We start from the raw sequence: 115,343 nt of genomic DNA on the forward strand, positions 1-115,343 counted from the left end.
ATATGCCCGCGCAGACTGTCAACAGGGTTCCCGTCATTCCGTCACGCAGATCGGAAAAATTCGTCTCAGCAGGGCGCAAACCCCTGCGTTTGAGGTGTTCCGAACATATGCGGCACGCTCACCCGCGACACCCTTCCCTGATGCGACCGGTTCTTTTCCTCATTCGCTCCCGGAAAGGCGGTCTCAATTATCTTGCAGTTTTGGATGAAGGCCGCGTGACGGATACGACGCCGAGCGCCTCATCGAGCAGAAGCCGGTAACGCTTCGAAAACTCGAACAGTCAGCCCTATGGTCACGGAAAGCAGGCACCCTTCCCTTGCAGGCGTTCAACCGCCATCGACACTTCAGCCCGCGACAAACGCTCGTTCCTGATGCGAATCTGCAGAAAGGCAGGTAAGCTTTGCATTAAATACGATGGCAGGGCTGGAGCAGGGCGTGGTCGTGGATAATCTCGTGGTGCGCTCGCGGGCCAGTAGTCCGGGGCTGACCGAAGCGGCCATTCGGCTCGAAGATGTGATTTGGGAGCCTTTCGGGTTTCTCAGCCACACGCGGGCGCACCGGGAATTTTACGCCGACATTCTGGACGATCATGCGGACTTGCAGCTGTGTCTCGTCGATGAGACTGGCGATGAGCCCGTGGCTTTAGCCAATTGCGTTCCGTTCCATTACGCCGGCGACCTTCAGGATTTACCGCAGGAAGGCTGGGACTGGCTCGTCGAGACCGGGTCCCGCAAATCCGTCGGGCCCGTGAACGTCCTCGGCGCCCTCGCGGTATCGGTGCCGACCGAACACCGGGGCAAGGGATATGCGCAGCGCATGATCCGTGAACTGAAGGCGATGGCGATCAAACGGGGATATGATGCGCTCGTCGTACCCGTCCGCCCCTCGATCAAATGGCAGCATCCGCATGTGCCGATGACCGACTATGCGGCTTGGACAAACGACAAAGGCGAGGTCTTCGATCCCTGGCTGCGCAGCCATGTCGCCCAAGGCGCCAGGATTATCGGGGCCTGCGAGAGGTCGATGGTGGTCGAAGAACACGTCTCCTTCTGGGAGGCCTGGATCGGCCACCGCTTCGATGCCTCTGCATCCTATGTGCTGAAAGGGGCCCTCGCCCCCATCGAGGTCGATCTCGAACGCCAGACCGGTCTTTATCAAGAACCGAACGTCTGGGTCGGCTACGCTCTCTGACCCTCTGAGGTTTCGGCAGACAAAGCGGCAACCGTCAGTGAACGCAGAGGCGTCTTCCGGTGTCTTGAAGAACCGGCGGGCACGGCGCTCCCTTCTGGATGAGGGTTGCAAGCTCGTCCGTGCTTCCCTGGAGGACGCGCCTCTTCCACAGCGCAGGCCCGCAGCGTCCGTTTCCAGCGCTGTAGGGCCGCAACAGCGCGAAAATCGACAAGCGTTCGTCGGCAAAGGCCGCCGGTGTTGGCAAGGTCGCGAAGCGCCTGCAAGGTGAAGCCGTTCTTGCCATTCCCACTGCCGGCCTCGCCCCGGCGTGTTGCGCGCGGTTCGACATAAAACACCAAGACGTCGAGATGTTTGGCCTGCAACAATGGGCACATCATCAACCCGCGGCCTGCACCGAGCTCGGCTTCGCACGGCTCCGGACCTCGACGGGAATCGGACTAACTGCGCCAAACGGCCGCGACGATCCCGGTCCGCGTCAGAGCGTAGATCTGAGCTCGCGAGAAATGCCCGGCCATCCGAGCCCACCCGATCCCTCAACTGCAGACGACACCGCTCTATGATCCTGCACAGGCCCGAACGAAACGAGCGGCCGAGAAGACGCCGCTGGAGGGGCAGCCGCTTTTCGCCGAGGCACGATAGAGATCAGCGGTTTACATCTGATTAGCCCCTATCAGTTAACTTGCTTACAAATCCGAGGCGTCGATGCACTTATTACCGGACAGAAACGGCGCCACGCCCCATTGCCCCCTTCGGAGCCTCACTCTGGGCATCGGAGCAGCCATCGCGGTTTCCGGTTTCATGCTGATCGCGCTGGTCATTTTCATCGGCCTGCGATCGAACAGCGCCGAACTCCATGCCGAACGGATGCGGATCGAAAACGCGCTGACACAGAGCGTCGAGCGCACGCTTGAGCAGCAGAAGACGATCGCCTGGTGGGACGACGCCGTCACGAACATCTCCAACACATTCAATCTCGCCTTCGCCGACGCCAATTTCGGCTATTATTTCACCGAAACTTTCGGTCACGACGAGGTCTATATCCTCAATGATCGCGACGAGCCGATCTACGCCTTTCGCGACAGCGAGCGTGCCAATCCCGCACTCTATCTGAAGCGCCGCGGTGACCTGAAGGACATCGTCGACGTCGCCCGCGGGCGCGCCACCGCATCCGGCATCGACCGGACGGCCGCCTTCTCCGCCAAGCAGGGCCGGTACAAGTTCCTGAAAGGGGCGCTTCAGTCGGCAAGATGGAGCGCCAAGATCACGCTCATCGACGGAAAGCCGACGATCATCGCGTCGATCACCATCGTTCCAAACGTCGACCTGTCGCTGCTCCGCGGCAATCCCTTTCTGCTGGTAACCGTGAACCAGATCGACGCCGACTTCATCGACGCGGTCGGCGGCTCCCTGCTCATTCCCAAGCTCCACTTTACCGCGCGCGACCAGTCCGGCGGCGATGTCGTCTCGGAGCCGTTCGAAACCGATGACGGCCAGAGCGGCGACTATCTGACGTGGACGACGAGCCAGCCGGGACAGCCGCTTCTGACGGTCGTTCTGCCGCTCCTTCTTATCGGGGTGATCGGCATGTGGTTCCTGTCGGCAAAGATGCTGAGGCGCCTGACGTCGGCATCGTCGGAGCTTGCCGGAAACGAAGCGCGGGCGCGGCACGAAGCGGCGCACGACGCGCTCTCGGGTCTGCCGAACCGGCCGATGTTCATCGCGGAGGTCAACCACGCGGTGGCGAGCGCGGCAGCCGGAGCCACTCGACCGGAAGGTCTGATCGTCGGCTATCTCGACATCGATCGCTTTAAGGACATCAACGACACGATGGGCCATCACGCCGGCGACGATCTGATCAAGCAGGTCGGCTTGCGCCTGCGCGGCGGCTTCGACCCGGACTGCCTGGTGGCCCGCTTCGGCGGCGACGAGTTCGCCATCCTGCATCGCAGAAACGGGCCCGACGAGGGGGGACGGCTCGGGGCCATGGTGTCGAAGGCGTTCTGTACGCCCTTCGTCGTCGACGGGATGCCAATTAACGTCACCGCTTCGCTCGGGCTGGCGGAATTTCCGCACCACGGGACATCCGCGGGCGAGCTGATGCGCCATGCCGACATCGCCCTCTATGTCGCCAAGAAGCAAGGGCGGAACCAGACCGTTTTCTTCGACCGAGAGATGGCGCTCAAGCTGGAAGAAAGCCGCCAGATCGAGATCGATCTGCGCAACGCGCTGGAGAACGACGAGCTCGCCCTGTTCTTTCAGCCGGTCATATCGGCGCGCCGCAACAAGGTGACCGGCGTCGAGGCCTTGCTTCGCTGGACCCATCCCACCATGGGCGCCGTGCCGCCGTCCGTCTTCATTCCGATCGCCGAAGAGAGCGGCCTGATGCTGCCGCTCGGCGACTGGGTCCTGCGGGAGGCGATCCGCAAAGCCGCCCTCTGGCCCGACCTCGAGGTCGCCATCAACCTTTCGCCGGCGCAGTTCCGCCACGTCGATCTGCCGCTGATGCTGTCGGACCTTTTGCGGGAGACGAAGGTCGAGGCGGGCCGGATCACCTTCGAGATTACCGAGGGCCTGCTCCTTGATCCGTCGAGGAACACCCATTCGACGCTGGAGAAGATTCGCGAGATGGGTTTTCTGATCGCGCTGGATGATTTCGGGACCGGCTTCTCCAGCCTGAAATACCTGATCGACTTCCGCTTCGACAAATTGAAGATCGACCGTTCCTTCGTGACCGGCCTGTCGCGGACGAAGTCGGCACAGACCATCATCCGCTCGGTCGTGCAGCTCGGCCGCGCCATGGGCATGGACGTCGTGGCGGAAGGGATTGAGACGAGCTTCGAAGCGTCGACGATGCAGGCTTTGGGGTGCGATTTCATGCAAGGCTATTTTTTCGCGCGCGCCCTCCCCGCCGCCGACGTGGAGCCTTTCGTCACATCCTTCAACGACGGGACAAGGGCCGTGGATCTGCCGGGAAACGGTCTGGCTCTGCCGATTTCCTAGGTCAGGACTGAACGGTGGAAACTTCGGTGGGACAGAGGCTTTCGCCTGGTTGGTGCGTCCCCCACACGAAGCCACTGTCGTCAGCAACGCCCGTCTGCCGTTGGCACCGACGGAGCGCCGCCTTCGACCCACGGAGAGAAGGATCTGGCGCGACGGCTTTTTTTTCACTGCGTGGGTCGACGGCACCCGCGGTTGGGATTGTCACAAGCCTTGTCGGTGACGCCCGCCGCCGCCGACTTATTTCCGCTGAGACCGGTTGCGCCTTGATCGAGGTGGGCTCGTTCGACCCTGACTCAGGCCAAGCCGTCGTCCGACACTGAGCCGACCTCCTTCTTCCTATTTGGCGGCCTCGGCATCGAAGGCCCGGTCGACGGTCCGGGACAGACCTGCCTTCCGGATGCGCTCGGTCGGGGTCTTCGGAAACTCGTCGATGAACTCGATGTATCTCGGGATCTGGAAGTAGGGCAGCTTTGGTTCGCACCATTTGGCAAGGGCCGAGGCCTCGATCGAAGCGCCGGGCGCCAAGCGCACGAAGAGCTTGAGGTCGTCGTCGCCGACCTCACTCGGCACGCCAATCAAGGCGCATTCTGCGATGTCGTCATGGGTGAGGACGACGCGCTCGACCTCCCAGGCGGAGATGTTGACGCCCCGTCGGCGGACGCTGTCCTTCTTGCGGCCGGCAAAGAAGAGGAAACCGTCGGCATCGCTGCGCGCGAGGTCCCCGGTCTGGAACCAGCCGTCCTTCACCAGCGCTGCGGCTGCCGCCTCGTTTCGGTAATAGCCGCGAAAGGCGAGGCCTTCGGCCAGCGGCTTGACGATGATCTCCCCGGCATCGCCGACCGCAACGTCCTTGCCATCGTCGTCGACGAGCCGGGTCTCATAGATCGGAAGGGCGCGCCCGCAGGAGCCGAGGCGGCCTTCCGGGTTGACGGTCACGAAGGTGGTCATCTCGGACAGGCCGTAGCCTTCGCGGAGCACCACCCCGAAACGATCCTCGAACGCTTTCCAGACCTCGACGGGACAACCGCCGCCCCAGGCGATGCGCACCTTGTGGTCCCGATCGGACGCGCTTTCCGGCTGCTTCAGGAGGATGGGAAGGACCCCGCCGAGATAATGAATATGGGTGACGTCGTACCGGCGCACCTGGTCCCAAAAACGCGAGGCGCTGAACTTCTCGACCAGCGCGAGGGTGATCGGCTCCATGATCGCGGCGATGAGGACGGCCACCCCGGCGCCGTGATGCAAGGGTTCCCACAGGAGAAACACGTCGCCGCGCTTCATCCCAGTGAGGACAATGGTGCCGAGCGGTCCGGCCCGAAGGCTCCGGTCAGTCTTGAGGACACCCTTCGGCTCCCCCGTGGTGCCGGAACTCGGCGTGATCGCGATGATGTCGTCGGTATGCGGCCGATGGGTCGGAGCGGCATCGTGCGATGCCGCAATCAGTCCCTCAAACGAGTCCGCGCCTTCGGTTCCCCGCCAGATGGCCTGGGACACCAGAGCGTCCTTCACGATCGGCGCCAACACCTCGCTGTAGGCGATGTCCGCGATGAAGGCCTTGGGCTCGAACTGGCGGAACACGAAATCCAGCGCAGCCCCCTTCAGGTGCGTGTTCACCGGGATCCGGATCAGCCCGACCTTGGCCAAGGCAAAGATCGCGACGATGTGGTCGGGATGGCTTGGCAGCATCACGGCGACCCTGTCGCCCGGCGCAAGACCGCTGTCCAGCAATGCGTTCGCTAGTCGATTGATCCGCGCGTTGAGGGCACCGACCGTCCAGTTCTCGTCGTTGAACCGGCAATAGACATGATCGGGCGTCGTGGCAGCGCGGGTGTCCCAGAGGGACCGCAGTGTCGTGTCGGCGGCGTTTGTCATGCTGATCCTTCGGGTCTGCGTATCATAGCAATTTAAATTGGTATTCAATTACTACGATCGAACTGTAATTATTGCGCAGAAGTGTGTCAAACATTATTGGTGGGTAGAAAACGTGCATACGGGCATTGACAGTCTGCCGAAACTGCAATGTAATAATCATAATTGATATGCAATTATACGGACCTGCCCTTCCTTGCGGCAGCGAAACCCCCGCAACACGGCCACGGAGCGAACCATGCAGAAGTCGAAGAATGCAGTTGCGGGTGCGGGGCCGATCCTGTCCCGCAGAACCCTGATCACGGCGGGAGCCGCCGGCGCGGCGCTGCTGGCAGTGCCGATGGTGATGCGACGGGCACATGCGGAAGACCGCCGCATCGTCCTGCGCGGCAGCGGCGGCGACCTCGCCAAGGCCTATGACGAGTTCATCCTTCGCCCGTTCACACAGGAAACGGGTATCGAAGCCGTCCAGGTCACATCCGGCCAGGCCCCGATCAACATGATCAAGGGGATGGTCGACACGAAGAACTACAGCTGGGACATGGCGGAATTCGCCGTGCTGTCGACCTTGGTGCTGGGCCCGCAATACCTCGAGACGCTCAACCTCGACGGGGACTCCAACGTCGCGGCGATCCCGGCGGAGATGCGCAACCCGCTCTTCGTGCCACTCTACCTCTTCCCGAACGTGATGGGCTATCGCGAGGATGCCTTCGAGGGGCGCAAGGCGCCGGCGAGCTGGGCGGACTTCTACAATCTCGAGGAGTTTCCGGGCCGTCGCTCGCTGCGGCGCACGGCGCTCGATACGCTGGAAACCGCGCTCCTGGCCGACGGCGTGCCGCGCGACCAGCTGTATCCACTGGATGTCGACCGCGCCCTTCGCAAGCTCGATACGGTGAAATCAGCGATCGCGGTCTGGTGGGAGAACAGCCCGCAGTCGACGCAGGTCATCGCCAGCGGCGAGGTCGACATGGTGGCGACCTGGACGCAGCGCATCCAGCCGGCCATCGCCGGCGGCGCGCCGGTCAAGATCTCGTGGAAGGATGGCTACTACAACACCGCCGGCTGGGGCGTCCTCAAGGGAACGCCGAAAGCCGATCTCTGCCGCGAGTTCATCAAGTTCTCGGTCCAGCCGGAGCGGCTGGCCGCGTGGACGCCGAAGATGGCCGTCGGGCCGGTTCATCCCAAAGCGATCGAGTTGATACCGCCGGAGCTCGCCGCCTCCTTGCCGACCAATCCCGAGATCCTGAAGCAGCTCATTCCGGTCAATGCGGCCTATTGGGCGGAAAACCGGGCAGCGCTCGAGGATCGCTTCGACGCCTGGCTGCTGTCCTGAACAAGGCGGCCGCGCCGCGCCACCGCGCTTCCTCGAGCCTCACACCGAAGCGAGATCGCCATGTCGGATATCGTCCTCGATCGTACTGACCCGGCGGTCCCCGTCGTCGTCATCGACCGACCGCGTCGCCGCAATGCCCTCGATCACGCGGCCTGGCGCGATCTCGGCACCACCTTCCGTCAGCTCGGCGGTGAGGCCGGCGTCCGGGGCGTGATCCTGACCGGTGCCGGTGGGGCGTTCTGTGCCGGCGACGACATCCTGGCCTTCGCCAGCGTCCGCGACGATCCCGCGGCGCGATTGCGCTACTGGGACGACATCATGGCCTGTTACGCGGCGATCTCAGAGATCCGCGTTCCCGTCATCGCCGCCGTCTCGGGTCCGTGTGTCGGCGGCGGCTGCACCCTCGCCTTGCGGGCTGATTTCCGCATCGGCGACCCGACGGCGCGGTTCGGCGTCCCGCCGGCCAAGCTCGGTCTCGTCTATCCCGCCGACAGCACCCGGCTGCTGATTGCCGCCGCGGGGCTGAGTGCGGCGCGGCACATGCTTTATACCGGCGCGCTGATCGATGCGCAGGCGGCCGCCGCTTGCGGCCTTGTCGCCGCCGTCGAGGAGGGCGACGTGGTCGAAGCCGCCCGCCGCTTCCTCGCGCCGATGATCGATAACGCCCCGATCTCGATCGCTGCGGCCAAGCTCGCCTGCGACGCCGCGATGGCGGGGGATTTCAACAGCATCATTCCTGAAATCGAGCGGCTCTCGCAGCTGGCCGATCGCAGCAATGACTACCGCGAAGGCGCCCGCGCCTTCGCCGAGAAGCGCAAGCCGCGATTTACCGGACAGTAGGTCGGAGATCAGTCGATCAACCGATCAGGCGGAGGAAACCGAAATGAGCGTAGTGGCCCTTGATACCCCGGCGACCAACAGTCCGCTCCGGACGGACGGCGCGCTGCCGGCGAAACTGAAGGCAGAGGGACTGAGCAAGTCCTACGGCCCGGTCGTCGCCCTCGACGAGATGTCGATCACCGTTCGCGAGGGGGAGTTCCTCAGTCTTCTCGGCCCCTCGGGATCGGGCAAGACCACCTTCCTGATGATGACTGCAGGCTTGATCACCCCGACCTCGGGCGCCCTCTGGATCAACGGAAAACTGTCGACCTATCTGCCGGTCCAGGACCGCGACATCGGCATGGTGTTCCAGAGCTACGCCCTGTTTCCCCACCTCAGCGTCTTCGAAAACGTCGCCTTCCCCTTGCGCATGCGCAAGCATTCGGAGACCGAGATCAAGGCGGCGGTCGGCTCCGCGCTGGAGATGATCCGGCTGTCGCACGTCAGCGACCGGCTGCCGCGGGCGCTGTCCGGCGGCCAGCAGCAGCGCATCGCGCTCGCACGCTGCCTCGTCTACAAGCCGTCAATCATCCTGATGGACGAGCCGCTGGGCGCGCTCGATCGCAAGCTGCGCGAGGAAATGCAGCTGGAGATCAAGCGCATTCACCGCGCGACCGGGACGACATTGCTTTACGTCACGCACGACCAGGACGAGGCGATGACGATGTCGGATCGCATCTGCCTGATGAAAGACGGCCGGATCGAGCACCTCGGCAGTCCGGACGAGCTGTACTTTGCCCCGAAGACCGAATTCACCGCCGATTTTCTCGGCAGCTCCAACTTCATCGACGCCGAAGTGGCGGGACGCGACGGCGAGCGCACAATCCTGTCAATCGCTGGTGGCAAGACCATCAAGGCGGTGCTCAGCCCCTCCTGCGCGGGGAAGAAGCACATCCGGGTGATGATCCGTCCCGAGCGGACGGTGCTCGGACCGGCGGCCCCCGGCAGCGACGCGAACGAGGTGTCGGGCACCGTCAGCGATTCCATTCTCGCGGGCGGCTTTTCGCGCGTCTATGTCGACGTGCCCGGGATCGGCGTCCTGGCGTCGAGCTATCTCACCGGCGCGCCGGAGCAGGCGGCAACGCCGGGGACGTCGCAGAGCCTTCATTGGCCGGTATCGGCCGCCCTGACCTTCCCCGGGAAGGAGTGACGCGATGAGCCTTGCGCAACCGCCCATGGCGTCCGCCGAAATGGCCCCATCGAGTTTCTGGAAGGACAACCGGACCTGGCTCGTTCTCCTGACACCGGCCATCCTGTTTCTCTTCGCGCTGTTCTTCTATCCCGTCGGCCAGATCCTCTGGCTCAGCCTGAAGGATGGCACCGGCGCCTTCACCAGCGAGAACTACGAGAAGCTCTTTTCCTCGCCAATCTATCTCCAGTCGCTCTGGATCACCTTTAAGCTCAGCTTCTGGACAACGCTGATCAGCGTGATCGGCGGCTACCCCGTTGCCTATCTCCTCGTCTCCAGCGGCGCCTCGGCGCGGCAGAAGCTGATCATTCTCGTCATGCTGCCGTTCTGGACGAGCTTTCTTGTGCGCAGTTTCGCCTGGATGGTTCTCCTGGGGCGGCAAGGGGCGATCAACGAGGCGCTGGTCTCGCTCGGGATCACCGACGTGCCGGCGACGATGATCTACAACTATACCGGCGCGCTGATCGGCATGGTGCACGCGCTCCTGCCGCTCTTCATCCTGGCCGCAGCGCCCGTCCTCGCCAAGATCGACCGCAACGTCATGAGCGCGGCCGCCACCATGGGAGCCGGCGCCTCGCAATCGTTCTGGCGGGTCTATTTCCCGCTGTCGATGCCGGGCATCGCCGCGGGCGGCATCCTCGTCTTCGTCACGGCGCTCGGCTTCTTCATCACGCCGAGCCTCCTCGGCGGCCGAGGCGAGGCGGTGATCACCCGCATCATCATCCGCGAGGTCCAGGAAGGATTGAACTGGGGATTTGCGGCGGCCCTGTCGGTCATGCTTCTCGCGACGACGATCGCCTTCTTCATCCTGTTCGACCGGCTGGTCGGGCTGAGCACGCTGTCGGGCGACGCGCAGATCAAGGCGAAGGGCACGGGCCGTTTTTCCCGAAGCCTTCTCGGCTTCATCGCCTCCGCCGGCGAGCGTGTGGAGCGGCTCTTCCTGCGCCTCCGGCCCACTCTGGCCGATCGTCCTCGGCGCAAGATGAGCGCCGTCCTGATCTGGGCGACCGCCATCCTCGTCCTCTGCTTCCTGGTGCTGCCGATCCTCTTCGTGATCCCGGTCTCCTTCACCAAGCAGTCGTTCCTCAGCTGGCCGCCGCAGCTGTTCTCCAGCCAGTGGTATCTCCGCGTCTGGGAATCGCCGCTGTGGTTGCCGGCCGCAATCCGCTCGACGATCGTCGGCCTGGGGGCGGCGGCGCTGGCGACGGTGTTCGGCGTCGCCGCGGCCCTGGCGCTCGGCTCCGGCAACATGCGCTGGCGGCCGTTCTGGCTGATCCTCCTGATCACGCCGATGATGGTGCCACGGGTGATCCTCGCGGTCGGACTGTTCTACCTCTTCGCGCCGCTGGGTCTCGTCGGTTCGTCCTTCGCCCTGACGCTGGCCCACACGGCGCTCGCCCTCCCCTATGTCGTCGTCACCGTCATGGCGCTGCTGAAGGGCTACGACTACCGGCTGAACCATGCGGCATGGACCCTCGGCGCCAGCCGCTGGACGACGTTCCGCAAGATCCAGCTGCCGCTGATCCAGGGCGGAATCGTCGCCGCCTTCCTGTTCGGCTTCGTTACCTCCTTCGACGACCTGACCCTCGCCCTGTTCGTGACGGCGGGCCTGACCGCGACGCTGCCGAAGGAAATGTGGGACGCCGCAACCATGCAGGTCAGCCCCGAGATGGCGGCGGTCTCGACGATCACGCTCGGCCTGATCGTCGTCATCGTGTTGCTGGCGGAATGGCTGCGCTCCCGCTCCGCCATCAACCGGGGGATGTGAGCGATGGAGAATGCCGCAGCCAGCGTCGGCCGGGCCGACGACAACGTCTTTCGGGCGCTCGAGGCCTGCTTTCCAGAGGACGGGCGACGGGTTTTCGTGGAAGGGGCGGATGGCCGGATCGTCCGCTATGGCGACGTCGCCCCGGCGACGGCGCGCATGGCGCGGCGGCTTCGCGATGGCGGCGTCGCCAAAGGCGACATCGTCGCCGGGGTGCTAGACAAGTCCCAGGAGGCGATCCTGCTTTACCTCGCCGTCTCCCGTCTCGGCGCCGTCTATCTCCCCATCCACATCGGCCTGACGCCGGTCGAGATCGACTATGTCCTGACGGATGCCGCGCCCCGGATGACCGTCTGCGATCCCGCGCACGGTCCGACGATGGTCCGTGCCGGCCGGCGTTTCCTCACCCTCGACCGGTTTGGTGAGGGTTCCCTCACCGACGGCAGCCTTTCGCTGCCGGCGAATTTCGAAACCGAAAGCGGCCTTGGCGAAGAGCCGAACGCGCTCGTCTATACCTCGGGGACGACCGGCAAGCCGAAGGGTGCGCTTCTCCCGAACGGGCTGGTGATCTGGAATGCCCTGGCGCTGGCCGAAAGCTGGGGAATCACCCCCGACGACAGGATCCTCCACGCCAACCCCACGGCCTATGGATTGTTCGGCACGACGACGCCGATGATCGCCGGCGGCGGGTCGATCATCCTGCTGCCGAAGTTCGAGGCCGAAAGCGTCATCGCAAAACTCCCGGCCGCGACAATCTTTGCGGGCGTCCCGACCTATTACTCCCGGCTCCTCGCGCATCCGGGCTTCGACGCTGCGTCTTTCGGCGGGCTGCGGCTTTTCATCACCGGATCCGCCCCGATGCGGCCGGACCTGTTCCGCGACTTCGAGCGCGTGACGGGGCATCAGCTGCTCGACCGCTATGGCTCGACGGAAGCGCTGATCGTGACGAGCCATGCGGCAGGCGAAAGCCGCGCGCCGAACTCTTCCGGCCGGGCGCTTCCCGGCTCGACGGTGCGGATCGTCGACAGCGCGGGGCAGCCGGTGGACGCCGGAAAGGTCGGCTCGATCGAGATCCGGCAGCCCTTCCCCTTCCTCGGCTATCTCAACGCGCCCGAGAAGACGCGGGAGTCTTTCTCCGAGGATGGCTGGTTCATCTCGGGCGATTTCGGCAGTCTCGACCAGCGTGGGCATTTGACGGTTCTGGGCCGGGGCGCGGACCTCATCATCACCGGCGGACTGAACGTCTATCCAAAAGAAGTGGAACTCGCGATCAACCGCCTCGAAAACATCGCTGAATCGGCGGTGATCGGTGTTCCGCATCCCGATTTTGGCGAGGCGGTCGTGGGGGTCGTCCAATTGTCGGATTCTGCCGCACGTGTCGACACGTCTCGCATGCTGCAGGATCTGAAAACCCAGATCGCCGGATACAAAGTGCCGAAGGCGATCACCATCGTCGATCAGATGCCCCGCAATGTGCTGGGGAAGATCCAGCGGACGACGCTGAAGGAGCAGTTCGCCGGACTGTTCCAGCCGGCCGATGAGCCGATCCGCCGAGCGGAAGCGCCGGCAAAGAGTTGACAGAGAGCTGGCAAAGAAGAGGGGCATTGACGGGATGTCGCGCCCGGCCCTCTGGTGATGCGACCGACAAAGGCAGAAGACGGAATGGATGCAAGTTCGGACATGACAGCGGATACACCGAGCGCCGTGAAGGAAGGACGCCCACCGTCCAAATCGTTGAGCGCCGACGGCGTCGACGAGCGCCTGTTTGTCGCCTCCGTCGCCAAGGCGCTCCTGGTTCTCGAGACCTTCAACGGCCGGGCACGCCACCTCACTCTGTCCGATATCACCACGGCGACCGGCATGGGACGGAGCGCTGCGCAGCGGTTCGTCTACACGCTCGAAGCCCTCGGCTATCTCCAGAAGAACCCGGTGACGCGCCAGTACCGGCTGGCAACGAAGGTCCTCACCTTCGCCCAGAGCCTTCTGTCCACGAACGCCGCCCTTGAAAGCGCCGCGCCTTTTCTCTCCCGGCTGGGCGAGAGCACGCACGAGACGGTGTCCTGGGTCGAACTGGATGGAGACGACATCGTCATCATCGGCAACGTGCCTTGCACGCATGTCGCGTCGGTGAACTTGCCGGTCGGGACGCGGTTTCCCGCGATATCATCGTCGTCCGGCCAGGTCATTCTCGCCGACACATCCCTGCAGGCCGCTGCAGCGATGTGGGAGCGCGCCGATGCCGACATCCGTGAGCGGATGAAATTCAAGGACGAGGCCGGCCTCCTGGATTTCCTGCGCAAAGTCTCTGGGCAGGGCTTTGCCGTCACGGAGAAGAATTTCGACCAGGGAAGCCTATCGATCTCCGCGCCCGTCTACGATTTCACCCGCAAGCCGATCGCGGCCATCAACCTGTCGACGCTGTCGTCCCGCTTCTCGCGCGATGCAGCCCGCAAGAAGCTGGCGCCGCTGGTCATGGAAGCGGCCGCCGCGGTCTCCAAGGCGAATGGATACAAGGCGGACTGACGGGCGGCGTCGAGTTGTAAGAGACGGACCAGCGGCGGCGGCGTGGAACGATGCCGCTTTGCGGCCGATCTTGGTTCCCGTGCTGGTCGTCTCTGGCCGAGATCAGGGCAGCGCAACCGCTGCGGAAATCCGCTCACCCACCGGCGGCCGCCTAAAGGCGTTCTGAGATTCGTCTCCGATCAACGGGCGTTATCATTCCAGATTGGAATGGGCTGATGAACAGTCGTCGCTCAAACCGAGCTGCCTTCCGTCCTAGACTGCATGTGATCGAGGACCGGAGTATCTTCCCATGCCAACGCTTTCCCGTTTCACGTCCGCCGACGATATCCGCATCCGGTTTTCGAAGGCCATGTCGGATATGTACCGGACGGAGGTCCCGCAGTACGGCACGCTGATGACGCTCGTGGCGGCGGTCAACACCGACACGCGGCACGCCGACCGCGTCCTCGACCAGCGGCTTGTCGACAATGGCGAGGTCGAGCGTCTCGATCTCGAGCGGCATGGTGCCATCCGCCTCGGCACGCCTCAGGAACTCTCGACCATGCGGCGCCTGTTCGCCGTCATGGGCATGGTCCCCGTCGGCTACTACGACCTTTCCGTGGCGGGCGTGCCGGTGCACTCCACGGCCTTCCGTCCGGTGGAAGCGGAGTCGCTGCGCCGCAATCCCTTCCGGGTCTTCACCTCGCTGCTTCGCCTCGACCTGATCAAGGACGAAGCCCTGCGGGCCGAAGCCGCGGCCATCCTGGCGGAGCGTCGGATCTTCACCCCGGGCTGCCTCGGCCTCATCGACACTGCCGAGGCGAAGGGCGGCCTGACCACAGAGGAAGCCGAACAGTTCGTGGTGGAGGCGCTCGAAACCTTCCGCTGGCACAGCGAGGCCACGGTCCCCGTCGACGTCTACCAGCGACTGCGGGCCGCGCACCCGCTGCTGGCAGATGTCGTCTGCTTCAAGGGGCCGCATATCAACCATCTGACGCCGCGAACCCTCGACATCGACGCCGTGCAGGATCGCATGCCGGCGCACGGCATCTCGCCAAAAGCCGTGATCGAGGGCCCTCCGCCCCGGCGCGTGCCGATCCTCCTGCGGCAGACGAGCTTCAAGGCCCTGGAAGAGCCGGTCGCCTTCACGGCAGGCGACGACGCGAGCCTCGCGCAGGGAACCCACACCGCCCGCTTCGGCGAGGTCGAGCAGCGCGGCATCGCCCTGACGCCGAAAGGCCGCGACCTCTATGATCGCCTGCTTGCCGAGGTCCGCGATGCGGTGCAGGTCAAGGGTGACGGCAGCAATGCCGCCGACTACATGCTGGCTCTTTCCCGGGCCTTCGAGGCTTTCCCCGACGACGAGGGGACGCTGCGCCGCGAGGAGCTCGCCTTCTTCCGCTACCTCCCCACCGGCAAGCCGGGTGTCCCGAGAGATCGCGACACCGAAACGCTGATCGCCGAGGGCTTCCTCGCGGCAGAGCCGATCACCTACGAGGATTTCCTGCCGGTGAGCGCCGCTGGCATCTTCCAGTCCAATCTCGGCGATGAGTCCCAGCGCAATTTTGCAGCGCAGGCCAACCGGGCCGCCTTCATCGACGACCTCGGCGCAGCGGTCGCCGACGAGACCACGCTCTATGCCGAGATGGAAGCCCGTTCCCGGAACAGCGCGCTTGCCAGCCTGGATCAGAAAATCCGCGCGTGACGCGATGAACGCACCCGCCCTTCGCGCGCGACCGGACGCAGCGCCGGTCGACCTCTACCTCACGCGCCTGCAGCAGCAGGGGTTTGCCGGCGAGGTCGGCCGAGATACCGCCAGCCGTCTCGTCTCGGCCACCGACAACAGCATCTACCAGGTCCTGCCCGCCGCGGTCCTGTTTCCGCGGACGGGGGACGATTTGAACCTCGCCGTTGCGCTGGCGGCCCGCGCCGAAGGCGGCCCACTGCCGCTGACCGCGCGCGGCGGCGGCACCGGCACGAACGGGCAGTCGTTGACGACGGGGATCGTCATCGACACGTCGCGCCATTTGACGCGCATCCTGTCGCTCGACGCGGCCGGCCTCACGGTGACCGTGGAGCCAGGCGTCGTCCTCGACCAGCTGAACCGCTTCCTTGGCGCGCACGGCCTGTTCTTTCCGCCGACGGTGTCGACGGCGACGCGCGCGACCATCGGCGGAATGGTTGCGACGGACGCCTCCGGCAAGGGCTCGCGGATCTATGGCCGGACGTCGGATTATATCGAGGCGATGGACGTCGTGCTGGCGGATGGATCGGACTTCCGGGTCGAGCCGCTGTCGCCCGCTCGGCTCGATGCCCTCTGCGGGGAAGACAGCCTTGTTGGCCGCGCCTGCGCCGAGGTTCGCCGCGTCGTGACCGAGCAGGCGGACGAAATCGCCCGGATCTTTCCGCGCATGAACCGGGGGCTGACCGGCTACAATTTGCAGCGGACGCTGGATGCTGACGGCAACTTCTCGCTCCACCGCTTGCTGGCGGGGTCGGAGGGAACGCTGGCGCTGACCAAGTCCGTCACGCTGCGGGTGCTGCCGAAGCCTGCGCACCGCGCCCTTACCGTCATCCGCTATGCGAGCGTCGACGCGGCGCTGTCCGACGTCGGGCGGCTTCTCGAGGCCGATCCGCTGGCGGTGGAATTCCTGGACGAGAACGTCATCGCGCTGGCCCGCCAGGACATCGTCTGGGCCGGCATCGGCCAGGTGCTCGGCGGCGATCGCGACGACGACGTGAAGGGCATGAACTTCGTCGAGTTCGTCGGCGAGAGCGAGGCGGCCATCGCATCGCAGCTGGCAGCGCTCGAGGCGGTGCTGGCGCAAGCGTTGGAGCCCTCCGTCGTCGACTGGAAGCTGATCGCCGATCCCGGCCTCATCGCACAGCTCTGGACCTTGCGCGAAAAGTCGGTTGGTCTTCTCGGCAAGGTGCCCGGACGCCGGCAAGGCACGGCTTTCGTCGAAGATGCGGCCGTGCCGCCCGACAGACTGCCGGACTTCGTGCGCGCCTTCCGGGCTCTCCTCGACCGGCACGGCCTGGCCTACGGCATGTACGGGCATGCCGACGTCGGCTGCCTGCATGTGCGGCCGCTCCTCGACATGAAGGACCCCGACGATGCGGGGCTGGTCCGGCCGATCTCCGACGAGGTTGCGCGTCTCACCCGCGACTATGGCGGCCTCCTCTGGGGGGAGCATGGGCGCGGGTACCGCGGCGAATACTCGCCGTTCTTCTTCGGGCCGGTGCTCTATGCGGAACTCTGCCGGATCAAGACGGCGTTCGATCCAGAGAACATCCTCAACCCCGGCAAGCTGACGACGAGCCTTGGCGGGGTCCCGGTGCAAACAATCGACACCGTGCCGCTGCGCGGCGCCGTCGACGCGACAATCCGGCCTGAACATGCCGATGGCTACGAGCGCGCGCTTGCCTGCAACGGCAACGGTGTCTGCTTCAGCTGGGATGCGGACGAGGCGATGTGCCCCTCCTTCAAGGCGACGCGCGACCGGACGCAGTCCCCGAAAGGCCGGGCGACGCTGCTGCGCGAGTGGGCGAGACGGCGCAGTCTGGCCGGGGACGGATCGTCCGATCCCGGCCTTTCCGAGATCGAGCAGGCCGTGCATGCCTCCCTCTCCACCTGCCTTTCCTGCAAGGCCTGCGTGACCCAGTGTCCGGTTCAGGTCGACATCCCCTCGATGAAGTCGCGCTTCCTCGAAGTCTTCCACCGCACCCACCGGCGCGCCTTGCGCGACCATCTCACCGCCAGCCTGGAGCACGTGGCGCCGCTGGCAATGCGCTGGCCATGGCTCGCCAATGCCCTGGCCTCGTCCCGGCCAGGACGCAGCGCGCTGAAGGCCATCGGGCTCGTCGACCTGCCGGCCTTTTCCAGCACGCCTTTCCGGACAGGCCGCATCGACACCGCGGCGCTGTCGGCGCTGCCCGACACGGAAAAGGCCCGCACGGTCATCCTCCTGCCCGATACCTTCACCTCCGCCTTCGACACCGCGGTGCCGCTGGCGGCGCAGCGCCTGCTGCAGCAGCTGGGCTACGCCGTCCACGTCGCGCCGCTTCTGCCGAACGGCAAGGCGCTGCACGTCCTCGGCTTCCTCCCGCGGTTCGCGTCGACGGCAAACCGCGCCCGCGCGCTCCAGGCAAGCCTTGCCGCAACGGGCGTTGCCGTCGTCGGCCTCGACGCGGTGACGACGCTGATGGGCCGTTCCGAATACCGGAACCCAAAGGAGAAAGCGATCGATCTGCCGGTGGTGACGCTGGACGAGTTCCTGGCCCGCGCGCTCGACAAGAACAGCCTGTCCGTTCGGCGGGCGTCGGCACCCCGCAGCTTCAGCCTGTTTCTCCACTGTACCGAGAAGACCGCGATGCCGCAGGCGGCCGGGCGCTGGGAAACTGTCTTCGCCGCCTTCGGCCATCGCCTCACAGTGGCGCGGACGGGCTGTTGCGGGATGTCGGGACTGTTCGGCCATGAGCGCGAGCATGCCGCGATGTCGGAAAAGCTCTTCGACATGAGTTGGCGCGCGCCGCTGGACAGCCTGCCGGAAGGATCGGTGGCGGCGAGCGGCTTTTCCTGTCGCTGCCAGACCCATCGCCTGACGGGACGGCGGCCACCCCATCCCGTCGAAATCCTGCTGCAGGCGCTTGAAAGCGAAAATCAGGCATCGGCCGCGACAGGCGCCGACCTCGCAAGGCTCAGCGCCCGGCCTCCTGCCTGATCCACGTGACGAACGCCGCCACCAGCGGCGCATGCTGCACCTGGAGCGGGGTCACCACGTAATAGGCGCCATTGCCTTTGTAGGCGGGCTCTTCGAGCGCCACGAGCTGGCCACTGGCGAGCTCCTGCTCGATGAGGAACGTCGGCACGAGCGCCACGCCCATCCCCGCCGCTGCCGCCTGGCTGGTCATCGCGAACTGGTCGAACAGCGGGCCACGGTAGGGATGGGGATGGTCCGCCCCGCATGCATGAAACCACTCCTGCCAGAGGCTGGGCCGCGACGCCTGCTGCAGCAGCGTCGCCCCCGCGAGATCGCCGGCCTTTCGAAGGCCCCGCGCCTCGACATAGGCAGGGCTGGAGACCGCCACGATGCTTTCATGGCAGAGATAGACCGTCTCGCCATGCGGCCAGTTCGGCGCGCCATAGTGGATCGCGACGTCCACCACCTTTTCGGAAAAGTCGAAGGGCTCGGGTTCGGTCGACACCATGACGGTGACGTCAGGATGTTCAGCCAGAAACTCGGGCAGGCGGGGGATCAGCCACCGCGAGGCGAAGGTCGGCAGCACCGCCAGCCGAAGCGCGGACTCGCTGCCGGCCGCCGCGATGATCGAATGCGTCTCGGTCTCGTATTCCCGCAGAATGCGCCGCGCCGACCGCATGTAGCGCTCGCCGAGCCGCGTCAGTGTCACGCGCCCCTTGGTGCGGTCGAACAGGACCACCCCGAGGGTCTCTTCGAGCTGACGAACCTGCTTGCTGACGGCGCTCTGGGTCAGGGCCAGCTCATCGGCGGCCATGGTGAAATTGCCATGGCGAGCCGCCGCCTCAAACGTCGTCAGCTCTTGGAGGGACGGCATCAGACTGCGCGAAAGACCCATTCATACCTCGCCATTCCAAATTGGCATGGGGGTACAACAGAGCGTCCCTTGCAGCCCGAGAGCCAACGGGAGATACCGGCAGTCCGAACATGTCAACTGTGCAAGGACGAACACATGGCTCATCCGCAGCGCCTCGCCGACGAAGTCGCCGGCCTCCTGAACACGCTGGGTGTCGATCTGACGCGGCACAAGGGCGGCACGCGGGCGGTTCGCTCGCCCCTCACCGGCGAGACCGTGGCCGAGATCCGCGACACCACCCCGGCGGAGGCTTCGGACCTCGTCGCGAAGGCGCATGACGCGTTCCTGCAGTGGCGCACTGTCCCCGCGCCGCGGCGTGGCGAGTTCGTCCGTCTGCTGGGCGAGGCGCTGCGGGCGGCCAAGGACGATCTCGGACGCCTCGTCACCATCGAGGTCGGCAAGGTCCCGTCCGAGGGCCTCGGCGAGGTCCAGGAGATGATCGACATCTGCGACTTCGCCGTCGGCCTGTCGCGCCAGCTCTACGGCCTGACCATGGGCTCCGAGCGGCCCGACCACCGGCTGCAGGAGCAGTGGCATCCGGCCGGCGTCGTCGGCGTCATCTCGGCCTTCAACTTCCCGGTCGCGGTCTGGAGCTGGAACGCCGCGCTCGCGTTCGTCTGCGGCGATGCCGTGGTCTGGAAGCCCTCGGAAAAGACGCCGCTGACGGCGCTCGCGGTCCAGGCGTTGACCCAGCGCGTCATCGCCGGCTTCGAGGAGGCGCCCGAGCACCTCAGCGTTCTCATGATCGGCGGCCGCGATGTCGGCGGCGCGCTTGTGGATGACGGCCGCGTGCCGGTTCTCTCCGCTACCGGTTCGACCGCCATGGGCCGCATCGTCGGGCAGCGGGTCGCCGCCCGTTTCGGCCGTGCTATCCTGGAGCTCGGCGGCAACAACGCGACCATCGTCGCGCCCTCCGCCGACCTCGACCTCGCTCTGCGCGCCATCGCTTTCGGCGCGGTCGGCACGGCGGGCCAGCGCTGCACGTCGCTGCGCCGCCTGATCGTCCACGAGAGCATTTACGACACCCTCGTCTCGCGCCTGAAGAAGGTCTACTCGACCGTCTCGATCGGCAATCCACTCGAGGGCGACGTGCTGGTTGGACCGCTGTTCGAGGAGGCCAGCTTCCGGGGCATGGAGAAGGCGCTGGAGGCAGCGCGCGCCGCCGGCGGCGCCGTGCATGAAGGCGGACGGGTCACCGAGGGCCTTGCCCCCGAGGCGTTCTACGTGCGTCCCGCCCTCGTCGAAATGCCTGCGCAGACCGGCCCGATGCTCGACGAAACCTTCGCGCCCATCCTCTACGTCGTGAAGTACCGCAGCCTCGAAGAGGCGATCGCGCTGCAGAACGGCGTGCCGCAGGGCCTCTCCGCGTCGATCTTCACCACCGACATGCGCGAGGCAGATCGCTTCCTGTCGGCCGTCGGCGCCGATTGCGGCATTGCCAACGTCAACATGGGCCCATCCGGGGCCGAGATCGGCGGGGCTTTCGGCGGCGAGAAGGAGACCGGCGGCGGCCGCGAAAGCGGATCGGACGCCTGGAAGGCCTATATGCGCCGTCAGACGAACGCCATCAACTACGGCTACCGGATGCCGCTGGCGCAGGGCGTCACCTTCGACATCGGCGGTGACGACGATACGGGCTCGGCTACCGCATGAGCACCGCGTCAGGCTTTCGTCCGGCAAGCCGGATCGGCGCGATCGGCGTCTCCGAGATCCTGAAGATCACTGCCGAGGCCGGCGCGCGTCAGCGCGCCGGCGAGCCGATGATCATCCTCGGCGCGGGCGAGCCGGACTTCGATACGCCCGAGCACATCAAGGAAGCGGCGGTCCGCGCGATGCGGGATGGCCAGACCAAATACACCGCCCTCGACGGCTCGCCCCAGCTGAAAGCCGCGGTCCGCTTGAAATTCCAGCGCGACAACAGCCTCGACTACGCGCTGTCCGAAATTACCTGCGGCACCGGCGCCAAGCAGATTCTCTACAACGCCTTCATGGCGACGCTCGACGCCGACGACGAGGTCATCATCCCCGCGCCGTTCTGGACAAGCTATGCCGACATCGTCGCGATCGCCGGCGGCGTCCCGGTGGTGCTGCCGTGCCAGGAGACCGACGGCTTCCGGCTGACGCCCGAAGCGCTCGAGGCGGCGATCACCCCGAAGACGCGGTGGCTGCTCCTCAATTCGCCGTCCAATCCCTCGGGTGCCGCCTATGGAGCCGACCACCTCCAGGGCCTCGCCGACGTCCTGTTGCGCCATCCCCACGTCTGGGCGATGTCCGATGACATGTACGAGCACATCGTCTACGACGGTTTTGCCTTCGCGACCCTTGCCGCCGTCGAGCCGCGGCTCCGCGATCGGACCCTCACCGTCAACGGCGTCTCCAAGGCCTACGCGATGACCGGCTGGCGGATCGGCTATGGCGCAGGGCCCGAGCCGCTCATCAAGGCGATGGCGGTGATCCAGAGCCAGTCGACCTCCTGCCCCTCCTCGATCAGCCAGGCGGCGGCGGTCGAGGCGCTGACCGGCCCACAGGACATCGTCCTCGAGCGGGCGCAGGACTTCCAGAAGCGCCGCGATCTCGTCGTAGCAGCGCTGAACGCCATCGAGGGCATCACCTGCCGGAAGCCGGAGGGGGCCTTCTACACCCTCGCCAGCTGTGCCGGGATGATCGGCAAGACGACGCCGAAAGGCGAGCGCATCGAGAGCGACACCGATTTCGGCCGCTACCTCATGGACGAGGCAAAGGTTGCCGTGGTGCCGGGATCCTGTTTCGGCCTCGCCCCATACTTCCGCATCTCCTACGCAACGTCCGAGGCGGAGCTGCGGGAGGCCTGCGCCCGCATCGCAACGGCCTGCTCCGCGCTCGGGTAGCTTCGCGCCGCCGTCTGCCGCTGCTCCGCCATTCTCGCCGTCGACCGGTTACCGAACGGCGCGAACGCCCTAGCTCCGCTTCCTTGATAAGAAGACGGAAGGCGATCGCGATGTCGAAGGTATGGTTCATCACGGGCTGTTCGACGGGCTTTGGCCGGGAACTGACGAAAGCAGCCGTCGCGCGCGGGCACCAGGTCGTTGCGACCGCGCGCGACATCGGCAAAATTCAGGACCTCGTCGAGGGACACGAGGACAAGGTTCTGGCCCTCGCGCTGGACGTCACCGACCAGGCGATGGTCGAGGCGGCCGTGCAGGCGGCCGAGGCGCGTTTCGGGCGGATCGACGTTCTCGTCAACAATGCCGGCTACGGCTACGTCTCGGCCATCGAGGAAGGCCAGGACGACCAGGTGCGACAGCAGTTCGAGACCAACGTCTTCGGACTGATCGACCTCATCAAGGCAGTGCTCCCCGGAATGCGCGCCCGGCGCAGCGGTCACATCGTGAACTTCTCCTCGATCGGCGGCCTCGTCGGCTTCGCGGCGACGGGATATTATCATGCGACCAAGTTCGCGGTGGAGGGACTGTCCGAGTCCCTTGCGGTGGAGACTGCCCCGCTCGGCATTCACGTGACCCTGGTCGAGCCCGGACCGTTCCGCACAGACTGGGCCGGCCGCTCGATCGTCGAGTCGCCGACCCGGATCGCCGACTACGACGAGACGGCCGGCGTCCGGCGGACGCATACGAGGGAGCGCTCCGGCAACCAGGTCGGCGACCCCGTCCGCGGTGCCGAGGCGATCATCGCAGCCGTCGAGTCCGCCGAGCCGCCGCTTCGGCTTCTCCTCGGCGCGCCCGCGCTGGAGCTCGCCTACAAGAAGCTCGACACGATGCGGGCGAACTTCGACGCGTGGAAGGACACGACGCTCGGCGCAGACTATCCCGAGCATCAGAAGAAGGGGTGACGGCAGGGAGCCCGGAGGCTGCCTTCTTAGCGCCACCCGTTTCGGCCGCCCGCGCTTCAGAACCGGCGCCCGCGCAGCCACCGGTGAGCTGTTCCCGCCCGTCTCGATGGAAAGCGTGCAGCCGGGTTTGTGATCTCCCAAAAGACGCAAGGACCGGGTTGGCGGTGACAGGCAGCACGGTGTAGGCCCCGCACCGAAGCGCCTTCACCGGATCTGATCAGGCGCGCGTGTGCCGCTGGCCAGAGCAGAAATGGTCGGCGACGAGTTGAGGCGACGACCAGCCGTCCGGCATACCGACCCGGCTGCTCTAGCGAGGCGACACCCAGCGGATCAAGCCTTGGGAGCATTCCATTTCCCTCAGCGCACCGAATAAGGAACCGAGGTGCGAGAAACCTCGCTCTCGATCCCCTACTCTGCCACTGGCCATCGCCGTCGCGCATTCTACGAAAGTCGAGACATGAAGCTCAGATCACTGCTGTTTGCCGGCCTCGCCGCCGCCTTCTCGCTGGCGGTTGCAGGAAACGCCATCGCCGCGCCGGTCAAGGTCGGCAGCAAGAACTTCACCGAGCAGTTCGTGGTGGCCGAGATCTATGCGCTGGCGCTGGAGAAGGCCGGCATCGAGGTCGAGCGCCGGCTGAACCTTGGCGCCACGCTGATCGCGCATTCGGCGCTGGTGAACGGCGAGATCGACCTCTACCCGGAATATACCGGGACCGCGCTGGCGGCCGTTGTGAAGGGCGACCTCCAGGGTGACGAGACGACGATCTACAACCAGGTCAAGGACTTCTACGAGAAGAACCTGAAGCTGACCCTGCTGGACCCGACCAAGATCAACAATGGCTATGCCATCCTGACGCTCCCCGAGACCGCCGAGAAGTACAAGCTGAAGACGCTTTCGGATCTCGGTCCCGCCTCGAAGGAGCTGAGCTTCGGCGCCGAGGGCGGTTTCGGCGACCGGGCCGACGGCCTGCCGGGCCTGAAGCGGGTCTACGGCATCGAGTTCAAGGATTTCCGCATCTTCGCCAAGCTCGGCATCCGCTACAAGGCGCTGGAGAACAAGGACATCGATGTCGGCTACGGCTTCGCCACCGACTGGCAGATCGCCGACGGAAAGCTTGCCGTGCTCGACGACGACAAGAAGCTCTTCCCGCCCTACTTCCTCGTTCCCGTCGTGCGGCAGGATGCGCTCGCCGCCAATCCGAAGATTGCCGAAGTGCTGAACAAGATCAGCCCGCTGCTGACCACCGACAATGTGCGCGAGCTGAACGCCCGCGTCGATCGCGACAAGGAGGAGCCGGCCGACGTCGCCGCGGCTTTCCTCGAGGCGAACGGCCTCTAGCTATGCGCCGGCCGGATAGTCCGGCTCCCTTGGCGGCGCGGGATCGATCCCGCGCCGAATTCTCTCGGACTGCGCGCGTTTGACCTGGGCACCCCGTCATCTTCCGGAAATCCTCGAGGCGCTCTGGGAGCATCTCGCTTTGTCCTTCTCATCCGTTGCGATCGGCTTTGCGATCGCGCTGGCGCTCGGCATCGTCTGCGCCCGACGGCCGAGGCTCTACGCGCTCGTGCTGACGATCACCGGGATCATCTTCGTCATCCCGAGCCTTGCTCTGTTTGCGCTGCTGATCCCGATCATGGGCCTCGGCGCCGCGCCGGCGATCACCGGCCTCTCCTCCTATTGCCTGCTGATCCTTCTGCGCAATGTCGTCACGGGCCTGCGCGGCGTGCCGGCCGAGGTGCTCGATGCCGCGGACGGGATGGGCTACAGCCGCACCCAGCGCCTGCTGCGGATCGAGCTGCCGCTGGCCCTGCCGCTCATCGTCTCGGGCCTGCGCATCGCCCTCGTCACGGTGATCGGCATCGCGACGGTCGCCGCCTTCATCGATGGGGGTGGTCTCGGCACGATCATCCTCACCGGCCTCGACCAGGACCATATCGAGAAGATCCTCGTCGGCGCCCTCCTGACCGCAGCCCTTGCGACCGGCATGGACATCATCCTCGGCCGCGGGGAGAAACTTCTGTCCCGCTGGCGACCCGCATGACCATCGTCACCGGCGCCTTCGCCTGGATCTGGGAGCACCCCGACACGTTCGGCCAGGCGCTCGGCCGCCATCTCGTTATGTCCTCGGTCGCGATGCTGGTCGCGCTCGCCATCGGCTTTCCTCTGGCGATCCTCATCATCCGCCACCGCAAGCTCGCCGTGCCCGTGGTCAACGCCGTCAACGCCCTGCGGACGGTGCCGAGCCTTGCCATCCTCGCCCTCATGATGCCGCTGATCGGCATCGGCCTGTGGCCGACCGTGGTGGCGCTGATCGTGCTCGCCTTGCCGCCGATCCTGATCAACACCTTCGTTGGCCTGCGCGATGTCGACCCGGATGCGGTCGAGGCGGCGACCGGCATGGGCATGACCGAGAACGAGGTACTGCGCCGCATCCGCTTGCCGCTGGCGGCGCCCGCCATGTTTGCCGGCGCGCGGACGGCATCGGTGCAGGTGCTGGCCGGCGCGACGCTCGCCCCCTTCATCGGCGGCGGCGGGCTCGGCGACTTCATCGCGGTCGGCATCGGCATGATGGACATGTCGCGCCTCCTCGTCGGCGCGGTGCCGATCGCGATCCTGGCGCTCGGCTCCGAGCTGATCCTCGGCCGGATCGAGAAGACCTTCTTTCCCGAAAGTGCCACCGCATGATCCAGATGAGCCATGTCTTCAAGCGCTTCGAGGGAACAAGCGGCGCCGCGGTGGACGATCTCTCGCTCGAGGTCGCCGAGGGCGAGACGGTCGCGCTGATCGGCCCGTCCGGCTGCGGCAAGACCACCACGATGCGCATGATCAACCGGCTGATCGACCCGAACGCCGGCAGTATCCGCGTTGCCGGCCGCGACATCGCGTCGGTCGATCCCGTCACCTTGCGGCGCGGCATCGGCTACGTCATCCAGCAGGTCGGCCTGTTCCCACACATGACCATCGGCGAGAACATCGCCGCCGTGCCGCGCCTGCTCGGCTGGGCGGAGACCCGAATCCGGCCGCGCGTCGAGGAACTGCTGCACCTCGTCGGCCTCGATCCGGCGGCAATGCGCGACCGCTATCCCCGGCAATTGTCCGGCGGCCAGCGCCAGCGCGTCGGCGTTGCCCGGGCGCTGGCGGTCGACCCGCCGGTGCTCCTGATGGACGAGCCTTTCGGTGCGCTGGACCCGATCGCCCGGGCGCGGCTGCAGGACGAGTTCCGGCAGATCCTGCAGCGGGTGAAGAAGACCGTCGTGCTCGTCACCCACGATCTCGACGAGGCGATCCGCCTCGGCGACCGGATCGCGCTGATGCGAGCCGGGCGGATCGTCCAGTACGATACGCCCGACGCCGTCCTGTCGCGGCCCGCCGATGCCTTCGTCGAGAGCTTCGTCGGCGTTGACCGCGCCATCAGACGGCTCGGGCTGTTCACGGTTGCCCAGGCGATGACGCCCGCGGAGACGGCGCCGGCGGGCGCCAGCGCCGTGGCCAGCACGGCGAACCTGCGCGATGCGCTGGCGCTGATGGTCAGTGCGAACGCCAGCGAGCTTGCGGTCGTCGACATTGACGGGACACCCGTCGGCCGCCTGACGCGCGACGCGATCTTCGCCCTGTGACCCCTGTCCCCATCCTTGCCCTGTCGATCAACGCCGGCACGGAAACCCCTTTTGCCGAGCTTCGCGATCTCGTGCTGATGGCGGAGGCCCGCGGTGTGGATTTCATCCAGCTGAGCGGCCACACGCCCTCGGATCTCGACGAGACGATGCTCGCCTCGGCTTTGGCCGGCGAGACAAAGCGCATCGGCATCGTCGCCGCCGCCGATCCCGGCAGCCACCGGCCCTACAATCTCGCCCGCCGCTTCGCCTCGCTCGATCTCCTCACCGCGGGTCGCTCCGGTTGGGCGGTTCAGGGCCTGACCGAAGACGATGCGGAGTATCTCACCGTGGTCGCCGCTCTCTGGCAGAGCTGGGCGCCGGACGCCTTCGCCTACGACAAGGCGGCAGGCCGGGTCTTCGATCCGGCGAAGATGCAGGTGCTCGGTCATGAAGGGCCGCGCTTTTCCGTCCGGGGACCGCTCAACGTGAACCCCTCGCCGCAGGGGAGTCCGCTCGTCGTCATCGAGCCGTGCCCGAAAACGCTGAGGCTCGCGACAGGCCATGCCGACGTGATCGTCTTCCGGACCGGACAGGACGGGATCGACGCCACCAGGATCGAAGCCATGCTGACCGAGGCAGGACGAGACCGGGCGGCGGTGCGCCTGCTCGAAGTCTGGCCAATCGCACAGGCAGGCCCCGCACCCTCCCCGTCCGGCGGGGCTGACGGGCTGCTGCTGGAAGGATCGGCGTCTTCTATACGGAGCTTCCTCTCGTCAAGCGACAGGCTCGGCGGCACTGATGAGGCGATGACGCTCCGCGCCCGGCTCGGCTTGGTCAAGCGGCGGACGCCCCCTGCCGGGAGCCGCCGATGACCGTTCGCCGCATGAAGCTCGGCGCCTTCCTGATGGCCGGTGGCCACCACATCGCCTCGTGGCGGCATCCGGATGCGGAGGCCCGTGCCGGGATCGATCTGCCGCATTTCGCCGCGATGGCGCGGCTGGCGGAGAGTGCTGGCTTCGACCTTCTCTTCCTCGAGGACGCGGCGGCGATCCGCGAGTGCGATCCGGAGATCGCCGCGCAGGCGGCGCGGTCGACGACGTTCGAGCCGCTCAGCCTGCTGGCGGCGCTGGCGCCCCAGACACGCCGCATCGGTCTCGTCTCGACCGCCTCCACCAGCTACAACGAGCCCGACACCCTCGCCCGTTCGCTCGGGACGCTGCAGCATGTCAGCGGCGGTCGCGGCGGCTGGAACCTCGTGACCTCGGCGAGCGAGCTCGAGGCGGCCAACTTCGGTACTAGCCTGCGCCCCCCGGCAGAACGCTACGCCCGGGCGGAAAGCTTCATCGACGCGGCGATGGGCTACTGGACGGCCAGGGGAATCGAAAGGCCGCTGATCGTCCAGGCCGGCGCCTCCGAGGCCGGGCGGGCGCTCGCCGCCCGCACCGCGGAAGTGGTGTTCACCGCGGCACAGACCCTCGACGAGTCCCGCAACGGCCTTCGCGCCTTGAAGGATCTCCTGCCGCGTTTCGGCCGCGGGGAGGCCGATCTCATCGTCATGCCCGGCGTCTGCCCTTACGTTGCAGAGACACGCGAGGCGGCCCGGGCGAAATACGAGACGCTGCAGCAGCTGATCCCGGATGCCGTCGGCGTCGCGCTGCTGGCGAGCTATCTCAGCCTGCCCGACCTCCGCGAGCATTCCCTCGACGGGCCGCTGCCCGACATGCCCGCCAATGCCGGCATGCAGAGCCGGCAGCAGCTGATGGTCGATCTCGCCCGCCGCGACGGCCTGTCGATCCGGGACCTTGCCCGGCAGTTCGCCGGCGCGCGCGGCCACTGGCAGGTGATCGGCACGCCCAAGGATATCGCCGACGCGATGCAGGAGCGTTTCGAGGCCGGCGCCGCCGACGGCTTCAACGTGATGGCGCCGTTCTTCCCCGGCGGCCTCGAGGATTTCGTGCGGCTCGTCCTGCTCGAACTCCGCCGCCGTGGCCTCGTCTCCGAGCAATCCGATGGCGGCAGTCTGCGCCAGCGCCTCGGCCTCCCCACCCCGCCTTCCCCTCGAGGACATCCCGCATGACCGATACCCCTCACGATCCCATCTATATCGACTACCTCAACGCTCTCGACATCGAGGCTCTGAAGCTGACCGATGCGGAGATCCTCTCTGCCGTAGAGGCAGGCCTCGGGGCGCAAGGGCGCCGCGAGACGGTGATCGAGCCGCGTGTCCACCTCGAGCCGGATCCGGCGTTTCACGGCCACTTCAACGTGCTGCGCGGCTACGTCGCGCCGCTCGGCCTTGCCGGGGTGAAGGTCGTCGGCGACTTCGTCGACAACTACAAACAGAACCTGCCGTCGGAGTTCGGCGTCCTCAACCTCTTCGATCCCCGCACCGGCGCGCCGAAGGCGATTCTCGATGCCACCGCGATCACCGACATGCGCACCGGCGCCGTCACCGCGCTCGGCGCGCGGCATCTCGCCCGCAAGGGCTCGAAGGTGCTGGGGCACATCGGCGCGCGCGGCACGGCCTACTGGAACGTGCGGCTGCTCGACCACGAGTTCGACTTCGACGAGATCCGCATCCATTCCCGCCGCCCGGAAAGCCGCGAGGCGTTTGCCGCCAAGCTCGAGCGCGATCTCGGCAAGCCCGTTATCGTGACCACGGACTGGCAAAGCTGCATCGAGGGCGCGGACATCGTCGTCGAGGCGTCGCGCTTGCCCGCACCGGAGCCCTTGCTCCTCACCGAATGGATCAAGCCAGGCGCACTGGTGGTGCCCTACGGCACGATGAGCGCGGTGGAACTGTCGCTGACCGACATCATGTCGAAGCTCGTGGTCGACGATTGGGGCCAGTGCAAGGGCGGCAAGTTCGGATCGCTCCGCGCCCATGTCGAGGCCGGCAAGCTCTCGGCGGAAACTTTGCATGCCGAGCTCGGGCAGATTATCGCCGGCCTGAAACCCGGACGCGAAAGCGACGACGAGACCATTCTGTTCTGGCATCGCGGGCTGTCGCTCAGCGACATCGCCCTTGGCGCCGCGATCCTGCAGAAAGCTGGGACGGCCGGCATCGGGACAAGGTTGCGGTTCGCCTGAGGCAGCGAGCCGTGCCGATGCGCTTAAGCGGCGACTGACGGGGCCTTCTCGCCAGAACAGGTCGAGTTCAGCGGAGAGAGTCTCAGCTTTTCCACGACGCTCTAGCGCCAACAACACGGATTTGTGAACGCCCGAGGTAAATGGACAGTCCGGTCGCCGGAACACTGCCGACCGGCGGCTCCTTGCAGTGCCGAGGAGAACGCTTGGCATGATTTATTCGCGCTTTGTCAGAGAGGACGACCCTGCTGGCATCCCTATAGCCAGCCGTTTGCAGACAGTTGGAGCGCTGCATCGGAGGGAGGCATGACGGCGCTGCCGCTGACGAAGGTGCCGTCGATCGTCGTCATCAGCGATTTCGTCGACAACACCCCTCCCCGAAATTCCGAAGCGTCGGCTGCGACGGGTGCTGACGGCAGCAATCAGGAAGAGGCTTTCGCGCCGGCCGAGGAGGTTTCTCGTGCGCGCGAAAACCTCGACGTCATCGGCGGCTATCTCGAGCGGTTGCCGCTGGCCTGCATCAAGTCCGGCATCGTCGACTACGCGGAAATCTGGCACCACCGGAGGAGCGACGGCGGCGACCGGTTCCGCCGAGACGGCTCGCTGCTGTCGCGCCGCAGTTTCCAGCTGGACCGCGAACCGGCACCCTTCGGCTCCAGCGACATGCTGGGCTTCCTCGAAGCCAATGGCGCGCCGCATATCCTCTGCGTCTACGGCCTCGGCGTCGATGCCCACATTCTCCGCGCCTGCGGCAACAGCTTCAAGGTCTACAACTCGATCGACGCGCCGGCACTGCGGGTGCCGCCGGAGGTCAGCGGGCTCTTCGACCTCGTCCTCACCGGTGCCGAATGGCAGAGCCAGGAAGTCGAGGAGCGTCATCCCGGCATGGCGACGGCGATCATGCCGATCGGCCCGGAATTTGCCGACCCGCTGACGTTTCGCCCCCTCGGCCTGCCGAAGGACTACGACATCATCTATGTCGCCGCGGCACAGCCCTACAAGCGGCACGACATCCTGTTCGACGCGCTGGAGCGGCTGCCGCGCTCGCTGCGCACACTCTGCGTCTTCGGCTACGGCGAGATGGCCGGCGAACTCCGCCATCGCGCGGAGGAGAGCGGCCTCGATGTCGACTTCGTCGGCCCGCCAGGCGTGCCTTTCGAGGAGGTCAACCGGCTGATGAACCGCGCTCGCATCGGGGTCGTCTGCGGCGTCGACGACGGCGCGCCGGCGATCATCACCGAGTACATGCTGGCGGGCCTGCCGGTCCTCGCCAATGCCCAGTTGAGCTGTGGCCGACAGTTCATTCTGCCGACGACGGGAGGCGTCGCTGAAGCCAGCGACTTTGCCGAAGCCATCACGGCGATGCTGGCGGACACTGCAAGGTTCGCGCCGCGACAAGCCGTTCTCGACCACTGGACCTGGCCTCGGACAATCGAACGCCTCCAGCCGTTTTTACCACAACGCCAATAAGCCGATTACGTACGCTTTCGTACAGGAACGCGTCTTCCACCCCTGCGGTTCAGTTTCACCTGCTTACGAGAGAACTTCCCCTTGTCGAAGCCTACGCACTATAACTCCGGATTAGTAGACGTCAGCGCTGTCGATACAAAGTTTACTGACAAGTCTCCGGTTATATGCTTCTCCCATCTTCGTTGGGACTTTGTCCTGCAGCGGCCACAGCATCTTATGCGCCGTTTTGCTGCGGGACGGCGGGTCTTCTTCTTCGAGGAGCCGATCGGGTGTGACCACCCCTTGCCCTATCTAGAATATCATCCGTTCCCCGCCGACAACGTCATCGCGTTGCGGCCCCGGCTGCCGCATTGGTGGAACGAGGCGGAACGCGAAGCCGGCCTGCGGCAACTGCTGGACATGCTCGTTGAGACCAGCATGACCACGCCGCCGGTGTTGTGGTTCTATACGCCGATGATGTTCGCCTTCGCCGGGACGCTGCCGTCGGCCGCCGTCGTCTACGACTGCATGGACGAACTCGCCGGCTTCCGCTTTGCCGATCCGCGGCTGCAGCAGCAAGAACGCGATCTGTTGGCCCGGGCTGACGTCGTCTTCACCGGCGGATACAGCCTCTACGAGGCAAAGCGCCATCTGCACGCCTCGGTCCACGCGTTCCCTTCGGCAGTCGATGCGGCGCATTTCGGAACTGCCCGCGAGAACCGTGCCATCGTGCCGGCCGATCAGGCTGCATTTACGGGCCCGGTTCTCGGCTTCTTCGGCGTCATCGACGAGCGGATCGATCTGGCGCTGATCGAGGCTGTTGCGACGGCGCGGCCGGACTGGTCGATCGTGATGATCGGCCCGATCGCCAAGATCGATCCCGCCAGCCTGCCGCGCCGACCGAACATCCACTGGCTCGGCAACCGTTCCTATGCTGAACTGCCAGCCTACCTCGCCGGCTGGGATGTCGCGCTGATGCCGTTCGCGATCAACGAGGCGACCCGCTTCATCAGCCCGACCAAGACGCCGGAATATCTTGCTGGCGGCGTTCCCGTCGTCTCAACAGCGATCACCGACGTCGTGCGCCATTACGGCGCGCTCGACGCTGTATCGGTGGCGAACTCGCCGGCTGAATTCATCGCCGGCTGCGAGGCGGCGCTCGCCTTGCCGCCGGCTGGTACCTGGCGGGATGCCGCCGATGCCGTGCTTGCCGACATCTCCTGGGACCGCACGTTTGCCGCAATGGACAGGCTCGTCGGCGCGGCGGTTCAGCGTGCCCGTGCGGCGCGGGCGGACGCGGCCAATGACGAGCGTCCGGCCGCCCCGGCGGTTCGCACCACGAGCCGTCCGGGCTACGACGTGCTGGTCGTCGGCGCAGGTTTTGCTGGCGCGGTGCTGGCCGAGCGGCTGGCCGCGGGCTCCGGCAAGCGCGTGCTGGTCGTCGATCGCCGCGATCACATCGCCGGCAATGCCTATGATCATCTCGATGAGGCGGGCGTGCTGGTGCACCGCTACGGTCCGCATATCTTCCACACCAACAGCCAGCAGGTGGTCGACTACCTCTCGCGCTTTACGGCTTGGCGTCCTTACGAGCACCGCGTGCTGGCGCGCGTCGGCGACAAACTCCTGCCGATGCCGATCAACCGCACGACCTTGAACCTCCTCTACGGCCTCGACCTCGCCGACGAGAGCGCCGCGGCGGCTTTCCTTGCGGCGCGCGCCGAGACGGTCGAGACTGTCCGCACGTCCGAGGATGTCGTCGTCGCCGCAGTCGGGCGTGAGCTCTACGAGACCTTCTTCCGCGGCTATACCCGCAAGCAGTGGGGCCTCGACCCCTCGGAGCTCGACAAGTCGGTCACCGCGCGCGTGCCGACCCGGACCAGCACCGACGACCGCTATTTCCAGGACAGTTTTCAGGCCATGCCGGCCGAAGGCTACACGGCGATGTTCAAGCGGATGCTGGATCATCCGGGCATCACGGTCGAAACATCCGTCGACTTCCGCGATCTCGGTGATGTTGCGGCAGAGCATACGGTCTTCACGGGCCCGATCGACGAGTTCTTCGACTACCGTTTCGGCAAGCTGCCCTATCGTTGCTTGGCCTTCCGTCATGAAACCCACGATAGCGAGCGCTTCCAACCTGTCGGCGTTGTGAACTACCCGTCGGAGGACGTGCCCTACACGCGGATCACCGAGTACAAGCACCTCACCGGCCAGATCCATCCGAAGACCAGCCTAACCTACGAATTTCCGTGTGACGAGGGCGATCCCTACTATCCCGTCCCGCGTGCCGAGAACCAGGCGATCTACCGGCAGTACGAGGCGTTGGCGGCGTCGCGGCCGGACGTCAGCTTCGTCGGGCGGTTGGCGACCTACCGTTACTACAACATGGACCAGGTGGTCGGTCAGGCTCTCGCCACCTACCGCCGGATGACAGCACAGCGGGCGGGTGCTCCCGTCAGCGCAGGTGCCGCTGCCAGTCCGACAGCTTGATGCCGGACGGTGCTGCACGCAGGCGCCTGCGCGTCTGCCTGGCGACGGATAGCCTCGAACCCTCGGGCGTCGGCGCGCACATGCTGCTTCTCGCAGGCGAGTTGTCGGGCGAGATGGAGGTGTTGATCGCCGCAGACGCTGCATCGGGCCTGCTCGATGCAGCAGCCTCCAGGGACCTTACGGCGCGGGCCATCAACGATCCCGCCGATTTCACGCGCTGGCTGCAGCGAGCCCGCATCGACATTCTGCACATCCATGCCGGCATCGGCTGGGAAGGGCATCTGCTCGCCCGGATCGGCCGCGATGCGGGCGTGCGGACGGTTTTGCGCACCGAACACCTGCCTTACGTCATCACCGACCCCGGTCAGGCGAGAACGCACGCCGAGGGCCTTGCGCTGGTCGACCGGCTCGTCTGTGTCTCGCAGGCGGCAGCCGACAGTTTCCGCATCGCCGGCCTTTCCGACGATCGCCTGGCGACCATTCCCAACGGGGTCGAGCCAAGGAAGGCCGTGCGCGGCCGGCGCGAGACGCGCATCGCGCTCGGCATCTCCGACGACGCGCCCGTTCTGCTGACCGTCGCACGCTTTACCGAACAGAAGGGCCATGACGTCCTGATCTCGGCGCTGCCAGCGATCCGCGCGGCGCATCCGGACGTCATCCTGCTGCTGGCCGGCACCGGGCCGTTGCAGCCGGCGATCGAGGCCGACATTGCCCGCCTCGGGCTCTCCGGCGCGGTCCGGCTGCTGGGGCAGCGCGGCGATGTCGGCGATCTCCTTGCCGCCGCCGATCTGTTCGTGCTGCCCTCGTTCTTCGAGGGCCTGCCGCTGGTGGTGCTGGAGGCGATGGCCGCTGGCGTGCCGGTGGTAGGCACGGCGATCGGCGGCACAGCCGAAGCGGTGGAGGACGGCGTCACCGGCTGGCTGGTGCCGCCGGGCGACGGCCTGGCGCTGGCCACGGCGATCGTCGGGGCGCTGTCCGATGGCGCCAAGGCCCACGCTGCCGGCATTGCCGGAGAGGCACGTTTCCGCCGCGAGTTCCAGGCCTCGGCGATGGCCGATGCCACCCGCCGCCTTTACCGCGACACCTTATCGACCCCTGACCAGGACGTTTCCATGCACCCCATCAGAATTGGCTTTATCGGCGCCGGCGGCATCGCCCACCGCCATCTCGGTGTGCTCGAAAGCTTTGACGACGTCGCCGTCGTCGCCTTCGCCGACACGGACCTTGCCCGCGCCACGGAAACTGCAGCGCGTTTCGGCGCCAAAGCCTTTGCCGACCACGATGCGATGCTGGCGGCCGTCGAGCTCGACGCGCTGTTCATCTGCATTCCGCCCTTCGCGCACGGCGCGCCGGAGCGGGCGGCGATTGCCCGCGGCTTGCCGTTCTTCGTCGAGAAGCCGGTCTCGCTCGACCTTGCGACCGCGGAGGAGATCGCCGCGGCCGTCGCGGAAAAAGGCCTCGTCACTGCCGTCGGCTATCACTGGCGCTATCTCGACACCGTCGACGAAGCGCGGGGCTTGCTGGCCCAAAACCCGGCGCAGCTGCTCTCCGGCTACTGGCTGGATTCCACGCCGCCGCCGCAATGGTGGTGGCATGAGGACCGCTCTGGCGGGCAGATGATCGAGCAGGCGACGCATCTCCTCGATCTCGCCCGCTTTCTCGTCGGCGAAGTCGAGGAGGTCTATGGCCGCGCCAGCCAGATCGACCGGCCGGAGTTTCCGGGCCTCGACGTGGCGACGGTCACCACGGCGAACCTCACCTTCGCCTCCGGCGTCGTCGCGAACCTCTCCTCCACGTGTCTCCTCGGCTGGAGCCACCGTGTCGGCCTGCACATCTTCGCCGACAAGCTCGCGATCGAGCTGACCGACCGCGACATCATGGTCGATACCGGCCGCGGCCGTCCGGTGCGCGGCGCCGACGGCGATCCGGTCTGGCGCGAGGACCGCGACTTCATCGATGCCGTGAAGGGCGGCGAGAACCGCATCCGTTCGCCCTATGCCGAGGCGCTGCGCTCGCACCGCCTTGCGCTCGCCGTCGTCGAATCCGCCCGGACGGGCGCGCCGGTCAAGCTGTCGCCGAGCGGCACTCCCGCGATGACCTATGCCCCACTGCAGCACCAGCCGAGGCCGGCGCCAGAGCCGCGCCATGGTCACCGGGAAGTCCGGTCGCTGGGTGTCGAGCGGCCTGGCGAGGCCTATTTTTTCGGCTATGACGAGGGCCCGCCGAACGAGGCACAGGTGCGGCTCGAGACGCTCTACACCGGCTTTTCCGCCGGCACCGAGCTGACCTTCTACAAGAACACCAATCCCTACCTGCACTCGCGCTGGGACGGCGGCCGCGGCGTGTTCGTACCGGGCGAGGCAGGCCAGCATTTTCCGGTGCCGTTCCTCGGCTACATGGAGGTCGCGCGCGTCTGCGAGAGCCGGCAGCCGGCCTTTCCCGTCGGGGCCACTGTCGCCTCGGCCTATGGCCATAAGTCCGGCCATACCGCCGACCCGTTCCACGAGGTGCTGATCCCGGTGCCCGGCGACATCGACCCGATCCTCGGCATCTACGTCGCGCAGATGGGCCCGATCGCGGCGAACGGCATCCTGCATGCCGACGCCGAGCTCGGCGGCGCCAACGTCACCCGTCTCGGCGAGAGCCTGACCGGCCGGCCGGCGCTGGTCATCGGGGCGGGCGTCGTCGGACTTCTCACCGCTCTGTTCGCCGCGCGGGCCGGGGCAACCGAGGTGGTGATCGCCGACCCGTCGCCGTTCCGCCGCGCGAAGGCCGAGGCGCTTGGCTTTACCGCCATGGACGAGGCCCAGGCCTGGAACCATGCAAAGGCCAACTGGCACCATGGTGGCGGCGACCGTGGCGCCGACGTCGTCTTCCAGACGCGCGCCGATGCGCGGAGCCTCCACGCGGCCCTGCAGGCGTTGCGGCCGCAAGGCTCGGTCATCGACCTCGCCTTCTACCAGGGCGGCGCCGAAGCGGTGCGGCTCGGCGAGGAGTTCCACCACAACGGCCTCGCCATCCGTTGCGCCCAGATCAACCGTGTGCCACGCGGCCTCGGTTTCGCCTGGAACCGCCGCCGCCTTGCCGCCGAGACGATCGGCCTCCTGCAGGAGCGCGGCAGCGATATCGTCGCCGAGATGATCACCCAGGTCGTGCCGTTCGACGACGCGCCGCGCTTCCTGAAGCATCTCGTCGACGAGCGGCCGGACTTCCTGCAGATCGTCTTCAAGGTGCAGGACTGATGTCGATCGCCGTCATGGACGAAGAGGCGGCGCCGATCCGCATCCTCTTCGTCTTCGCCTGGCTGGTGGTGGGCGGCGAGGAGACCGAGGTCCGGCTCCTGGCCGAGCATCTCGACCGCCGCCACACCCAGATCGACGTCATTGCCTGCTTTCGCATGCCGAACATGCCGGAGCAGACGCATGCCCAGCTTGAGGCGCTCGGCATCGACGTCGACCGCACGCCCTACACGCTCTCGTTCGAGGACACGGTGTCCTACCTCGCCGGCAAAATTCCCGGCTACGACATCGTCGTTTCCTGCCAGAACGTCGCCGACATCTATCCGGCGCTGGAGCGACTGCACCTCCGGCCGCCGTTGATCGAGCATGGCGGCCTCGTTTCCGAGGCGCTGGGTGGGCCAAAACACCTGACGGCGCGCTATGTCGGGGTCTGCCGCTCAATCCGCGACGCCGCGGCCGGCCGCATGCCCGGGCGGGAGGAACACGCGCTCGAAATTCCGTCAATGGTCGACCTCGCCGCCTTCGATAGGTCAGCCCGCGCACCGACGCGACAGGCGCTCGGCATCGCTGAGGGCGTGCCGCTGATCGGCTGGGTCGGCCGGCTCGATCCAAAGAAGCGCGTCGAGGACTTCATCGACGCCGCAGCGCTGGTGCTGAAGGCGCGTCCGGACGCCCGCTTTCTCGTCATCGGCGGGCCAGACGCCTTCATGCCGGACTATGCCGAGACGCTGAAGGCCCGTGCGACCGCGGCAGGCCTCGGCACGGCGCTGCGCTTTCTCGGCGATCGCCCCGATATTCCGCAGCTGCTGTCCGCGCTCGACGTCTTCGTCTGGCTGTCGCGCGGCGAGGGCATGCCGCACGTCGTTGCCGAGGCCGGCGCCGCCGGCCTGCCGGTCGTCCTCACCGCCGATAACGGCACGCTGCAGCAGGTGACGGACGGCGAGACTGGCCTGTTCGTGCCGCACGAAGACCCCGCCGCCGTCGCTGCCAGTGTGCTGCGCCTTCTCGGCGATGCCGACCTCCGCAGTCGGCTCGGCCAGGGATTGCGGGCAAAGGTTGAGGAGACCTACGCGACCGCCGTCGTGGTGCAGCAATGGCAGGCGCTGTTCAACGAGGTGCTGGCCGAACGACACGCCGAGGCTGTTGCGCCAACGCTGTTCCAAAGCTTCTTCCACGGGGGCTTCGAGTCCTCGACACACCGCCGTGCGCACGACCGTCGCCGGCTCGACATGATCGCCGCCACCCGCCACGACGCGGAGGCGGAGAGCGATTTCCGCTTGCTGCAGCGACACGGCATCCTGACCGTGCGGGACGGGCTGCGCTGGCACCTCATCGAGACGGTGCCAGGCACCTACGATTTCGCGAGCCTGTGCGCCCAACTCGCCGCCAGCCGCGCCACCGGCATGCAGGTGATCTGGGACATCCTGCACTATGGCTGGCCGGACGATCTCGACATCTGGGGCCCGGACTTCCCGCCGCGCTTTGCCGCCTTCGCTGCGGCGGCCGCGGAGGTCATCGCCGCCGAGACCGATGGCGTGCCGTTCTTCGCCCCGGTCAACGAGATCTCCTTCTTCGCCTGGGGCGGCGGCGACGCGTCCTACCTCAACCCCTTCGCCCGCGGCCGCGGCCACGAATTGAAGGTGCAGCTTGCCCGCGCCTCGATCGCCGCGATGGAAGCAATCCTCGCCGTCGTGCCGGCGGCACGCTTCGTCCATGCCGACCCGGTGATCAACGTCATCTGCGATCCCGGCCGGCCCTACGATGCCCCTGCCGCCGAGGGCCACCGCCAGGCGCAGTTCCAGGCCTGGGACATGCTCGCCGGCCACGCTTGGCCGCAGATCGGCGGACGGCCGGCGCTGCTCGACATCGTCGGCGTCAACTACTACTCGAACAACCAGTGGATCCATGGCGGCCCGCCGATCGATGTCGGCCACCCCCTCTACAAGCCTTTCCGCCGCATCCTCATCGAGACCTTCGCGCGCTACGGCCGGCCGATCTTCGTTGCCGAGACCGGCATCGAGGGAAGTCGCCGGCCGGAATGGCTCGCCTATATCTGTGCCGAGGTGCGGGCGGCGATGCGCGCCGGCGTGCCAGTCGAGGGCATCTGCCTCTATCCTGTGCTCGACCATCCCGGCTGGGACGACGAGCGCTACTGCCCGAACGGCCTCCTGCAACTGGCAAATTTCGCATCGGGACAGTCAACGGGGCGTGATGTGTTCGAGCCCCTCGCCCGGGAACTGGCGAAGCAAGCTTCGCTGTTCAGGTAATTAAAGAGGTACCTGACATAGGATTTGTGACCGGGCTCGAAGCGGTTTGGCTGTCGACAGGATGGCGGTCTCGGCAGTGAGAGCGGCCAAAACCGTGCGATTGGCATGGGCGTCATATGCCGTATCATCGTTCAGCCAAGCGAAACGGCTGGCACGATTTATATCGCCTCGATCGTCACGCCATCGCAACTGCAAAGCTGCCCAGGGGCTCGGAGCCATCGTTCCGCAGCGGATGGCCAGCTGGCGCTAAGATGATGCGATGCCCGAGGGCCGCGAAAAGGCTCGTGTCAGCCAGCCCTGTTCCCACCATCGTCAGCAGCTCTTACCGCATCGATCCGTCCCGCAGACCGGATCGTCGCACCGTTTCAATTCTCTCCTCTCGCCGCGAGTCCGTGACATGCCCCACATCACCACAGATGATCTCGACATCTCCTACGTGGAGGCAGGCGATCCCGAGGCGCCCGCCGTCCTTCTCCTGCACGGCTGGCCGGACGACGCTTCGACCTGGGATGGGGTTGTCCCGGCTTTCGAGGCCGCAGGTCTTCGGACCATCGTGCCGACCTTGCGGGGGTTCGGCGACACGCGCTTTCGCAACGCCGCGGCTCCGCGAACCGCGAACAGCGCCATGCTCGCGCTGGATGCGATTGCGCTGATGGATGCGCTGGGCATCGTGGATTTTTCGGTTGCGGGCCATGACTGGGGCTCCAACATTGCCAGGCGCTCGCGGTCGGCTGGTCCGAGCGCGTCGGCCGCCTGGCGCTCCTCTCGACGCCGCCGCGCCTCGGCGGCATGCCGACGCCGCCCTTCGAGCAGGCGCAGCGGCAGTGGTATCACTGGTTCATGGCGACCGAGCGCGGTGCCGAGGCCGTCCGCCAGGACCGCAAAGGCTTTGCCCATATCCATTGGGTGAACTGGTCGCCGGCCGGCTGGTTCAACGAGGCGACCTTCGAGACGGTGGCGCGCTCGTTCGAGAACCCCGATTGGGCGGAGGTCACCCTTCACAGCTACCGCTCGCGTTGGGACGAGGCCGCGCCCGACCCGCGCAGCCAATGGCTGGAAGACAAGGTGAGGGGGACGAAGACCCTGTCGCTGCCGACGCTCTACTTCCAGGGCGAGGTCGACGGCGTAAACCCGCCCTCCGCCAGTAAAAACGTGCCGCAGAAGTTCACCGGACCGTTCGACATGGTCGTCCTTCCCGGCGTCGGCCATTTCCCGCAGCGGGAGGCTCCGGCGGCAGTCGCCGAGCGCCTGGTCGCCCATTTCAGCGAAGGATCGCCGTCCGCGACCTTTCCAAGCAGCTGATTACCGGGTGCGAGGAGGAATGGCTCCGCATCACCTCACCGGCTGGACCTACGGCCCGCAGGTACGCCCCCGATGACATCGCGACCTACGCACGGGCTCCAAGCAGCACGGCGCAATGCGCGGCACGCTCGTGGACTTTTGGCGGCAGCGGAAGACGTGCGCCAGGACCACGAGGACCAGCACGTGAAGATCGACAGCCCGACCAAGGTGCTCTGAGGAGTTCGCCTCCGGCGGCAAGACCGGCCATCTGCACAGCAATGGCGGTTACCTGAGGACCGAGCCGATCGCCAAGTGCGGCTACCTTCCGCTAGAGGAGCGGCCGGACGCGGTGAACGCGATCCTTTTGGACTTCCTGGATGGCTCGAAGGGCCGTCCTTAACGCGCGATAAGCTCTCGATAATGATGAGGCTGGCGCATCAGGACGAGGTCTTTCCGGCGCACGACATTGGTCGGGTAGGTCCCGCCAAGGGTCGAGGTGTCTATCTCAGCAACAGCCAGTTGGCTGTTTCCTGCGACCCCCGTCTGGCTACTGCCGGACACGACGGTCTCGCTGCGGGGGAAGGCGAAGCTGTCGGGGCCGAAGACGCCGCTGAGGCCGGGATAGCCGGCGCCGGCATCCTCGACATTGGCGAAGGCGAAGTAGCAGTTGTTCTCGCCCGCCCGCACCCGGAAATGGTGCCAGTGTAGCGGATCGGCGCCGGTCGGGATCGGCGCCGGCTGGGCCACCGCCGTGCCGGCATGGCCGAAATGGAAGCGCTCCTTGAAGGCCGAGGGGCAGGCGATGACATCGCAGCCGCGCAGCGCCAGCACCCGGCCCGCCTCCGGGAAGGCGGCGTCGTGACCGATGAGCAGACCGAGCCGGCCGAAAGCCAGGTCGAACACGGCGAAATCGTCGCCCGCCGTCGCCCAGGCGGCGTCCTCGGCGGTAAGGTGCGTCTGGCGGTAGCGGCCAACCAGGCCCTGCGGCCCGGCGACGATGGCCGTGTTGAACAGAGCCTGCCCGTCCCGCTCGGCGAGCCCGGCGACCACATGAAGGCCGCTCGCCGCCACGCGGTCGAGGAAGGCCAAGACCAAAGGCCCGTCCAGCGGCACCGCGGTCGCCTCGGGATCGCCGAGCCCGGTCAGGCAGCGCTCCGGCAGCACCAGGAGCTCGGCGCCGGACGCCTTCGCCTCGTCGAGGAGGGTAGCGATGCGCGAGAGGTTGACCTCGGCATCGCCGGTCGGGGCGAACTGTCCGGCGGCGACCGTCGCCACGCGCCCGGCCGGCAGCGGCTTCTCGCCGTAGAGGCCGAAGAAGTCGCCGGGGTTCCAGCTGAACGTGTTGGTCATCAGCTCCATGTAGAGCGCCGGCCGGCGCTGCGCGAAGACCGCCTCGCCGAACACCTTGCCGATGCCGGGATGCGCGGGGTCGATGGTCGCGAGCGCGAGGCCGTCGCCATGGTCGACCGAAGCGAGGATCTCGGCGTCCGGCGCGATGACGCAGGAGCCGCCCGAGAACTGCACGCCGCGCTCCAGCCCCCAGCGGTTGCTCTCGACGAGATGGCAGCCGTTCTCGAAGGCGCGGCTGATCCAGTAGGGCGCCGGCGTCCGCTCGGCCAGCCAGTTGGAGATGTGGCAGATCACGTCGGCACGGCCGAGCGCGGTCAGGCGCGCGGTCTCGACGAAGTGGATGTCCATGCAGATGAGGAGCGCGATCCGGCCGAGCGGGGTGTCGAAGACCTGGTGGCCGAGGTCGCCGGAGGCCGCCCATTTCGGCTCGGAGATGTAGGGATGCGTCTTGCGGTGGGTGCCGATGACCCCGTCCAGGCCGATCAGCACGGCCGAGTTGTAGTAGAGGTCGCTCGCCGGATCGACCTCCGGCATGCCGATGACGATGTGGACGCCAAGGCGCCGCGCGGCCTCGGCGAAGCGGTCCGTGGTCGGGCCGGGGATCGGCTCGACCTGCGACTTCACCTCGGCCCGGTCGAACCAGCAATAGCCCGTGGTGCCCATCTCGGGCGTGACGATGAGCTTTGCGCCCTTGCCCGCGGCCTCCTCGACGAGCGCGAGCAGGCCGTCGATGTTGGCGGCCTTCGCGCCGAGCGTCGGCTCGAACTGCACGGCGGCGGCGGTGTAGGCGGGAAAGGTCATGGGCGCACTCCGGCGGCGCCGGCGGCTTGGCCTGCCGGACGAGTGGACATGGGAGGGTTCGGAGCCGTCAAAGCCCGGCGGGCGGCGGGCATCCGCTGGCGCGAGGACACTGCTGCCTTTCGGCTCCGGGGGGAGGCACGCCCCCCCGGAGCCGGCGTGGGATCAGGCGGGGCTGCCGGCGATGGTCTTCAGCAGCGAGGCGCCGACGGTGTATTTCGGGTCGACCATGTTGCCGAGCCGGACGCGGCCGCACTGGGTGAGAAGCATGTAGGCGTCGATCTCGTCGAAGCCGAAATCGGCCGCCATCCATCGGATCAGCTCGCGATAGGCCTGGCGGGTCGCATCCTCCATCGGCCGGGACGAGCCGATGGTCATGTAGAACTTCTCGTTCTCCAGCCGCGGCGTCTTGATGGTCCAGCCCTTGATCAGGTCGATGCGGATGGTGGTCACCGTCGGGTGCTCGATGGCGACGCCGCAGAGCTCGCCGTCGCCCTGCGCGGCATGGCAGTCGCCGAGGTAGAGATAGGCGCCCTTGGTGTTGACGGGGAGATAGATCACCGCGCCCGGGCCGATGTCCGGAAGATCCATGTTGCCGCCGTAATAGTCGGGGACGAGCGAGGAGATCGCCTCGATCTCCGGCGCCGTGCCGATGGTACCGATGAACGGCTCGTAGGGCAGCGTAATGCGGTCGTTCCACTTGACCCCGGTCTCGGCGTCGACATGCACTTTCTTCACCCGCTCCGGCAGAGGCGCGGTCAGCATCGCGGTGTCGTGCGTCGGCACCAGGCCGCCGAATTCGGGCATGATCACCGTGGTGCCGCGCGGCTGCTCGCCGCGGGGGACGATGCTCTCGATGTAGACGGCAAGCGTGTCGCCCTTCTCTGCGCCATTGACCCAGATCGGGCCGTTCTGCGGGTTGAGGAAGGGGAAGTTCAGGATTTCGCTCGGCTTGTCGGTCTCGTGCTTGATCGCGCCCTCGAAGGCGTCGTGCGTCTCGGCCGAGACGACGGCGCCGGGATCGACCCGCAGCACCGGCTCGACGAAGGCGCCGTAGACGTAGTGGTACTTGCCCTGGCTCGCCTCGGTGATCGCGTGCGTCGTCTCCGCCCTTCCCCCGGCGACGCCGCGGCGGGCCATGATCGATTGTTCCAACCAGCTCATGGTTCTCTCCTCTTTGATCCCCGGCTTTGCCGGCGGTTGGGACCTTCGCGGCCCCGCTGTTTCGCCCGAAAGGTCTTCGCCCTTGCAGGTCTCAGACCGCCAGGAAACGCCGGACCGCGTCGCGGTCCTCCAGCGTTTCCGGCGGGATTTCCGTGGTGATCCGCCCCTTGTCCATGACGTAGCAGCGCTGCGCCGTGGCGCGGATCATGTCGATGTTCTGCTCGACGAAGACGATCGAGACGCCGGTCTTGCGGTTGAGCTCGACCATGATCCGCGCGATGTCCTGGACGATGTTGGGCTGGATGCCCTCCGAGGGCTCGTCGAGCAGGATCAGCGAGGGACCACCCATCAGCACCCGGCCGATCGCCAGCTGCTGCTGCTGGCCGCCCGACAGCGTGCCGGCCCGCTGGTCGCGCCGTTCGGCAAGGATCGGGAAATAGCCGAAGATCTCGTCCAGTCGTCCCGCCAGCGCCGCCTTACCCGAGATCGACAGGCCGACCTCGAGGTTTTCGAGGACGCTCATGCGCGGGAACACGTCGCGGCCCTGCGGCACGTAGCCGATGCCGAGCCGGGCGCGCTTGTGCGCGGCCATGTCGTCGATCGCGGTGCCGCCGAACACCACCGAGCCCTTGTCGGCCGGCAGCAGGCCGATCAGGCTTTTCATCAGCGTCGACTTGCCGACGCCGTTGCGGCCGATCACCGCGACGATCTCGCCCGCCGCCACCTGCATGTCGACGCCCTGCAGCACCGGCTTGCCGCCATAGCCGGACCAGAGGCCGACGGTGTTGATGAGGATCTCGCTACGCATCGGACTGCCCCAGATAGATCGCGGCCACCCGGTCGTCGGCGACGATCTCGTCGATCGACCCTTGCGCGAAGACCTTGCCGAAATGCAGCACGGTGACCTTCTTTGCGATCTGCCGGACGAAGGTCATGTCGTGCTCGACGGCGAGGATGGTGACGCCGTCGCGGTTCAGCGCTTGGACCATCTCGCCGGTGGCGAAGGTCTCGTCGGGCGTCATGCCGGCGGTCGGCTCGTCGAGCAGGAGGAGCTGCGGCTTCAGGCTGATGGCCATGCCGATCTCCAGCCATTGCTTCTGCCCGTGGCTGAGATTGCCGGCGAGCTGGCTGGCTGCGTCGGTGAGCTTGAGGAAACCGAGCAGCCGGTCGATCTCATCCGCAAGATCGGCTTTCGCGAGATGGTGCTGCAGGGCGATGACGAGGTTCTGCCGGACGCTCAGCGCCTTGAAGATGCCGGGCACCTGGAACTTCACCGAGATGCCGCGGCGGATCCGCTCGAACGGCTTCTTCCTGGTGATGTCCTCATCGCGGTAGAGGATGCTGCCCGAGGTCGGCAGGTGCTCGCCGAGGATCAGGCGGAACAGCGTCGACTTGCCGGCGCCGTTCGGGCCGATCAGGCAGTGGATCTCGCCGGGCTCCAGCGCGAAGTCGACGCCGCCGGTGACGTGCAGGCCGCCGAACCATTTGTTGAGGGCGCGGGTCTCGAGGATCGGCATCAGGCGGGCTCCCCGCTCGGCTTGCGGCGGAAGGCGCGACCGACGAGGGCGCCGAGGCCGAGGACGATGCCGCGCGGGGCGACGAGGACGGTGATCACCAGGAGCAGCCCCATGACGACCAGCGCGTACTGGCTGCCGTAGATGGTCAGCGCCTGGAAGCCGGCGAGCACCACCAGCGTGCCGAGGAGCGTCGCGGTGAGGTCGCTGCGGCCCCCGACGGCAACCCAGACGATCGGCAGCGCGGCGGCGGTCATGCCCATCGAGGACGGCGTGATGTACTGGCCCCAGGCGGTATAGAGGACGCCCGAGAGGCCGGCGAGGCCGGAGCCGATGACGAAGGCGCCGAGCTGGTATTTGCGGATGTCGTAGCCGAGCATTTCCGCCCGCTGCGGGTTCTCGCGGATGGCGACGAGGACGTTGCCGAAGCGCGAGTTCACCAGCATGCGCAGCGCGAGATAGGCGATCACCAGCAAGGCGAGCGTCACGTAGTAGAGCGCCACATCCGGGAAGAGCACGATGTCGCCGCCCGGCCAGGGAATGGTGAGCGGCGACATGCCGCCCATGCCGTTGAAGCCGTTGAGGCGCGCGGTGCCGACCTTCCACTCCGGCCCGGCGGTCTGCGACATGAAGCGCTCGAGCACCAGCGTCACCGACAGCGTGACGATGCCGAGGAAGACGCCGCTGATCCGGCCGAAGAACAGGAAGTAGCCGAGCACCGCGGCGAAGAGTGCCGAGATCGCGACCGCAGCAATGAGCGAGAACAGCGTCAGGCCGTAGGCGTCGCCGAGGTTGATCGCGAGGATGCCGTAGGAATAGCCGGCGACGCCGAAGAAGGCGGTCTGCCCGAAAGACAGCGCGCCGCCATAGCCCCAGATCAGCGAGAGGCCGAGCGCCATGAAGCACCAGTTGAAGAAGTAGACGTTGTTGCCGACGTCGTAGCCGTCCGCAAACAGCGGATAGGCGGCGGCGAGTGCCAGGACGAAAGCGAAGCCGGACCAGAATTTCGGCCCCTTGCCGAAGGTCTGCGGGCCTTCGAAGCGCGCGGCGAACGCTCCGAGGCGGGAGGGTTTGCGGGCCATCAGGCTCTCTCTTTCAGGATCCAGCCGGACAGGCCGCGCGGCAGGATGCGGATGACGACGATGACGGCGACGAGGAGGCCAATCTGGCCGAACAGCTGCCCCTTCCACGAGGTGAGCGCCGCCTTGATGATGCCGAGGATGGCGGCGGCGGGCGCTGTGCCGAGGAAGATGTCGGCGCCGCCGACGACGACGGTGACGAAGGCCTCGACCACGAAGGATGCGCCCATGGTCGGCACCAGCGTCATGGTCGGCGCGTAGAGCCCGCCGCAGAGGCCGGCGAGCGCCGCGCCGAGGCCGAAGGTCAGGCTGTAGATCAGCCGCGTGTTGACGCCGAGCGCCTCGGCGATCTCCGGCACCTGGATGGTGGCGCGGGCGAGGATGCCGAAGCGCGTGCGGGTGAAGACGAGGTAGAGGCCGGCGAGCGTCGCCGCTGCCGCCAGCATCAGGACGATGCGGTAGGACGAGTAGGAATAACTGCCGAGGGTGAAGCTGCCGAGCGGCGTGCCGGTGCCTTGCATGGTGGAGCCAAGGAGGATCAGCGTGCCTTGCGTCGCGATCATCGAGACGCCCCAGGTGGCGACGATGGTGTCGAGCGGCCGGTCGTAGAGATGGCGAATGATCAGCCGTTCGAGGATCATACCGACGAGGCCGGCGACAACAGCCCCGACGAGTATCGACAGCGGCAGCGGCAGGCCCATTCGCGTCGCGGTCGCCGAGACGTAAGCGCCGCAGAGGATGAACTCGCCATGCGCGAGGTTGATGACGCCCATCATGCCGAAGATCACGGCAAGGCCGCAGCCGGCAAGGACGAGGAAGGCGATGGCGTCGCCCGCCTGGTAGAGAAAGGTGAAGGCGTCGTGGAGGACGTCCATGTTTCGATCCGATGTCTCAAGGAGAGGCGGGATGGAGACGCGCCGTTCTTCTCCCCGCCGGGGAGAAGGTCGCGGCAGCGGGATGAGGGGGCAGCGCCCTTGCAGGGTTTGCCGTAAGCCGCAGCCCCCTCATCCGCCCCTTCGGGGCACCTTCTCCCCGGAGGGGAGAAGAATGGCCGAGGGCGTTCAGGTCAGTTGGCGGCCGGCGGCGGGCTCGACGGGGTGTACTGCTCGCTCGGATCGTTCTTCGTCAGGTCGCAACCCGCTTCGCCCAGCCAGTAGGGCTTGATGTCCTGCCAGACCTTCGGGAAGGTGATCGAGTGATCGTCGCCGACCTTGGCGAGGTAGATCGTGTGCGACATGTGCTGGCTCTTCGGGTCGATGCAGACCTTGCCCTCCGGCGCGTCCATGCAGACGTCGCCCTTGGCGATCACCGCGCGCAGGTCGTCGCGCTTGGTCGAGCCTTCCGCCCGCTCGACCATCTGCTTGTAGAGATAGACGGCGAGGTAGGAGTTTTCGGCCTCCTGGTTGACGTAGGGCTCGTCCGGGAACTTGGCGCGCCACTTCTCGAGGAAGGCCTTCGACGCCGGGGTGTCGACTTCCTCGATATAGTTGGTGGTGACGTACATGTTGGCGAGCGACGGCGGCTTGAAGCGCTTGTGCTCGTAGCCTTGGCCGACATTGACCGAGGAGGCCATCGGCACCTTGACGTTGGCGGAGGCCGCCTGCTCGTAATACGAGGCCTGGGCGGTGCCAACAAGGAGGGTCACGAGGACGTCGGGCTTCTTGGCCTGGATGTTCTGGATGGTCTGCGAGAACTGCGAGACGCCGAGCGGGATGAACTCCTCGCCGGCCATGGTGCCGCCGTTCTCCTTGACGATGTTGCGGACCCATTCGGCGGAGATCTGACCGAAATTGTAGTCGGCAGCGATCGTGTAGACGTTCTTGCCGTACTTCTCCATCATCCACGGGATCAGCGTCGAGAACTGCTGCTCGGGCACCGCGCCGGTGACGACCATGTTGGCGTCGCAGACGCCGCCCTCGTACTGGTTGTTGTAGAAGGCGAAGCCGTCGAACTGGTTGACGATCGGCCGGTAGGCCTCGCGCGAGGCGGAGGAGAAGCCGGCGAAGACGACGTCGACCTTGTCGCGCTGCAGGACGCGGCGCATGAATTCCTGGTAGCGCGTGTTGTCCGACTGGGTGTCGTAGGTGACGAGCTCTAGCGGCCGGCCGGCGATGCCACCGGCCTTGTTGATCTCCTCGGTGGCGAGCTCGATGCCGTGCACCTTGCCGATCGTGGCGACGGCAAAATCGCCTGACTGGTCCTCGAGCACGCCGAGCTTGATCGGCTCGGCGGCGATGGCCGCTCCGGAAACAAGCAATAGTGTCCCTAGCGCCGCGAGGACGCCCTTGGCTCTGGTCTGCATCAGATGCTCCCGTGTTGAGGGGCCGGCGGGGATGCGCGTCATGCGGGCCCTGGCCGGTATCGTTCGAGCTGTCGGGCCCGTCGGCCCGCGCGGGTGCTCCTGCCGCGCTCTTGGCTACTCCCCGATCTGCTGCCGAAGCGGCGTCTCGGGGTCTTCCTCGCCGGCCCATTTCTGGACCAGCATCTCGGCAAAGGCCTCGACGCTCATCCGCGCGCGCATGGCTTCGCGGCGCAGCCGGTCGTAGGCGATCTCGTCTGAAACCCTTTCGGCGGTGACGATCTGCACCACCGCCTTGATGACGAAGCGGCGCTGGCGTCGGCGCTGCTCGTGGCCGGCGATGTCGGCGACGAGCTGGCGCTTGCGGGCGTGCTCGTTGACGCCGAGCACCAGCGCCTGGAACAGCGTCGCGCCGTGCACCGGCTTGGCGATGAAGGCGGTCGAGCCGATCTGCATCAGCGCCTTTAGCCGGCTCGGCGCCTCGACGCCGACCATGCCGATCACCGGCACGGGCGAGAGATCGCAAGGCGCGGCGCTCGGCCATTGCAGCGGACGGTGGAGATCGCCGTCGACGATGAGGATGTCGCGCTCGGGGTCGAGCCCCTCGGCCGAGAGCTGCGCGCCGTCCTCGCCGAGCGGCACCTGCTGGACGCTGAGGCCGAGCTTGGGGAGCGTTGCCGACAGCGTGTCGATCGCGCGGCCGTCGCGCGAGATCACCAGGGCGCGGGCCTGGCTGAAATTCTGGATGAAACGGGGGGCGCTCACGAGACCACCCGCAAAGCCGGCCAGGCCATCGCCGCCGGCGTCACCGCATGGCGCACCATGTAGGGGTCGGGGCGCAAGGGCGCGCGGGCCTCGACAACGATGTCGAACTGGCCGTCGCGGCGCGAGCGGCCGATGCGCGGCGTGAGAAAGGCGTGGAAGGTCTCGGGATCGAGATGCACCTTGCCCTGCGGCGCGTCGATCACCTGGCTGAGGGCCGCCCGCTGCACCGCGGCGACGTCGTCGGTGCCGGCTTCGTTCAGCGCCAGGCCCAGCAGCCGCACGGCGAGATAGGCCGCCTCCGCCTCGACCGAAACCGAGGGACCGTCCGGGAACTGGGCGTCGTAAGCGGCGACGAAGGCGCGGTTGCGAGCCGTCGGGATCGAGGCGAAGTAGACGCTGGAGCTAAGGTGCCCGTCGACGGCGCCCTCCCCGATCTCCTCGAGCTCGGGCTCGGAGAGATTGCAGCTGGCGATCGGATAGCGCGCGACCTGGTCGATGCCGCGGGCTGCGCAGGCGGCGCGGAACTTGCGGAAGAAGGCATAGGCGGACTGGCCGATCAGCGCGTTGAAGACGAAGTCCGGCTCGGTCTCGAAGATCGTCTCGATCACCCGGTCCATGTCGGTGTCGCCGACGGCGAGATAGCGCTCCGCGACCACCGTGCCGCCGCGGGCGAGGATGTCCTCGCGCAGCACGCGGTTGCTCTCCCAGGCCCAGATGTAGTTGGAGCCGAGGCAGAACGCGCGGTCGCCATAGGCCGAGACGAGGTGGCCGATCAGCGGCGAGATGTGATGGTTCGGCGCCGAGCCGGTGTAGACGACGTTCGGCGAGGACTCGAAGCCCTCGTAATGCGCGGGGTACCAGAGCAGGGCGTCGCGCTTCTCGAACAGCGGGATGACGTCCTTGCGGCTCGACGAGGTGTAGCAGCCGACGACGTGGCGGATGCCTTGCCCGAGCAGTTCCTCTACCGCCTCAGCATAGGCCGGCAGCACGCCGGCGGGGTCATGGTGCACCGGCTCCAGCGTTACGCCGAGCGCGGGATCGGCCGACAGCTCGCGGCAGGCGAGCAGCGCCCCGTTCAGCATCGACCGGCCGACCGCGCCATAGGAGCCGGTGGTCGAGAGGATCAGGCCGATGGGGTGAAGGCGCCGTGCCATGGGTGTCCAAACGCAAAAAGCCCCTCAGCATGACTGCTGCGAGGCGAAGGTGCCGGTCGATGTCGGGTATGTCGCACACGTTCTGACGCGATATCGAGCAGCTCTGCTCTGCGCCTAGGATTTAAGCTGACGCCGGATCACGCCGATGTCAAGCGCGGATTTTCGCGTTTTGCAAACCATCGCCAGGGTAGCCGGGGCAGTGCCTGAACGCGCTTGCCAAGCCCTGCCAAATGCGAAAGCCTGTCGCCATCGCGGCCGCCGGCAGCGCGCTTCCCCTCCCACGCTCCCTTCGCACGGAAAGGCAAATCCCATGGATCTCGGCTTGAAAGGCATGACAGCCATCATCACCGGCGGCACCAAGGGGATCGGCTGGGCGATCGCCGAGACGCTCGCCCGCGAGGGCTGCGCCGTTGCAATCTGCGCGCGCAACCCAGCCGAGGTCGAGGCCGCCGTTGGCCGGCTGGAATCGCTCGGCGTGCGCGCCACGGGATCCGCCGTCGACGTTGCCGACAGTGCGGCGCTGAAGGCCTTCGTTACCGCGACCGGCACCGCGCTCGGCGGCATCGACATCGTCGTCGCCAATGTGAGCGCGCTCGCCGTCGGCGCCGACGAGGACAGCTGGTACAAGGAGTTTGAGACCGACATGATGGGCACCGTGCGCCTCGTCGACGCCGCGATGCCGTTCCTAGAAGCCAGCGGCAAGGGCTCGATCGTCGCCATCTCCAGCGTCTCCGGCCGCGAGATCGACTTCGCCGCCGGCCCCTATGGCACGATGAAGGCGGCGATCATCCACTACACGCAGGGATTGGCCTACCAGCTGGCGGGAAAGTCGATCCGCGCCAACACCGTCTCGCCCGGCAACACGAAATTTCCCGGCGGGATCTGGGATCAGATCGAGGCCGGCAACCCCAAACTCTTCGCCGATTCGCTGGCGCTCAACCCGACCGGCCGGATGGCGACACCGCAGGAAATCGCCAACGGTGCCGTCTTCCTCGCCAGCCCGGCCGCGAGCTTCATCAGCGGCACCAACCTTGTCATCGACGGCGCCCTGACGCGCGGCGTGCAGTTTTAGAACGCGCCGGCCCCATCAGCGAAGGGGCGCGTCTCACTTTCTTCCGAAGGCGCTCGGTGTAACGCCTTCGGCTCGGACAATGACTCATTATACCAGTTGACGAGTCGATGAGTTTCCGGAAATATGCGGCGGCGGGTGACAAGCTGGGAGGCTGCTCGCTGAGGACGGTGTGCTGCCATCGCTTGTCGATCGGACATTCACCGTCAGGCCGACATGATCCGGGAGGAACATCAGTGCTCGATCATTTTCCAATTTCGAAACCCGCAACCGGCATCCGCGCCATTCCCGCGCCGCTCGGCGCTCGGCGCTCTCGCTGAGGCATGACCGGATTCCGGCCAAGATCTTCACGCCGGTCGTCGTAGGTTTTGCGGCCTGCACTCACGCCGCGTACGCCCGGCTCGGCCGCGAACGTCCGGGAAAAACCAGCGCCTCGCCGCCCGCATCCCGCCACCGGCGGTACCCTGGAGCGCATCGCCGCGACCGCCCCGCGTGGCGTCGATACCCGGCCACCCCGGCAGAATCGGCGACACCGTCAGTGGTGCTTTCGCTACCGGCATCCTTCCGGACGGCGCGGTGAAAACAGGCGTCCCGTCGTCCTCGCAGACCGTCATCAAGGGGCCGGGGATCACCGCCGCGGTAACGACCTACCCGTTCCAGTAGTGCCTGCAGCAACGCATCGCCCTGCAGCGGCAGGCGGCTCTCGGCCGCTGACCCGTCAACACCAGTAGAAAGACTGACCATGACATCGATCGCGCTCTTCGGCGCCGGCGGCAAGATGGGCTACCGGCTTTCCTCCAACCTCAAGGGCTCGCGCTTCGACGTCCGCCATGTCGAGCTGAGCCCCGCCGGCCAGGAACGCCTGAAGTCCGGCCTCGGCTTTGACTGCGTTCCCGCCGACGCGGCGCTCGACGGCGCCGAGGTGGTCATCCTCGCCGTTCCCGACACGCTGATCGGCAAGGTCTCCGCCGGCATTTCCGACCAGCTGAAGCCAGGAACGATAGTCGTCGTGCTCGACGCCGCGGCCCCCTTTGCGGGTCACCTGCCGGCGCGCCCGGACCTTACCTACTTCGTCACCCACCCCTGCCACCCGCCGATCTTCAACGACGAGACCGACCCGGCCGCCAAGCGCGACTTCTTTGGTGGCGTCGTGGCCAAGCAGCACATCGTTTCCTCGCTGATGCAGGGGCCGGACGAGCACTATGCGCTCGGCGAAGAGGTCGCCAAGGTGATCTGGGCGCCGGTCATGCGCTCGCACCGCATCACCGTCGAGCAGATGGCGCTGCTCGAGCCCGGCCTGTCCGAGACGGTCTGCGCCTCGCTGCTCGCCGTCATGCGCGAGGCGATGGACGAGGTGGTCCGCCGCGGCGTGCCGCACGAGGCCGCCCGCGACTTCCTGCTCGGCCACATGAACGTGCTCGGCGCCGTGATCTTCGACGAGACGCCGGGCGTCTTCTCCGACGCCTGCAACAAGGCGATCGAGTTCGGCAAGCCGATGCTGATGAAGGACGATTGGAAGCGCGTGTTCGAGCCGCAGGAACTCGCCGACTCGATCCAGCGCATCACCTGATCGCCTAAAACACCCTCGGCCGGACGATCGCGTCCGGCCGAGGGTCTCTGGCCAGCGCAGTGATCGGATCGTCCGGCAGGGATACCGGCGACCGCGCCACCATTTCACGCATCGCCGCCGGGGGCAGGACCCGCCGCTGTGCAGACTTACGGTTGCCGCTTCGGCGGCGCCGACGGGAGGGATATGCATGACCACCACTGCGAACCCACGAGGCGGGAGCGTCGAGACCTCGGCCATCCGCAAGATTTCCTGGAGGCTGGTGCCGTTTCTCGGCCTGATGTTCTTCATCAACTTCCTCGACCGCACCGCGATCAGCTTCGCCGGCCCGAACGGCATGATGACCGATCTCGGCCTCAGCGCCGCCCAGTTCGGCTTTGCCGCCGGCATCTTCTTCCTCGGATACATCCTCCTGGAAATCCCGAGCAACCTTGCCCTCCACCGGTTCGGCGCGCGAAAATGGCTCGCCCGCATCATGATCAGCTGGGGCATCGTCTCGCTGCTGTTCACCTGGGTCGGCAGCGCGACGGAGCTCTATTGGCTGCGGTTCTTCCTCGGCATCGCCGAGGCCGGGTTCTTCCCCGGCGCGATCCTCTACCTCAGCCTCTGGGTGCCTTCCCGCCACCGCAGCAAGGTGCTCGCGGTGTTCTATGTCGCGCAGCCGCTGACCACGGTGATCGGCGCGCCGATCGCCTCGCTCTTGATCGGGGCGCACGGCGCCTTCGGCCTCGAAGGCTGGCGCCTGATGTTCATGGGCGTTTCGATCCCGGCGATCCTCATCGGCATCGTCACCTATTTCTACCTGCCGGACCGCCCGAACGACGCCCGCTGGCTGAACGCCGAGGAGAAGGACTGGCTGAACGCCGAGCTCGAGCGCGAGGACAGGGCGAAGACCGCCCAGCATGGCCTCGGCTCGGTCAAGGCCTTGCTCGACGGCCGCGTCTGGGTGCTGGCGCTGATCTATTTCGGCTTCATCTACGGCCTCTATACGCTTGGCTTCTTCCTGCCGACGATCATCGGGGGTTTCGAGGCGAGCTTCGGCACCAAGTTCACCGTGCTTCAGAAGGGCCTGATCACCGCGATCCCCTATCTGCCCGCCGCCGTGGCGCTGCTCCTGTGGAGCCGTGACGCCTCCCGGCGCGGCTTCCGGGCCTGGCACGTCGGCGTGCCGGCTTTGGTCGGGGCGGCGTCGATCCCGCTGGCGCTCGTCATGTCGTCGCCGGCGGCCACCATCGCCGTGATCACGGTCACCGCCTGCGCGATCTTCTCGGCCCTGCCGAACTTCTGGTCGATCCCTGGCCGGTTGCTGACTGGTGCGGGTGCGGCAGCGGGCATCGCGCTGATCAACACGCTCGGCAACGTCGCGGGCTTCGCCGCGCCCTTCATCACCGGCGCGGTGAAGGACTGGACCGGCTCCTATGTCGTGCCGATGATCATCGTTGGCGGCGCCATGCTGCTCTCGGCCATCCTCACCTTTTCGATCGCCGGCCGGATCCGCGAGCCCGTCGCGACGGCGGACTGAGGCACAGGAAGACACCTCTGCGCCCCGCAGCGCCAGCCGCGGGGCGAACGACAACGAAGGGACGATCCCATGGCAGAGCTTCGCGGCGCCCTCATCGGCTGCGGCTTCTTCGCGGTGAACCAGATGCACGCCTGGGCGGCGATCCCGGGCGTCTCGATCGCGGCGATCTGCGACCGCGACCCGGCCCGGCTGGCCGCCGTCGGCGAGCAGTTCGCCATCCCGGCGCGCTACGCCGATGCCGAGACCATGCTGCGCGAGACCAAGCCCGACTTCGTCGACATCGCCACCACCGCGCCGAGCCATCGGCCGCTGGTCGAACTCGCGGCCTCGCTGCACATCCCGGTGATCTGCCAGAAGCCGTTCGCGCCGACCATGGCCGATGCCCGCGCCATGGTTGCCGCCTGCGAGGCCGCCGGCGTGCCGCTGATGGTGCACGAGAATTTCCGCTGGCAGAGCGCCATTCGCGCGGTGAAGAGCGTGCTCGACGACGGCGAGATCGGCGCGCCGTTCTTTGGCCGTGTGTCCTTCCGTTCCGCCTATGACGTCTTCTCCGGCCAGCCCTATCTGGCCGAGGGAGAGCGCTTCATCATCGAGGATCTCGGCATCCATTCGCTCGACATCGCCCGCTTCCTGTTCGGCGACGTTTCTGCGATCACCGCCCGCACGGCGCGGATCAACCCGGACATCCGCGGCGAGGATGTCGCAACCATGCTGCTCGCGCATGACGGCCACCTCACCAGCGTCGTCGACTGCTCCTATGCGACGCGCAACGAAGAAGAGCTGTTCCCGCAGACGCTGGTCGAGATCGACGGCGCGGCAGGCTCGCTGAAGCTCGGCGCCGGCTACAGGCTGAGCGTCACCACCGCCGCCGGCACCCGCCACGCGGACGTCGCGCCGCCGCTGCTCCCCTGGGCCTCGCGCCCCTGGCACAACATCCAGGAGAGCGTGCAGCTGATCCAGGAGCACTGGGTCGAGCGGCTCGTCGAGGGGCGGGCACCCGACACCTCGGGCGCGGACAATCTGAAGACGCTGGCGCTGGTCGAGGCCGCCTATCTCAGCGCCGCCACCGGCCGGACGGTCGATCCGGCCACGGAGGTCTGAAACATGGACGCCGCCGACCGGATCAAACTCTACGGCACCGACGAGAAGCTGCCGCCGGTCAGGACGCTGATCGCCGGCGCGCTCAGCGCCGAGTTCGTCGCCGGCGGCTTGCGCGCGATCCGCTGGCGCGGCGTCGAGGTGCTGCGCGCGGTGGCCTACGTGGTGCGCGACCGCGACTGGGGCACTTACGCGCCGGCGGTCGAGGATCTCGCCGTCACGCAGCGCGACGACGGTTTTCGCTTGAGCTACACCGCTTCGTGCCAAGCCGCGAACGGCGCGACGCTGCGCTTTTCCGCCGAGATTGCCGGCGACGCCGAGGGTCGCCTCGCCTTCACGGTGGAGGCGCAGCCGGACGCGGACTTCGAGACCAACCGCTGCGGCTTCTGTATCCTGCATCCGATAACCGGCCTCGCCGGCCAGCCCGCCACGGTCACCCATACCAACGGCACGGTCGAGCAGGCGCGGTTCCCGGACCTGATCGAGCCCTGGCAGCCGTTCCAGGACATGCGCGCCATCGCCCATGAGGTCCTGCCCGGCACCTTGGCCACCTGCACCATCGACGGCGACAGTTTCGAGATGGAGGACCAGCGCGCCTGGTCCGATGCCTCCTACAAGACCTATGTCCGGCCGCTCGCTCTGCCCTGGCCCTACGTCTTGCCCGCCGGCGAGACCAACCGGCAGAGCATCGTCCTCGACATCGCCGAGACGTCCGAGACCGTCCCGGCCACACCGGCAACGCGCCAGCCCGCCGCACTTGCGGAGACGGTCGCGATCTCCCTTGGCGATGAGATCTCTATGCCGATGCCGCGCTTCGGCGTCTCGGTCTCGCCAGCCGAAGCCGAGGCCGCATGGGCCGGCCGCGACCGGCTTCGGGCGCTCGCGCCCCGGCATCTCCTACTCAGCTTCGACCCGGCGGCCGGCCACGGCGCCGCGGACCTCGACGCGCTCTCCCGTGTCGCCGACGCCGTGCCCGACGCCGTCGTGACGCTGGAAATCACTGTCCCCGGTATCGGCGATCCCGCAGCGGAGCTTGCCGATATCGCAAACGCCGTCCGCGCGGCCGGTCTACGGCATGATGCGGTGATGGTCAGCCCCGCCGCCGACCGCCAGTCGACGCCGCCCGGCAGCAAATGGCCGGCCTGTCCGCCGCTGGAAGTGGTTTATGCCGCGGCCCGCGCCGCCTTCCCCTGCGTCCTGCTCGGCGGCGGCATGCTCAGCTATTTCACCGAGCTGAACCGCAAGCGCGTGCCGGCGGAAAACCTCGACTTCGTCGCGCACGCCACCTGCCCGATCGTCCACGCCGCGGACGATCTCAGCGTGATGCAGACGCTGGAGGCGATCCCCTTCATCACCCGCTCGACGCGCGCCTTCATCGGCGCCAAGGCCTATCACCTCGGCCCGACGACCATCGGGATGCGCCAGAACCCCTATGGTTCGCGCACCATGGACAATCCGGACGGCCGGCGCATCGCCATGGCGCATGACGATCCGCGCGGGCGCGGCCTGTTTGCCGCCGCCTGGCTGGTCGGCTATGCCGCGCGTCTTGCCGAGAGCGACGTCTCGGTCTGGACCGGCGCCAGCTTCGCCGGCCCGCGCGGCCTGCTCGTCGAGGGCGAAAAGGTCGTGCCGGCCTTTCACGTGGCGACGGCACTGGCCAAGCTTTCCGGCCTGCCGCGCCGCCGCGTCGTGTCGGGCGATCGGACGCGCATCGACGGCTTCGCCGTCCGGCATGCGGACGGCAGCACCGAGCTCTGGCTCGCCAACCTCACGGCAGCGCCGCAAAGGCTTGATCTCGGCAGCGTTTCGCCAGCGGCCGAGCTGGCGATCCTGGATCTGGACAGTTTCGCCGAAGCCGCTGACGGTAGAATACCGGCTCGCCATCTCGCATCCGCCCGGCTGACGCTCGGTCCCTATGCCGTCGCCCGCCTGACGGTGCCGGCGGCATGAGCCGTCGCGACCAGTCCCGCGCTTCAGGCGTCCTGGTGCACGTAGAGGGCCCGCGAGCGCTCGAGATGGCGGACCATCGCCGCCTCCGCCGCCACCGGATCGCGCTGGCGCAAGGCCGCGACGATCTCCTCGTGCTCGACCAGCGTCAGGTTCTCCTTGCCGGTCCAGATCAGCATTTCGGTGTGGTATTGCTTCAGCCAGCCGAGCATGGATTCGGCCACCGCCTCGAAGATCGGGTTGCCGGGGATGGCCGCGATGCGCTGGTGGAAGCGCATGTCGGCGGCGATGAAGATTTCCGCGTTGCCGAGCGCGACGCGCTGCATGTCGAGCAGTTCGTCGAGCGCATCGACATCGGCCTCGGTAGCCTTCGCCGCGGCCTGCACGACGATGCCGCGCTCGAAGAAGATGCGGGCTTCCTTGAGATGCCCCAGCGCCGCCGGCGATGTCTGCAGCATGATTTCCGCCGCTGCGTCCACCTGGCCGAACAGCGAGCGCGGCGTCATCGCCAGCACCCGCGCCCGCTCGCCGTGCGAGATCGCGAGAAGGCCGATCTGGGCCAGCGACTGCATCGCCTCGCGGATCGCCGGCCGGCCGACGCCGAACCGCTCCATCAAATCCCGCTCGGAGGGCATGGCATCGCCCGGCTTCAACTCCCCCGTGGTGATCATCGTCTTCAGCCGCGCAAAGACCTCATCGGAGAGTTTGCGCCGGACAATGGGATGGGAGGGAACGGACATGGCCAGATTTCCAAGACAAACGGCGCCTGAAGAAGCCGACAAAGCTCCGGACGCTCTGGTATAATGATCATACCAGAACGCTTCGATAGGCAAGAGCGCCGCCGACGAGAGGACACTTAGAATGCGCGACGAGATTGTCGTCACCTACCGCATTGAAACCACCGGCAGCGTCGAAAAGCTCGCCGTCAAGATCGCGTCCGACCAGTCGACCGGCACTTTCGTCCCGCTGCCGGGAGAAACGCCTGAGCTCAAGGCGCGCGTCGCCGCGCGGGTCGTCGCGGTTCGCGGTCTCGGCACGACGGACGAGGCCGGTTTCGGCAGCGATGCTGCCGGGACGCCCGGTCCCTACAACCGCGGCGAGGCCGACATCGCCTATCCGCTCGACGCCGTCGGCACCGATCTTGCCGCGCTGATGACCATCGCCATCGGCGGCCCCGCTGCGATCAAGGGATTCACCGGTTTCCGCGTCGTCGGGCTGACGCTGCCGCCGGCCTTCCTCGCACGCTATCCCGGCCCGCAGTTCGGCATTGAAGGCTCCTTCGCGCTGACCGGCGTTCCCCGCGACCGACCGATCATCGGCACCATCGTCAAGCCGGCGCTCGGCCTCTTGGCCGAAGAGTCGGCGGCGATGATCCGCGAGCTGGCGGACGCCGGCGTCGACTTCGTCAAGGACGACGAGAAGCTGATGAGCCCGGCCTACTCGCTGCTGGAGGACCGGGTGAAGGCCGTGATGCCGGTGGTGCTCGACCACGAGCAGAAGACCGGCAAGAAGGTGATGATCGCTTTCGGCATCTCCGCCGTCGATCCCGACGAGATGATGCGCAACCACGATCTCGTCGTCGCCGCCGGCGGCAATGCGGCGGTGGTTAACATCAACTCGGTCGGCATGGGCGCCATGCTGTTCCTGCGAAAGCGCTCGCAGCTGGTGCTGCACGCCCACCGCAATGGCTGGGACGCGATGACGCGCCACCCGGCGCTCGGGCTCGACTTTGCGGTCTACGAGACGATCTGGCGGCTGCTCGGCGTCGACCAGTTCCAGATCAACGGCATCGCGGCGAAGTACTGGGAGCCGGATGCCTCCTTCGTCCGCTCCTACGAGGCGCTGCAGCATCCGCTCGCCACTCCCGCCGACCGGCCGCTGCCGGTGGTCTGCTCCGGCCAGTGGGGCGGCCAGGCGCCGGAAACCTTCCGCGTCACCCATGGCTCGACGGACATCATGTATCTCTGCGGCGGCGGCGTCGTCAGCCATCCCGGCGGCCCGGCCGCCGGCGTGCGCGCCGTCACCCAGGCCTGGGAGGCCGCCAAGGCCGGCATCGACCTTGCCGTCTATGCCCGCGACCATCCCGAGCTTGCCGCCTCGCTCAAAAAGTTCGGCGGCAACGCTTCTGCCGCCTGACACCACCGCTTTCGCTTGCCCGCCCCCCTGACAAGGCCTGACATGACCGCTCCCCTGCTTCTAACCTATTACGGCGACGACCTCACCGGCTCTACCGACGTGATGGAGGCCCTGTCGCTGCGGGGCGTCGAGACCGTCTTGTTCCTCGACCTGCCGACCGACGTGCAGCGCGCCCGCTTCGCCAACGTCCAGGCGCTCGGCATCGCCGGGACCAGCCGATCGGAGACGCCGGAGTGGATGGCGGAAAAACTCGCACCGACCTTCGCCTGGCTGGCGCGGCAAGGCGCGGAGTTCTGCCACTACAAGGTCTGCTCGACCTTCGATTCCGCGCCCGGCATCGGCAATATCGGCCGGGCGATGGAGCTCGGCCGCGCGGCCTTCGGCGGCAAGACGGTGCCGATCGTCGTCGGCGCGCCGCAGCTGAAGCGCTATACCGCCTTTGGCGAGCTGTTCGCCGCCTTCCGCGGCGAGGTCTTCCGCATCGACCGCCACCCCGTCATGAGCCGGCACCCGGTGACGCCGATGCACGAGGCGGACCTGCGCCGACACCTCGCCGACCAGACCGACCTCGCCATCGCCCTCGTCGACCACCTCGCCCTCGCCGACGGCGATGCGGACGCAGCCGTCGATGCTGCACTGGCCGAGAACCCCGGCGCCCTGCTGCTCGACGTGCTCAACGCCGCGACGCAGGCCGTTGCCGGCCGGCAGCTGCAGCGCCTCGCGGACGCCGGCTCGCGCTTCATCGTCGGCTCGTCCGGCGTGGAATACGCGCTGGCAGATGCGTGGAAGAAGGCCGGGCGCATCGGCGCCGCCAGGACATTTGCACCGCTGGCGCCGGTCGAGCGTCTTTCGGTCGTCTCCGGCAGTTGCTCGCCCACGACCGAACGCCAGATCCGCCATGCCGAGGCGCATGACTTCGACGCCATCGCCTTCGACCCGCGCGCCTTCGTCGGCGGCGACAGCGCCGCCATCGCAGCGCTCACCGAGGATGCCCTCTCGCGGCTCGCGACAGGACGCTCGGTCATCATCTACACCGCCATGGGCCCGGAGAGCGATCTCGGCGCGGCCATTGCCGGGCAGGAACGCCATGCCATCGGCGTCGGCCTCGGCCGCCTTCAGGCACGCCTCGTCGCCGAGACCGGCCTTCGTCGCGCCGTCATCGCCGGTGGCGACACCTCGAGCCATGCGCTGCCGCAGCTCGACATCTACGCCCTGACGCCGCGCTTCCCGCTCGCCGAAACGCCGGGATCGCCGGTCTCGCTGACGCACAGCGACACGCCGGCCTTCGACGGCCTGGAGATGGCGCTGAAAGGCGGCCAAGTCGGCAACGACGACTACTTCGTCCGCCTCCGCGACGGCATTGCCGGACACTAGCAAGCTCGACACGTGACCCGGCGGCTATCGACCTTCGCGGGATATGCAGACGCGTTCCCTCCCGGCAGCGGACATCGGATCAGCGGGTCAACGGCAGCCTCGACACTGGCTGGCGCCTTGCCCCAAGGCACCCGCAGGTGCAAACCCCTTCAGTCTAGGGCTGCGTCGCGGTCGCGGTGCCACTCTTCGGCTTGCGGCGGTTGAGCAGCGCTGCAAGGCCTGCCAGCAGCAGCGTTCCGACGATCAGGAGCACCGCGGCGGCGGCCACCGCCGGGCTGATGTTCTCGCGGATCGAGGAGAACATCTGCCGCGCCAGCGTCCGCTGGTTGGGACCGGCGACGAACAGCGTCAGCACCACCTCGTCGAGCGAGGTCGCGAAGGAAAACACCGCGCCGGTGACCATGCCCGGCATGGCGAGCGGCAGCGTCACCCGCCGGAACACCGTGAGGGGCGAAGCGCCAAGGCTTGCGGCGGCCCTGCCGATGCGGGGGTCGATGCCCTGCAGCGCGGTCGACACGCTGACCACGACGAAGGGCACGCACAAGACGCTGTGGGCGAGGATGACGCCGAGATAGGAGTTGGCAAGGCCGAGCTTCACCAGCGAGATCTGCAGGCCGACGCCCAGCACCACCGCCGGCACCACCATCGGAAGCAGGAAGACGGTGCGCAAGAGATCCGGGAAGGGCAGCCTCGCGCCATGCAGGCCGAGCGCCGCCATGGTGCCGAGCACCACCGACAGGAGGGTCGCCGACAGGCCGATGACCAGGCTGTTGAAGATCGACAGCCGCCAGACGTCGGCATTGGCCAGCACCTCGAACCAGCGCAGCGAGACCGAGGGCATCGGGTAGTTCAGGAAGATGCTGGAGGTGAAGGCAAGCGGCAGGATCGCCACCAGCGGCAACAACAGGAAGGCCATCGCGAGGAGGCCGAAGAGGGTCTGGAAGCTGCGAAGCATCTCAGGCCCCCGTCGGCGCGCCGGAGCGGGAAAGCCGTCCGTAGATGAGATAGAGGAGGGTGGTGACCACAAGGAGGATCAGGCCGAGCGCCCCGGCCATGCCCCAGTTCGCCGTCTGCAGCGCATAGAACGCGATGATCGAGGAGATCATCTGGTCGTTCGGCCCGCCGACCAGCGCCGGGGTGATGTAGTAGCCGAGCGCCACCATGAAGACGAGGAGGCTGCCCGCGAGGATCCCGGGGACGCTCAGCGGCAGGAGGATACGCCAGAAAGCCCGCAGCGGGCTCGCCCCCATCGAGGCCGCCGCCGGCATCAGCGATCGCGGAATGGTGGAGATGACGCTGTAGATCGGCAGCACCATGAAGGGCAGCAGCACGTGCGTCATGGCGATGATCACGCCGGCCCGGTTGAAGATCAGCGGCAGCGGGCCGGAGATCAGGCCGAGGTCGATCAGCGTCCGGTTGATGATGCCCTGGTCCTGGAGGAGGATGAACCAGGCGGCCGTGCGCACCAGGAGCGAGGTCCAGAGCGGCAGGAGCACGGCAAGCAGCAGCGCATTCCGCTTCCAGCCCGTGGTGGCAGCGGCGAGCATCGCATAGGGCAGGCCGATGGCGAGGGTGCAGAGCGTGATCAGCCCGGCGATCGAGAAGGTGCGCAAGATGATCAGCCGGTTGGCCGAACTGCCGGCCGGCATCGACTCGACGGCACCGGCTGCATTCCGGGTGAGGTCGAGCGCGGCGAGGATGTTGCGGTCGGTATAGGCCGAGGTGCCGTTGCGGATCGCCGACCAGAAGCGCGGATCGGCCCAGCGGGGATCGATCGCGGCAAAATCGACTGTCGCCAGATCGGCCGCGTCCTCGGCAGCGCTCGTGGTCTTGCCCATCAGCGAGCGGAAGCCGGCGACTTCACTGTTCAGCCGCCGCACCGCGGGGCCGATGCGGCTCGCATCGCTGGTCTTCAGATCGGCCAGCAGGGCCTTCTCGATCGCCTTGCCCGGCGCGCCCTCGCCGTTCCAGCTGCCGATGGCGGCGGCCGTCTGCGGCAGCGCGGTGGAGATCGCATCGTCGCGCACGGAGACCGAGATCATCGTCCACAGCGGCCAGAAGAAGAACACAGCGAGAAACACGAACATCGGCGCGACCAGCGCCGCGGCACGGAGGCGGCCGGTGGCGGCCGGGCTCATCCTGGAAACACCGAGCAGTCGGCCGCGGCAAAGCCGACGGCCGTGGTGCTGCCGACGGCGGGTGCCGCCGCCGCGCGCTCCGAGCGGGCGACGAGCTTCAGGGCGCCGCAGGACAGGTGCAGGCGCAGATGGTCGCCCTGGTAGACGATATCGTCGACCGTCGCCGTGAGACGGTTCTGGTGGAGCCCCGCGGCCTCGCCCAGCGCGAGCCGTTCCGGCCGGATCGAGACCACGACGGCCGTGGCCTCGGCAGGCGGCGCAACCGGCGGGGCAGCGGTCACGCTGATCCCCTCTCCGAGCAGGATCGAGAGATCGCCGCCTTTGCGTCCGGCAACGGTGCCGGCGAGCAGGTTGGTCTCGCCGATGAACTGCGAGACGAACTGGCTTGCGGGGCGGTCGTAGACTTCGGAGACCGTGCCGATCTGCGCGATGCGGCCCTTGTCGAAGATGGCGATGCGGTCCGACATGGTCAGCGCCTCGCTCTGGTCATGGGTGACGAAGACGATGGAGAGCCCGAGCCGGCGGTGCAGGTCGCGGATTTCCAGCTGCATCTGCTCGCGCAGCTGCTTGTCGAGCGCACCGAGCGGCTCGTCCATCAGCACGACCTTCGGCTCGAACACCAAGGCGCGGGTGAGCGCGACGCGCTGCTGCTGGCCGCCGGAAAGCTGCTCCGGCTTGCGGCTGCCGAGATGGGAAAGCTGCACCCGGTCGAGCGCACTGGCGACCCGCCGGGCGATTTCGGCACGCGGCAGGCCGCGCATCTGCAAGGGGAAGGCGACGTTCTCGGCGACCGTCATGTGCGGGAAGAGCGCGTAGTTCTGAAATACCACGCCCATGCCGCGCTGGTGCGGCGGCAGTTCGTGGATGCGCTGGCCGTCGAGCCAGATCGTGCCGGACGACGGCGCCTCGAAGCCGGCCAGCATCATCAGGATCGTGGTCTTGCCCGAGCCGGAGGGACCGAGCAGCGACAGGAACTCACCCTTCTCCACCTCCAGGTTCAGCTGCTCGATCACCTGGATCGGGCCGTAGCTCTTCGAGACCTCGTGGAAGTGAATGAAGGATTGCGTCAATCTCGGTCCGCCCGTCTTTCTCGTGGGTGCATCGCCGCCAGAGGTGGCTGGCGGCGATGGATCATGCGAACGCAGCAGGGTGCCGCGGCCTCTACGGTTACTGGGCGACCCAGGCGTTGAAGCGGGTGGTGATCGCCTCGATGTTGTCGACCCAGAAGTCGCCGTCGAGCGGGATCGAGACGTCGAGATTGGCCGGCGCGGTCGGCAGGCTCGCGGCAACCTCGGGCTTCAGCAGAGCACCGGCCGCCTTGCTGGGCACGCCATAGGCGACGTAGTCCGGCAGCTTCGACTGGTTTTCCGGCGCGCTGGTGAAGGCGATGAGGTCGAAGGCGGCGTCCTTGTTCGGCGATCCCTTCAGCACCACCCAGCTGTCGACCGCATAGATGCTGCCGGGCCAGACGATCTGGAAGTTCTTGCCCTCCGACTTGTTGATTCCGGCGAGGCGCCCGTTATAGGCCGAGGTCATCACGACTTCGCCCGAGGCGAGGAGCTGGATCGGCTGGGCGCCGGATTCCCACCAGGTGATGTCCTTCTTGATGGTGTCGAGCTTGGCGAAAGCGCGGTCGACGCCTTCCGGGGTCGCGAGGACGTCGTAGACCTCGGCCGGCTTGACGCCGTCGGCGATCAACGCGAACTCCAGCGCGTATTTCGGCCCCTTGCGCAGGCCGCGCTTGCCGGGGAACTTGGTGGTGTCGAAGAAGTCGGCCCAGCTCGTCGGGGCCGTCTTCAGCTTGTCGGCGTCGTAGCTGAGGCCAGTGGTCCAGACGATCGCGCCGACGCCGCACTTGCTGACGGCCGAGTCGATGAACTTGTCCTTGCCGCCGAGCTTGTCCCAGTCGACCGGCTCGTAAATGCCGTCGGCGCAGCCGAGCGCCAGCTCCTCGGCCTCGACCTGGACGAGATCCCAGTTCGGCGTGCCGGCCTGCAGCTTGGCGGCGAGGACGCCGTAGCCGCCGTCCCAGGATTCGTCGAGCACCGGCTTGCCGCTCTTCTCGGCGAAGGGCTTGAAGAAGATCTCGCGTTGCGCGTCCTGATAGTTGCCGCCCCAGGAGACGACGGTGAGGTCGCTGGCGGAGGCCGGGGCCAAGGCCAGCACGCTGCCGATCAGCAGGCCGCCGAGCCCACCCAGAAACTTCTTCGACTGCATCGCTCTTCCCCCATCGGTTGATCTGATGCACCGACTGAACCACAAAAGCGCCGCCCTGCGGAGAACGCAAAGCGTTCTGGTGAAAATAATCTCCGACTTTATCCTCTTATCGGACACTCATCACACTTAAGGCTAGCATTTTGCGCCCTTGGGTTGTGGACCGTTGCGTCCCCTCAGTACGTCGGCGGGGTGATCGCGCTGATGATCTCCGCCACCTCGCTCCCGGCATTGCGAAACTGGTGGGGTGTCTGGCTGTCGAAGTAGTAGGCGTCGCCGACGCCGAGCGTGCGCATCTCCGCCCCGACCGTCACCTCTACGGCGCCCCGGATCACCACGCCCGCTTCCTGTGCCGTATGCGAGAAGGCCTTGCCGGTATCGGCCCCCGGCGCATAGCTCTCGTAGAGCATCAGAAGATGCCGGTTCGGATGGTTCATGCCGACCATGCGGTAGGAGATGCCGTCGCTGCGACCGATCTCGGCGAAGTCCTCGAAGCGGTAGAAGGGCGAGTGCGGGAGGCTGGCGGCGACTTCCGAGAAGAAGCCGGTGAGCGTCGAGCCCATCGCGTCGAGAATGGCGCTCAGCGTGTCGACCGAGGGGCTGAGGCGGTCCCGTTCGAGGAGCGAGATGGTGGAGTGCGAGATGCCGGACCGCACCGCCAGCTCGCGCGTCGACAATTGTCGCCGCCGCCGCAACTCCCTGATCCCCGCCCCGATCGCCGGCATGGCCTGCTCCTTTGTTGCACCGCAAAAGGGACTGCCTGAATGTTGGGCAGTTTTTTCCCGTGGTGGTGAGTATACTAGACGGGCCGGCCGTTGTCCTTGTGCGGATCCGGGTCCTCTGAGAGTTTCAGGGCCTGTTCACAGCGAGAGAAGCGATATGCGCACTGACACCTTCGGCGACCGCCTGCACCATCTGAAGGCGCCGGAATCTGCGCTGGCCGACGGCCAGGCCGTCGAGGCGCTGGTCAAGGGGATCATTGCCGCCGTTCGCGCCGAGGGCGATGCCGCCGTGACGCGCTACGCCGCCGAGTTCGACAAGGTCGACATCACCCGGTTCGAGGTGACGGCGGAGGAGCGGGCGAAGGCGATCGCTGACCTCGACCCGCAGACCCGCGCCGATACCGAATTCGCCATCGCCAATGTCCGCGCCTTTGCCGAAGCGCAACTCGCGACGATCCTGCCGCTGGAAGTCGAGTTGCTGCCGGGCCTGCATCTCGGCCACCGGGTGATCCCGATCCGCAGCATTGGCTGCTACGTGCCGGGCGGGCGCTATCCGCTGCTGTCGGCACCGGTGATGACCATCGTGCCGGCCAAGGTCGCCGGCTGCGCCGAGGTGATCGCCTGCCTGCCGCCGTCAGCCCATCCCGCAATGATCGCCGGCTGCCACCTCGCCGGCGCCGACCGGATCTTCCGCATCGGCGGCGCGCAGGCGATCGCGGCGATGGCCTATGGCACCGAGACCGTCCCCGCCGTCGACAAGATCGTCGGCCCCGGCAATGCCTTCGTCAACGAGGCCAAGCGACAGGTGTTCGGCCCGGTCGGCATCGACCAGCTGGCGGGCCCGAGCGAGATCTACATCGTCGCCGACGGCACCGGCGACGCCGAGATGATCGCGACCGACCTTCTCGCCCAGGCCGAGCACGACATCCGCACCCGCGTTGGCCTAATCACCACGGAGCGGGTGTTGGGCGAGGCCGTGATCGCCGAGGTGGAGCGGCAGCTCCTCGACCTTTCGACCGCCGCGGTCGCCGGCGAGGCCTGGCGACGCATGGGCGAGGTGGTGGTCTGCGCCGACGAGGAGGCCATGATCGCCTATTCCGACTTCATCGCCGCCGAGCACCTGCAGGTGCACACGCTCGACCCGCGCGCCTTCGCCCTGCGGCTCAGCAATTACGGCTCGCTGTTCATCGGCACAAATGCCAGCGTCGTCTATTCCGACAAGTGCTGCGGCACCAACCACACGCTGCCGACGATGGGCGCCGGCCGCTACACCGGCGGGCTCTGGGTCGGCTCCTACGTCAAGATCTGCACGCATCAGTGGCTGGAGCCGACGGGCGTTGCGGCCGTCGCGCCGGCGGCTGTCCGGCAGAGCGCCAGCGAGGGGCTGGAAGGCCACCGCCGCGCCGCCGCCCTGCGCCCCGCCCGGCAGCAGACCGCAAGCTGACCTTGCGGACGCGGGTGGAGCGCCGCCGAAATGGTTTGGCCGATCAGCTCAGGAGGTCAGCTCCTAGGGAACAGTCGCAAGCTTAGCCTGTCCCATCGGATGGGCGACGCTTCTGATCGGTAGGCCGTTCGCTTACCCGCAACGATGACTTCCAAGGACACTGGGCACCTGCAGGTGCAATCCGGCTGAACCAGCCGTGCCAGCCTGGTTCTGATTGAACCAAGGTTGCCGAGATCGATCCTGAAACGCGTCGTGCCGGTTTCGCCCGCAGGCTGGTCAGCGGACGCGTTCGAGAATCTCGAAGATCGCCTCCCCGTGTTCCTTCAGCTCGCTCCCTTTGGTCTCCATTCGCAGATCGGGTCGAATGCGATCCCGAAACTCCCTCTCGTCGAGCGGCTTCTTGGTCAGCAGTTCTCCGATCATGCTCTTTCGCAAGACGGAGGTCGCCCGCTCGTAGGCAGGATTTTCGGCGGCAATCTTCTCGCGTAGCTCGATGAGCAACCGTCGTGCCTCCTCCTGCGACAGGAAAGCATCGGCCGTTCTTTTCAGAGACGGGGTCGAGGATTTCGCAAGGGTCGAGTTCGCCCAGTCCAGTGCGGACGGTTCGAACAGAATGGCCTGTTGCCCCGGTGGTTTGGACAGTTTCGCGGCAGACGACAGTTCACGCACAGTCGCCGCGTGAGATCCATCGCGGATGGTCTGCGGCCGTTCAGCAGCGGTGGCGAGGGGCAGCCTTCCCTGCGAAGTCTCCGACGGCGATAGGCCAGCAGGCACGGCCTCCTCGCGCTCGGCCGGAAGCCTCTCCTGCGGGCGGCGTCTGGCTTCCTCGATAGCACCGATGCGGGCGAGGAGGCGCGTCAGTTCGCGATCGGGGTCGCGGAACCAGTCCGTCGACCAGACCCGCTCGATCGTCCATCCTTTGCTTTCCAGGATTTCCTGCCTCAGCCGGTCGCGGTCTCGGGCCGAAAGCGTCGAGTGATAGCTCGCGCCGTCGCATTCGATGCCGAGAAGGAACCGTTGCGGATCCACCGGATCGACCACGCCGATATCGATGAAGAAGCCGCTCGATCCAACCTGCGGGACGCAAACATGGCCTGCCGCGGAAAGACCTTCCATCACGGCCACCTCGAAATCGCTGTCGGGATCGCGGCCATCCCGGCCCGGCGAGGCCTTCGTGCGGTCCAGCCGGCCGGTTTCGGCGAAGTGGAGGAAGCTCTTGAGGGCGCGGGGGCCCCTCCTCGCGGCCTCGCCGGGCGTCACATCCGCCTCCCGCATCGACGAGACGATGTGCATCCGCTTCTTGGCGCGCGAGAAGAGGACGTTCAGGCGGCGCCAGCCATTCTCGTTGGTGATCGGGCCGAAAGCCTGCGTGACACGCTCGCCGGGTGCCGGCGGGCCGTAGGTCATCGAGATGATGATGCCGTCGCGCTCATCGCCTTGCACGTTTTCGAGGTTCTTGACGAAGAACCGCTCCTGCAGGCTCTCCAGAGCCTCGACCGCATCGATGCCGCCGCGCCCGCTGGCATAGAGGCGTTCGAGCGTTTCAAGGATGAGGTCGCGCTGCTTGACGTTCATGGCGACGACGCCGAGCGAGTCGCCGGGGTAGCGCTCGAGATGCTCCAGCACCGCCTTGGCGACCGCTTCCGCTTCGGCGGGGTTGGTGCCGTCGCGAAAGGCTCCCTCGGGAACATGCTGGAACCGGATGCCGAGATCGTCCGACTTCTGCGTCGGGCTGGGGTAAAGGACGAGGTCGCCGTTGTAGAACTCATGGTTCGAGAAGGCGATGAGATCGGGATGCTGCGATCGGTAGTGCCAGCGCAGCGAGCGCGTCGGCATGCGCATCTCGGCAATTTCCAGAATCGACTCCGCCCCGGCGGCAATGGCGCCGTCGTGACCGCCATCCCCTGTCCGCTGGAAGAAGTCGGTCGGCGGCAGCTGCTTGGAGTCGCCGACGATGACCGCCTGATCGCCGCGCGCCAAGGCACCTAACGCTTCCTCGGGGCGAACCTGGGAGGCTTCGTCGAAGATGACGAGGTCGAAGCGAAGCCCGCCTGGCTTCAGGTATTGCGCAACGGACAGAGGGCCCATCATGAAGCACGGCTTCAAGGCCTGGAGAGCGGCGCCGGCCCGGTGCACCAGCTGGCGGATCGGGACATGCTTGGTCTTCTTGGCCATTTCGCGCTTCAGGAGTTGGAGCTCCGTCAGGTCGGAGACGCGCGCGCCGCTCTGGCCTTCCGGCAGTGGCCGCTTGGCGAGTTTGGCAGCGATCTCGATCGCCCGCAGATCCATGGCGCGCTCGTCCTGCTCGGCGTAGCGGCGGCGGGCATCGTTGATCTCGGACTGGCCGAGTTCCTGCAGCAGCGGCGTCTTGGCGATAGCGAGCCGGGCGAGACCGTCCATGATCGCAAAGTCGAAATGGTCGCGGGCAGACCGGGAATCGATCCGGCCGGAGAGGATGGCCTGGAGGATCGCCTGCGCCAGCGGCATGTCGATGCGGCGCAACTGCCTGTCGATCTCCAGCCATTCCGTCAGCCGGTGGGGCGCGTCAACGGCGCGAGACGCGCGCTGCAACAACGCTCGAAGGTCATCGCTGCCGGTCGGCCAGAAGGCGGGGTCGAGCCCCGTGCGGGCGGAAAAGGCCTCTGCAGCGGCTTGCTCCGCCGTGAGCGCAAGGACGATGTCGTTCAGTGCGGTGAAGAAGCCATCGCGCTCTTCAGCGGTCATTGCGGCGACCGCCTTGGCCGCCTTTCCGGCGCCGAGATCGCCGAGGATCGCCTCGCGGGTCGACATGGAACGGGGGACACTGGCTTGCTGCAGCAGGTGAACCAACCGCTCGCGCACCGTCTGCAGTGCTTCGCCTTCGCTTGTGCGGGCAGCCGAGGCGAGGTCGGCGGCGTCGCTGGCGGACATGCTGAGGATCGCACGGGTAAGACGGGCATCTTTCGACAATCCCCGCCCGAACACGGATTCGACCTTTTCGGCGTAGGCCCGGCCGCTGCCGAGCTGGTCGAGCGCGCGCCGGGCAGCCTCGATGTCGGATGCCGAGGAAGGGCCGGCGAGTTTCAGGAGATCCTCGTTGGCCAGCAGCTTCTGCTCGTCCACCTGCAGGCGCGCGGCCCGCCGCAAGCGCTCGGGCATCTGACTGAGCGCGCTCTTCGACGCGCCGAGCGCCAAGGCCTCCTGACGCGCCGCGCGCCAACGGGGCTTTAGCCAGCCGAAGAAACCGCCCTTCGAAAGGGTTTCGGCGATCTCTTCGAGATGCCCTTGCCGCGTTGCTAGAGCGGCGTCCACGTCGAGGTCCCGGCTGAGAGCCGTCCGGATCTCGGCCACGGCCGAGAGGGAGGCCGCGAGCTCGAGGCGCCGGCTCTCATCGCCGCGGTCGGAGAGAAGGCCGACGGCGAAGCGATGAAGGTCGGGCGGCCGGTGCGTCATGAGATCGAGGATCGTCGCCGCCAGGGCGACCTGTCGCGGCTCGGGCTCCTGCGTCAGATCGAACATCGCCGCGACCTGGCCCGGCAGACCGCCCATGCTGTCGACGGCTTGCAGACTGTCCTCGACCGAGGTGCGCCGGGCATGAAAGGCCGCGAGGTCTTCGGCGGTTCGGCGGTCGGCCGGCACAGCGACGTCGAAGCGATCGGCGACATCGGCCAGCTGCCCCAGGAGATGCGCGAGGGCATCCCGCCATTGCCCGAGGATGGCCAGCACCTCCTCGCGATCCGGCGCTCCCAGAAGCCTCGCCGAGGAAAGGCCGGCGAAGGGGTGGTGCGCCAGCGTCTCTCCGGCATCGAAGAGCGGGCCGGCGACACCGACAAAATTCTCCAGCGACGTCGCGCCGGCCGCCCTCACGGCCGTCGTCATCTGCCCGATCTCCTCCAGGGAGACTTTCAGGCCTATCTTCTGGTGATCCGGCAAGGAGCGGCGCAGGCGGCCGGCCTCGAAGAAGGCCCTGGATGCCGGAATGCCGAGGGCGCCGATCGTCTGGCCGAGCGCTGCATGAATCGCCTGGGCACGATCGCGGTCGCGCCCGAGGCTTTCGATGGTCGACGCAAAGCCCGAGGTCCGGCGAAAGGAAGCACCGGCTTCCAGCCGGTGCCGCAGGTCGTCGATCAGGGCGGTCTTGCGGGTCTTGTTCGAATGGAGCTCCAGCACGAAGTCGCCGAGCCCCAGCGCATCCAGGCGATTGCGGACGACTTCGAGCGCGGCCAGCTTTTCCGATACGAAGAGGACCGTCTTGCCCGCCGACAGCGCGCCGGCGATGAGGTTGGTGATCGTCTGCGACTTGCCCGTGCCGGGCGGCCCCTGGATGACGAGATTGGTGCCACCGAGCGCCGCGTGGATCGCGCCGGCCTGGCTGCTGTCTGCCCGCTCCACCAGATCGAGATCGAGGTCGAGGGTCCTCACTTCCGCCGGCTTCGGATCCTCGAAGGCGATGCCGCCGCCCGAGGCGCCCGCGGTGATGCGGCGAATGACCGGATGCAGCGCCGGCTCGCCGCCCTCAGGCCAGGAGCGCGGGTCGAGATCGCGGTAGATCAGGAGCTTGCCGAACTGGAACAGCGAGAGCGTCGCGAAGCGGCGAACCAGCCAGCCCTCGCGCGGACGGATCAACTCGCGCACCGACTGGAAATAGCGCTCCGGCGTCAGCCCTTCCTCGAAGTCCTTGAGATCGAGGCCGAACTCCTCCCGCAGCTTCTTCTGAAGCGACAGGTTCGGCTGCAGGTCCTCGCCCGACCAGGAGAGGTCGTAGACGTGTTGGCCGGCGGGCGAACGCTTCTGCGTAATCTCGACCGGGACGAGGATCAGCGGCGCGAGACTGCCCTTCCCGCCGGGACCCTCCCCGTCCTTCCAGTCGAGAAAACCGAAAGCCAGGTGCAGAAAGTTCGTGCCGGTTTCCTCGATGGCGGTCGAGGCGTCGCTGCGCAGCTTGCGCAGCCGCGTTTCGAGCGAGGCCGGATAGAGCAGCGTCTGGATCTGCGCGTCCGAATGGTTCCGCTCCAGTTGCTCGCCTTGATCCAGCGGCAGCTCGAAACTGACATTGATGCCGACGTGCTGAGCCCATTCCTCGGGCTTTGGCGGCTGCAGCGTCGCGGGATCAACAGCGGCGCGCGGCGCGGCCGTCCTCTGCTCGTGCCAGCGGATGATCTCGCGTTCGCTGGGTTGCGGGACGGGTGCAAAGGTAAAACTCTTGCCGGCCAGAAGCGCGCCGAACAATTGGTCGGGCAGCTCGTCGACGATCCGCAGGCAGTTCGTCGCGCTGGCCTTGAAGTTGAGAAGGCGGTTGTTGCCCGACAGATCCAACAGACGCGTCCGCATCTCCTCGATGACGGATCTGGTGTGGGCGACATCAACCATGGGTAGAGAACCTGCCGAAGACCAAGGACGCAAATCGCGTCCTTCCTTGCGTTACAGAGCTTAGTTTCTGATCGCAATGTCCAGCGGAATGGCTTCGAAGGAGGCCTCGCCCTCCGCGGCACGGTGCCCGCGGCAGCCCCATCCGATCCGGAGGAGAAGGCAAGGCTCGGCGGTGATCAAAGGTCCAAGGGCGAAGTCCGGGCGCGTGCCCACAGGGCAACGGCAAGGGCCGATCTATTTCCTGCTGATGTCCCCCCGTCCGTAGGCGAGCAGCATGACGATGATGACGGTTCCATAGATGATCTGGCGTCCCGCTTCCTCCATCTGCATCACGGCCAGGATCGACTGCAGAAGGGTGATCAGGATGACACCGGCGATCGTGCCGAGATAGTTGCCGCGGCCGCCGAGAACATTCGTGCCGCCGAGCACGACCGCCGCGATGGCCGGCAGGAGATAGCTGTCGCCCATGGCCTGGTAGGCTTTGGTCGAATACCCGGCGAGAAGAACGCCAGCGAAGGCTGCCGCGGCTCCGGAGAGCACGAAGCAGCCGATGATGACGGCATTGGTGTTGACGCCGGAAAGATAAGCCGCCTGTTCGCGGTTGCCGACCGCATAGATCCGCCGGCCGAAGGCGGTCCGGTTGAGGAGGAAGATCACCGCCGCGCCGACAATGATCCACATGAAGAGCGCATTGGGAATGCCGAGGATCGGCCGGGCAACAGCCAGAAAGTGCATGGCGTCGGTCGCATGGTCCTGCGGGGCCGAGCCGCCGGTGTGGAGCACCATCAGCCCCTGGACCACCGCGTTCATCCCGAGGGTGAAGATCATCGACGGCAGCCGGAGATAGGCAACGCCGAGCCCGTTCACGAGGCCGACCAGCGCCCCGCAAAGGATGCCGGCGGGAATTGCCAAGACCTCGCCAGGCGTGCCGTACCACCCCGCCACCGCCGTCGCCATCATCGCGCCCAGCGTCACCGTCCAGGGGATCGAGAGATCGATGTGGCCAATCAGGATCACCAGCATCGCGCCCGAGGCGATGACACCGAGGAAGGCGCTGATCTGCAACTGCTGAAGCAGATAATCCGGCGACAGGAACTCGCGGGAATAGAGCGCGCCGCCGGCCAGAAGCACGGCGATGCAGCCAAAGGCGATGATGACCGAGCGATCGAGGCCGAAGCGTGCGCGCGCCGGGTGGACGGGAGGGGAGACGAGATCGGTCACGCCAGGACTTCCAGCCGGTTGCGGATGCGCAGCATGCGGACGGCGCCGAGCGAAACCGCGGCCAGGAGAACGACGCCCTGGAACAGCGGCTGCCACAGCGGATCGAGATCGAAGACGAAGAGGAGATCCTCGATCGTCCGCAGCACGAAAGCGCCGAAGATCGAGCCGATCGCCGATCCCCAGCCACCGAAAAGCGAGGTTCCGCCAATGACGACGGCGGCAATCGAGTTCAGCGTGTAGGTGCCGGCAATCGGCGCCGAGGCTTCGCCGGAATAGGTATTGAAGGTCAGCATCAGCCCGCCGATCGAGGCGAGCAAGCCGGACAGCGTGTAGGCGAGAAGCTTCGCCCGCTGGACCGGCACGCCCGACATATAGGCGGCCTGCTCGTTCGAGCCCGTCGCATAGGCCGCGCGGCCAAGGACGGAACGGCGAAACGGCACCCAGACGAAGAGAACGACCGCCAGCAGGACCGCGAGCGCTGCCGGAACGGTCCCGAACATCTGTCCCGTCAGCATGTCGGCGATATCAGACTGGACGTCTCCGCCGGGGCCCGGCCGCAGGATGAGGGCAAATCCGTAGAAGATCGCGCCCGTCGCCAGCGTGGTGATGATCGGCTGCAAGCGGCCCCAGACGACGATCGCCCCGTTGAGGAAGCCCGCAAGCGCGCCCACCCCAAGCACCAGGAGGATCCCGAGCGCGCCCTCGGCAGGCGTGCCGACGACGACGGACGAGGCGAGGCAGTTGGCGAGGACAAACACCATTCCGACCGACAGATCGAGACCACGCGTCAGCACCGGCAAGGTCTGCGCCATCGCCACCAGCGCCAGCAGCACCGCCTTGTTCGCCGCCGTCGTCGCCACCGCCGGCGTCAGGCCGACGGGGTGGTTGGCGACATAGATGGAGAACATCACGGCAAAGAGCACGATGGCGCCGAGGAGGCCGCGGTGATGGCGGAGGAAGAAGCCGAGATCTCTCACGCGGCGCGCTCCCCGACATTGAAGGCCGATTGGATCATCGTCGTCTCGTTCAACGCCTCGCCGGTCAGTTCGCGCGCGATCTTGCCACCATACATCACGAGAACGCGGTCGCAGCAGCCGATCAGTTCGGCGTAGTCGGTGGAATAATAGAGGACGGCAAGGCCCTGCCCGGCGAGGTCGCGCAGAAGACGGTAGATCTCCTGCTTCGTGCCGACGTCGATGCCCCGGGTGGGATCGTTCAACAGGATGATGCCCGGGCGGGTCATCAGCCATTTGGCAAGGACCACCTTCTGCTGGTTGCCGCCGGAGAGGTTCGAGACCGGCGCCGAGAGATCCCCGACCTTCACCTTCAGGCTCTGCACCATGTCTTCGATGGCGGCCGTTTCGCGGCTCCGGTCGATCGACAGGCCCGACGTGAAGCGCGACAGGGCGGCAAGGCTCATATTGTCCTCGACGCTCATGGGCAGCATCAGGCCCTCGGTCTTCCGGTCTTCCGGGATCAGCGCGAGCGGCAGGTCGCACCGCATTGCGGCGCGCGGACCGTTGATCTTCACGGGGTGCCCTGCGACTTCGATCGTTCCGGACACGTTCTTCAGGACACCGAAAAGCGCCAGCAGGAGTTCGCGCTGCCCTTGTCCGTCGAGCCCGCCGAGCCCGACGATCTCGCCTTTTCGCACCGCCAGCGATATGCCGCGAAGCTCGCGCCCCCAGGTCAGGTCGCGGGCCGAAAGAGCCACCGGCGCGTCCGGCGCCGGCACCGGCTTGTCGGGATAAGGATGGGTTACATCCCGTCCGATCATCATCTGGACGATATCGTCGACCGAGCGGGCACCTTTGCGAAAGGTCTCGATATGCCGGCCGTTGCGAAAGACGCTGGCGACATCGGCGAGGTCCTCGATCTCCTGCATGCGATGCGAGACGTAGAGGATCGCCACTCCCTCGCTGCGCAGGCGCCGGATGATCGCGTAGACGCGCTTGACGTCCTCGGCGGTCAAAGCCGAGGTCGCCTCGTCGAGGATCAGCACCTTCGGCTTCTTGGCGAGCGCCTTGGCGATCTCCACCATCTGCCGGCGCGAGAGCGGCAGGTTCTTCACGAGTTCATTGGGATGCACGTCCTCGCAGCCGACGAGGGCCAGCAGCGCGCGCGCCCGGCGCCGCTGCGCCCGGCCGTCGATCAGGCCGAAGCGGCGGGGTGGATCGACGATAGACAGATTGTCGGCGACCGTCATGTCGGGGATCAGCGACAGTTCCTGGAAGACGCAGACGACACCGGCCGCCATCGCCTGGACAGGGTTGCGGAAACTGACCTTGCGGCCATCGACATAGACGTCACCGTCGCTTGGATCGGTGACGCCCGATGCGATCTTGATGAGGGTCGACTTGCCGGCACCGTTCTCACCGAGCACGGCGTGGATCGTACCGGGCCAGGCCGCGAAATCGACACCCGTCAGCGCTGCGACACCGCCATATCGCTTGGAAACACCGCGAAGCTCGAGGATTGGCTGGGGGCGCCCGTCCAAGCCGGCTTGGTGCGGCGTCACAGATGGTTTGGACGCCTGCCCGGGCACATGCCCGGACGAGGGAGAGAGCTCGTTCACGATCAGGATGCCCTTTCCGACGAAGGCCATGGATCCAGAACCCGGGGTCGGCCGTGTACCGTCCCCGGGCTGACACTCGATCGAAGCAGGCTATTGGTTGGCCTGGCTCTGGCCCATGATTTCCTGCGCGGTAAAGTTGATGCCGCAGGTCGGGAAGGAATTACCGACAAAGAAGTTGTCGGTTTCCTTCGAGTAGAAGCTTTCGCCGTCCTTGAAGTCGGGATCGGACACGATGGAGAGCGGCAGCGCGATCGACTGCGGCACGATTTCTCCGTCGAGGGCGGCGAGCGCCGTCTTGATGGCGACGGCGACCTGCGCCGGACCACTGCCAGCCGACGTGCACTTCAGCCCGTCCTTGGAATGCTCCGAGCACAGCTTGCGAAAACCGTTCTCCGTCTCGCCGCCGATCGGGACGAACGGATGGCCGGCGTCGATCATGGCGCGCACCGTTCCCGTCGAGCCGCCCTGCACAGAAACGCCGTCGAACTTCTTGTGAACGGCGATGGCGTCGGCGACGACCTTCTGCGCCGTGCCGTCGTCCCAGCGACCGACGACCTCGATGCTCTCCCAGGGGCCGGGCGAGGCGGCAAGCACTTCCTGAATGCCCTCATGCCGATCGCGATCGACCGAGGTGCCGGTGACGCCGCGCACTTCGAGCAGCTTGCCCTTCCCGCTGGCGACATTCTTGACCAGCCACTCGCCCCAGAGCTTGCCGAGGCCCTTCTGGTCGACGTTGACGTTGATCGCCTCGTCGGAATCCAGCGTGTTGTCGAAAGCCACCAGCACGACACCGGCAGCCTTTGCGCGCTTGATCACCGGCTTGAAGGCAGTTGGGTTCTGCGCGTTGACGATGACCGCGTCGTATCCCGAATTGATGAAGTTATCGACGGCTGCGATCTGTGCCGCGACGTCGTCGCCCGTCGACACCAGCTTGAACTCCTTCAGCTTGGCCTTCACCTCCGGCTGCTCGGCATAGGCCTTGGCCGTCTGCACCATCTGGATGCGCCAAGTGTTGCCGATGAAGCCGTTGGCCAGCGCGATGCGGTAGGGGCCTTGTTTCTTCGGATACTGAAAGAACTTCGTCTCTGCGGTCAGTGGCTTGTAACATTCAGGATCGGCGCTGGGCCCGGAAACGATCTCCGGTCCGGCAGCCTTCGCGCCGACCGTGAGGACGAGCACGGCCGCAGTCACGGCTAGCCCGGCAGCGAGACTGGCGCGACCTCGCCTCTTCAATGAGTTCGGCTCGAATGTCATGTCGTGTTTCCTCCCCAGGCTACGATCGAACCATCCGCGCAGCCCCGTCCTGAGGTCAACGTTGGTCCTCTACCACGACGCTTTTCTCGCACAGGCCATCATTGGCGCAGCCTGTTGCAAATTCTGGGTCCGGGCTTCTCGGAAGCCTCCCAGCTACCTGCTAAGAACCGCAGACAGCCTCACTAGGATATGACTTTCGCGGAGGCAGCAAGAGGTAATCTTGCGACGGAATACTGAGGCAACGCATCCTCGTCTTCTTGGCAATTGAGGCACCTCAACAGTACGCCGCGACGTCACAGCCAGAATACGAAAACTCCGACGATGAGTGCAGTGCAACACGGCTCACCGGAGACTTCGGTGTGCACTGCAAAAGCTTTAAAACGGCTTTTGGGGCACGGACGAAATAGTTTCTGGCGCGGCTATCTTTCGACCATGCAGGGGAGTGTCACCGGCTCCCCTCCGGGTGCATCAGCTGGCAAGTTTGCCCCGGTCATTCCGTTCTGGCATTGGCTTATGCGGACTTTTCGCTGAACTCCAGGGCCATTGCCGCTAGCCTCGTGACGACATGATCGGAGATCAGTTGATGACGAGCCTTTCCGCCCGGCCCTCCCCGAACGAGATCCGCCCGGCGTTCGCGCGCGCGATGTCGGATAGACCTGACGGCAGAATGGCACCACGTCAGGCCTGCGGGCGCACCGCGAAAGCCTGCTCGCGGCTCTGGACGCCGCTGCCCGCTGACCTTGTCAGGCACCGCTGAACCAGACGCCCGGCGCCGAAACGCAAGCCCTCTGCAGCTCCCGCCCGCCCACCGGACGAAACATGCTTTCAAGGAACTCGACATGACAGATGACGCGTTCGTCGCAACATTGCGCAAGGCGATCGGGAAGGATCACGTCAGGACCGACCCGGCCGACATCGGCCCGCTGCTCGAAGACTGGCGTGGCCACGTCCGGGGCGATGCGGTCGCAGCGGTGTTTCCGGGCTCGCGCGGCGACGTCGCCGCGGTGCTGCAGATCGCAACCGCCGCCGGCCGCCCGGTGACCCCGCAAGGCGGCAATACCGGCCTGTCCTACGGCGCAACACCGAACGCCGGCGAGCGCGGCATCGTGCTGTGTCTCGGACGGATGCGGTGCATTCTCGAGATCGACCGGGCGTCGAACCTTCTCGTCGTCGAGGCGGGCGCGACGCTCGCCGCCGTCCACGAGGCGGCGCTGGGCGAGGATCGGCGCATTCCGCTGCATCTCGGCAGCGAGGGCACGGCCCAGATCGGCGGCCTGATCTCGACTAATGCCGGTGGCACCGGCGCAGTCCGCTACGGACCGATGCGCGATCTCGTGGCCGGACTGGAGGTGGTGCTGCCGGATGGCCGGGTCCTCTCGGATCTGGGTGGTCTCAAGAAGAATAACACCGGCTACGACCTGAAGCAGCTCTTCATCGGCGCGGAGGGCACGCTCGGCGTCGTCACGGCGGCGGCGCTGAAGCTTCATCCGGTCCTGCGGTCCTCCGCCAGCGCCTGGCTGGCTTTCGACGAACTACCGACGGCCGTCGCCCTGCTCATTCGCCTGCAGGAGCGGTTCGATACGGCGATCCAGGCCGTCGAACTCGTCAACGGCGACGAGATCGACCTCGTGCTGCGCCACATCCCCCGGACCCGCCTGCCGCTCGAGCAGGTTCCCCGCTGGTCGCTGATGGTCGAGCTCGGGACCAGCGATGCCGCCAATGACCTCGAGTTCTCGCTGGAGGCCTGGCTGACAGAGATCTTCGAAGAAGGTCTGCTGACCGACGCCTTCATCGCCCGGAGCGGCGCGCAGGCGGAGGGCATCTGGCACGTCCGCCATTCGGTCTCCGAAGCCAACCGGATCGTCGGCCACAGCCTGTCGCACGACATCGCGGTGCGCCCTTCCCGCGTGCCCGACCTCGTCGATCGGGCCGCCGCGGCCGTCAAGGCGGTCTATCCCGCGGCGACCATCCTCATCGTCTCGCATCTCGGCGACGGCAACGTCCACTTCATCGTCCACTTCCCCCATGCCGCGTGGGATGCCCTCCCCGACGGCGATGCCGTCACCGACATCATCATGGGGATCGTGCACGACATCGTCGCCGATCTCGGCGGGACGTTCTCTGCCGAGCACGGCATCGGGCGCAAGCTCGTCGCCGAACTCGCCCGCCGCAGCGATCCGGACCGGCTGTCGCTGATGCGCGATTTGAAGGGCATCATCGACCCCAACAGACTGATGAACCCCGGCGCCTTGCTCGCGGCGGCGGCGCCATCAGCCAAGCCAGTCGTGTGACGAGAGCGCCGCGATGTCGGGTGCCCCGGTAAAGGCAAGAAAGGCTCGCAGCTCGTCGATCAGCAGTTCGAGCAAGGAGACGACACCCTCCTCCCCGTTCGCCGCAAGGCCATAGAGGGGCGCTCGGCCGAGGAGCACGCCATCGGCGCCCGCGGCGAGCAACTTGGCCGCGTCCGATCCGCGCCGGACTCCGCTGTCGGCGAGAAGCGTTGCCGCCGGGCCAACCGCCGCCCGGATCAGCGGCAGTACCTCCAGCGGGCGCGCCGCGCTGTCGTGGTTCCGGCCGCCGTGCGAGGAGACGACGATGCCGTCGCATCCTGCCTGAAGGGCCGTGACCGCATCCGCTGGCGCGAGCACGCCCTTCACCAGCAGCCGCCCCTGCCATCTCCGGCGGAGCTCGGCGAGGAACGCGCCATCCAGCGCCGTGTCGAGGGCGAAACGCGGGTCGGAGATCGCGGACGTCACGCTTCCGGCCGCATTGCCGGGATAGTGGGCGTAGGCGGGCAGTCCGTTGCCGAGCGCGTAGCGGCCGATGACGCCGAGAGTCCAATGCGGGTGCCGCGCGAGATCCGCCGCCAGCGTCATGGATGGCCCAAGCGGAATTGCAAAACCGTTGCGGGCGTTGTGGATCTTCTTCGGCGAGGCCGGCGTGTCGACGGTGAGCACCAGCGTCACGACGCCGCAGCGGGCGACCCGGTCGAGCAGTTTCCAGGTTTCCCCGCGGTCCTGCCAGACATAGAGCTGGAACCAGAGCTCGGCCCCGGGGGCGTTCGCAACGATCGTCTCGATAGGCGTCGACGACTGCGTGGCTACGGTAAAGGGGATGCCGGCCCGGCCTGCCGCCCGCGCCATCGCGACCTCACCGTCAAACCGCACGAGACCCGCAAGGGCCGTCGGCGCGATCACGAAGGGCGAAGGACAGCGCGTCCCGAAGAGGGTGGCCGAGAGATCCGGGTCCGCGACGGGCTGCAGCACGCGCGGCACGACGCGGCGGTTGTCGAAACCCTGTCTCAGCCGGCGCAACGCCCGTTCGCTTTCGGTCCCGCGGTCGATGTAGTCGAACAGGGCGCGGGGGAGGAAGGCCTTGGCCGCGGCTTTCGCCTCGTTAAAATCGAGGAAGTTCGCGCGCCGCATGGTTCAGGCCATGCCGTTCGCCCGCACCGCGGCGACCGCCTCCATGATCAAGGCGCGGGTGGCGGCGTTCGGCGCCGTCAGCGGCAAGGAGACAGGACCGACGGGCTGGCCGAGATCGGCCATCATCGCCTTCAGCGGTCCGGGGTTCACCTCGTTGAACAGCGCCGCGAAGACCGGCAGCAGCTGGCGATGGAGCGCCAGCCCCGCGGCGACATTCCCGGAGGCGAGGAGGTCGTGGATCCGCGTCCAAGTCGCCGGCAGCATCGGCGCACTGGCGAGGATACCGCCCGTCGCGCCATGCAGCACATGCACCGCATACATCATGTCGTCGCCGGACAGGAGGGCGATGCGGTTGCCAAGCGCTGCGGACAGGCGGTTGAAGTAATAGGCGTCCGTGTTGCAGATCTTGGCGCCGATCACCGTGCCGTCCTCCGCCAGCGATCGCAGCGTCTCGATCGCCGTGACGAACTGCGTGCGCGAGGGCACGTCGTAATAGACGATCGGCAAATCGACCGCGGCGCGGTAGGCGCGGAAATAGTCGATGACGCCTTGCTGCGAGGGGACGACGTAGAAGGGCGTCACCAGCAGCAGCGCGTCGGCACCCGCCTGTCGGAAGGCCTCGCCGGCCTCAACGGCCTCGGCGCGCCCGGGGGAGACGACGCCGGCCACCACCGGGACACGGCCGGCAACGACCCCCACGACGCAACGGACGACTTGAAGTCGCTGGGCTTGGCTCAGCGCCGTATATTCGCCGGTTCCGCCAACCGGCGCCATCCCGCTCGCACCGGCCGCGAGATTGGCTTCCACGAGGATTCTCAGCCGGGGGAGATCGACCTCGCCGGCATCGGTGAGGGGCGTCGGAATGGCGGGGAAAATCCCGCGAAGGTCTTGGGCGTTCATGCGGCGGTCCGGGGTTCGAGGCGATCAGTGTTCGACGCGCGACAGAAACTCGCGAAGACGGTCCGTTTGGGGTTCGCGCAGAACGCGCTTCGGATCCCCCGTCTCGACGACGCGGCCGTCCTCCATGAAGATCACCTTGGAGGCGACGTTGCGGGCAAAGCCCATCTCGTGCGTGACCACGATCATCGTGGTGCCGTCGCGGGCAAGGCTCTGCATGACATCGAGCACCTCGCCGACGAGCTCGGGATCGAGCGCGGACGTCGGCTCGTCGAACAGCATGACCTTGGGCTCCAGCGCCAACGCGCGGGCGATTGCCACGCGTTGCGACTGACCGCCCGAGATCTGGCGGGGATAGAGATCCTCCTTGCCGGTCAGACCAACGCGTGCGAGCAGCTGCTTGGCCAAGGCATGGGCATCGGCCTTGCCCTTGAAGCCGTTCAGCAGCGGGCCGGAAGCGACGTTTTCCAGCACCGTCATGTGCGGAAAGAGATTGAAACTCTGGAAGACCATCCCGGTCTTGGATCGATACTCGGCCTGGCGGCGCTCCGGCAAGCGTGTCGCGGGATCGAAGGCAAGGCGCGTTCCCGCCACCTCCAAAGCGCCCGACGTTGGCTGCTCCAGAAGGTTCAGGCAGCGCAGCAAGGTAGACTTGCCGCAACCGGAGGGGCCGATCAAAACGCAGACCTGTCCCTCCTCGACGTCGAGATCGATGCCCTTCAGCACATGGACAGGGCCAAAGCTCTTATGCAGTTCGCGGGTGGAGATCACGCCGGTGCCCTCAATGCTTGATTTCGAAACGGTTCGCCAGAAGCGTCACCGGCGTCAGGATCAGGAGGTAGAGAAGCGCTGCGAACGTATAGACTTCGAGCGGACGATAGGTGGACATCGTCAGGCCACCCGCCGCGTACATGATGTCGGGCATGGCGACGACCGACAGCAGCGAGGTGTTCTTCAGCTGCAGGATGCCCTGGCTGACGATCGGCGGGATCATGCGCCGCGTCGCCTGCGGCAGGATGATGTGGCGCATCTTCGTCACGTAGGAGAAGCCGAGGACAGTGGAGGCCTCCCACTGACCCCGCTCGATCGAGATGACCCCGGCACGGAAAATCTCGGCGGAGAACGCCGCCATGTAGAGCGTCAATCCCAGCCCCGCGGCGAACCAGTCGGGCATGGTGAAGCCCGTCATCATCGGCAGCGCGTAGAAGAACCAGACGATCTGAACGAGAAGCGGCGTGCAGCGGAACACGTGGATATAGAGCCTGACGATCCAGACCAGCACGGGCACCCGCGCCACCAGGACCAGTCCGAGAACGATACCGAGCAGCAGGCCGGCGATGGACGTGACCACCGCATAGGCGACGGTGACGCCGATGGCCCGCACCCAGAGATCGAAGTCCAGAACCACCGACCAGTCGAACTCGTACATGCGGATCTCCGTCTTTCGCCGACGAGCGGCCTGATGCTGCCGCCAAAGGTCTGGTCATGGCGTCACCCCGACACTAAACCTGCCCCGCGTCCGAAATCCAACCTTTCGAGATAACGAAACCCAAACTATATCGATATAAACCACCATTTTATCGTAAAGCGATAACTTAAGGAGGAAAAATGACCAGATTTGAGGCATAGAAGCCAAATTTGCGATCCAGGAGTCAGATTTAGCTTGCGGAAGTTTGTGAGGTGGAGATGCTGCTCAAGGCATTGCCGCAGCTGCACCCAACAACCTGGAGCATGACATGACCTACAAGCTGGCCGCCGCACTCGTTGTCGCCGGAATTACCTCCGCAACCCCTGCCATGAGCGAGGCGCTCTGGGACAAGATCGAACAGAGCGGCGAAGTGGTTTGTGGCGGCATCCACTCCTACAAGCCGACCTCCTTCTACACCGGCAGCGAACTGCAATATGAAGGATACGGCCCCAACGTCTGCCGCCAGATGGTCGCCGACCTGTCGAAGAAGATGGGAAAGCCGCTGACGGTAAAATGGCACGAGACGACGTGGCAGAGCGTCGTGCTCGACCTCCAGGCCGGACGCATCGACATCTTTCCCGGCATGACCGCGACCGAGGAGCGCAAGAAGGCGCTCGACATGGCCGGTCCGCTCTACCGCATGACCGATTGCGTGATCGCCGGCAAGAACGCCGAAACCAAGCCGACCTGGGAAGCCTATAATTCGCCGGACGTCACCTTCGCGATGGTGACCGGCACGGCACAGACCCAGTTCATCAAGAACGAGCTGCCCAAGGCCAAGGTCATGACGCTGAAGGAAATGACCGAGGCGGTCATGGCCGTCCAGTCCGGCCGCGCACAGTACCTTTTGCAGGAACTCCCGATCTGCCTGCAGACCTTCTCGACCGCCGCGCAGGTCTTTTCCGGCTACACCGTCCCGACGCCGGAGCGGGGCATTCCGGCCGCAGCGGGTCTGCGCAAGGATGGCGATGGCCGCCTGCGCGACTTCATCCAGGCCTGGGGCGAGCAGAAGCGGGCGGACCAGTCGATCGCCCCGCTGCTGATCGAAGGGTTCAAGGCCGCCGGTATGGACACGACGGCGATCCCCAAGGGCATCGAGTTCTAATCACCGGGCCTGCGTCATAAAAAAGCCCCGTGCAGCCCAAGGGCTGCACGGGGCTTGGTCGCTCGGATGGCATGACGCTTCCCGAAAGCTCCGCCTCTCGAGGGCGGCATGCAGAAGGCGCCAGGATCATCCCGGCGCCTTTTGCACATCACTTCCGGTTCAGGAACTTCGTCATCTCAGCCTGCGTCTCGCCGGCCTCGAAGGCCTTGCGGTGGATCTGGCGGGCGAGCTCGAAGGTTTCGTCGAAGCCGGACTGGGTCGCCGCGCAGATGCGCTGCTTGTTGAAGGCGTAGGCTTGCTTCGGCTTGGCCGCCAGCATGCGTGCGAACTCCAGCGAGCGCGGCATGACCTGATCGACCGCCACGATCTCGTTCACCAGTCCCAGGCGATGGCATTCCTCGGCCTCGAGGATGCGCCCGGTCTGCACGAGATCGATCGCGCGGGCGAGGCCCAGCATTTCCCGCAGGATCCAGAAGCCGGTGACACTCGCGATGCCGTTGTTGATCTCCGGCTGGCCCATCCTCGACTGCGCATGGCCGATGCGGAAGTCAGCCAGCAAGGAGACCTGGAAAGCCGAGCCGGCGGCGATCCCGTTCAGCGCTGCCACGAACGGCTTCTCGAAGCGACGGATGACGTTGTAGAGCGTGCGCCATTCCTCGATCCACAGTTCCGCCCGGTCGGCGTCGAAGGTCTTGCCTTCGTTGAGGTCCTGTCCGGCGCAGAAGGCCCGCTCGCCGGCCCCGGTCAATATCAGCGCCTCGACCTCGGGCGCCTTCGAGGCCTTCAGGATGGCGGTGACGAGGTCGTCCCGCATCGGCTTGTCCCAAGCATTCAGCTTGGCAGGCTTGTTCAAGGTGATGACGAGGACGGAGCCCTCCATCCTCTGCAAGATGTGGTCTGACATGTCGGTCATGGTCTTCCTCTCAGGTCCGGGACCAGTCCCCGGTGGGGGCATTGTCGAGCGTGTGCTTGATGATCCGCTCGCTGGGTGTGCGCTCGAAGGCGGGGATGAAGGCGATGTGGCGGGGCAGCTGGTGCGGGGCGAGCCGGAGCCGGGCCCAGTCGAAGAGTTCATCCCCGGAGAGCTGACGGTCCGGCGCCAGCTGAATGAACAACTTGATGTCGGCCTCGCCGATGTCGGCCTTGACGGGAATGACGGCACAGGCCGCCACGGCATCGTGCTGGTCGACGACGTGCTCGACCTCCCAGGCCGAGACGTTCTCGCCGCGCACGCGGATCGTCTCCTTCAGGCGGCCGTGGAAGCGCACGCGCCCTTCCGCGTCCATCTCGCCCTGGTCTCCGGTGTGCAGACGTCCACCGCGCAAGGCCTCGCGCGTCGCCTCCTCGGAGTTCAGGTAACCCGTGAACAGCGCCGCTGCTCCCTTGCCGATGGGCTCGACAACGATCTCGCCGCGGGTGCCGCGCGGGCACTCGCGCCCGTCCGGTGCCAGGATCCGCACGTCGAACCAAGGCAGGGCGCGCCCGACGAGACCCGGCAGGTCCTCGTCGTTGATGGTTGTGAGGCTGGAGGCCTCCGTCATGCCGTAGCCCTCGACCATGCGTGTCCCGAAGCGGTTCGAGAACTCAGCCCAGACCTCCGCCGTGCACCCCCCGCCCCAGGCGATGGTGACGCCGTGGTCGCGGTCGCGGGGCGACGGCGGCTGCTTCAGGAGCATCTGGAGAATGCCGCCGAGGTGGTGGATGCGCGTCGCGCCGCAGGCCCGCACCTCGTCCCAGAAGCCCGATGCGGTGAAGCGCGGCGTCAACGCGAGGGTCACGTCGCGGATCAGCGGCAGAATGATCAGCTGGGCGCCGCCGATATGGTTGAAGGGCTCCCAGACATAAAGGATCTCGCCCTTGTCGGCCTGCGCCGCGCGGGCCGCCGCCTCAGCGGAGAACCGCATCATCGCATGAGTCACCGGCACACTCTTCGGGCGGCCGGTGGTACCGGAGGTGAAACTGATCATCAGGAGGTCGCCGGGATCGACGTCGCCGTCCGGCAGGGTGCCGGGCAAACCGAGCACCCCAGCGAGGCCCTCCTCAGGCTGGCGCAGCAGGATGGTCATTCCAGGACCTGCCGCCGCCGAGACCGTATCGGCGAAGGCTGCTTCTGCGACCACGTGGCTTACACCCGCCTCACCGAACATGTACTCGAGGTTGACCGGCAGCAGACGCGTGCCGATCGGCACCCACACCGCGCCGAGCCGTGCCATGGCCAGCACCAGACAAAGGTAGTCAGAATGTGTGCTCAGCATGCAGGCGACACGGTCGCCCCGTCGGACGCCGTGCTGGTGAAGGCCTATCGCGAATGCCGTGGAACGCTCAGCGATTTCGGCAAGCCGATGCGCGACGAGACCGTCCGGCGTAAATTCCGTGGCATAGATGCGATCGGGATGCGCCTGCACCTCGGCAGCGATCAGATGCAGAAATCCTTCGCCTTCCCATGACGCCAAGTGCATTCTCCTCACACCACCATTGTTATCGCATTGCGATTAGTGTTATTGCTATTTGAGTGAATTGCTCTCCCGATGTCAATGCGCGCCTGCCATTGGCCGAACAAGGATGGAACCATGAGTGAAGATCGAGACGACCCTTTGATGGTCCGGGCCGTCGAAAAGGCGTTTCGAATTCTCGCGACGTTCGACGCGGCCAATCCCCGGCAGACCTTGACGCAACTGGCTGTCCGGACGGGCCTTGACCGGTCCGCGACCCAGCGGTTCACGCACACGCTGTCGCAGCTGGGCTATCTCAGAAAGGATGCACGCTCGAAGGCCTATGAGCTGACGCCGAAGTCCCTGAACATGGCCTACCAGTACACCCGCTCCAGCCCGCTGGTATTGCGGGCGCATCCCTATTTATCGCATCTCAACCGGACGACGGAGGAAACGATCTCGCTGACCGTTCTCGACGACACCGAGATCATCTATCTCTCGCGGTATCTTTCGCCGAATGTGCTGGACACCGACGTCATCGTCGGCAGCCGGCTGCCCGCCTACTGCACCGCGGGCGGTCTGGCCGTGCTGTCGGCGCTCGACGACCGGGCCGTCGATGACATCCTGGACCGCTCGACGCTGCGGGCCTTCACGTCGAAGACGATCTACGACCGCGAGGGCATCTGGGAGCGCATTCGGTTGGCTCGGGAAAGCGGTTTCGCCCTGGTGCAGGAGCAGATCTATACCGGCGACATCTCGATCGCCGCGCCGATCGTCTCGCCGGACGGACAGTTGATGGCCGCGGTCAGCCTCGGCGCGTCCCGCTTCCGCTACCAGGAAGACGTGCTGGTCCAGCGTTTCGTGCCGACCCTCATCGCCGCCGCGCGGTCGATGTCACAGGGCATGCCGACGTGACACTGGGGGACGCTGGATAGGGTCGGCTCCCCGAACCGAACGTGGCGCTCGGTGCGTTGACCTTATCCCGTGGTGGACGCGATGCTCGACAACGTTGCGCTAAGGGATCGTCAGGCAAAGAGGTGGTCATGCCCTCGGCCAGGTGGAATGCCGTCGCTCATCTCATGCAGCACTACGGGATGAGCGAACGGCGGGCGTCTAAATCCATCGGCTGCTCCCGCACGACGGTCCGCTATCGGTCCACTCGACCACAGGACGATGTCCTGCGCGAGCGCATGGTCGCCTTGGCAAGGGAGCGCCGGCGCTTTGCATAGCGGCGCCCGCATGTCCTGCTGAAGCGGCGCAGAGAAGAGAGGACGTCAGGTCGGCCGGGCTTGCGGAGATCCGCAAGTTTTCCGCCCTTAGCTGCCGAGTTGCCCGGATTCTCGACGCCGGAAGATAAGCCGGCCCAGCAGGAAGTTGGCGAGGGTCGTGACCGCCATGACGAGAATGATCGCGATACGGGGCGGCACACTGAGGGTAGAAAGGCCGTGCAAGGTCGCCAGCCCGATCAGAAACATCGCGACATAGCTGGCGCCGAGGTAGAGGCGCGCCCGTCCCCCCTTTTGCGCGCCCGCAAACACCTTGGCGGGGTAGACGACAACAACGAAAGCCAAGCCGAAAAGCCAGGACAGCGCGTAGGCAACGGACGGCGACGCGATGAACAGAAGCAACTGATAGAGCGCGAAGGTCAAAAGGGTATTGGCGCCGCCGGCTAGGAGAAACCGCAGCCCGTCACCGGCAAATCCCGACAGCATCGGCTTACGGCCACTGTCGCTCATTGGCGCGCCGCGGCTTCGCGGAAAGCACTGTAATCGCGGATGTAGTCGGCCGCATCATAGGCGTGAGAGGCAGCCACCATGAGGACGCTATCGGCATCGAACTTGTACTGGATGCCCCAGACCATGGGCGCGAGGTAGAGGCCCATCGTCGGATCCGTCAACCGCACCTCCGTTCGGTGATCGCCGTCGTCGAGCACGACGGAAACACCGCCATGCGCTGCGATCAGAAACTGCTCGCACAGGATATGGGCATGCTCGCCGCGAACGTTGTGGCCGGGAACACCGTGGACCAGAAAGACGCGCCTCGGGGTGAACGGAAGCCCCCTGTCCATTTCGATCGCGGTGAGGCTTCCGCGCATGTCGGCGAAATGCGGTAGCCGCTCGATCCAGCAATTCTTGACGCCCAGCGCAAAACGCGTGCCGATCTTAGCCGACAGCTCCGCGCCATACTGTTCGGTGTGCGGTGTCTGCGCGGTATCCTGATAGCCGATGATCACGGCAGGATTGCCCACCACTGTGGCAAAGGGCGGGACATCGCGCGTGACCACCGCACCGGCCCCGATCATCGCCCCTGTACCGATGCGAACCCCCGGCAGGATCGTTGCATTGGCCCCGATCGACACGCCGTCTTCGACCACCGTCGGCAAAAAGGCCTCGGGATATTGTTTGGAGCGCGGGAAGCGATCATTGGTGAAGGTCGCATTGGGGCCGACAAAGACCCGGTCGCCCAAGCGCAGTCCGTCCCACAGCTGAACGCCGCACTTGATCGTTACATCGTCCCCGACCACGACATCGTTCTCGATGAAGACGTGGTCGCAGATGTTGCCGTTGCGCCCGATCTTCGCACCCGCCAGAACATGCGCGAATGCCCAGATGCGCGTCCCCTCTCCGATCGCTTGGCTCTCGCACAGGCCTTGTGGGTGTAGAAAAAACTTATCAGATGCCATGAAACCTAGACCATCTCGATGGAGCTGCGACGCCCGCCCGCATTTCTTGAATCACGGGAAGACCGCTCAGCGTGACGTTACCTCAGGTGATTCAGACCGGGAGCGGCCGAGCCTTGCGGGTTAATTCTTGACGACGCGGCTGATGATGCGCAGCGGCCGCCGCTTGGTGTTCTCGAAGGTGCGCCAGAGGTATGAACCCAATATTCCCTGCACGGAGAGCGAGGCAGAGGCGGTGAAGGCGATCAAGACGGCGAGCGTCGCGAAGCCCGGCTCCGCGATGAAGCCGAGCAGCCGCGCGATGGCGACGCCGATGCCGAACATCGTGCTGAGGATACAGCCGGCGATGCCGAACCACATCACGAAGAGGATCGGCAGATCTGAAAACGAAAAGATACTATCCATCATGTAGCGCATACGCCGGGCGAAGCTCCAGGCGCTGGTTCCGTGCACGCGCTCCCGTCGCTCATAACGAACGAAGCGGCGCCGATAGCCAATCCAGAACAGCTGGGCGATGAGCGAACTGTTCGGCTCGCCGATCTCCAGTACGGCATCCCGCGCCGTTCGATTGCAGGCGAAGATATCGACCCCTCCCTTCGGCACGTCCTTGATGACGAGCTTTCGGTAGAGCCACCAGAAGGAGTTGGAGACGGCATTGCGCATCGCCGAATCGTGCCGCCCCGTCCGTTCGCCGAAGACGACATCGGCATCACCCTCTTCCAGGATGCGGAAGAATTCGAGGATCAGCTCGGGTGGCTCCTGGAGATCGGCCGCCATGACCGCGATCGCATCGCCGGAGGCATATTCGAGACCTGTCCGTATCGCGGTGAACGAACCGAAATTGCGGCTGTGAAAGACGATCTGGTAGGAAAAGGAGAACTGGTCCCTGGCTGCGACCAGAAGCTCGCCGGATCTGTCCGGCGAGCCGTCGATCACGAAGACGATCTCAAGAGGACTTCTGGCATCCCGGTTCAACTGCTCCAATGCGGAGAGCAGCGAGTCTATGTTGGCTTCGTTGCGATAAACCGGGATGACCAGAGACAGCGACGAAGGGGACAGCGACGCGGGCGTTGATACGCTCATTGCGCCCAGCCCTGAAGCGCTTCACAGACCCGGCCTATCTCCTCTTCCGTCATGTTCGGGAAGCACGGCAAGGTGAGACAGCGGGCGACGCTGCGGCGGCTGACCGGAAGATCGCCATCGACCAGACGCTGCGCCAGACCCTTCCAGCCCGGCTGGTCGCAGTCGAGGATGGGATAGTGGATGTCGGACTGGATCTTCCTGTCAGCCAGGTGCTGCTTCAGGCGATCGCGATCCGCGCAGAGCACGATGGCAAGATGAGCGACGCCATCGTGCGGGTCGCTGACCAGCGTCATTCCGGCCGGCAGGACGCTGGCATAACGCTGGAGGATAGCCCGGCGCTTCTGGTTGGCGGTTTCCAGCCCCCGGAGCAGGATGCGCAGAACGCAAGCCTGCAGTTCGTCGAGGCGCGAATTGCGCCCATCGGCAACCGCGATCGTATATTTCGCCGCCCACCCATATTGACGCAGTGCTGCGCAGGCATCGGCCAAACCATCGTTCGACGTGACGATGGCGCCGCCATCGCCAAAGGCACCAAGGTTCTTGGTCGGATAGAAGCTGAAGGTGGCGATGTCGCCGAGGCTACCCACCCGTCGCCCGTCAACGGCGCCGCCATGGGCCTGTGCACAATCCTCAAGGATCGGAACGCCCTTGTATCCGGCCGCATCCATCATGGCGCGCAAGCGCGGCACATCGACGACGTTACCGTAGAGATGCGTGACGACGACAAACGCCGTTTCCGGCGTGATCGCTGCCAGCAGAGACGGCAGCGAAGCGAGCTGCGAGTTCTCTTCGATGTCGGCGTAGACCGGCGTCAGCCCCACCAGCCGACACGCGATGGTGGAGTATCCGCCCGCATTCGCCACGGTGACGACCTCCCGCCGACCGGGGTCCTGCACGGAGATCAAAGCGCGCATCGCGATTTCCAGTGCATCGGTTCCGTTGGCGACGCCAAGGCAATGGGTGGCACCAATATAGGCCGCAAATTCCTGGCAGAAGGCCGATGTTTCCGCCCCGTTGAGCCACCATCCCGACGCCAGCGTGGTCTGTACCGATCCCAGGATTTCAGACTCGGACGCGGCGTAGATGCGCCGAAGATCATTCAGCGGAACGGTGGACAGGGGGGACAACTGCATTCCAATCTTTCTTGCCGGCTCGCTTCAACCGTCAGCGCAGGCCGCTGCGACCGCTACGTTCGTCTCGTCAACCGCCGTGCGTCGCCGGGACCATGGGTTGCAATACACGGGTCGACCAAGAGATGCATCCTGCGAAGTATATAGTCTGGATGGGTTATCGACAGCCTACCGGCCCTCTGACAGTCGCCGATCCCTCTGGCGGCTTCGCCTTACGGTGCCGACCGGGCGAGTAAGGGTCAAATGTTGCCCAGAGGTCAGCGGCGCGTCGACACAACGGATAAGCCTTTAACGCTGCAGGATTTAAGATATCGGTGGATAAGCTGATAAATCTCGGCTTCTGACGTCAGTATTGTGACCCCGACCTCACGGCGCGCCTTGCGGATATTCCTATGCCTGCATCAGCGGCGCTGTATCACGTGACCGACGATTGTCGCCACCGGCACGACCCTGGATGCGGTTGCAGAATGCAACTTGAAACCTTCACGCCAAACGGTTCAAACGGGATCCGGGCAAGAGCAAGGCCGCGCAGGGGCAGGAACGCAGCGCCGCGCTGGCAAAAACGCCGGCTGCGCAAATTGGATCGCCGCAGCAGGGGAAAGACCACCAAGCCGACGGTTTGAAGCACGAATTGACATGGAACGCCCGCTACGGTCATGAAGACCGCAAAGAATGCACCCACCGCCGCACCAGACCCGGGTCTTGGTCTTCTCCTATCAGCCGAGACTATCAACCGTTTTAGCATCCGCCGGAAATGCTTCTGCCGGGCCGTCGGCTGGAGAGAACCACTGACAGTTCCAATCCCGTCATCTGCTGATGTTGTGGATTGCAAGGCCCGCACCTCGGCACTCCGATGAGGTCGACATTCTTCGCGACGACAGAGCGCGATGCTGAAGTCTGGAATCTAGAATGATCAAGTGTCATGTCGCAAGCTAGCATCGAAGAAGCCCCAGGACGCCGAACGATACAGTATTCGATGCTAATGGTCTTGCTGTTTACCGTGCTGGTCGTAGCATGGTCACTCATGATTCCGGTAAACGGCGCTCCGGACGAGTCCACGCACCTCTTTCTGGTCGAATATCTCTACACATACGGAAAAATTCCGTCTCCCGGGATCGATCCCGCGGTGCCCTTTATCAGCCCCCTTTCCGGAGCCACAATCAGCAAGGAGCGGTTCTGGTACTACGGCCTCCCGTACCTCCATACGCTGGGTGCTACTGCCACCGCGCATCTTTTTGCCGATTATTTCCCATTATATAACGGTTATCTTGCGGTCCGAGCGTTCAACTGGCTTCTGGCGCCGGTCTTTGCCATCTCGCTGCTGACAATCGCGGGCATGGTGGGCGTGCGGGGCGCCCTCTATTATCTCGCTCCGATCGCCTTTCTACTGGTTCCGCAACTCACCTTTCTCTTCGCCTATTTCAACGCCGACGCCTTTGCGCTGACGGCCACGACACTGGCTCTGGCGCTGATGCTGTGGGCCATCAGGCGCCCTCACTCGTTGCGGCCCCTTCTGTTTGGCTTAGGGGGTGGCTTGGTCATGTCCTCGAAGATTTATTTCTATCCTTCCCTGGTCTTCTTTTCAGTTTACATCGCATATCAGTATCTTGTTGACCGTAGATTTCCGATAATTCGCTTTTTTCTGCTGGCGATTGCTGCCTGTGCGGCGATCGCCTTGCCTGTCCTTGGAACAACCTACCTCGAGTTCGGGGAATTTACGGGACTGAAAGGCCAGGTTGCTTTCACGGCGATGCACCTCAGCGCCAAAACGATGTCGTGCTTCATTTTCTGCAGCGACAAGCTCATCGATGTTCCCAATACGTCGTGGTGGCTCTTCATGGCCGGCCGAAGCTTTTTTTACGGTCTCGGGTGGATGAATGTGTGGTTGTCGGACGATTTCTACAGCTTCTTCTTTTTCCCCATCGCAGCGGCCATCCTCGCCGCCAGCGTGCTGTACTCCGCCTATTCGGTGATCCGGTACCGCATCGACGGGTTGGAGGCATTTCGCATTCCGTTGATGACGCTGCTGTTCTGGAGCATGACCATTTCCGTCATCTTGCTGAATATCATCGGCTCCCAGATGCTTTTGCCGCAGCCTCAGGGTCGATACCTCTACGTGGCCTTTCCGTTTGCAGCCTTCCTCGTTTTCTCGATGCTGGGCCGCGTCCATGTTCAGAGAGTAACGTCGCTCAGAACCGCATGCGGATCCGTCGCCAAATGAGAAAGATCGCCGTCAACATCGTCTTTCTCGTCATTGTCGTGGTGATGGCCGCGACGAACCTCATAGGCTTGCGATCCATGCTGCAATATTCACGGGACGCCTCGGTCGTTCCGGCCCTGCAGCTCATCATGCTTGCGGCGGGGCGCGATCCCGCCGTGCTGCGGCCTGACCTGCAGATCAGTCCCGCCGCAGCGGCGCAGCGGCTGTCTTTCTCTGGAGGGAAGTACGCGCTCGAGGTGTCGCCAATTCCAGGACCGGCTTTCGGATTTCTGGACCGTTTTGAAAAAACCGACGGTCGGCGTGGATTGGTCAGCGGATGGACAAAGTCCCCCGATCCTGCCCGCAAGATCAACATGGTCGGCATCTGGGTCAATGGAGCCAGTCGGTCAGCGGCTGTCGCAGATACCCCGCGACCAGACGTCGATGCCGCATTGGGTCAATACACCGGGCGCTCCGGCTTCGAGATAGCTTTCGATGCCGACGTCGATGACATCTGCGACGTCGGCGTCTTCGTCATCAATGATATCCTGCAGATGAACTGGCTGCACGAACCCGGGGCCGGGTGTAAGCCATAGTTTTCCGCCCACCGTGTTGGGCTGATGACAAATGCGCGTCCATGACGGGACTGACTACAAAGCGGACCACCAGCTTCAGCGTAGCGAGCGAAGCCCGCCGCTTGGAAATGGACGTCAATGAAACCTGCAAAGCTCACCGGCCCTACCCGTGACAGTCTAACAAGAGCGCGTTGACGCCCTCGCCACCCATCATGCTGTCAGCTTGTCTCGTGCGTGAGCATCAAGTTGGCGAGGAGAGCGGTACGGGCGGCGATGGAGTTGGTCAGGATATGCTCCTCCAGCGTATGGGCGCCGGCCCCGTCGGCGCCCAGTCCGTCCAGCGTCGGCACGCCAAGTGCGGCGGTGAAGTTCCCGTCGGAGCCGCCGCCTGTCGTTTGTCCCTTGAGATCGAGGCCGAGCGGCTCCGCAAGGCGCGCCGCTTTGTCGAAGAGCGACTTTCCCGCCGCACTTTGGGTAAAGGGCGGGCGGTTCAGTCCGCCCGACACCTTGATCGAGATGTCCGGATCGCCCGGACGGAGGGATTTGACGGCTGAAAGGATTTCTTCCGCCGCCGCCGCGTCCGGCAGCCGAAGGTCGACCTCGAGGCGGCATTCGGCGGGCACAACGTTGCGGTTGGTGCCTCCCTGGATGGTTCCAACGGTGACGGTGATGCCGCGAGCGGCATCGTTCATTGCTTCCAGTGCCAGGACGATCCTTGCCGCCTCTCGGATCGCACTTCGGCCGTCGAGCGGCCTTGTGCCGGCGTGGGAGGCCTTGCCCCGCAGGACGATGTCGATCATCGCGACTCCCTTGCGGGCGATGACGATCTCGCCGCCGTCGCGAGCGGGCTCGACGACGAGAACATGGCTTGCCTGTTCAGCCGCCGCCTCGATCGCGGGACGCGAGCTTCGGCTGCCGACTTCCTCATCCGGGACGAAAAGGATCGTCACCGCCAAGCCTTCGGCTCGTCGCGTCGAAAGTTCGAGGGCGTGTAATGCCATCAGCGCCCCCGACTTCATGTCGTAGATACCGGGGCCGTAGATTCGCCCTTCCTCCGCGCGCCAGGGAAGATCGTGGTCGAGGGTGCCTACCGGATGCACAGTGTCGAGATGCGCGAGGATCAGGAGCCGCCCCTCCTTTGCCGCACCCTTGGCGGTCACGGACAGGATGTCGCCATAGCCCATCGTCCCGGGTGTCCGCTGAACCACGAAATCTCCTGCGCGGGCCCGGGCCTCGACCCGGTCGACGAGCGCATTGACCCGTGACGCATCCCGGGAGGGCGTTTCGATCTCCACCCAGGCCCGCAGCTCCGATAGGAGCGCAGCGACGTCGATGTCGGCGGCGGCAAGAAGAGGGGCGGTCATTCAGCCGGTCCTGTGGTTGTGCCGGGAACGAGATGGATCAGCATCTCCGTCGCCTCTTCGATCTTGTCGGCACTGTAGAGGAGCGGCACGTACCGGCCGTCTGCCCAGAGCGGCGCGAGGTCCCCATAATGCGGCGAGGCGGGGTCGCCGGACTGGCCGGGCGCGTTGATGCAAATACTCGCATCCCAGTCGCCGACATCCATGACGAGGCGGACGGAAGCACCGGCGATTACCCGGAAATCGCCGAGGCGGTAGCCGGCATGCATCGGCGTCGACGTGCTGCCGCCGAGCGGCAACGGTCCGATTTCCCAAGCAGCATGCGCGTTCTCCTGCAAAACGGTGGCGGCATGCTGGAAATAGCCATGGTGCAAGTCGCCCCAGCGCCATCTGGCGGGATTGGCACCCAGCCGAGCGCGGGCATCGAGGACGGCAGCGTTAAGGGTTTCGGCGAGAAGACGGTCGCGCGCGACCTGCGGAGCCTGTCCGAAGCGCCCATCCGGCACTTCCAGCAGGCTGACAAGGCTTTCGACATGGCCCGGCACGAGCAAGGCTCGGACCGCCGGGTCAGGCGCCATCGCCGCGAGGAGCGCGGGCCGCAGATGCTTCATCCACCAGACCTCGAACAGAACGGCGGGAGCGCTGTCCGCGGCGAGCGCGCCGTCCCAGCCGCGGAAGAGGCCCAGCGCCAGCGCAACGTCGCTCTTCGCCGCAGCATCGAGGCTCGCCGTGCCCAGCAGCTTGCAAAGGCGCACGGCCGGCAGCGAGACGACGTCGTTCTGCAGCCTGCCAGCCGCTTCGAGACTGTGCGCCGCATCCGCGCGCAGCACCGCCTTGATCCGCTCGGCGCGGCTCGGCTCGATCCATTCATAGCCGATGCCCGGCGCGTTCGCGGCGCGGTCGGCCGGCAGGTTCATCTCGTTGGCGGTGGCGAGGAATCCTCCAGGCGGGTTGACGGCGCGCGGAAGTTCGTCCGCCGGTAGGAATCCCTGCCATTCATGGCTGCCATCGCCCGGCACCGGCAGGAGGCCGTTCCAGTTCGGGCGGACGGGGGTGAAGCCCGCGGTGTACCAGGCGACGTCGCCGGCCGTGTCGGCGCAGACATGGTTAACCGAGGGCGTCCCCCAATGCGTCAACGACGCGCCGAAGTCCGCGACGCTTTTTGCCCGCATCGCCGTCAGGCTGCCGAGATAGGCGGCCGCGCCGGGCTCTAGCCAGACTGAACGCAGCGCGATCAGCCGGCGTTTTTCCCTGTCCTCGTGGAGAACCGGACCATGCCGGGTAAAGGACAGCGTCAGGTCCGCCGCCGGATGCCCCTTGATCCCGAAGCGCTCGTTCACGCGCCGAACCTTTTCGAAGCCGTCGCCATACCGGTAGAGGTCCGCATCCTCCGGCGCGGTCTCATAGACCATGACGTCTTCCTGGTCGGCACCGAAGATCGTCAGGCCGAAGGCGGCGGTGCCGTTGTGGCCGATCGAGATGCCGGGCGCCGAGGGCTCGCCCGCGCCGATGGCATCGAAGCCCGGCGCCTTGAGGTGGACGAGATAGCGCAGCGAGGGCACGGCATGGGCACGGTGCGGGTCGGAAGCGACGATCGGCCGGCCGGTCGCGGTGCGCGTGCCGTGGACGACCCAGTTGTTCGAGCCCTCCTCGGTCGTCGCGCGCACGATGTCGCCGAGATCGGTCACCACCGTCCAGCGCCAGGCGTCCTCCATCCCGGCCGACAGGCGCGCCGGCTCAAAGGTCACCGGCGCGGTCGCGAGCTTGAACAGGCGCAAGGCCTCGAGCGGCACGTCGGCAAGGTCGATCCCGGCCGCGGGGTCGAGCGAGGTCGGCGGATCGATGTGGCTGCGCAGCGCATCGGTCTCGGCATTGCTGCGGGCCATCACGTTGGCGCGCAGGATTTCAGAGACGGCATTGCGGGTCAAAGCATGGGTGCGGATGCGCACGACGTCTTCGGGCTGCCAGCGATCGGGGCGCGTCCCGAACAGCGTGAACTCCTGCGGCAGGCGGGCGCGTTCGGCCTCGGTCAGCTCGACATAGGCGTTGATGCCGGCAACGAAGGCCGTGCAGATCGCCTCGGCGTCTTCGGCATAGGCCGCCCATTCCGCCGCCATGTCGCCGCGGTAGAGGAAGTGCCGGGCGGCATGGTCCTGCGCGAGAAAGCCCGGGCCGAAATCAGCGGCGAGGAGCCCCAAGCCGCGTTTGCGCCAGAGATCGATCTGCCACAGCCGGTCGCGCGCGGCGTTGAAGCCCTGCAGGAAGAACAGGTCGGGCTCGCTTGCTGCCGTGAGATGCGGGATGCCCCAGCGGTCGACACGAATCTCGGCCTCGGCCGCAAGGCCGTCGACGGCAATGGTCTGGGTGGCAGGCGTTTCTGTCGGCATGGGCTTCCTCAGGCGTGGTGGCAGGCGACGCGCGCCCCGTCGGGGCGCGGCGTCAGCTCGGGGCGGACGGCCGAGCAGATCTCAGTCGCCAGCGGACACCGCGTGTGGAAGGCGCAGCCGGAGGGAATGTTGGCCGGGCTCGGCAGTTCGCCGGTGAGGACGAAGCGCTGCTTGCCGCGCTGGACCACCGGATCGGCCTCGGGCACCGCCGACATCAGCGCCCTTGTATAAGGATGTTTCGGGTCGGCGAAGAAGATCTCGCGCGCGGCATCCTCGACGATCCGGCCGAGATACATCACCACCACGCGGTCGGCGATGTGACGGACGACGGAGAGGTCGTGCGAGACGAAGAGATAGGCGACGCCCGTGCGCTTCTGCAGGGCGACGAGGAGGTTCAGGATCTGCGCCCGGACCGAGACGTCGAGCGCCGAGACCGGCTCGTCGCAGATCACCAGCTCGGGCTCCAGCGCCAGCGCCCGAGCAATCACCACGCGCTGGCGCTGGCCGCCGGAGAACTGGTGGGGATAGCGGCCGGCATGCTCAGGCCGAAGACCCACCTGCGTCAGGAGCTCGGCCACTCGACGCTTCAATTCCTCGCCGCGGGCGATCCCGCGCACCTCCAGCGATTCGCCAATGGTCGAGCCGATGGTGGCGCGCGGATCAAGTGACAGCGCCGGGTCCTGGAAGATCATCTGCACGCGGCGGCGGATGTCGTTGAGTTCGCGGCGGCTGGCGCCGTTGACCTCCTGCCCGGCGATTTTGATGCTGCCCGCGGTCGGCTTCTGCAGGCCGACGATGGCGTTGGAAAGTGTCGACTTGCCGCAGCCGGATTCGCCGACCAGCGCCACCGTCTCGCCGGCGACGATGGTGAGGTCGACGCCGTTGACGGCTTTGACCGTCGGCGCTTTGCTGCCGAACAGGGAGCTGCGGCCGCCGAAATGCACAGCGACGTCCTTTGCTTCGAGCACCGGCATCGCGTTGGGGGAGACGGAAGCGCTCATGCGGCGACCCTCGTGATCTCGCCGACGCGGTCGCGGTGCCAGCAGGCGGTGCGGTGGCCGGGCCGCTCCTCGAACAGCGGCGGCTGCTCGGTGCGGCAGCGCTCGGAAACGAGCGGGCAGCGGCTGGCGAAGCGGCAGCCGGCACCGAATTCCTCGGGCGTCGGCACCATGCCATCGATGGTGGCAAGCTCCGCCTTCGGCGCGACGTCGAGCCGCGGCACGGAAGCGAGGAGCAGCGCGGTGTAGGGATGGGCAGGCCGCGCGAAGAGATCCGCCACTGGCGCGATCTCGGCGATCCGCCCGGCATACATGACGGCAACATGGTCGGCGATATCGGCGACGACGCCCATGTCGTGGGTAATCAGTACGATCGAGGTGCCGCGCTCGGCGACGAGCTTCTTCATGACGTCAAGGATCTGCGCCTGGATGGTGACGTCGAGTGCCGTCGTCGGCTCGTCGGCGACGAGGACGCGCGGGCCGCAGATCAGCGCGATGGCGATCATGATGCGCTGGCACATGCCGCCGGAGAGCTCGAACGGATACTGGTGCAGCCGCCGGTCTGGATCGGGAATGCCGACCGATTCCAGCATCGCCCGCGCCGCCGCCATCGCCTGTCCGCGCGAGACGTCCTGGTGCTGGCGCAGCGCCTCGGCGATCTGCGAGCCGACGGTGGTCAAGGGATCGAGCGAGGCGCTCGGCTCCTGGAAGATGATCGAGATGTCCTGGCCGCGCCGCTTGCGCAGCTGGCGCTCCGGCAGCGCGGCGAGATCGGTGTCGCCGAGGAGGACGCGGCCGTGGCGGCGGGTGGCGACATCCGGCAAGAGGCCCAGCAGCGCATAGGCGGTCAGCGACTTGCCGCAGCCGGACTCGCCGACCAGTGCCATCACCTCGCCCGGCTGGACGGCAAACGAGATGCCATCGACCACCGCAGCACCCGATATCTCGATGGTGAGGTTCTCGACCGAGAGCAGCGGCGGTTTTGCTTCAGACATCGAAGGTCCTGCCTCAGGCCGTGCCCGGCGTCTTGCCGAGCTCGCCGGTTTCATAGGTGCCGATCGAATTGCCGCCGTCGACCGACAGCACCGAGCCGGTGATGAAGGAGGCCTTGTCGGAGCAGAGATAGGCGATCGCCGCCGGCGCATCGTCCGGGCCACTGGTGCGCCCGAGCGGGATGCGCTGGCTCATGCGCGCGACATAGTCGTCGGACAGCGTCGAGACTTCCGAGCCCGGCGCAAAGCCCGGCTCGACGACGTTCACCCGGATGCGGTGCGGCGCAAGTTCCAGCGCCAAGCCCTTGGAGAGACGCTCCAGCGCCGTCTTGGAGGTGCAGTAGGGCACCGAGCCGTTGCGCATCTGCCGGGCAGCGCCCGACGAGATGTTGATGATCGAGCCCTGGCGCCCGTCTTCGATCATCAGCTTCGCCATCTCACGGGAGACCAGGAAAGGCGCGCGCAGGTTGACGTCGAAAATCCGGTCCCAGTCGGCGAGATCCATGTCGAGAAGACCGAATTTCGGATAGACGCCGGCATTGTTGACGACGATGTCAGGTGCCCGCCAGCGCGCCTTCACCAGCATGACGAGCTCGAGAATCGACGCCTCCTCGGTCAATTCCGTCACATGCGTCAGCGTCGTCCTGGGGTCGAGCTTCAGCTCGGAGACGACGGCATCGAGATCGGCGGCCCGGCGGTCGGAGAGGCAGAGGACAGCGCCTTCCGCCGCGAAATGCGCCGCGATCCAGCGGCCGAAGACGCCGGCGGCTCCCGTGACGACGACGGACTTGCCTTGAAATTCCATATCAAAAAGACCTCAGCGGATTCGGGAACGGGGGTCGAGCCGGTCGCGCAGCCAGTCGCCCAGCACGTTGACGGACAAGACGAGAAGGAAGAGGCAGCCGCCGGGAAAGGCGACGATCCACCAGGCGCGTTCGACGAACTGGCGCCCGACGCTCATGATCGAGCCCCAGCTGGCGGCCGGCGGCTGGATGCCGAGCCCAAGGAAAGAGAGGCCTGCCTCGAACAGGATCATCAGGCCGAACTCGGCGGTGGCGACGACCAGGATCGGCCCGGCAATGTTGGGCAGGACATGGCGGAAGAGGATGCGCAGTGCCCCCGCCCCGGCCAGTTCGGAAGCTTTGATGTAGGGCAGGTTCGCCACCTGCAGCGTCTGCGCATAGGCGACGCGGGTGTAGCGCGGCCAGCGGGTGAGACCGAGCACCAGGACGAGCTTCAGGAAGCCGGGGCCGAGCACCGCGACGGTGAGCACCGCCAGGAGGATCGCCGGGATCGACAGCATGATGTCGACGAAGCGCATCACCAGGATTTCGACCCAGCCGCGATACCAGCCGGCCAGCATGCCGAGGGTGACGCCGACGAGCGTCGAGACGACGACCGAGAGTGCGGCGACGCCGAGCGAGACCCGTGCGCCGTAGAGAATGCGCGAGAGGAGGTCTCGCCCGAGATCGTCGGTTCCGAGAAGGAACGTGACATCGCCGCGGCCGACTGTGCCCGGCGGCTTCAGCCGCGACAGCAGTGCCTGGCGGTCCGGATCGGCGGGCGCGATCCAGGGCGCCAGCAGCGCCGCCGCGACGATCGCGGTGATGATCAGCGCGACGATCCAGATCGAGACGGGGACGCGCGCGGTGCGGCGGCGAAGGGCGGTGATGGCGGATGTCATGCGCTTTGCCTCACCGAGCCAGCCGGATGCGGGGATCGATCGCCGCATAGGCGAAGTCCGCGGCGACGCTGGTCGCGACATAGATGAAGGAGATGAGGAGCACGATGACCTGCACGACCAGGAAGTCGCGCGCCTGGATCGACTGGATCGCCAGCTGGCCGATGCCTGGCCAGGCGAAGACGGTCTCGACGATGACGGCGCCGGCGAGGAGATTGCCGATCTCGAGCGCCGCCACGGTGATCACCGGAATCGCCGAATTGCGCAGGACATGGCGGCCGACCACGGCTGGCATCGACAGGCCGCGGGCGCGGGCGGCGCGGACGTAGTCCTTGCCGAGCTCGTCGACCATGGCGATCCGCGTCATCCGGGCGAAGGTCGACATCGACAGCGCGCCCAAGGCGATAGACGGCATGATCAGCGCGCTGAAGCCGCCGATTCCCGAGGTCGGAAGCCACCGCAGCTGCACGGCGAAAACGAGGATGAGAAGGATGCCGGAAAGGAAGGTCGGGATGCTCTGCCCGGTCAGGACGAGGGCGGAGAGGAGCCTTTCGGTCAGGCCGCCGCGGTTCGTGGCCATCAGGATGCCGACGGGAATGCCGAGGCCGATCGCCACCGTCAGCGCGCCGGCGGCCAGCATGATCGTGTAGGGCAGCCGCGACAGGACGATGTCGATCGCCGGCACGCGCTGCACCACCGAATTGCCGAAATCGAGCTGGGCGAGGCCCGAGAGGTAGCTGAGATACTGCGTGAGCAAGGGCTGGTCGAAGCCGAGCTGGTGGCGCAGCGTCGCGATCTCCTCGGCGGAGGCGCCTTGCGGCACCAGGAGCAAGGTCGGGTCGCCGGAAAAGTGCATCACCACGAAGACGATGGTGATGACCCCGAAGACCGCGACGACCGCCTGGATCAGCCGGCCGATGATGTATCCGAGCATATCGGTTCCGCCCTGTCCGCCGCTACTGCTGCCAGCCCATGTCCATGACGAACATCGACTCGTTCGGCGTCGGCTGCCATTTCAGCTTGCTGCTCGCGCCATAGACGGCGAAGTCCTGGTAGAGGCCAATGCCGGGGACGTCGTCGCGCAGGATTTCGTAGGCCTTCTTGTAGTCGATGAGGCGCGCGGTCTCGTCGAGGGTCGAGCGGGCGGCGTCGACGGCCTTGTCGAATTCCGGGTTCGAGTATTTCGCCCAGGTGCTGCCGGTGCGGAACAGCGGGTAGATGATGCCGTCGGCATCCTGGCAGGCGCAGGACCAGCGGCCGATGGCGATGCTGCCGGCATTGGCGGGATCGCCTTGGCGGCGGCGCAGGAAGGTGGCCTGGTCGCTCGACTGGATCTCGACGGTGAGGCCGGTGTCGGCGATCATCTGCTGCAGCGCCTCGACGACCGAGCGGTTGTAGGAGGGCGAGGTCAGGAACTCGATCTTGGCCCCCTTGGCGCCGGCTTCGGCGACAAGCGCCTTGGCCTTGTCCAGGTCGTACTCATAGCCCTTGACGTCGGCGGTATAGCCGAACACCGGCGGCGCACCGATGATATCGACCGAATTGCCGTAGCCTTGCAGCAGCGCTTCGATCAGGCCCTGCCGGTCGATCGCATGGGCGATCGCCTGACGGACGCGGACATCCTTGGTCGGGCCACTCTCAGCATTGATATACATGTAGCCGACGCGCTCGGTCGGGACCGAGAGGATCTCCATGCCGGTCTCGTCCTTGAGGCTGATCGCCTGGTCCGGCGGAATGTCGCGCACGAGATCGGCTTGGCCCGTGCGAAGGTCGGCGATCCGGGTCGAAACGTCCGGCACGGCGCGGAAGGTCACCTGCGGGAAAGGCGGCTTGCCGCCCCAGTAGCTCTCATTGGCGGCGAGATCCGTCGAGACGCCTTCCTGGCGGCCTGCCACCTTGTAGGGACCGCTGCCGACCGGCTTCTTGTTGAACGCCTGCGGACCGACCTTCTCGACATAGGCCTTGGGCACGATCGACAGCTTCACCAACTGCGCCAGGAGTGCCGGATAGGGCGTCTTGGTGGTGATCGTGACCTTGCCGTCGCCGACCGCCTCGGCCTTGTCGATCTGGCTGAACTGCGAGAACTGCGGGCTTTTGAGCGCGGGATCGATCACCCGCGCAACGCTGTAGGCGACGTCTTCGGCGGTCAGCTTGCTGCCGTCGTGGAACGTGACGCCTTGGCGGATGTCGAACTCGATCGTCTTGTCGTCAACATATTTCCAGGCGGTCGCGATCCCCGGTGCGATCGTACCGCTTTTGTCGCGCGTGACCAGGTTGTCGAAGATGTTGCGGTAGACGGAATAGCTGTCGGTGTCCCACTGCAGATGCGGATCGAGCGTCGCTGGATCATTGGGAAGATCGATGACCAGCTTGTCCTTGGCCGTCTGCGCCGATGCAGTCGCGGCGACAAGGCCAAGAGCAAGGGCGGTGGTGGCGAGCAGTCTCAGCATCATGTTCCCCTTCGGTGCAGCAGTGACGGTCGTCGAAGCCCCAGGTCGGTCAGCGACCGGCCTGGTCGACACAGTAGCGGGCGATATCGGCGTGGGTGGCAAACCAGACGTTGCCCTTGGCCTTGGCGAGACGAATGACCTCGTCGAGGATAAAAATCCGTGACCGGTGGCCGACATGGTGCGGGTGGAGCGTCAGCTGGAACAGTCCTCCCTCATCGAAGGCGAGATCGATCTCACGGGCGAGAATGTCGAGCAGCATCGCCGGACCGCCGTATGGGCGCGAGCTTCCCAGGCGATCCATGTTGAAATAGGGCGCATCGTCGCGAATCCACTCCACCGGAATCTCGACGATGCCGGTCGCCTCGCCGTTCTCCATCAGCTCGTAAGGCTCGTCATCGGCCATCAGGGAGGAGTCGTAGAGCAGTCCCATCTCGCGGATGATCGCGAGCGTGTGCGGAGAGAAATCCCAGGACGCGGTGCGCATGCCGACCGGGCGGGTCCCGCAGAGGCGCTCCAGCGCATCGGCCGCGCGGAACGAGAGATCACGCTCCGTCGCATGGTCGAGGCCGGAATTGGATTCGTGGATCCACGAGTGGATCGCAAGTTCATGCCCGGCACCCACCACCCGCTGTACCTCTTCAGGATGCAGCAGCGCCGAAACCGCAGGCATGAAGACCGAGGCGGGGACACCATGCCGATCGAGCACGTCAAGGATACGGGGCATTCCCGCCCGGGCGCCGTACTGGCCCTGGCTCATCCGGCCGGCCGAAATGCCGCCATTGCGCAGGTCGATGGTCTCGTGATCCGCATCGAAGGACAGCGCTACGGCCATCCGTGCGCCGTCCTTCCAGCCCGCGGGCTTCAGAGAACGGCCCGCCCGGACGCTCGCGACACGCTCCCGCCAGACCGGCTCCGGCCACAGCCATGGCGTCCGCGGATCATTCGAGGCCGTCGAAGCACTTGTATCCATTTGTACAATCCGGCTCTCTAGGATGAGACGCGTTCCAGAACAATTGTCGACGCTTCGGCGCCGGCGAAGCATCTGGTTCTTCTCTGTGCAGGGAGGTTAGGAGCCTAGGATGTGGTCAGCAACTGTAGCACGTTCACATACGTGAACTCCGAAGTGAAGAGCGGAGGGCGAATTCTCGATCTCCTGAATTTCCTGGCGGCGTGTCGCCAGCCCGTCTTTTTCGGGGAGGTCGTGGCTGGGCTCGGCTTTCCCAAAAGCTCGACGCATGCGCTCCTGCAGACCCTGATCGGTCGTGGCCACGTGGTCCAAGACCCGGGTGGCCGCTATCTGCTGGTGGAGGCCAGCCGGCACGGCTTTCCGTTTCATCCGAGCGAGGAGCCGCTGGTCGCGAAGGCTTTGCCGCTGATGGAGCGCCTGCGCGACGTTTCGGGCGAAACCGTCCTGCTGTCGACCATGAACGCCCGTGGCGACGTGCGCAGGCTCGCCAAATGCGTCAGCCGCCAGGCCGTGCGCTACGACATCGGCTCGCCGATCGCGGTCTACTGTACGGCGACGGGTCGCGCCCTCCTCGCCTTTCGCAGCGCGGAAGAGATCGACGACTACCTTGGGCGTGTCAGCCTGCTCTCCTATACCCGCTTCACCATCACGGACCGACAGGACTTGCTGACGATCCTTGCCGAGGTGCGCGAGCGCGGATACGCGGTCAACGACCAGGAATTCGTCACCGGCTCGACGGGCGTTGCCGCCCCTGTCCGCGACGCCTCCGGTGCGGTCGTCGCAGCTCTTAACCTCGGCACGTTGACCACGCGATTTCGCGAGCGCGAAAGTGAACTGTGCCAACTCGTCATCGACACCGCAGCCGTCATCTCAGAAACAGCCAAGACCTGACACGCGGCGCCATTTCGCACCGTTGGCAAGGGACGGGAGTGAAGCTTCCCGTCAATGCCGACCTCTGCGCATCGAGCGGCGAGCCGGCGCTGAGCTGCCGTTCCTCAAACGGTTTAACGCGACGATCAGACTATTTGACCCTCATTCCGAAAGCGAACACTGCAGATATCCGACATCTGCCCCAGCCGCCGAAGATCAACGGAGAATCCGCAGAAGGTTGAACCCTGTTTCCGGCGCGCTCAGCGCGCGTCCTGGTCGGCCAGTTTGTTCGAATAGGCTTTGCCGAAATGGGCCTCGATGCGCATCTGGATGAAGTGCCAGACGGTCGTCATCAGGAGATAGTAGAGCGCCGCCACGGCGAAGAGCTCGAGCACCATGAACTTTTCCTGGATCAGCATCTGCGTCCGGCGCAGGAGCTCCTCCATCGAGATGACCGAGGTGACCGACGTCGTCTTCAGAAGCCCGTTCACGCTGTTGCCGAGGACAGGGATGATGATCCGCGTCGCCTGCGGCATGATCACGTAGCCCATGACCTGCGCCGGCTTCAGGCCAAGGGCGCGCGCCGCGTTCCACTGGCCCCCGGCGACGCCGAGAATGCCGCCGCGGACGATCTCCGCAAGGTAGGCCGCCTCGTTGAGGATCAGCCCGAGCAGTGCCGATTCGAGGACGCCGAGCCGGACGCCGAACTGCGGCAACCCGGTATAGATGATGATCAGCTGCACCAGCAGCGGCGTTCCGCGGAACACCCAGATATAGGCGCGGGCCGGCCAGCTCAGAAAGCGCGACGGCGCCATGCGCATGATCGCGAGGATGCAGCCGAGGACGAGGCCGCCGGCGATGGCCGCGAGCGTCAGCCAGAGCGTCGTCAGCGCGCCGTTGAGGATGAACGGATTGAACAGGTACTCGAAGAATCCGGTCCAGTTCCAGCGGATATCCATGGGCGATTCCTCGGTCGGATAAGGCGGCAACGGGCAAGCGGAGCCTCTCCGGCATGCCCGGTCGACGGCGGCGACGTCGAAGGCGCCGCCGCCGTTTCAGATGGCGGTGGGGTTCCGGGCGACGTCGCCGTCAGTCGGTGGCGCCGCGGAGGGCGAAGGGCTTGGTGTTGGCGAGGAGGCCGTACTCGTCCATCAGCTTCTTGTAGCTGCCGTCCTGCATCATCTCGTTCAGTGCGGTGACGACGGCGTCCGCGACCTCGGCGTTCTTCATGCCGAGTGCGACGGGGGTCGGGAACAGTCCGGCGATCGCCCGGTCGAAGTCGCCGCGCTTGGCGTATTCTGCCGCCGTCGGGTCGATGCTGACCGTCGCGTCGGTCTGTCCGGCCGCCAGTGCCTGGTAGGCGAGCGCGAAATTGTCGAAGGTGCGGATGGTCATCGCCTCCAGCCCTTCGGCCTGGAGCTTCTTGTCGAGTTCCTTCAGCTTGGCCTCTTCGAAGCCGCCGATCTCGACGCCGACGGCCTTGCCGGCGAGGTCTTCTTCCCTCGCGATCTTTTCCGGATTGCCCTTCTGGACCGAGATCGAGATCGCCTGGGATTCGTAGGGCACCATCTTCATCATGGCCGCCCGCTCCGGGTTCCAGAAGATGCCGGTGTTGATCACGTCCCAGCGGCCGGCCTGCAGGCCCGGGATCATCGCCGAGAATTCGATGCGGACATAGTCCGGCTCGAGGCAGAGGCGCTTGGCGATCTCGTTGCCGAGCGTGACGCGCATGCCCTTTAGCTCGCCGGAGGAATCGACGAACTGCATCGGCGGCAGCGTCGGATTGGTCGACATCGTCAGCTTGCCGGGCGAGGCGAGCGCCGAATCCGGCACCTTGGGCTGGCAATCCGCCGCAAGCGTTGGGGACGCGGCAAGGACGACGCTGGCCGCAACGCCGCCGACGAAGACGAGGGCTTCGTGAAATCTGGTCATGTGCTTCTCCTGTTGCCCGCGAGGGGCTTGGTGAAAGGGCCGCGTCTCATCCCGTGGGTGGGCTCGGATCGCCTGAGCGTCCGGCCGTCTATGATTGGGCGAGGCTGTCGATCAGACCGAGGCTCGCCAGTGTGGTCTTGAGTTCAGCCCGATCCGCCTCGGGAAGCGGCAGGCGCGGCGCACGGGGATCGCCGACGGACAGGCCCATCATCGCAAGCCCCGCCTTGGAGGCCGAGACGTAGCGCGGCCCTCCCACCCAGCGCACCACCGGGAGAATTTTCCGGTAGAGCGCCAGCGCGGCGTCCTTGTCCGAATGATCGGCAACGAGCTCGAACAGCTCGGCCGATTCCTTCGGCATCAGGTTGGAGCAGACCGCCACCCAGCCGACGGCCCCGAGCCAGAAGGATTCGTAGCCGAGGATGCCGGCAAACACGTCGATCCGGTCGCCGCAGAGATCGATGATGTCGCGCACGCGCGTCACCTCGAGGGTCGATTCCTTGATCGACCGGACGGCGTCGATCCGGCTGAGGCGCTCGACCGTGCGCGGCACGAGGTCGACATTGGCCGTCGCCGGATTGTTGTAGACCATGATCGGGATCGAGATCGCCTCGCCGATGCGGCGATAGTGCTCGAACAGCTCGTCTTCGGTCGGGGCTGAATAGAAGGGCGGGATGATCATCACGCCGTCGGCGCCCATCGCCTCCGCCTCGCGGGAGAGGTCGACCGCGTCGAACGTCGCCTCGGCCCCGGTGCCGATATAGATGGGCACCCTGCCCGCCGCCTCTTGCACGCAAATCTCGATGACCTCCTGACGCTCCTGACGGGAGCAGGAGAGGAACTCGCCGGTGCTGCCGAGCGGGATCAGGCCGTGGATTCCCTGTTCGATCTGCCAGTTGACCAGACGCTTCAGCGCGGTCGCGTCGACGGCGGTACCATCCGCCGTGAACGGTGTGACGAGAACGGTGAAGGTGCCTCTGGCGGATTTCATGACAGTCTTTCGTGGCTCCGATAAGCCGAACCATAACTTAAAAATTTTCTCTGTATACAGAAAAAATTGTTTTGCTGTATGCATGGTTCGACACGCCCGATCGGAGCCCTCCATCTCGATGCGCATCGCCCGCCCCTTCGTTGGACCCGCCAAGAAGCCTGTCGAATTCACCTTCGACGGGCGCCGCCTGTCGGCGCTGGCGGGCGAGTCGATCGCGGCGGCCCTTGCGGCCAACGGCATTGCGGCGATCCGGAAATTCGACGCAGGCGCGCCCGGCGATGAGAGCTGGCGCGGCCTCTACTGCGGCATGGGCGCCTGCTACGACTGCGTCGTCACCGTCGACGGACGCACCGGCCAGCGCGCCTGCTTGACCAAGGTCGAGGGCGGCGAGAGCGTGCGCTCGGCCCAGCCCGCCGGCACCCCCGACGATCCGTTGACCGCGCTGGCCGACCCGGCACCAGGCGGAGAGCGCGTGGAGATCGCCGTCGATATCCTCGTCGTCGGCGCAGGTCCGGCCGGTCTCTCCGCCGCCTTGCAGGCCCGGCGGATGGGCGCCGGGGTGACGGTGATCGACGAGCGCGGCCAGAGCGGCGGCCAATACTACAAGCCGCTCGCCCCTTCCTTAACGGCCGAGCGATCGCCCGACCGGCAGTTCTCCCGGGGCACGGCGCTGACGAACGAGGTCGCGGAGGCCGGCGTCGAGTTGGTTCAGGGCGGGCTCGTCTGGGGCGCGTTCTCGCGGGACGAGGTCATGGTGCTCGTCGGCGGACAGAGCGTCGTCTATCGCCCGCAGAAGCTGATCCTTGCCACCGGTGCGTACGAGCGGCCCTTCCCCATCCCCGGCTGGACGCTTCCCGGCGTAATGACGGCGGGCGCGGCGCAGACGCTATCCCGCGCCTACGGCGTCGCGCCCGGAAGCCGGGTGGTCATCGCCGGCAACGGCCCGCTGAACCTGCAGCTGGCGGCCGACCTCCTGTCGCGCGGCGTCGAGGTCGTGGCTGTCCTCGAGTCCGCGCCAAAACCCGGCCTGTCGCAGTGGCGGAGTTTCCTGACGGCCGGCCTCGCTGCCCCCGATCTCATCGCCGAGGGCGCCCGGTACCGTGCGATCCTCGCACGCCACCGCGTACCGATCCGCTGGGGACACACTGCAATCGCGGCCGCCGGCACCGACTGCGTCGATGGCGTGACGATCGCCCAGCTCGCGACGGATGGCAGGCCCGATCTTGCGCGGACGGAAACGCTGGCGGCCGATGCGCTCTGCCTTGGCTACGGCTTCATCGCCGCGACCGAGGTCGCCCGCGCCCTCGGCTGCGAGATGATGCTCGACCCGCGCCATCTTGGCACGCCGTCGGTCCGGACCTCCGACGAGGGAGAGACCAGCGTGGCGGGCGTCTATGCCGTCGGCGACGGCGCCGCCATCGCCGGATCGCGCGTCGCCGAATGTGCCGGCACGATCGCCGGCGCGCATGCCGCCGCAGCGCTCGGTCATGGCGGCATGTCGAGGGAGCACGAGCGGGCAAGGCACGGCCTCGCCGTCGGCCAGAGATTTCAGCGTGCGCTCTGGGACATCTTTGTAGCGCCCCAAGTCGACCTTTCGTCGATCCCGGACGAGACGATTCTCTGCCGCTGCGAGGGGCTGACCTTCGGGCGCATCCGGAGCGAGATCGATGCGGGGTGGGACAGTCTTGGCACGCTGAAGCGCCGCACGCGGCTCGGCATGGGCCGGTGCCAGGCACGCTATTGCGCATCCACCGCCGCACGCCTGATCGAAGAGCGGACCGGTCGTCCGCGGCAGGTTGACGGTTTCGCCCCGCGCCTGCCGGTGAAGCCCTTTCCCGCGGCGGCCCTCGCCCGGGAGAAGCCGGAATGGGGCGGGCATGCGCGCGCCGGCTCGCCCCATCTCGGCCGTGCGCCCTCGGGCGAGCCTTTCGGCGACATCGAGGCCGAGATCCTCGTGATCGGCGGCGGCGTGGTCGGCGCCTGCCTTGCCCTGGAATTTGCCGGTGCCGGCAAGGACGTGCTCGTGGTCGAGCGCGACGACGTCAACCTGCAGGCCTCCGGCGCCAATGCCGGCAGCCTGCACGTCCAGCTTCTGTCCTTCGATTTCGGCAAGAAGGCCGAGGCCGGCGGCGGTCCGGCCGCCGCGACGCTCCCGCTCGGACCGTTCGCGGTCAAACTCTGGGAAGAGATCGCCGACAGTTGCGGTGGCGACTTCGAGATCCGCGTCACCGGCGGGCTGATGGTCGCCGAGACCGAGGCGGGCATGGCCTTCCTGAAAGCCAAGGTCGCGCTCGAGCGAAGCCACGGCATCGAGGCGGAGATCCTCTCGAAAGCCGAGCTGCGCAACCTCGCGCCGGCCTTGAGCGAAAATCTGATCGGCGCGGAATACGTCCCGGCGGAGGGCAAGATCAATCCGCTGACCGCCACCTATCGGACCTTCGAAGCGGCCAGGGCCGCGGGCGCCCGCTTCGAGCGGGGCACCGACGTCACCGCCATCGAGCGCATCGGCAATGGCTGGACGATCACCACCTCGCGCGGAACGATCCGCGCCGGCACGGTGATCAACGCCGCCGGTCCCTGGGCGCGCGAAATCGGCGCGATGGTGGGGCTGGACGTTCCCGTCTACAGCGCGCCGCTGCAGATGATCACCACGGAGCGCGCCCCGGCGCTGATCGGCCAGCTCGTCGCCCATGCCGACCGGCACCTCAGCCTCAAGCAGTTGTCGACCGGCGGCATTCTCATCGGCGGCGCCTGGCCCGCCCGCTATGCCGAGGGCCAGCGGCTCAACACGACCATGCTGGACAGCATCGAGGGCAATCTCTGGGTCGCGCAGCGCGTCGTTCCGCAGATCGCCGGCCTCCATGTGCTGCGAAGCTGGGCCGGCATGAACGTCAACATCGACGGCGCGCCGATCGTCGGCGAGGCGCCGGGACTGCCCGGCTTCTACAACTGCGTGACCTCCAACGGCTATACGCTGGCGCCCGCCGTCGCCCGCCTCACCCGCGAGCTCGTCACCGCCCGGGCGCCGAGCTTCGACGTCACCCCCTACCTCATCGAACGTTTCGAACGGAGCCGGTCATGATCACCCTCGACAACGTCAGCAAGAGCTTTGGCAGGTTCCAGGTCCTGAAGAACTGCTCGACGAATTTCGCGCGCGGCGAGGTCGCCGTGGTCTGCGGGCCCTCCGGCTCGGGCAAGTCGACCCTGATCAAGACGATCAACGGGCTGGAGCCGATCGATACCGGTCGCATCGAGGTCGCCGGCATCGACGTCTGGGCGGACGGCACCGATCTCGCCAAGCTCCGGGCCAAGACAGGCATGGTGTTCCAGAATTTCGAGCTGTTTCCGCATCTGTCGATCCTCGACAACCTGTCGCTGGCGCAGCGCAAGGTGCTCGGCCGCTCCAAGGCCGAGGCGAAGGAGAAGGCCGAGGCGCTGCTCGAACGCGTGGGCCTCGCCGACCAGGCGCGCAAATATCCGATCCAGCTGTCCGGCGGCCAGCAGCAACGCGTCGCCATCGCCCGGGCCCTGGCCATGGATCCCGTCGCCATGCTGTTCGACGAGCCGACCTCGGCCCTCGACCCGGAAATGATCAACGAAGTGCTCGACGTCATGGTCGAGCTCGCGAACGAGGGCATGACTATGGTCTGCGTCACCCACGAGATGGGCTTTGCGCGGAAGGTCGCGATGAAGGTTCTGTTCATGGACAAGGGCGAGATCATCGAGGACTGCAGCGGCGACGAGTTCTTCACCACCGAGCGGTCGGAACGCGCCAGCCAGTTCCTCGCCAAGATCCTGAAGCACTAGGATCCGGAATGGGAGAGTTTGCACAGACCGTCGCGGGAAAGGTGGCACGGGCGGATCTCGGCCGGACGCTGATGCACGAGCACATCCTGTGCGACCTGCGCGCGCCGGCTCTGCGCAGCGTGCCTGACCCGGCGCCCATCACCATCGAGAACCGCTTCGAAATCGACTACTTCCAGAACCGCGTTCCCGAGAACATGTTTCTGGGCGACGACGCTGTCGCGGCAACCGAGCTGCAGCGCTTTGCCGATGCCGGCGGCGGCACGATCGTCGAGCTCACCGTCGGCGGCATGGCGCCGCAGCCGGAGCGGCTCGCGGCCCTCGCCAGGCAGAGCGGCGTCAACATCGTCCTCGGGGCCGGCTTCTACACGCAGTCCTACCTCTCCGCAGAGATCGACCGGATGGACGGCGATGCGATAGAGGCCGAGATCGAGGCGCAGATTTGCACCGGCGCCTGGGGTACCGATATCCGTTGCGGGATCATCGGCGAGATCGGCTGCTCCTGGCCGATCACGCCGACGGAGCGGCGCATCCTGACGGCTGCCGCCCGCGCGCAAAAATCGACCGGCGCGGCCCTCACCATCCATCCCGGACGCCACCCCGATGCGCCGGCCGAGATCGCCGGCATCGTGACGGCCGCCGGCGGCGATCCCGAGCGCACGGTGATCGGCCACATGGACCGCACCATTTTCGACACCGACCGCCTCCTCGCCCTGCTCGGCTGGGGGTTTGTCCTGGAATGGGACTTCTTCGGCATCGAGACATCGCAATACTGGATGGCGGGCGTCGACCTCGATCTGCCGACGGACTACATGCGGCTCGATCTCATCCGCACGCTGATCAAAGCCGGCCATCTCGATCGGATCGCGGTCTCGCATGACATCTGCACCCGCACCCGGCTGACAAGCCATGGCGGGCACGGCTATGCCCATCTCATCGCCCATGTCGCGCCGCTCGCGCGCCGACGGGGCTTTTCGGAAGCCGAGCTGGACCGATTGCTGGTCGAGACGCCGGCGCGGCTTCTGTGCTTCCAGAACTGACCGGGGGAGAACGCGATGGCGCGCAGCAGCAAAGTTCAGGAAGACACGGCGCCCGCCGAGAAGCGCAGCCGCGCTTCCGGCGACGGCGAGAACCTTGGGCGCCGGGCCTATGCGGCGATCCGGGCGATGATCATGGAGCGCCGGCTGTCGGGTGGTGACATCCTTTCCGAGGAGAAGCTGGCGGCCGATCTCGCGATTTCCCGAACGCCGGTCCGCGAGGCGTTGCTCCTCCTCCAGAACGCCGGGCTGATCCAGAAGGAGATGAACCAGCCCTTCCGGGTCCGTCTCGTCTCCAACCGAGAGTATTTCCAGAGCATGCGGCTGCGCGAACTGCTGGAGGGCGAAGCGATCACCACGGCGGTGAAGGCGATCGACCTGGCGGCGCTCGCCGAGGTCGAGCAGGCGATGGCAAGGCTTAAGGAAAACCCGGACGTGCCAGCGGAAACGCACTGGGCGGCGGACGAGAAGCTGCACGAGATGATCGCCGACGCCTCTGGCAACGAGGTGATGGCGAAGATGATCGCCTCGCTGCGCATCACCAC

Annotated in this window: 89 protein-coding genes and 2 pseudogenes (1 of these 91 running past the window's edge); 47 read left to right on the top strand and 44 right to left on the bottom strand. The window is 66.3% G+C overall.

Annotated elements, in window-relative coordinates; all coding sequences use genetic code 11:
• Positions 1-414: 414 nt before the first annotated feature.
• Together ACZLZY_RS22100 and ACZLZY_RS22105 are read left to right on the top strand one after the other, a co-directional pair.
• Positions 415-1,191, top strand: coding sequence for a GNAT family N-acetyltransferase (locus ACZLZY_RS22100; RefSeq protein WP_472936219.1), 777 nt, complete (start codon positions 415-417; stop codon positions 1,189-1,191).
• 798 nt (positions 1,192-1,989) lie between these two features.
• Positions 1,990-4,191: a bifunctional diguanylate cyclase/phosphodiesterase gene (locus tag ACZLZY_RS22105; RefSeq protein ID WP_472936220.1), complete on the top strand. Its 2,202-nt coding sequence runs from the start codon at positions 1,990-1,992 to the stop codon at positions 4,189-4,191.
• A gap of 336 nt (positions 4,192-4,527) precedes the next feature.
• On the opposite strand, the gene ACZLZY_RS22110 is transcribed toward ACZLZY_RS22105, so the two are convergent.
• Complete coding sequence (locus ACZLZY_RS22110; RefSeq protein ID WP_472936221.1) at positions 4,528-6,063, bottom strand: AMP-binding protein; 1,536 nt, start codon at positions 6,061-6,063, stop codon at positions 4,528-4,530.
• A gap of 235 nt (positions 6,064-6,298) precedes the next feature.
• On the opposite strand from ACZLZY_RS22110, the gene ACZLZY_RS22115 reads away from it, so the two are divergent.
• The 8 genes from ACZLZY_RS22115 to ACZLZY_RS22150 all read left to right on the top strand — a co-directional run bounded on the left by ACZLZY_RS22115 (position 6,299) and on the right by ACZLZY_RS22150 (position 18,452).
• On the top strand, positions 6,299-7,393 hold the full coding sequence (locus ACZLZY_RS22115) for an ABC transporter substrate-binding protein (RefSeq protein WP_472936222.1): 1,095 nt from the start codon (positions 6,299-6,301) through the stop codon (positions 7,391-7,393).
• A 60-nt stretch (positions 7,394-7,453) separates the two neighbouring features.
• Complete coding sequence (locus ACZLZY_RS22120) at positions 7,454-8,233, top strand: enoyl-CoA hydratase/isomerase family protein (protein ID WP_472936223.1); 780 nt, start codon at positions 7,454-7,456, stop codon at positions 8,231-8,233.
• Positions 8,234-8,276: 43 nt separating this feature from the next.
• Positions 8,277-9,422 (top strand): ABC transporter ATP-binding protein, encoded by a 1,146-nt coding sequence (locus tag ACZLZY_RS22125; RefSeq protein ID WP_472936224.1) that lies wholly within the window; start codon positions 8,277-8,279, stop codon positions 9,420-9,422.
• A 4-nt stretch (positions 9,423-9,426) separates the two neighbouring features.
• Complete coding sequence (locus tag ACZLZY_RS22130; RefSeq protein ID WP_472936225.1) at positions 9,427-11,229, top strand: ABC transporter permease subunit; 1,803 nt, start codon at positions 9,427-9,429, stop codon at positions 11,227-11,229.
• A 3-nt stretch (positions 11,230-11,232) separates the two neighbouring features.
• Positions 11,233-12,804 carry an AMP-binding protein gene (locus ACZLZY_RS22135; RefSeq protein WP_472936226.1) on the top strand — a complete coding sequence of 524 codons (1,572 nt, stop codon included), beginning with the start codon at positions 11,233-11,235 and terminating at the stop codon, positions 12,802-12,804.
• Positions 12,805-12,906: 102 nt separating this feature from the next.
• On the top strand, positions 12,907-13,749 hold the full coding sequence (locus ACZLZY_RS22140; protein ID WP_472936227.1) for an IclR family transcriptional regulator: 843 nt from the start codon (positions 12,907-12,909) through the stop codon (positions 13,747-13,749).
• A 289-nt stretch (positions 13,750-14,038) separates the two neighbouring features.
• Complete coding sequence (gene hglS, locus ACZLZY_RS22145; protein ID WP_472936228.1) at positions 14,039-15,433, top strand: 2-oxoadipate dioxygenase/decarboxylase HglS; 1,395 nt, start codon at positions 14,039-14,041, stop codon at positions 15,431-15,433.
• 4 nt (positions 15,434-15,437) lie between these two features.
• Complete coding sequence (locus ACZLZY_RS22150; RefSeq protein WP_472936229.1) at positions 15,438-18,452, top strand: FAD-binding and (Fe-S)-binding domain-containing protein; 3,015 nt, start codon at positions 15,438-15,440, stop codon at positions 18,450-18,452.
• Here ACZLZY_RS22150 and ACZLZY_RS22155 read toward each other — a convergent pair.
• The gene (locus ACZLZY_RS22155; protein ID WP_472936230.1) at positions 18,430-19,305 is read right to left on the bottom strand and encodes a LysR family transcriptional regulator; all 876 of its coding nucleotides are present in this window, start codon (positions 19,303-19,305) and stop codon (positions 18,430-18,432) included. The two genes, ACZLZY_RS22150 and ACZLZY_RS22155, sit on opposite strands and share 23 nt — an antisense overlap.
• Positions 19,306-19,440: 135 nt before the next feature.
• On the opposite strand from ACZLZY_RS22155, the gene amaB reads away from it, so the two are divergent.
• The 17 genes and pseudogenes from amaB to ACZLZY_RS22240 all read left to right on the top strand — a co-directional run bounded on the left by amaB (position 19,441) and on the right by ACZLZY_RS22240 (position 40,820).
• Positions 19,441-20,997 (top strand): L-piperidine-6-carboxylate dehydrogenase, encoded by a 1,557-nt coding sequence (amaB, locus tag ACZLZY_RS22160; RefSeq protein ID WP_472936231.1) that lies wholly within the window; start codon positions 19,441-19,443, stop codon positions 20,995-20,997.
• Positions 20,994-22,211: a pyridoxal phosphate-dependent aminotransferase gene (locus ACZLZY_RS22165; RefSeq protein ID WP_472936232.1), complete on the top strand. Its 1,218-nt coding sequence runs from the start codon at positions 20,994-20,996 to the stop codon at positions 22,209-22,211. Before amaB ends, ACZLZY_RS22165 begins: the two co-directional genes overlap by 4 nt.
• A 110-nt stretch (positions 22,212-22,321) precedes the next feature.
• Positions 22,322-23,170 carry an oxidoreductase gene (locus ACZLZY_RS22170; RefSeq protein ID WP_472936233.1) on the top strand — a complete coding sequence of 283 codons (849 nt, stop codon included), beginning with the start codon at positions 22,322-22,324 and terminating at the stop codon, positions 23,168-23,170.
• A 457-nt stretch (positions 23,171-23,627) separates the two neighbouring features.
• Positions 23,628-24,509 (top strand): glycine betaine ABC transporter substrate-binding protein, encoded by an 882-nt coding sequence (locus ACZLZY_RS22175; RefSeq protein ID WP_472936234.1) that lies wholly within the window; start codon positions 23,628-23,630, stop codon positions 24,507-24,509.
• A gap of 79 nt (positions 24,510-24,588) precedes the next feature.
• The gene (locus tag ACZLZY_RS22180; protein ID WP_472936235.1) at positions 24,589-25,212 is read left to right on the top strand and encodes an ABC transporter permease; all 624 of its coding nucleotides are present in this window, start codon (positions 24,589-24,591) and stop codon (positions 25,210-25,212) included.
• Positions 25,209-25,856, top strand: coding sequence for an ABC transporter permease (locus tag ACZLZY_RS22185; RefSeq protein ID WP_472936236.1), 648 nt, complete (start codon positions 25,209-25,211; stop codon positions 25,854-25,856). Before ACZLZY_RS22180 ends, ACZLZY_RS22185 begins: the two co-directional genes overlap by 4 nt.
• Positions 25,853-26,788: an ABC transporter ATP-binding protein gene (locus ACZLZY_RS22190; protein ID WP_472936237.1), complete on the top strand. Its 936-nt coding sequence runs from the start codon at positions 25,853-25,855 to the stop codon at positions 26,786-26,788. The genes ACZLZY_RS22185 and ACZLZY_RS22190 overlap by 4 nt, the downstream gene beginning before the upstream one ends.
• Entirely contained in the window at positions 26,785-27,639 is an 855-nt protein-coding gene (locus tag ACZLZY_RS22195; RefSeq protein ID WP_472936238.1) for an LLM class flavin-dependent oxidoreductase, read from the top strand. The genes ACZLZY_RS22190 and ACZLZY_RS22195 overlap by 4 nt, the downstream gene beginning before the upstream one ends.
• Complete coding sequence (locus ACZLZY_RS22200) at positions 27,636-28,844, top strand: LLM class flavin-dependent oxidoreductase (RefSeq protein WP_472936239.1); 1,209 nt, start codon at positions 27,636-27,638, stop codon at positions 28,842-28,844. Before ACZLZY_RS22195 ends, ACZLZY_RS22200 begins: the two co-directional genes overlap by 4 nt.
• A complete protein-coding gene (locus ACZLZY_RS22205) occupies positions 28,841-29,857 on the top strand; it encodes an ornithine cyclodeaminase family protein (protein ID WP_472936240.1) in 1,017 nt (338 codons plus the stop codon). Before ACZLZY_RS22200 ends, ACZLZY_RS22205 begins: the two co-directional genes overlap by 4 nt.
• 303 nt (positions 29,858-30,160) lie before the next feature.
• Complete coding sequence (locus ACZLZY_RS22210) at positions 30,161-31,324, top strand: glycosyltransferase family 4 protein (RefSeq protein ID WP_472936241.1); 1,164 nt, start codon at positions 30,161-30,163, stop codon at positions 31,322-31,324.
• Positions 31,325-31,540: 216 nt separating this feature from the next.
• On the top strand, positions 31,541-33,796 hold the full coding sequence (glf, locus tag ACZLZY_RS22215; RefSeq protein ID WP_472936242.1) for a UDP-galactopyranose mutase: 2,256 nt from the start codon (positions 31,541-31,543) through the stop codon (positions 33,794-33,796).
• A complete protein-coding gene (locus tag ACZLZY_RS22220) occupies positions 33,796-37,038 on the top strand; it encodes a glycosyltransferase (RefSeq protein WP_472936243.1) in 3,243 nt (1,080 codons plus the stop codon). Before glf ends, ACZLZY_RS22220 begins: the two co-directional genes overlap by 1 nt.
• A gap of 14 nt (positions 37,039-37,052) precedes the next feature.
• Positions 37,053-39,302 (top strand): glycosyltransferase, encoded by a 2,250-nt coding sequence (locus ACZLZY_RS22225; RefSeq protein ID WP_472936324.1) that lies wholly within the window; start codon positions 37,053-37,055, stop codon positions 39,300-39,302.
• 397 nt (positions 39,303-39,699) lie between these two features.
• Positions 39,700-40,032, top strand: a pseudogene (locus tag ACZLZY_RS22230) (alpha/beta fold hydrolase); the annotation flags it as partial.
• 59 nt (positions 40,033-40,091) lie between these two features.
• The gene (locus ACZLZY_RS22235; RefSeq protein WP_472936329.1) at positions 40,092-40,604 is read left to right on the top strand and encodes an alpha/beta fold hydrolase; all 513 of its coding nucleotides are present in this window, start codon (positions 40,092-40,094) and stop codon (positions 40,602-40,604) included.
• 72 nt (positions 40,605-40,676) lie between these two features.
• A complete protein-coding gene (locus ACZLZY_RS22240) occupies positions 40,677-40,820 on the top strand; it encodes a hypothetical protein (protein WP_472936244.1) in 144 nt (47 codons plus the stop codon).
• Between the two features lie 159 nt (positions 40,821-40,979).
• On the opposite strand, the gene ACZLZY_RS22245 is transcribed toward ACZLZY_RS22240, so the two are convergent.
• The 9 genes from ACZLZY_RS22245 to ACZLZY_RS22285 form a co-directional block, all read right to left on the bottom strand.
• Positions 40,980-42,734, bottom strand: a complete 1,755-nt coding sequence (locus ACZLZY_RS22245) for a nitrilase-related carbon-nitrogen hydrolase (protein WP_472936245.1) — start codon at positions 42,732-42,734, stop codon at positions 40,980-40,982.
• A gap of 162 nt (positions 42,735-42,896) precedes the next feature.
• Complete coding sequence (locus tag ACZLZY_RS22250; RefSeq protein ID WP_472936246.1) at positions 42,897-43,895, bottom strand: acetamidase/formamidase family protein; 999 nt, start codon at positions 43,893-43,895, stop codon at positions 42,897-42,899.
• Between the two features lie 91 nt (positions 43,896-43,986).
• On the bottom strand, positions 43,987-44,703 hold the full coding sequence (locus ACZLZY_RS22255; RefSeq protein WP_472936247.1) for an ABC transporter ATP-binding protein: 717 nt from the start codon (positions 44,701-44,703) through the stop codon (positions 43,987-43,989).
• Positions 44,696-45,412, bottom strand: a complete 717-nt coding sequence (locus tag ACZLZY_RS22260) for an ABC transporter ATP-binding protein (protein WP_472936248.1) — start codon at positions 45,410-45,412, stop codon at positions 44,696-44,698. The genes ACZLZY_RS22255 and ACZLZY_RS22260 overlap by 8 nt, the downstream gene beginning before the upstream one ends.
• Positions 45,412-46,491 (bottom strand): branched-chain amino acid ABC transporter permease, encoded by a 1,080-nt coding sequence (locus ACZLZY_RS22265; protein ID WP_472936249.1) that lies wholly within the window; start codon positions 46,489-46,491, stop codon positions 45,412-45,414. Before ACZLZY_RS22265 ends, ACZLZY_RS22260 begins: the two co-directional genes overlap by 1 nt.
• Positions 46,491-47,363, bottom strand: coding sequence for an ABC transporter permease subunit (locus ACZLZY_RS22270; RefSeq protein WP_472936250.1), 873 nt, complete (start codon positions 47,361-47,363; stop codon positions 46,491-46,493). Before ACZLZY_RS22270 ends, ACZLZY_RS22265 begins: the two co-directional genes overlap by 1 nt.
• A gap of 191 nt (positions 47,364-47,554) precedes the next feature.
• Complete coding sequence (locus ACZLZY_RS22275) at positions 47,555-48,790, bottom strand: urea ABC transporter substrate-binding protein (RefSeq protein WP_472936251.1); 1,236 nt, start codon at positions 48,788-48,790, stop codon at positions 47,555-47,557.
• A gap of 114 nt (positions 48,791-48,904) precedes the next feature.
• The gene (locus tag ACZLZY_RS22280; RefSeq protein WP_472936252.1) at positions 48,905-49,552 is read right to left on the bottom strand and encodes an ANTAR domain-containing response regulator; all 648 of its coding nucleotides are present in this window, start codon (positions 49,550-49,552) and stop codon (positions 48,905-48,907) included.
• Entirely contained in the window at positions 49,549-50,706 is a 1,158-nt protein-coding gene (locus ACZLZY_RS22285; RefSeq protein ID WP_472936253.1) for a transporter substrate-binding domain-containing protein, read from the bottom strand. The genes ACZLZY_RS22280 and ACZLZY_RS22285 overlap by 4 nt, the downstream gene beginning before the upstream one ends.
• A 310-nt stretch (positions 50,707-51,016) precedes the next feature.
• Between ACZLZY_RS22285 and ACZLZY_RS22290 the strand changes: the two genes are divergently transcribed.
• From ACZLZY_RS22290 to apnL, 6 genes are all read left to right on the top strand, one after another.
• Positions 51,017-51,778, top strand: a complete 762-nt coding sequence (locus ACZLZY_RS22290) for an SDR family NAD(P)-dependent oxidoreductase (RefSeq protein ID WP_472936254.1) — start codon at positions 51,017-51,019, stop codon at positions 51,776-51,778.
• 489 nt (positions 51,779-52,267) lie between these two features.
• Positions 52,268-52,438, top strand: a complete 171-nt coding sequence (locus tag ACZLZY_RS22295) for a hypothetical protein (RefSeq protein WP_472936255.1) — start codon at positions 52,268-52,270, stop codon at positions 52,436-52,438.
• Positions 52,439-52,517: 79 nt separating this feature from the next.
• Complete coding sequence (locus tag ACZLZY_RS22300; RefSeq protein ID WP_472936256.1) at positions 52,518-53,345, top strand: phosphogluconate dehydrogenase C-terminal domain-containing protein; 828 nt, start codon at positions 52,518-52,520, stop codon at positions 53,343-53,345.
• A gap of 187 nt (positions 53,346-53,532) precedes the next feature.
• Positions 53,533-54,864 carry an MFS transporter gene (locus ACZLZY_RS22305; protein ID WP_472936257.1) on the top strand — a complete coding sequence of 444 codons (1,332 nt, stop codon included), beginning with the start codon at positions 53,533-53,535 and terminating at the stop codon, positions 54,862-54,864.
• A gap of 69 nt (positions 54,865-54,933) precedes the next feature.
• On the top strand, positions 54,934-55,965 hold the full coding sequence (locus ACZLZY_RS22310; RefSeq protein WP_472936259.1) for a Gfo/Idh/MocA family protein: 1,032 nt from the start codon (positions 54,934-54,936) through the stop codon (positions 55,963-55,965).
• Between the two features lie 3 nt (positions 55,966-55,968).
• Entirely contained in the window at positions 55,969-57,912 is a 1,944-nt protein-coding gene (gene apnL, locus ACZLZY_RS22315; protein WP_472936260.1) for a D-apionate lactonase, read from the top strand.
• Positions 57,913-57,935: 23 nt separating this feature from the next.
• Here apnL and ACZLZY_RS22320 read toward each other — a convergent pair whose 3' ends face one another.
• A complete protein-coding gene (locus ACZLZY_RS22320; RefSeq protein WP_472936261.1) occupies positions 57,936-58,649 on the bottom strand; it encodes a transcriptional regulator NanR in 714 nt (237 codons plus the stop codon).
• Between the two features lie 121 nt (positions 58,650-58,770).
• Between ACZLZY_RS22320 and oiaX the strand changes: the two genes are divergently transcribed.
• Both oiaX and ACZLZY_RS22330 read left to right on the top strand, forming a co-directional pair.
• Positions 58,771-60,045: a 3-oxo-isoapionate-4-phosphate decarboxylase OiaX gene (gene oiaX, locus ACZLZY_RS22325; RefSeq protein WP_472936262.1), complete on the top strand. Its 1,275-nt coding sequence runs from the start codon at positions 58,771-58,773 to the stop codon at positions 60,043-60,045.
• Between the two features lie 42 nt (positions 60,046-60,087).
• Complete coding sequence (locus ACZLZY_RS22330) at positions 60,088-61,419, top strand: four-carbon acid sugar kinase family protein (protein ID WP_472936263.1); 1,332 nt, start codon at positions 60,088-60,090, stop codon at positions 61,417-61,419.
• 154 nt (positions 61,420-61,573) lie between these two features.
• On the opposite strand, the gene ACZLZY_RS22335 is transcribed toward ACZLZY_RS22330, so the two are convergent.
• The 5 genes from ACZLZY_RS22335 to ACZLZY_RS22355 form a co-directional block, all read right to left on the bottom strand.
• A complete protein-coding gene (locus ACZLZY_RS22335) occupies positions 61,574-62,374 on the bottom strand; it encodes an ABC transporter permease (RefSeq protein ID WP_472936264.1) in 801 nt (266 codons plus the stop codon).
• Between the two features lies 1 nt (position 62,375).
• The gene (locus tag ACZLZY_RS22340) at positions 62,376-63,557 is read right to left on the bottom strand and encodes an ABC transporter permease (protein WP_472936265.1); all 1,182 of its coding nucleotides are present in this window, start codon (positions 63,555-63,557) and stop codon (positions 62,376-62,378) included.
• Positions 63,554-64,627 carry an ABC transporter ATP-binding protein gene (locus tag ACZLZY_RS22345; RefSeq protein WP_472936266.1) on the bottom strand — a complete coding sequence of 358 codons (1,074 nt, stop codon included), beginning with the start codon at positions 64,625-64,627 and terminating at the stop codon, positions 63,554-63,556. The genes ACZLZY_RS22340 and ACZLZY_RS22345 overlap by 4 nt, the downstream gene beginning before the upstream one ends.
• A 97-nt stretch (positions 64,628-64,724) precedes the next feature.
• Positions 64,725-65,774 carry an ABC transporter substrate-binding protein gene (locus ACZLZY_RS22350; RefSeq protein WP_472936267.1) on the bottom strand — a complete coding sequence of 350 codons (1,050 nt, stop codon included), beginning with the start codon at positions 65,772-65,774 and terminating at the stop codon, positions 64,725-64,727.
• 173 nt (positions 65,775-65,947) lie between these two features.
• Positions 65,948-66,496, bottom strand: coding sequence for a type II toxin-antitoxin system RelB family anti-toxin (locus ACZLZY_RS22355; protein WP_472936268.1), 549 nt, complete (start codon positions 66,494-66,496; stop codon positions 65,948-65,950).
• A gap of 154 nt (positions 66,497-66,650) precedes the next feature.
• Between ACZLZY_RS22355 and hisD the strand changes: the two genes are divergently transcribed.
• The gene (gene hisD, locus ACZLZY_RS22360) at positions 66,651-67,937 is read left to right on the top strand and encodes a histidinol dehydrogenase (RefSeq protein WP_472936269.1); all 1,287 of its coding nucleotides are present in this window, start codon (positions 66,651-66,653) and stop codon (positions 67,935-67,937) included.
• A 276-nt stretch (positions 67,938-68,213) separates the two neighbouring features.
• Here hisD and ACZLZY_RS22365 read toward each other — a convergent pair whose 3' ends face one another.
• The 5 genes from ACZLZY_RS22365 to ACZLZY_RS22385 form a co-directional block, all read right to left on the bottom strand.
• Entirely contained in the window at positions 68,214-73,286 is a 5,073-nt protein-coding gene (locus ACZLZY_RS22365; protein ID WP_472936270.1) for a DUF4011 domain-containing protein, read from the bottom strand.
• 234 nt (positions 73,287-73,520) lie between these two features.
• On the bottom strand, positions 73,521-74,507 hold the full coding sequence (locus ACZLZY_RS22370) for an ABC transporter permease (protein ID WP_472936271.1): 987 nt from the start codon (positions 74,505-74,507) through the stop codon (positions 73,521-73,523).
• On the bottom strand, positions 74,504-75,484 hold the full coding sequence (locus ACZLZY_RS22375; RefSeq protein WP_472936272.1) for an ABC transporter permease: 981 nt from the start codon (positions 75,482-75,484) through the stop codon (positions 74,504-74,506). Before ACZLZY_RS22375 ends, ACZLZY_RS22370 begins: the two co-directional genes overlap by 4 nt.
• Complete coding sequence (locus ACZLZY_RS22380) at positions 75,481-77,112, bottom strand: sugar ABC transporter ATP-binding protein (protein ID WP_472936273.1); 1,632 nt, start codon at positions 77,110-77,112, stop codon at positions 75,481-75,483. Before ACZLZY_RS22380 ends, ACZLZY_RS22375 begins: the two co-directional genes overlap by 4 nt.
• A gap of 60 nt (positions 77,113-77,172) precedes the next feature.
• Complete coding sequence (locus ACZLZY_RS22385; protein WP_472936274.1) at positions 77,173-78,336, bottom strand: sugar ABC transporter substrate-binding protein; 1,164 nt, start codon at positions 78,334-78,336, stop codon at positions 77,173-77,175.
• An 839-nt stretch (positions 78,337-79,175) separates the two neighbouring features.
• Here ACZLZY_RS22385 and ACZLZY_RS22390 point away from each other — a divergent pair.
• Positions 79,176-80,627: an FAD-binding oxidoreductase gene (locus tag ACZLZY_RS22390; RefSeq protein ID WP_472936275.1), complete on the top strand. Its 1,452-nt coding sequence runs from the start codon at positions 79,176-79,178 to the stop codon at positions 80,625-80,627.
• Here ACZLZY_RS22390 and ACZLZY_RS22395 read toward each other — a convergent pair.
• The 4 genes from ACZLZY_RS22395 to ACZLZY_RS22410 are packed head-to-tail and all read right to left on the bottom strand — an operon-like array spanning position 80,607 to position 84,087.
• Complete coding sequence (locus ACZLZY_RS22395; protein WP_472936276.1) at positions 80,607-81,761, bottom strand: alpha-hydroxy acid oxidase; 1,155 nt, start codon at positions 81,759-81,761, stop codon at positions 80,607-80,609. The two genes, ACZLZY_RS22390 and ACZLZY_RS22395, sit on opposite strands and share 21 nt — an antisense overlap.
• A gap of 3 nt (positions 81,762-81,764) precedes the next feature.
• On the bottom strand, positions 81,765-82,661 hold the full coding sequence (locus tag ACZLZY_RS22400; protein WP_472936277.1) for a dihydrodipicolinate synthase family protein: 897 nt from the start codon (positions 82,659-82,661) through the stop codon (positions 81,765-81,767).
• Between the two features lie 24 nt (positions 82,662-82,685).
• Positions 82,686-83,429, bottom strand: coding sequence for an amino acid ABC transporter ATP-binding protein (locus ACZLZY_RS22405; protein ID WP_472936278.1), 744 nt, complete (start codon positions 83,427-83,429; stop codon positions 82,686-82,688).
• A 10-nt stretch (positions 83,430-83,439) separates the two neighbouring features.
• The gene (locus ACZLZY_RS22410; protein ID WP_472936279.1) at positions 83,440-84,087 is read right to left on the bottom strand and encodes an amino acid ABC transporter permease; all 648 of its coding nucleotides are present in this window, start codon (positions 84,085-84,087) and stop codon (positions 83,440-83,442) included.
• 307 nt (positions 84,088-84,394) lie between these two features.
• Here ACZLZY_RS22410 and ACZLZY_RS22415 point away from each other — a divergent pair, with 307 nt between their 5' ends.
• Positions 84,395-85,231: a transporter substrate-binding domain-containing protein gene (locus ACZLZY_RS22415; protein ID WP_472936280.1), complete on the top strand. Its 837-nt coding sequence runs from the start codon at positions 84,395-84,397 to the stop codon at positions 85,229-85,231.
• Between the two features lie 148 nt (positions 85,232-85,379).
• On the opposite strand, the gene ACZLZY_RS22420 is transcribed toward ACZLZY_RS22415, so the two are convergent.
• Both ACZLZY_RS22420 and ACZLZY_RS22425 read right to left on the bottom strand, forming a co-directional pair.
• A complete protein-coding gene (locus ACZLZY_RS22420; RefSeq protein WP_472936281.1) occupies positions 85,380-86,144 on the bottom strand; it encodes an enoyl-CoA hydratase/isomerase family protein in 765 nt (254 codons plus the stop codon).
• Between the two features lie 10 nt (positions 86,145-86,154).
• Positions 86,155-87,690, bottom strand: a complete 1,536-nt coding sequence (locus tag ACZLZY_RS22425) for an AMP-binding protein (protein WP_472936282.1) — start codon at positions 87,688-87,690, stop codon at positions 86,155-86,157.
• 111 nt (positions 87,691-87,801) lie between these two features.
• Here ACZLZY_RS22425 and ACZLZY_RS22430 point away from each other — a divergent pair, with 111 nt between their 5' ends.
• Entirely contained in the window at positions 87,802-88,578 is a 777-nt protein-coding gene (locus ACZLZY_RS22430) for an IclR family transcriptional regulator (RefSeq protein WP_472936283.1), read from the top strand.
• A gap of 69 nt (positions 88,579-88,647) precedes the next feature.
• A pseudogene (locus ACZLZY_RS22435) lies at positions 88,648-88,889 on the top strand (IS3 family transposase); the annotation flags it as partial.
• 90 nt (positions 88,890-88,979) lie between these two features.
• Here ACZLZY_RS22435 and ACZLZY_RS22440 read toward each other — a convergent pair.
• From ACZLZY_RS22440 to ACZLZY_RS22455, 4 genes are all read right to left on the bottom strand, one after another.
• Positions 88,980-89,399 (bottom strand): GtrA family protein, encoded by a 420-nt coding sequence (locus ACZLZY_RS22440; RefSeq protein WP_472936284.1) that lies wholly within the window; start codon positions 89,397-89,399, stop codon positions 88,980-88,982.
• Positions 89,396-90,346, bottom strand: a complete 951-nt coding sequence (locus tag ACZLZY_RS22445; protein ID WP_472936285.1) for a WxcM-like domain-containing protein — start codon at positions 90,344-90,346, stop codon at positions 89,396-89,398. The genes ACZLZY_RS22440 and ACZLZY_RS22445 overlap by 4 nt, the downstream gene beginning before the upstream one ends.
• Positions 90,347-90,466: 120 nt before the next feature.
• On the bottom strand, positions 90,467-91,426 hold the full coding sequence (locus ACZLZY_RS22450) for a glycosyltransferase family 2 protein (RefSeq protein ID WP_472936286.1): 960 nt from the start codon (positions 91,424-91,426) through the stop codon (positions 90,467-90,469).
• Positions 91,423-92,559 carry a DegT/DnrJ/EryC1/StrS family aminotransferase gene (locus ACZLZY_RS22455; RefSeq protein WP_472936287.1) on the bottom strand — a complete coding sequence of 379 codons (1,137 nt, stop codon included), beginning with the start codon at positions 92,557-92,559 and terminating at the stop codon, positions 91,423-91,425. The genes ACZLZY_RS22450 and ACZLZY_RS22455 overlap by 4 nt, the downstream gene beginning before the upstream one ends.
• A 973-nt stretch (positions 92,560-93,532) precedes the next feature.
• Here ACZLZY_RS22455 and ACZLZY_RS22460 point away from each other — a divergent pair.
• Together ACZLZY_RS22460 and ACZLZY_RS22465 are read left to right on the top strand one after the other, a co-directional pair.
• Positions 93,533-94,777, top strand: coding sequence for a hypothetical protein (locus tag ACZLZY_RS22460; RefSeq protein WP_472936288.1), 1,245 nt, complete (start codon positions 93,533-93,535; stop codon positions 94,775-94,777).
• On the top strand, positions 94,774-95,352 hold the full coding sequence (locus ACZLZY_RS22465) for a hypothetical protein (RefSeq protein WP_472936289.1): 579 nt from the start codon (positions 94,774-94,776) through the stop codon (positions 95,350-95,352). Before ACZLZY_RS22460 ends, ACZLZY_RS22465 begins: the two co-directional genes overlap by 4 nt.
• 197 nt (positions 95,353-95,549) lie before the next feature.
• Here the strand turns inward: ACZLZY_RS22465 and ACZLZY_RS22470 are convergent, their stop codons facing one another.
• From ACZLZY_RS22470 to ACZLZY_RS22510, 9 genes are read right to left on the bottom strand one after another with little or no spacing between them, the layout of a single operon-like run.
• Positions 95,550-96,695 carry a M20 family metallopeptidase gene (locus ACZLZY_RS22470; protein WP_472936290.1) on the bottom strand — a complete coding sequence of 382 codons (1,146 nt, stop codon included), beginning with the start codon at positions 96,693-96,695 and terminating at the stop codon, positions 95,550-95,552.
• Entirely contained in the window at positions 96,692-99,079 is a 2,388-nt protein-coding gene (locus tag ACZLZY_RS22475) for a penicillin acylase family protein (RefSeq protein WP_472936291.1), read from the bottom strand. Before ACZLZY_RS22475 ends, ACZLZY_RS22470 begins: the two co-directional genes overlap by 4 nt.
• 8 nt (positions 99,080-99,087) lie before the next feature.
• Positions 99,088-100,080, bottom strand: a complete 993-nt coding sequence (locus ACZLZY_RS22480) for an ABC transporter ATP-binding protein (protein WP_472936292.1) — start codon at positions 100,078-100,080, stop codon at positions 99,088-99,090.
• Positions 100,077-101,072 (bottom strand): ABC transporter ATP-binding protein, encoded by a 996-nt coding sequence (locus ACZLZY_RS22485; protein ID WP_472936293.1) that lies wholly within the window; start codon positions 101,070-101,072, stop codon positions 100,077-100,079. The genes ACZLZY_RS22480 and ACZLZY_RS22485 overlap by 4 nt, the downstream gene beginning before the upstream one ends.
• A 13-nt stretch (positions 101,073-101,085) precedes the next feature.
• Positions 101,086-101,874, bottom strand: a complete 789-nt coding sequence (locus ACZLZY_RS22490; protein ID WP_472936294.1) for an SDR family NAD(P)-dependent oxidoreductase — start codon at positions 101,872-101,874, stop codon at positions 101,086-101,088.
• A 12-nt stretch (positions 101,875-101,886) separates the two neighbouring features.
• Positions 101,887-102,753, bottom strand: coding sequence for an ABC transporter permease (locus tag ACZLZY_RS22495; RefSeq protein ID WP_472936295.1), 867 nt, complete (start codon positions 102,751-102,753; stop codon positions 101,887-101,889).
• A 10-nt stretch (positions 102,754-102,763) separates the two neighbouring features.
• A complete protein-coding gene (locus ACZLZY_RS22500) occupies positions 102,764-103,684 on the bottom strand; it encodes an ABC transporter permease (RefSeq protein WP_472936296.1) in 921 nt (306 codons plus the stop codon).
• A gap of 22 nt (positions 103,685-103,706) precedes the next feature.
• Positions 103,707-105,203: an ABC transporter substrate-binding protein gene (locus ACZLZY_RS22505; protein WP_472936297.1), complete on the bottom strand. Its 1,497-nt coding sequence runs from the start codon at positions 105,201-105,203 to the stop codon at positions 103,707-103,709.
• A gap of 46 nt (positions 105,204-105,249) precedes the next feature.
• A complete protein-coding gene (locus tag ACZLZY_RS22510) occupies positions 105,250-106,170 on the bottom strand; it encodes a polysaccharide deacetylase family protein (protein ID WP_472936298.1) in 921 nt (306 codons plus the stop codon).
• 153 nt (positions 106,171-106,323) lie between these two features.
• Between ACZLZY_RS22510 and ACZLZY_RS22515 the strand changes: the two genes are divergently transcribed.
• The gene (locus ACZLZY_RS22515; protein WP_472936325.1) at positions 106,324-107,058 is read left to right on the top strand and encodes an IclR family transcriptional regulator; all 735 of its coding nucleotides are present in this window, start codon (positions 106,324-106,326) and stop codon (positions 107,056-107,058) included.
• Between the two features lie 239 nt (positions 107,059-107,297).
• On the opposite strand, the gene ACZLZY_RS22520 is transcribed toward ACZLZY_RS22515, so the two are convergent.
• From ACZLZY_RS22520 to ACZLZY_RS22530, 3 genes are all read right to left on the bottom strand, one after another.
• Complete coding sequence (locus ACZLZY_RS22520) at positions 107,298-107,996, bottom strand: amino acid ABC transporter permease (protein WP_472936299.1); 699 nt, start codon at positions 107,994-107,996, stop codon at positions 107,298-107,300.
• Between the two features lie 130 nt (positions 107,997-108,126).
• Entirely contained in the window at positions 108,127-108,969 is an 843-nt protein-coding gene (locus ACZLZY_RS22525; RefSeq protein ID WP_472936300.1) for an ABC transporter substrate-binding protein, read from the bottom strand.
• Between the two features lie 88 nt (positions 108,970-109,057).
• Complete coding sequence (locus tag ACZLZY_RS22530) at positions 109,058-109,957, bottom strand: dihydrodipicolinate synthase family protein (protein WP_472936301.1); 900 nt, start codon at positions 109,955-109,957, stop codon at positions 109,058-109,060.
• Positions 109,958-110,075: 118 nt separating this feature from the next.
• On the opposite strand from ACZLZY_RS22530, the gene ACZLZY_RS22535 reads away from it, so the two are divergent.
• The 4 genes in view from ACZLZY_RS22535 to ACZLZY_RS22550 are tightly spaced (at most 15 nt apart) and all read left to right on the top strand, a layout consistent with a single transcriptional unit that may run on beyond the window.
• Positions 110,076-113,039 (top strand): FAD-dependent oxidoreductase, encoded by a 2,964-nt coding sequence (locus tag ACZLZY_RS22535; RefSeq protein WP_472936302.1) that lies wholly within the window; start codon positions 110,076-110,078, stop codon positions 113,037-113,039.
• Positions 113,036-113,764: an amino acid ABC transporter ATP-binding protein gene (locus ACZLZY_RS22540; protein ID WP_472936303.1), complete on the top strand. Its 729-nt coding sequence runs from the start codon at positions 113,036-113,038 to the stop codon at positions 113,762-113,764. Before ACZLZY_RS22535 ends, ACZLZY_RS22540 begins: the two co-directional genes overlap by 4 nt.
• An 8-nt stretch (positions 113,765-113,772) precedes the next feature.
• On the top strand, positions 113,773-114,801 hold the full coding sequence (locus ACZLZY_RS22545; protein ID WP_472936304.1) for a phosphotriesterase family protein: 1,029 nt from the start codon (positions 113,773-113,775) through the stop codon (positions 114,799-114,801).
• Positions 114,802-114,816: 15 nt separating this feature from the next.
• On the top strand, positions 114,817-115,343 hold the 5' portion of the coding sequence (locus ACZLZY_RS22550; RefSeq protein ID WP_472936305.1) for a GntR family transcriptional regulator. The gene runs 172 nt beyond the window's last position; only the first 527 of its 699 coding nucleotides appear in the window; the start codon lies at positions 114,817-114,819; the stop codon falls past the right edge of the window.

The organism is Mesocryomonas lacus (assembly GCF_055730135.2).

What these genes read in the sequence shown, in the direction of transcription:
- ACZLZY_RS22100 (WP_472936219.1), top strand. Translation starts at nt 415, where the DNA reads ATGGCAGGGCTGGAGCAGGGCGTGGTCGTGGATAATCTCGTGGTGCGC.
- ACZLZY_RS22105 (WP_472936220.1), top strand. Translation starts at nt 1,990, where the DNA reads ATGCTGATCGCGCTGGTCATTTTCATCGGCCTGCGATCGAACAGCGCC.
- ACZLZY_RS22110 (WP_472936221.1), bottom strand. Translation starts at nt 6,063, where the DNA reads ATGACAAACGCCGCCGACACGACACTGCGGTCCCTCTGGGACACCCGC.
- ACZLZY_RS22115 (WP_472936222.1), top strand. Translation starts at nt 6,299, where the DNA reads ATGCAGAAGTCGAAGAATGCAGTTGCGGGTGCGGGGCCGATCCTGTCC.
- ACZLZY_RS22120 (WP_472936223.1), top strand. Translation starts at nt 7,454, where the DNA reads ATGTCGGATATCGTCCTCGATCGTACTGACCCGGCGGTCCCCGTCGTC.
- ACZLZY_RS22125 (WP_472936224.1), top strand. Translation starts at nt 8,277, where the DNA reads ATGAGCGTAGTGGCCCTTGATACCCCGGCGACCAACAGTCCGCTCCGG.
- ACZLZY_RS22130 (WP_472936225.1), top strand. Translation starts at nt 9,427, where the DNA reads ATGAGCCTTGCGCAACCGCCCATGGCGTCCGCCGAAATGGCCCCATCG.
- ACZLZY_RS22135 (WP_472936226.1), top strand. Translation starts at nt 11,233, where the DNA reads ATGGAGAATGCCGCAGCCAGCGTCGGCCGGGCCGACGACAACGTCTTT.
- ACZLZY_RS22140 (WP_472936227.1), top strand. Translation starts at nt 12,907, where the DNA reads ATGACAGCGGATACACCGAGCGCCGTGAAGGAAGGACGCCCACCGTCC.
- hglS (WP_472936228.1), top strand. Translation starts at nt 14,039, where the DNA reads ATGCCAACGCTTTCCCGTTTCACGTCCGCCGACGATATCCGCATCCGG.
- ACZLZY_RS22150 (WP_472936229.1), top strand. Translation starts at nt 15,438, where the DNA reads ATGAACGCACCCGCCCTTCGCGCGCGACCGGACGCAGCGCCGGTCGAC.
- ACZLZY_RS22155 (WP_472936230.1), bottom strand. Translation starts at nt 19,305, where the DNA reads ATGCCGTCCCTCCAAGAGCTGACGACGTTTGAGGCGGCGGCTCGCCAT.
- amaB (WP_472936231.1), top strand. Translation starts at nt 19,441, where the DNA reads ATGGCTCATCCGCAGCGCCTCGCCGACGAAGTCGCCGGCCTCCTGAAC.
- ACZLZY_RS22165 (WP_472936232.1), top strand. Translation starts at nt 20,994, where the DNA reads ATGAGCACCGCGTCAGGCTTTCGTCCGGCAAGCCGGATCGGCGCGATC.
- ACZLZY_RS22170 (WP_472936233.1), top strand. Translation starts at nt 22,322, where the DNA reads ATGTCGAAGGTATGGTTCATCACGGGCTGTTCGACGGGCTTTGGCCGG.
- ACZLZY_RS22175 (WP_472936234.1), top strand. Translation starts at nt 23,628, where the DNA reads ATGAAGCTCAGATCACTGCTGTTTGCCGGCCTCGCCGCCGCCTTCTCG.
- ACZLZY_RS22185 (WP_472936236.1), top strand. Translation starts at nt 25,209, where the DNA reads ATGACCATCGTCACCGGCGCCTTCGCCTGGATCTGGGAGCACCCCGAC.
- ACZLZY_RS22190 (WP_472936237.1), top strand. Translation starts at nt 25,853, where the DNA reads ATGATCCAGATGAGCCATGTCTTCAAGCGCTTCGAGGGAACAAGCGGC.
- ACZLZY_RS22200 (WP_472936239.1), top strand. Translation starts at nt 27,636, where the DNA reads ATGACCGTTCGCCGCATGAAGCTCGGCGCCTTCCTGATGGCCGGTGGC.
- ACZLZY_RS22205 (WP_472936240.1), top strand. Translation starts at nt 28,841, where the DNA reads ATGACCGATACCCCTCACGATCCCATCTATATCGACTACCTCAACGCT.
- ACZLZY_RS22210 (WP_472936241.1), top strand. Translation starts at nt 30,161, where the DNA reads ATGACGGCGCTGCCGCTGACGAAGGTGCCGTCGATCGTCGTCATCAGC.
- glf (WP_472936242.1), top strand. Translation starts at nt 31,541, where the DNA reads ATGCGCCGTTTTGCTGCGGGACGGCGGGTCTTCTTCTTCGAGGAGCCG.
- ACZLZY_RS22220 (WP_472936243.1), top strand. Translation starts at nt 33,796, where the DNA reads ATGCCGGACGGTGCTGCACGCAGGCGCCTGCGCGTCTGCCTGGCGACG.
- ACZLZY_RS22225 (WP_472936324.1), top strand. Translation starts at nt 37,053, where the DNA reads ATGGACGAAGAGGCGGCGCCGATCCGCATCCTCTTCGTCTTCGCCTGG.
- ACZLZY_RS22235 (WP_472936329.1), top strand. Translation starts at nt 40,092, where the DNA reads ATGCCGACGCCGCCCTTCGAGCAGGCGCAGCGGCAGTGGTATCACTGG.
- ACZLZY_RS22240 (WP_472936244.1), top strand. Translation starts at nt 40,677, where the DNA reads ATGACATCGCGACCTACGCACGGGCTCCAAGCAGCACGGCGCAATGCG.
- ACZLZY_RS22245 (WP_472936245.1), bottom strand. Translation starts at nt 42,734, where the DNA reads ATGACCTTTCCCGCCTACACCGCCGCCGCCGTGCAGTTCGAGCCGACG.
- ACZLZY_RS22250 (WP_472936246.1), bottom strand. Translation starts at nt 43,895, where the DNA reads ATGAGCTGGTTGGAACAATCGATCATGGCCCGCCGCGGCGTCGCCGGG.
- ACZLZY_RS22255 (WP_472936247.1), bottom strand. Translation starts at nt 44,703, where the DNA reads ATGCGTAGCGAGATCCTCATCAACACCGTCGGCCTCTGGTCCGGCTAT.
- ACZLZY_RS22260 (WP_472936248.1), bottom strand. Translation starts at nt 45,412, where the DNA reads ATGCCGATCCTCGAGACCCGCGCCCTCAACAAATGGTTCGGCGGCCTG.
- ACZLZY_RS22265 (WP_472936249.1), bottom strand. Translation starts at nt 46,491, where the DNA reads ATGGCCCGCAAACCCTCCCGCCTCGGAGCGTTCGCCGCGCGCTTCGAA.
- ACZLZY_RS22270 (WP_472936250.1), bottom strand. Translation starts at nt 47,363, where the DNA reads ATGGACGTCCTCCACGACGCCTTCACCTTTCTCTACCAGGCGGGCGAC.
- ACZLZY_RS22275 (WP_472936251.1), bottom strand. Translation starts at nt 48,790, where the DNA reads ATGCAGACCAGAGCCAAGGGCGTCCTCGCGGCGCTAGGGACACTATTG.
- ACZLZY_RS22285 (WP_472936253.1), bottom strand. Translation starts at nt 50,706, where the DNA reads ATGGCACGGCGCCTTCACCCCATCGGCCTGATCCTCTCGACCACCGGC.
- ACZLZY_RS22290 (WP_472936254.1), top strand. Translation starts at nt 51,017, where the DNA reads ATGGATCTCGGCTTGAAAGGCATGACAGCCATCATCACCGGCGGCACC.
- ACZLZY_RS22300 (WP_472936256.1), top strand. Translation starts at nt 52,518, where the DNA reads ATGACATCGATCGCGCTCTTCGGCGCCGGCGGCAAGATGGGCTACCGG.
- ACZLZY_RS22305 (WP_472936257.1), top strand. Translation starts at nt 53,533, where the DNA reads ATGACCACCACTGCGAACCCACGAGGCGGGAGCGTCGAGACCTCGGCC.
- ACZLZY_RS22310 (WP_472936259.1), top strand. Translation starts at nt 54,934, where the DNA reads ATGGCAGAGCTTCGCGGCGCCCTCATCGGCTGCGGCTTCTTCGCGGTG.
- apnL (WP_472936260.1), top strand. Translation starts at nt 55,969, where the DNA reads ATGGACGCCGCCGACCGGATCAAACTCTACGGCACCGACGAGAAGCTG.
- ACZLZY_RS22320 (WP_472936261.1), bottom strand. Translation starts at nt 58,649, where the DNA reads ATGTCCGTTCCCTCCCATCCCATTGTCCGGCGCAAACTCTCCGATGAG.
- oiaX (WP_472936262.1), top strand. Translation starts at nt 58,771, where the DNA reads ATGCGCGACGAGATTGTCGTCACCTACCGCATTGAAACCACCGGCAGC.
- ACZLZY_RS22330 (WP_472936263.1), top strand. Translation starts at nt 60,088, where the DNA reads ATGACCGCTCCCCTGCTTCTAACCTATTACGGCGACGACCTCACCGGC.
- ACZLZY_RS22335 (WP_472936264.1), bottom strand. Translation starts at nt 62,374, where the DNA reads ATGCTTCGCAGCTTCCAGACCCTCTTCGGCCTCCTCGCGATGGCCTTC.
- ACZLZY_RS22340 (WP_472936265.1), bottom strand. Translation starts at nt 63,557, where the DNA reads ATGAGCCCGGCCGCCACCGGCCGCCTCCGTGCCGCGGCGCTGGTCGCG.
- ACZLZY_RS22350 (WP_472936267.1), bottom strand. Translation starts at nt 65,774, where the DNA reads ATGCAGTCGAAGAAGTTTCTGGGTGGGCTCGGCGGCCTGCTGATCGGC.
- ACZLZY_RS22355 (WP_472936268.1), bottom strand. Translation starts at nt 66,496, where the DNA reads ATGCCGGCGATCGGGGCGGGGATCAGGGAGTTGCGGCGGCGGCGACAA.
- hisD (WP_472936269.1), top strand. Translation starts at nt 66,651, where the DNA reads ATGCGCACTGACACCTTCGGCGACCGCCTGCACCATCTGAAGGCGCCG.
- ACZLZY_RS22365 (WP_472936270.1), bottom strand. Translation starts at nt 73,286, where the DNA reads ATGGTTGATGTCGCCCACACCAGATCCGTCATCGAGGAGATGCGGACG.
- ACZLZY_RS22380 (WP_472936273.1), bottom strand. Translation starts at nt 77,112, where the DNA reads ATGGCCTTCGTCGGAAAGGGCATCCTGATCGTGAACGAGCTCTCTCCC.
- ACZLZY_RS22385 (WP_472936274.1), bottom strand. Translation starts at nt 78,336, where the DNA reads ATGACATTCGAGCCGAACTCATTGAAGAGGCGAGGTCGCGCCAGTCTC.
- ACZLZY_RS22390 (WP_472936275.1), top strand. Translation starts at nt 79,176, where the DNA reads ATGACAGATGACGCGTTCGTCGCAACATTGCGCAAGGCGATCGGGAAG.
- ACZLZY_RS22395 (WP_472936276.1), bottom strand. Translation starts at nt 81,761, where the DNA reads ATGCGGCGCGCGAACTTCCTCGATTTTAACGAGGCGAAAGCCGCGGCC.
- ACZLZY_RS22400 (WP_472936277.1), bottom strand. Translation starts at nt 82,661, where the DNA reads ATGAACGCCCAAGACCTTCGCGGGATTTTCCCCGCCATTCCGACGCCC.
- ACZLZY_RS22410 (WP_472936279.1), bottom strand. Translation starts at nt 84,087, where the DNA reads ATGTACGAGTTCGACTGGTCGGTGGTTCTGGACTTCGATCTCTGGGTG.
- ACZLZY_RS22415 (WP_472936280.1), top strand. Translation starts at nt 84,395, where the DNA reads ATGACCTACAAGCTGGCCGCCGCACTCGTTGTCGCCGGAATTACCTCC.
- ACZLZY_RS22420 (WP_472936281.1), bottom strand. Translation starts at nt 86,144, where the DNA reads ATGACCGACATGTCAGACCACATCTTGCAGAGGATGGAGGGCTCCGTC.
- ACZLZY_RS22425 (WP_472936282.1), bottom strand. Translation starts at nt 87,690, where the DNA reads ATGCACTTGGCGTCATGGGAAGGCGAAGGATTTCTGCATCTGATCGCT.
- ACZLZY_RS22430 (WP_472936283.1), top strand. Translation starts at nt 87,802, where the DNA reads ATGAGTGAAGATCGAGACGACCCTTTGATGGTCCGGGCCGTCGAAAAG.
- ACZLZY_RS22440 (WP_472936284.1), bottom strand. Translation starts at nt 89,399, where the DNA reads ATGAGCGACAGTGGCCGTAAGCCGATGCTGTCGGGATTTGCCGGTGAC.
- ACZLZY_RS22445 (WP_472936285.1), bottom strand. Translation starts at nt 90,346, where the DNA reads ATGGCATCTGATAAGTTTTTTCTACACCCACAAGGCCTGTGCGAGAGC.
- ACZLZY_RS22450 (WP_472936286.1), bottom strand. Translation starts at nt 91,426, where the DNA reads ATGAGCGTATCAACGCCCGCGTCGCTGTCCCCTTCGTCGCTGTCTCTG.
- ACZLZY_RS22455 (WP_472936287.1), bottom strand. Translation starts at nt 92,559, where the DNA reads ATGCAGTTGTCCCCCCTGTCCACCGTTCCGCTGAATGATCTTCGGCGC.
- ACZLZY_RS22460 (WP_472936288.1), top strand. Translation starts at nt 93,533, where the DNA reads ATGCTAATGGTCTTGCTGTTTACCGTGCTGGTCGTAGCATGGTCACTC.
- ACZLZY_RS22465 (WP_472936289.1), top strand. Translation starts at nt 94,774, where the DNA reads ATGAGAAAGATCGCCGTCAACATCGTCTTTCTCGTCATTGTCGTGGTG.
- ACZLZY_RS22470 (WP_472936290.1), bottom strand. Translation starts at nt 96,695, where the DNA reads ATGACCGCCCCTCTTCTTGCCGCCGCCGACATCGACGTCGCTGCGCTC.
- ACZLZY_RS22475 (WP_472936291.1), bottom strand. Translation starts at nt 99,079, where the DNA reads ATGCCGACAGAAACGCCTGCCACCCAGACCATTGCCGTCGACGGCCTT.
- ACZLZY_RS22480 (WP_472936292.1), bottom strand. Translation starts at nt 100,080, where the DNA reads ATGAGCGCTTCCGTCTCCCCCAACGCGATGCCGGTGCTCGAAGCAAAG.
- ACZLZY_RS22485 (WP_472936293.1), bottom strand. Translation starts at nt 101,072, where the DNA reads ATGTCTGAAGCAAAACCGCCGCTGCTCTCGGTCGAGAACCTCACCATC.
- ACZLZY_RS22490 (WP_472936294.1), bottom strand. Translation starts at nt 101,874, where the DNA reads ATGGAATTTCAAGGCAAGTCCGTCGTCGTCACGGGAGCCGCCGGCGTC.
- ACZLZY_RS22495 (WP_472936295.1), bottom strand. Translation starts at nt 102,753, where the DNA reads ATGACATCCGCCATCACCGCCCTTCGCCGCCGCACCGCGCGCGTCCCC.
- ACZLZY_RS22500 (WP_472936296.1), bottom strand. Translation starts at nt 103,684, where the DNA reads ATGCTCGGATACATCATCGGCCGGCTGATCCAGGCGGTCGTCGCGGTC.
- ACZLZY_RS22505 (WP_472936297.1), bottom strand. Translation starts at nt 105,203, where the DNA reads ATGATGCTGAGACTGCTCGCCACCACCGCCCTTGCTCTTGGCCTTGTC.
- ACZLZY_RS22510 (WP_472936298.1), bottom strand. Translation starts at nt 106,170, where the DNA reads ATGGATACAAGTGCTTCGACGGCCTCGAATGATCCGCGGACGCCATGG.
- ACZLZY_RS22520 (WP_472936299.1), bottom strand. Translation starts at nt 107,996, where the DNA reads ATGGATATCCGCTGGAACTGGACCGGATTCTTCGAGTACCTGTTCAAT.
- ACZLZY_RS22525 (WP_472936300.1), bottom strand. Translation starts at nt 108,969, where the DNA reads ATGACCAGATTTCACGAAGCCCTCGTCTTCGTCGGCGGCGTTGCGGCC.
- ACZLZY_RS22530 (WP_472936301.1), bottom strand. Translation starts at nt 109,957, where the DNA reads ATGAAATCCGCCAGAGGCACCTTCACCGTTCTCGTCACACCGTTCACG.
- ACZLZY_RS22535 (WP_472936302.1), top strand. Translation starts at nt 110,076, where the DNA reads ATGCGCATCGCCCGCCCCTTCGTTGGACCCGCCAAGAAGCCTGTCGAA.
- ACZLZY_RS22540 (WP_472936303.1), top strand. Translation starts at nt 113,036, where the DNA reads ATGATCACCCTCGACAACGTCAGCAAGAGCTTTGGCAGGTTCCAGGTC.
- ACZLZY_RS22545 (WP_472936304.1), top strand. Translation starts at nt 113,773, where the DNA reads ATGGGAGAGTTTGCACAGACCGTCGCGGGAAAGGTGGCACGGGCGGAT.